The 110,762-nt window shown below is 61.9% G+C and carries 108 protein-coding genes, 1 tRNA gene, 1 pseudogene and 2 riboswitches (1 of these 112 running past the window's edge); of the genes and pseudogenes, 52 read left to right on the top strand and 58 right to left on the bottom strand.

Going from position 1 to position 110,762, the window contains the following annotated elements:
• The 4 genes and pseudogenes from AC1DWQ_RS00005 to AC1DWQ_RS00020 form a co-directional block, all read right to left on the bottom strand.
• Nucleotides 1-255, bottom strand: a pseudogene (locus AC1DWQ_RS00005) (hypothetical protein); the annotation flags it as partial.
• A gap of 88 nt (nucleotides 256-343) precedes the next feature.
• Complete coding sequence (locus AC1DWQ_RS00010) at nucleotides 344-676, bottom strand: hypothetical protein (protein WP_477667807.1); 333 nt, start codon at nucleotides 674-676, stop codon at nucleotides 344-346.
• Between the two features lie 322 nt (nucleotides 677-998).
• Entirely contained in the window at nucleotides 999-2,120 is a 1,122-nt protein-coding gene (locus AC1DWQ_RS00015; protein WP_477667808.1) for a transglutaminase-like domain-containing protein, read from the bottom strand.
• Between the two features lie 142 nt (nucleotides 2,121-2,262).
• Nucleotides 2,263-2,808 carry a TlpA disulfide reductase family protein gene (locus AC1DWQ_RS00020; RefSeq protein WP_477667809.1) on the bottom strand — a complete coding sequence of 182 codons (546 nt, stop codon included), beginning with the start codon at nucleotides 2,806-2,808 and terminating at the stop codon, nucleotides 2,263-2,265.
• A gap of 147 nt (nucleotides 2,809-2,955) precedes the next feature.
• Between AC1DWQ_RS00020 and AC1DWQ_RS00025 the strand changes: the two genes are divergently transcribed.
• Together AC1DWQ_RS00025 and egtD are read left to right on the top strand one after the other, a co-directional pair.
• Nucleotides 2,956-3,462 (top strand): N-acetyltransferase family protein, encoded by a 507-nt coding sequence (locus tag AC1DWQ_RS00025; protein WP_477667810.1) that lies wholly within the window; start codon nucleotides 2,956-2,958, stop codon nucleotides 3,460-3,462.
• 247 nt (nucleotides 3,463-3,709) lie between these two features.
• Nucleotides 3,710-4,738, top strand: coding sequence for an L-histidine N(alpha)-methyltransferase (egtD, locus tag AC1DWQ_RS00030; protein ID WP_477667811.1), 1,029 nt, complete (start codon nucleotides 3,710-3,712; stop codon nucleotides 4,736-4,738).
• Between the two features lie 103 nt (nucleotides 4,739-4,841).
• Here the strand turns inward: egtD and alaS are convergent, their stop codons facing one another.
• Complete coding sequence (gene alaS, locus AC1DWQ_RS00035) at nucleotides 4,842-7,502, bottom strand: alanine--tRNA ligase (protein ID WP_477667812.1); 2,661 nt, start codon at nucleotides 7,500-7,502, stop codon at nucleotides 4,842-4,844.
• A gap of 93 nt (nucleotides 7,503-7,595) precedes the next feature.
• Nucleotides 7,596-9,011 carry an aminotransferase-like domain-containing protein gene (locus AC1DWQ_RS00040; RefSeq protein ID WP_477667813.1) on the bottom strand — a complete coding sequence of 472 codons (1,416 nt, stop codon included), beginning with the start codon at nucleotides 9,009-9,011 and terminating at the stop codon, nucleotides 7,596-7,598.
• 190 nt (nucleotides 9,012-9,201) lie between these two features.
• Here AC1DWQ_RS00040 and gabT point away from each other — a divergent pair, with 190 nt between their 5' ends.
• The 13 genes from gabT (at nucleotide 9,202) to AC1DWQ_RS00105 (ending at nucleotide 22,812) form a co-directional block, all read left to right on the top strand.
• On the top strand, nucleotides 9,202-10,494 hold the full coding sequence (gene gabT / locus AC1DWQ_RS00045; RefSeq protein WP_477667814.1) for a 4-aminobutyrate--2-oxoglutarate transaminase: 1,293 nt from the start codon (nucleotides 9,202-9,204) through the stop codon (nucleotides 10,492-10,494).
• Between the two features lie 26 nt (nucleotides 10,495-10,520).
• The gene (locus tag AC1DWQ_RS00050) at nucleotides 10,521-11,606 is read left to right on the top strand and encodes an ABC transporter ATP-binding protein (RefSeq protein WP_477667815.1); all 1,086 of its coding nucleotides are present in this window, start codon (nucleotides 10,521-10,523) and stop codon (nucleotides 11,604-11,606) included.
• Nucleotides 11,607-11,673: 67 nt separating this feature from the next.
• Nucleotides 11,674-12,702 (top strand): ABC transporter substrate-binding protein, encoded by a 1,029-nt coding sequence (locus AC1DWQ_RS00055; RefSeq protein WP_477667816.1) that lies wholly within the window; start codon nucleotides 11,674-11,676, stop codon nucleotides 12,700-12,702.
• A 20-nt stretch (nucleotides 12,703-12,722) separates the two neighbouring features.
• Nucleotides 12,723-13,976, top strand: a complete 1,254-nt coding sequence (locus tag AC1DWQ_RS00060) for an ABC transporter permease (RefSeq protein WP_477667817.1) — start codon at nucleotides 12,723-12,725, stop codon at nucleotides 13,974-13,976.
• Nucleotides 13,977-14,015: 39 nt separating this feature from the next.
• Complete coding sequence (locus AC1DWQ_RS00065; protein WP_477667818.1) at nucleotides 14,016-14,840, top strand: ABC transporter permease; 825 nt, start codon at nucleotides 14,016-14,018, stop codon at nucleotides 14,838-14,840.
• Nucleotides 14,841-14,902: 62 nt separating this feature from the next.
• Nucleotides 14,903-16,006 carry an ABC transporter substrate-binding protein gene (locus tag AC1DWQ_RS00070; RefSeq protein ID WP_477667819.1) on the top strand — a complete coding sequence of 368 codons (1,104 nt, stop codon included), beginning with the start codon at nucleotides 14,903-14,905 and terminating at the stop codon, nucleotides 16,004-16,006.
• Between the two features lie 149 nt (nucleotides 16,007-16,155).
• Complete coding sequence (locus AC1DWQ_RS00075; RefSeq protein WP_477667820.1) at nucleotides 16,156-17,634, top strand: NAD-dependent succinate-semialdehyde dehydrogenase; 1,479 nt, start codon at nucleotides 16,156-16,158, stop codon at nucleotides 17,632-17,634.
• A 46-nt stretch (nucleotides 17,635-17,680) separates the two neighbouring features.
• Nucleotides 17,681-18,379 carry a response regulator gene (locus AC1DWQ_RS00080; RefSeq protein ID WP_477667821.1) on the top strand — a complete coding sequence of 233 codons (699 nt, stop codon included), beginning with the start codon at nucleotides 17,681-17,683 and terminating at the stop codon, nucleotides 18,377-18,379.
• Nucleotides 18,348-19,856 (top strand): sensor histidine kinase, encoded by a 1,509-nt coding sequence (locus AC1DWQ_RS00085; protein WP_477667822.1) that lies wholly within the window; start codon nucleotides 18,348-18,350, stop codon nucleotides 19,854-19,856. Before AC1DWQ_RS00080 ends, AC1DWQ_RS00085 begins: the two co-directional genes overlap by 32 nt.
• A gap of 265 nt (nucleotides 19,857-20,121) precedes the next feature.
• Nucleotides 20,122-20,544: a tripartite tricarboxylate transporter TctB family protein gene (locus AC1DWQ_RS00090; RefSeq protein WP_477668897.1), complete on the top strand. Its 423-nt coding sequence runs from the start codon at nucleotides 20,122-20,124 to the stop codon at nucleotides 20,542-20,544.
• The gene (locus tag AC1DWQ_RS00095) at nucleotides 20,544-22,091 is read left to right on the top strand and encodes a tripartite tricarboxylate transporter permease (protein ID WP_477667823.1); all 1,548 of its coding nucleotides are present in this window, start codon (nucleotides 20,544-20,546) and stop codon (nucleotides 22,089-22,091) included. The genes AC1DWQ_RS00090 and AC1DWQ_RS00095 overlap by 1 nt, the downstream gene beginning before the upstream one ends.
• A 140-nt stretch (nucleotides 22,092-22,231) precedes the next feature.
• Complete coding sequence (locus AC1DWQ_RS00100; RefSeq protein ID WP_477667824.1) at nucleotides 22,232-22,681, top strand: DsrE family protein; 450 nt, start codon at nucleotides 22,232-22,234, stop codon at nucleotides 22,679-22,681.
• A gap of 57 nt (nucleotides 22,682-22,738) precedes the next feature.
• Nucleotides 22,739-22,812, top strand: a tRNA-Gly gene (locus AC1DWQ_RS00105).
• 36 nt (nucleotides 22,813-22,848) lie between these two features.
• Here AC1DWQ_RS00105 and AC1DWQ_RS00110 read toward each other — a convergent pair.
• Genes AC1DWQ_RS00110 through AC1DWQ_RS00145 form a run of 8 tightly spaced genes read right to left on the bottom strand, consistent with a single transcriptional unit; the run spans nucleotide 22,849 to nucleotide 29,929 of the window.
• Nucleotides 22,849-23,286 carry a nuclear transport factor 2 family protein gene (locus AC1DWQ_RS00110; RefSeq protein ID WP_477667825.1) on the bottom strand — a complete coding sequence of 146 codons (438 nt, stop codon included), beginning with the start codon at nucleotides 23,284-23,286 and terminating at the stop codon, nucleotides 22,849-22,851.
• 6 nt (nucleotides 23,287-23,292) lie between these two features.
• Entirely contained in the window at nucleotides 23,293-24,084 is a 792-nt protein-coding gene (locus AC1DWQ_RS00115; protein ID WP_477667826.1) for an SDR family NAD(P)-dependent oxidoreductase, read from the bottom strand.
• A gap of 5 nt (nucleotides 24,085-24,089) precedes the next feature.
• Entirely contained in the window at nucleotides 24,090-24,638 is a 549-nt protein-coding gene (locus tag AC1DWQ_RS00120; protein ID WP_477667827.1) for a DUF3833 domain-containing protein, read from the bottom strand.
• The gene (locus AC1DWQ_RS00125; RefSeq protein WP_477667828.1) at nucleotides 24,635-25,948 is read right to left on the bottom strand and encodes an MFS transporter; all 1,314 of its coding nucleotides are present in this window, start codon (nucleotides 25,946-25,948) and stop codon (nucleotides 24,635-24,637) included. The genes AC1DWQ_RS00120 and AC1DWQ_RS00125 overlap by 4 nt, the downstream gene beginning before the upstream one ends.
• A complete protein-coding gene (locus tag AC1DWQ_RS00130) occupies nucleotides 25,945-26,463 on the bottom strand; it encodes a chalcone isomerase family protein (protein ID WP_477667829.1) in 519 nt (172 codons plus the stop codon). The genes AC1DWQ_RS00125 and AC1DWQ_RS00130 overlap by 4 nt, the downstream gene beginning before the upstream one ends.
• A gap of 50 nt (nucleotides 26,464-26,513) precedes the next feature.
• Complete coding sequence (locus tag AC1DWQ_RS00135) at nucleotides 26,514-27,791, bottom strand: class I SAM-dependent methyltransferase (RefSeq protein WP_477667830.1); 1,278 nt, start codon at nucleotides 27,789-27,791, stop codon at nucleotides 26,514-26,516.
• Nucleotides 27,792-27,833: 42 nt separating this feature from the next.
• Nucleotides 27,834-28,634 (bottom strand): DUF1365 domain-containing protein, encoded by an 801-nt coding sequence (locus AC1DWQ_RS00140; protein WP_477667831.1) that lies wholly within the window; start codon nucleotides 28,632-28,634, stop codon nucleotides 27,834-27,836.
• Nucleotides 28,631-29,929, bottom strand: a complete 1,299-nt coding sequence (locus AC1DWQ_RS00145) for an NAD(P)/FAD-dependent oxidoreductase (protein ID WP_477668898.1) — start codon at nucleotides 29,927-29,929, stop codon at nucleotides 28,631-28,633. Before AC1DWQ_RS00145 ends, AC1DWQ_RS00140 begins: the two co-directional genes overlap by 4 nt.
• 124 nt (nucleotides 29,930-30,053) lie before the next feature.
• On the opposite strand from AC1DWQ_RS00145, the gene AC1DWQ_RS00150 reads away from it, so the two are divergent.
• Entirely contained in the window at nucleotides 30,054-30,674 is a 621-nt protein-coding gene (locus AC1DWQ_RS00150) for a TetR/AcrR family transcriptional regulator (protein WP_477667832.1), read from the top strand.
• A gap of 171 nt (nucleotides 30,675-30,845) precedes the next feature.
• On the opposite strand, the gene AC1DWQ_RS00155 is transcribed toward AC1DWQ_RS00150, so the two are convergent.
• From AC1DWQ_RS00155 to AC1DWQ_RS00170, 4 genes are all read right to left on the bottom strand, one after another.
• Entirely contained in the window at nucleotides 30,846-31,811 is a 966-nt protein-coding gene (locus AC1DWQ_RS00155; RefSeq protein ID WP_477667833.1) for a DMT family transporter, read from the bottom strand.
• A gap of 81 nt (nucleotides 31,812-31,892) precedes the next feature.
• Entirely contained in the window at nucleotides 31,893-32,885 is a 993-nt protein-coding gene (locus AC1DWQ_RS00160) for a substrate-binding domain-containing protein (RefSeq protein ID WP_477667834.1), read from the bottom strand.
• Nucleotides 32,886-32,908: 23 nt separating this feature from the next.
• A complete protein-coding gene (locus AC1DWQ_RS00165) occupies nucleotides 32,909-33,898 on the bottom strand; it encodes a Bug family tripartite tricarboxylate transporter substrate binding protein (protein WP_477667835.1) in 990 nt (329 codons plus the stop codon).
• Nucleotides 33,899-33,977: 79 nt separating this feature from the next.
• Nucleotides 33,978-35,285 carry a Rieske 2Fe-2S domain-containing protein gene (locus AC1DWQ_RS00170; RefSeq protein WP_477667836.1) on the bottom strand — a complete coding sequence of 436 codons (1,308 nt, stop codon included), beginning with the start codon at nucleotides 35,283-35,285 and terminating at the stop codon, nucleotides 33,978-33,980.
• 146 nt (nucleotides 35,286-35,431) lie between these two features.
• Here AC1DWQ_RS00170 and AC1DWQ_RS00175 point away from each other — a divergent pair, with 146 nt between their 5' ends.
• The 5 genes from AC1DWQ_RS00175 (at nucleotide 35,432) to AC1DWQ_RS00195 (ending at nucleotide 39,397) form a co-directional block, all read left to right on the top strand.
• Nucleotides 35,432-36,427 carry a PDR/VanB family oxidoreductase gene (locus tag AC1DWQ_RS00175; RefSeq protein ID WP_477667837.1) on the top strand — a complete coding sequence of 332 codons (996 nt, stop codon included), beginning with the start codon at nucleotides 35,432-35,434 and terminating at the stop codon, nucleotides 36,425-36,427.
• Nucleotides 36,424-37,623 (top strand): Gfo/Idh/MocA family protein, encoded by a 1,200-nt coding sequence (locus AC1DWQ_RS00180; protein WP_477667838.1) that lies wholly within the window; start codon nucleotides 36,424-36,426, stop codon nucleotides 37,621-37,623. Before AC1DWQ_RS00175 ends, AC1DWQ_RS00180 begins: the two co-directional genes overlap by 4 nt.
• Nucleotides 37,620-38,192 (top strand): MarR family winged helix-turn-helix transcriptional regulator, encoded by a 573-nt coding sequence (locus tag AC1DWQ_RS00185; RefSeq protein ID WP_477667839.1) that lies wholly within the window; start codon nucleotides 37,620-37,622, stop codon nucleotides 38,190-38,192. Before AC1DWQ_RS00180 ends, AC1DWQ_RS00185 begins: the two co-directional genes overlap by 4 nt.
• 66 nt (nucleotides 38,193-38,258) lie before the next feature.
• Nucleotides 38,259-38,414 (top strand): hypothetical protein, encoded by a 156-nt coding sequence (locus AC1DWQ_RS00190; protein WP_477667840.1) that lies wholly within the window; start codon nucleotides 38,259-38,261, stop codon nucleotides 38,412-38,414.
• A gap of 104 nt (nucleotides 38,415-38,518) precedes the next feature.
• Nucleotides 38,519-39,397, top strand: coding sequence for a DMT family transporter (locus tag AC1DWQ_RS00195; protein WP_477667841.1), 879 nt, complete (start codon nucleotides 38,519-38,521; stop codon nucleotides 39,395-39,397).
• 48 nt (nucleotides 39,398-39,445) lie between these two features.
• Here AC1DWQ_RS00195 and AC1DWQ_RS00200 read toward each other — a convergent pair whose 3' ends face one another.
• Nucleotides 39,446-40,081, bottom strand: a complete 636-nt coding sequence (locus AC1DWQ_RS00200) for a 3-oxoacid CoA-transferase subunit B (protein WP_477667842.1) — start codon at nucleotides 40,079-40,081, stop codon at nucleotides 39,446-39,448.
• 1 nt (nucleotide 40,082) lies between these two features.
• Complete coding sequence (locus AC1DWQ_RS00205; protein ID WP_477667843.1) at nucleotides 40,083-40,790, bottom strand: CoA transferase subunit A; 708 nt, start codon at nucleotides 40,788-40,790, stop codon at nucleotides 40,083-40,085.
• Between the two features lie 97 nt (nucleotides 40,791-40,887).
• On the opposite strand from AC1DWQ_RS00205, the gene AC1DWQ_RS00210 reads away from it, so the two are divergent.
• Complete coding sequence (locus AC1DWQ_RS00210) at nucleotides 40,888-41,445, top strand: helix-turn-helix transcriptional regulator (RefSeq protein ID WP_457280177.1); 558 nt, start codon at nucleotides 40,888-40,890, stop codon at nucleotides 41,443-41,445.
• 83 nt (nucleotides 41,446-41,528) lie between these two features.
• Here AC1DWQ_RS00210 and AC1DWQ_RS00215 read toward each other — a convergent pair whose 3' ends face one another.
• Both AC1DWQ_RS00215 and AC1DWQ_RS00220 read right to left on the bottom strand, forming a co-directional pair.
• Nucleotides 41,529-43,004, bottom strand: a complete 1,476-nt coding sequence (locus AC1DWQ_RS00215; RefSeq protein ID WP_477667844.1) for a protein kinase domain-containing protein — start codon at nucleotides 43,002-43,004, stop codon at nucleotides 41,529-41,531.
• On the bottom strand, nucleotides 43,001-43,753 hold the full coding sequence (locus AC1DWQ_RS00220; protein WP_477667845.1) for a metallophosphoesterase family protein: 753 nt from the start codon (nucleotides 43,751-43,753) through the stop codon (nucleotides 43,001-43,003). The genes AC1DWQ_RS00215 and AC1DWQ_RS00220 overlap by 4 nt, the downstream gene beginning before the upstream one ends.
• A 262-nt stretch (nucleotides 43,754-44,015) precedes the next feature.
• On the opposite strand from AC1DWQ_RS00220, the gene AC1DWQ_RS00225 reads away from it, so the two are divergent.
• Nucleotides 44,016-44,501, top strand: a complete 486-nt coding sequence (locus tag AC1DWQ_RS00225) for a GNAT family N-acetyltransferase (RefSeq protein ID WP_477667846.1) — start codon at nucleotides 44,016-44,018, stop codon at nucleotides 44,499-44,501.
• A gap of 8 nt (nucleotides 44,502-44,509) precedes the next feature.
• Here AC1DWQ_RS00225 and AC1DWQ_RS00230 read toward each other — a convergent pair whose 3' ends face one another.
• Both AC1DWQ_RS00230 and AC1DWQ_RS00235 read right to left on the bottom strand, forming a co-directional pair.
• Entirely contained in the window at nucleotides 44,510-44,866 is a 357-nt protein-coding gene (locus AC1DWQ_RS00230) for an HPF/RaiA family ribosome-associated protein (protein WP_477667847.1), read from the bottom strand.
• A gap of 197 nt (nucleotides 44,867-45,063) precedes the next feature.
• On the bottom strand, nucleotides 45,064-45,969 hold the full coding sequence (locus AC1DWQ_RS00235) for a LysR family transcriptional regulator (RefSeq protein ID WP_477667848.1): 906 nt from the start codon (nucleotides 45,967-45,969) through the stop codon (nucleotides 45,064-45,066).
• Nucleotides 45,970-46,104: 135 nt separating this feature from the next.
• Between AC1DWQ_RS00235 and AC1DWQ_RS00240 the strand changes: the two genes are divergently transcribed.
• Nucleotides 46,105-47,130, top strand: a complete 1,026-nt coding sequence (locus AC1DWQ_RS00240; RefSeq protein ID WP_477667849.1) for a zinc-binding alcohol dehydrogenase family protein — start codon at nucleotides 46,105-46,107, stop codon at nucleotides 47,128-47,130.
• Between the two features lie 33 nt (nucleotides 47,131-47,163).
• Here the strand turns inward: AC1DWQ_RS00240 and AC1DWQ_RS00245 are convergent, their stop codons facing one another.
• The 3 genes from AC1DWQ_RS00245 to katG all read right to left on the bottom strand — a co-directional run bounded on the left by AC1DWQ_RS00245 (nucleotide 47,164) and on the right by katG (nucleotide 50,473).
• Nucleotides 47,164-47,679, bottom strand: a complete 516-nt coding sequence (locus tag AC1DWQ_RS00245; RefSeq protein WP_477667850.1) for an N-acetyltransferase family protein — start codon at nucleotides 47,677-47,679, stop codon at nucleotides 47,164-47,166.
• A 90-nt stretch (nucleotides 47,680-47,769) separates the two neighbouring features.
• On the bottom strand, nucleotides 47,770-48,159 hold the full coding sequence (locus AC1DWQ_RS00250) for a carboxymuconolactone decarboxylase family protein (RefSeq protein ID WP_477667851.1): 390 nt from the start codon (nucleotides 48,157-48,159) through the stop codon (nucleotides 47,770-47,772).
• Between the two features lie 103 nt (nucleotides 48,160-48,262).
• Entirely contained in the window at nucleotides 48,263-50,473 is a 2,211-nt protein-coding gene (gene katG / locus AC1DWQ_RS00255) for a catalase/peroxidase HPI (RefSeq protein WP_477667852.1), read from the bottom strand.
• Nucleotides 50,474-50,800: 327 nt separating this feature from the next.
• Here katG and AC1DWQ_RS00260 point away from each other — a divergent pair, with 327 nt between their 5' ends.
• Nucleotides 50,801-51,424 (top strand): peroxidase-related enzyme, encoded by a 624-nt coding sequence (locus AC1DWQ_RS00260; protein WP_477667853.1) that lies wholly within the window; start codon nucleotides 50,801-50,803, stop codon nucleotides 51,422-51,424.
• An 82-nt stretch (nucleotides 51,425-51,506) separates the two neighbouring features.
• Entirely contained in the window at nucleotides 51,507-52,409 is a 903-nt protein-coding gene (locus AC1DWQ_RS00265) for a metal-dependent hydrolase (protein WP_477667854.1), read from the top strand.
• Between the two features lie 105 nt (nucleotides 52,410-52,514).
• Here the strand turns inward: AC1DWQ_RS00265 and AC1DWQ_RS00270 are convergent, their stop codons facing one another.
• From AC1DWQ_RS00270 to AC1DWQ_RS00285, 4 genes are read right to left on the bottom strand one after another with little or no spacing between them, the layout of a single operon-like run.
• Entirely contained in the window at nucleotides 52,515-52,937 is a 423-nt protein-coding gene (locus AC1DWQ_RS00270; RefSeq protein ID WP_477667855.1) for an acyl-CoA thioesterase, read from the bottom strand.
• 14 nt (nucleotides 52,938-52,951) lie between these two features.
• Nucleotides 52,952-53,854, bottom strand: a complete 903-nt coding sequence (locus AC1DWQ_RS00275; protein WP_477667856.1) for a DMT family transporter — start codon at nucleotides 53,852-53,854, stop codon at nucleotides 52,952-52,954.
• Nucleotides 53,855-53,857: 3 nt separating this feature from the next.
• Nucleotides 53,858-54,508, bottom strand: coding sequence for a LysE family translocator (locus AC1DWQ_RS00280; protein ID WP_477667857.1), 651 nt, complete (start codon nucleotides 54,506-54,508; stop codon nucleotides 53,858-53,860).
• A gap of 16 nt (nucleotides 54,509-54,524) precedes the next feature.
• Nucleotides 54,525-55,307 (bottom strand): SDR family oxidoreductase, encoded by a 783-nt coding sequence (locus AC1DWQ_RS00285; protein WP_477667858.1) that lies wholly within the window; start codon nucleotides 55,305-55,307, stop codon nucleotides 54,525-54,527.
• Nucleotides 55,308-55,432: 125 nt separating this feature from the next.
• On the opposite strand from AC1DWQ_RS00285, the gene AC1DWQ_RS00290 reads away from it, so the two are divergent.
• From AC1DWQ_RS00290 to AC1DWQ_RS00345, 12 genes are all read left to right on the top strand, one after another.
• Nucleotides 55,433-57,118, top strand: coding sequence for an electron transfer flavoprotein-ubiquinone oxidoreductase (locus AC1DWQ_RS00290; protein WP_477667859.1), 1,686 nt, complete (start codon nucleotides 55,433-55,435; stop codon nucleotides 57,116-57,118).
• A gap of 460 nt (nucleotides 57,119-57,578) precedes the next feature.
• Nucleotides 57,579-58,703: a UDP-glucose 4-epimerase GalE gene (gene galE / locus AC1DWQ_RS00295; RefSeq protein ID WP_477667860.1), complete on the top strand. Its 1,125-nt coding sequence runs from the start codon at nucleotides 57,579-57,581 to the stop codon at nucleotides 58,701-58,703.
• 144 nt (nucleotides 58,704-58,847) lie between these two features.
• A complete protein-coding gene (locus tag AC1DWQ_RS00300) occupies nucleotides 58,848-59,180 on the top strand; it encodes a hypothetical protein (RefSeq protein ID WP_457280159.1) in 333 nt (110 codons plus the stop codon).
• A 2-nt stretch (nucleotides 59,181-59,182) separates the two neighbouring features.
• Nucleotides 59,183-60,706 carry a lipopolysaccharide biosynthesis protein gene (locus tag AC1DWQ_RS00305; protein ID WP_457280158.1) on the top strand — a complete coding sequence of 508 codons (1,524 nt, stop codon included), beginning with the start codon at nucleotides 59,183-59,185 and terminating at the stop codon, nucleotides 60,704-60,706.
• Between the two features lie 126 nt (nucleotides 60,707-60,832).
• A complete protein-coding gene (locus tag AC1DWQ_RS00310; protein WP_477667861.1) occupies nucleotides 60,833-62,200 on the top strand; it encodes an O-antigen ligase family protein in 1,368 nt (455 codons plus the stop codon).
• Complete coding sequence (locus AC1DWQ_RS00315) at nucleotides 62,197-63,165, top strand: glycosyltransferase family 2 protein (protein ID WP_477667862.1); 969 nt, start codon at nucleotides 62,197-62,199, stop codon at nucleotides 63,163-63,165. The genes AC1DWQ_RS00310 and AC1DWQ_RS00315 overlap by 4 nt, the downstream gene beginning before the upstream one ends.
• Nucleotides 63,166-63,169: 4 nt before the next feature.
• Entirely contained in the window at nucleotides 63,170-64,249 is a 1,080-nt protein-coding gene (locus AC1DWQ_RS00320) for a glycosyltransferase family 2 protein (protein ID WP_477667863.1), read from the top strand.
• On the top strand, nucleotides 64,246-65,349 hold the full coding sequence (locus tag AC1DWQ_RS00325) for an acyltransferase family protein (RefSeq protein ID WP_477667864.1): 1,104 nt from the start codon (nucleotides 64,246-64,248) through the stop codon (nucleotides 65,347-65,349). Before AC1DWQ_RS00320 ends, AC1DWQ_RS00325 begins: the two co-directional genes overlap by 4 nt.
• 2 nt (nucleotides 65,350-65,351) lie before the next feature.
• Entirely contained in the window at nucleotides 65,352-66,530 is a 1,179-nt protein-coding gene (locus AC1DWQ_RS00330) for a glycosyltransferase family 4 protein (RefSeq protein ID WP_477667865.1), read from the top strand.
• The gene (locus AC1DWQ_RS00335; protein WP_477667866.1) at nucleotides 66,527-68,218 is read left to right on the top strand and encodes an FAD-dependent oxidoreductase; all 1,692 of its coding nucleotides are present in this window, start codon (nucleotides 66,527-66,529) and stop codon (nucleotides 68,216-68,218) included. The genes AC1DWQ_RS00330 and AC1DWQ_RS00335 overlap by 4 nt, the downstream gene beginning before the upstream one ends.
• On the top strand, nucleotides 68,215-69,243 hold the full coding sequence (locus tag AC1DWQ_RS00340) for an NAD-dependent epimerase/dehydratase family protein (protein ID WP_477667867.1): 1,029 nt from the start codon (nucleotides 68,215-68,217) through the stop codon (nucleotides 69,241-69,243). Before AC1DWQ_RS00335 ends, AC1DWQ_RS00340 begins: the two co-directional genes overlap by 4 nt.
• Nucleotides 69,231-69,911 carry a serine O-acetyltransferase gene (locus tag AC1DWQ_RS00345; RefSeq protein WP_477667868.1) on the top strand — a complete coding sequence of 227 codons (681 nt, stop codon included), beginning with the start codon at nucleotides 69,231-69,233 and terminating at the stop codon, nucleotides 69,909-69,911. Before AC1DWQ_RS00340 ends, AC1DWQ_RS00345 begins: the two co-directional genes overlap by 13 nt.
• Here the strand turns inward: AC1DWQ_RS00345 and AC1DWQ_RS00350 are convergent.
• Entirely contained in the window at nucleotides 69,870-70,637 is a 768-nt protein-coding gene (locus tag AC1DWQ_RS00350) for a WecB/TagA/CpsF family glycosyltransferase (protein WP_477667869.1), read from the bottom strand. The two genes, AC1DWQ_RS00345 and AC1DWQ_RS00350, sit on opposite strands and share 42 nt — an antisense overlap.
• Nucleotides 70,638-70,678: 41 nt before the next feature.
• Here AC1DWQ_RS00350 and AC1DWQ_RS00355 point away from each other — a divergent pair, with 41 nt between their 5' ends.
• A complete protein-coding gene (locus AC1DWQ_RS00355) occupies nucleotides 70,679-71,083 on the top strand; it encodes a VanZ family protein (RefSeq protein WP_477667870.1) in 405 nt (134 codons plus the stop codon).
• On the opposite strand, the gene epsG is transcribed toward AC1DWQ_RS00355, so the two are convergent.
• From epsG to epsA, 6 genes are all read right to left on the bottom strand, one after another.
• Complete coding sequence (epsG, locus tag AC1DWQ_RS00360; protein ID WP_477646209.1) at nucleotides 71,070-71,969, bottom strand: chain length determinant protein tyrosine kinase EpsG; 900 nt, start codon at nucleotides 71,967-71,969, stop codon at nucleotides 71,070-71,072. The genes AC1DWQ_RS00355 and epsG overlap by 14 nt on opposite strands.
• Nucleotides 71,966-73,363 (bottom strand): chain length determinant protein EpsF, encoded by a 1,398-nt coding sequence (gene epsF / locus AC1DWQ_RS00365; RefSeq protein WP_477667871.1) that lies wholly within the window; start codon nucleotides 73,361-73,363, stop codon nucleotides 71,966-71,968. Before epsF ends, epsG begins: the two co-directional genes overlap by 4 nt.
• Before the next feature lie 3 nt (nucleotides 73,364-73,366).
• Nucleotides 73,367-74,251: a polysaccharide export protein EpsE gene (gene epsE / locus AC1DWQ_RS00370; RefSeq protein ID WP_477668899.1), complete on the bottom strand. Its 885-nt coding sequence runs from the start codon at nucleotides 74,249-74,251 to the stop codon at nucleotides 73,367-73,369.
• Nucleotides 74,252-74,357: 106 nt separating this feature from the next.
• On the bottom strand, nucleotides 74,358-75,677 hold the full coding sequence (epsL, locus tag AC1DWQ_RS00375) for an XrtB/PEP-CTERM-associated polysaccharide biosynthesis outer membrane protein EpsL (protein WP_477667872.1): 1,320 nt from the start codon (nucleotides 75,675-75,677) through the stop codon (nucleotides 74,358-74,360).
• The gene (locus AC1DWQ_RS00380; protein WP_477667873.1) at nucleotides 75,578-77,005 is read right to left on the bottom strand and encodes an undecaprenyl-phosphate glucose phosphotransferase; all 1,428 of its coding nucleotides are present in this window, start codon (nucleotides 77,003-77,005) and stop codon (nucleotides 75,578-75,580) included. The genes epsL and AC1DWQ_RS00380 overlap by 100 nt, the downstream gene beginning before the upstream one ends.
• Nucleotides 76,998-77,786: an XrtB/PEP-CTERM-associated transcriptional regulator EpsA gene (gene epsA, locus AC1DWQ_RS00385; protein ID WP_477667874.1), complete on the bottom strand. Its 789-nt coding sequence runs from the start codon at nucleotides 77,784-77,786 to the stop codon at nucleotides 76,998-77,000. The genes AC1DWQ_RS00380 and epsA overlap by 8 nt, the downstream gene beginning before the upstream one ends.
• A 375-nt stretch (nucleotides 77,787-78,161) precedes the next feature.
• Here epsA and AC1DWQ_RS00390 point away from each other — a divergent pair, with 375 nt between their 5' ends.
• The 10 genes from AC1DWQ_RS00390 to AC1DWQ_RS00435 all read left to right on the top strand — a co-directional run bounded on the left by AC1DWQ_RS00390 (nucleotide 78,162) and on the right by AC1DWQ_RS00435 (nucleotide 90,131).
• Nucleotides 78,162-79,175, top strand: a complete 1,014-nt coding sequence (locus AC1DWQ_RS00390; protein WP_477667875.1) for an acyltransferase family protein — start codon at nucleotides 78,162-78,164, stop codon at nucleotides 79,173-79,175.
• Nucleotides 79,176-79,483: 308 nt separating this feature from the next.
• Nucleotides 79,484-80,509 carry a D-erythronate dehydrogenase gene (gene denD, locus AC1DWQ_RS00395; RefSeq protein WP_477667876.1) on the top strand — a complete coding sequence of 342 codons (1,026 nt, stop codon included), beginning with the start codon at nucleotides 79,484-79,486 and terminating at the stop codon, nucleotides 80,507-80,509.
• 92 nt (nucleotides 80,510-80,601) lie between these two features.
• A complete protein-coding gene (locus tag AC1DWQ_RS00400) occupies nucleotides 80,602-81,573 on the top strand; it encodes a TRAP transporter substrate-binding protein (protein ID WP_477667877.1) in 972 nt (323 codons plus the stop codon).
• Nucleotides 81,574-81,684: 111 nt separating this feature from the next.
• Nucleotides 81,685-82,179, top strand: coding sequence for a TRAP transporter small permease (locus AC1DWQ_RS00405; RefSeq protein WP_477667878.1), 495 nt, complete (start codon nucleotides 81,685-81,687; stop codon nucleotides 82,177-82,179).
• Between the two features lie 139 nt (nucleotides 82,180-82,318).
• Entirely contained in the window at nucleotides 82,319-83,596 is a 1,278-nt protein-coding gene (locus AC1DWQ_RS00410; RefSeq protein ID WP_477667879.1) for a TRAP transporter large permease, read from the top strand.
• Nucleotides 83,597-83,668: 72 nt separating this feature from the next.
• The gene (locus AC1DWQ_RS00415; RefSeq protein ID WP_477665657.1) at nucleotides 83,669-84,238 is read left to right on the top strand and encodes a hypothetical protein; all 570 of its coding nucleotides are present in this window, start codon (nucleotides 83,669-83,671) and stop codon (nucleotides 84,236-84,238) included.
• A gap of 27 nt (nucleotides 84,239-84,265) precedes the next feature.
• A riboswitch (glycine riboswitch) is annotated at nucleotides 84,266-84,381 on the top strand.
• Nucleotides 84,382-84,402: 21 nt separating this feature from the next.
• Nucleotides 84,403-84,506: riboswitch (glycine riboswitch) on the top strand.
• A gap of 55 nt (nucleotides 84,507-84,561) precedes the next feature.
• Nucleotides 84,562-85,722, top strand: coding sequence for a glycine cleavage system aminomethyltransferase GcvT (gcvT, locus tag AC1DWQ_RS00420; RefSeq protein WP_477667880.1), 1,161 nt, complete (start codon nucleotides 84,562-84,564; stop codon nucleotides 85,720-85,722).
• Between the two features lie 54 nt (nucleotides 85,723-85,776).
• Nucleotides 85,777-86,142, top strand: a complete 366-nt coding sequence (gene gcvH, locus AC1DWQ_RS00425; protein WP_457280135.1) for a glycine cleavage system protein GcvH — start codon at nucleotides 85,777-85,779, stop codon at nucleotides 86,140-86,142.
• A 58-nt stretch (nucleotides 86,143-86,200) separates the two neighbouring features.
• Nucleotides 86,201-89,095 (top strand): aminomethyl-transferring glycine dehydrogenase, encoded by a 2,895-nt coding sequence (gene gcvP / locus AC1DWQ_RS00430; RefSeq protein WP_477667881.1) that lies wholly within the window; start codon nucleotides 86,201-86,203, stop codon nucleotides 89,093-89,095.
• A gap of 250 nt (nucleotides 89,096-89,345) precedes the next feature.
• Entirely contained in the window at nucleotides 89,346-90,131 is a 786-nt protein-coding gene (locus tag AC1DWQ_RS00435) for a sulfite exporter TauE/SafE family protein (RefSeq protein WP_477667882.1), read from the top strand.
• Here the strand turns inward: AC1DWQ_RS00435 and AC1DWQ_RS00440 are convergent.
• The 9 genes from AC1DWQ_RS00440 to AC1DWQ_RS00480 all read right to left on the bottom strand — a co-directional run bounded on the left by AC1DWQ_RS00440 (nucleotide 90,125) and on the right by AC1DWQ_RS00480 (nucleotide 99,342).
• Nucleotides 90,125-90,895 carry a transglutaminase-like domain-containing protein gene (locus AC1DWQ_RS00440; protein WP_477667883.1) on the bottom strand — a complete coding sequence of 257 codons (771 nt, stop codon included), beginning with the start codon at nucleotides 90,893-90,895 and terminating at the stop codon, nucleotides 90,125-90,127. The genes AC1DWQ_RS00435 and AC1DWQ_RS00440 overlap by 7 nt on opposite strands.
• A gap of 188 nt (nucleotides 90,896-91,083) precedes the next feature.
• Complete coding sequence (locus AC1DWQ_RS00445; protein WP_477667884.1) at nucleotides 91,084-92,226, bottom strand: mannitol dehydrogenase family protein; 1,143 nt, start codon at nucleotides 92,224-92,226, stop codon at nucleotides 91,084-91,086.
• A 13-nt stretch (nucleotides 92,227-92,239) separates the two neighbouring features.
• On the bottom strand, nucleotides 92,240-93,250 hold the full coding sequence (locus tag AC1DWQ_RS00450; RefSeq protein WP_477667885.1) for a zinc-binding alcohol dehydrogenase family protein: 1,011 nt from the start codon (nucleotides 93,248-93,250) through the stop codon (nucleotides 92,240-92,242).
• 22 nt (nucleotides 93,251-93,272) lie between these two features.
• Entirely contained in the window at nucleotides 93,273-93,602 is a 330-nt protein-coding gene (locus AC1DWQ_RS00455) for an L-rhamnose mutarotase (protein ID WP_477646226.1), read from the bottom strand.
• A gap of 133 nt (nucleotides 93,603-93,735) precedes the next feature.
• A complete protein-coding gene (locus AC1DWQ_RS00460) occupies nucleotides 93,736-94,743 on the bottom strand; it encodes an aldo/keto reductase (RefSeq protein WP_477667886.1) in 1,008 nt (335 codons plus the stop codon).
• A gap of 51 nt (nucleotides 94,744-94,794) precedes the next feature.
• Complete coding sequence (locus AC1DWQ_RS00465; protein ID WP_457280127.1) at nucleotides 94,795-95,739, bottom strand: ABC transporter substrate-binding protein; 945 nt, start codon at nucleotides 95,737-95,739, stop codon at nucleotides 94,795-94,797.
• Between the two features lie 68 nt (nucleotides 95,740-95,807).
• Nucleotides 95,808-96,791 (bottom strand): ABC transporter permease, encoded by a 984-nt coding sequence (locus AC1DWQ_RS00470; RefSeq protein WP_477667887.1) that lies wholly within the window; start codon nucleotides 96,789-96,791, stop codon nucleotides 95,808-95,810.
• 31 nt (nucleotides 96,792-96,822) lie between these two features.
• The gene (locus tag AC1DWQ_RS00475) at nucleotides 96,823-98,397 is read right to left on the bottom strand and encodes a sugar ABC transporter ATP-binding protein (RefSeq protein ID WP_477668900.1); all 1,575 of its coding nucleotides are present in this window, start codon (nucleotides 98,395-98,397) and stop codon (nucleotides 96,823-96,825) included.
• A 237-nt stretch (nucleotides 98,398-98,634) separates the two neighbouring features.
• Nucleotides 98,635-99,342, bottom strand: a complete 708-nt coding sequence (locus tag AC1DWQ_RS00480) for a FadR/GntR family transcriptional regulator (protein ID WP_477665654.1) — start codon at nucleotides 99,340-99,342, stop codon at nucleotides 98,635-98,637.
• 285 nt (nucleotides 99,343-99,627) lie between these two features.
• Between AC1DWQ_RS00480 and AC1DWQ_RS00485 the strand changes: the two genes are divergently transcribed.
• The gene (locus tag AC1DWQ_RS00485; RefSeq protein WP_477667888.1) at nucleotides 99,628-100,038 is read left to right on the top strand and encodes an FKBP-type peptidyl-prolyl cis-trans isomerase; all 411 of its coding nucleotides are present in this window, start codon (nucleotides 99,628-99,630) and stop codon (nucleotides 100,036-100,038) included.
• Between the two features lie 3 nt (nucleotides 100,039-100,041).
• Here AC1DWQ_RS00485 and AC1DWQ_RS00490 read toward each other — a convergent pair whose 3' ends face one another.
• Nucleotides 100,042-100,917 (bottom strand): alpha/beta fold hydrolase, encoded by an 876-nt coding sequence (locus AC1DWQ_RS00490; RefSeq protein ID WP_477667889.1) that lies wholly within the window; start codon nucleotides 100,915-100,917, stop codon nucleotides 100,042-100,044.
• A 228-nt stretch (nucleotides 100,918-101,145) separates the two neighbouring features.
• Between AC1DWQ_RS00490 and AC1DWQ_RS00495 the strand changes: the two genes are divergently transcribed.
• Entirely contained in the window at nucleotides 101,146-102,159 is a 1,014-nt protein-coding gene (locus AC1DWQ_RS00495) for an LLM class flavin-dependent oxidoreductase (RefSeq protein ID WP_477667890.1), read from the top strand.
• Nucleotides 102,160-102,336: 177 nt separating this feature from the next.
• Entirely contained in the window at nucleotides 102,337-102,948 is a 612-nt protein-coding gene (locus AC1DWQ_RS00500) for a DUF6198 family protein (RefSeq protein WP_477667891.1), read from the top strand.
• A 28-nt stretch (nucleotides 102,949-102,976) separates the two neighbouring features.
• Here the strand turns inward: AC1DWQ_RS00500 and arfB are convergent, their stop codons facing one another.
• From arfB to AC1DWQ_RS00550, 10 genes are all read right to left on the bottom strand, one after another.
• Complete coding sequence (gene arfB / locus AC1DWQ_RS00505) at nucleotides 102,977-103,393, bottom strand: alternative ribosome rescue aminoacyl-tRNA hydrolase ArfB (protein ID WP_477667892.1); 417 nt, start codon at nucleotides 103,391-103,393, stop codon at nucleotides 102,977-102,979.
• Nucleotides 103,394-103,412: 19 nt separating this feature from the next.
• Nucleotides 103,413-103,862: a type II 3-dehydroquinate dehydratase gene (aroQ, locus tag AC1DWQ_RS00510; RefSeq protein WP_477667893.1), complete on the bottom strand. Its 450-nt coding sequence runs from the start codon at nucleotides 103,860-103,862 to the stop codon at nucleotides 103,413-103,415.
• Between the two features lie 144 nt (nucleotides 103,863-104,006).
• The gene (locus tag AC1DWQ_RS00515) at nucleotides 104,007-104,789 is read right to left on the bottom strand and encodes an alpha/beta fold hydrolase (RefSeq protein ID WP_477667894.1); all 783 of its coding nucleotides are present in this window, start codon (nucleotides 104,787-104,789) and stop codon (nucleotides 104,007-104,009) included.
• 51 nt (nucleotides 104,790-104,840) lie between these two features.
• Entirely contained in the window at nucleotides 104,841-105,233 is a 393-nt protein-coding gene (locus tag AC1DWQ_RS00520; protein WP_477667895.1) for a carboxymuconolactone decarboxylase family protein, read from the bottom strand.
• Between the two features lie 4 nt (nucleotides 105,234-105,237).
• Entirely contained in the window at nucleotides 105,238-106,476 is a 1,239-nt protein-coding gene (pcaB, locus tag AC1DWQ_RS00525; protein ID WP_477667896.1) for a 3-carboxy-cis,cis-muconate cycloisomerase, read from the bottom strand.
• Nucleotides 106,477-106,600: 124 nt separating this feature from the next.
• On the bottom strand, nucleotides 106,601-107,494 hold the full coding sequence (locus AC1DWQ_RS00530; RefSeq protein WP_477646438.1) for a sugar phosphate isomerase/epimerase family protein: 894 nt from the start codon (nucleotides 107,492-107,494) through the stop codon (nucleotides 106,601-106,603).
• Nucleotides 107,495-107,507: 13 nt separating this feature from the next.
• Nucleotides 107,508-108,410: a VOC family protein gene (locus tag AC1DWQ_RS00535; RefSeq protein WP_477667897.1), complete on the bottom strand. Its 903-nt coding sequence runs from the start codon at nucleotides 108,408-108,410 to the stop codon at nucleotides 107,508-107,510.
• 32 nt (nucleotides 108,411-108,442) lie between these two features.
• Nucleotides 108,443-109,204, bottom strand: coding sequence for an ABC transporter ATP-binding protein (locus AC1DWQ_RS00540; RefSeq protein ID WP_477667898.1), 762 nt, complete (start codon nucleotides 109,202-109,204; stop codon nucleotides 108,443-108,445).
• Between the two features lie 126 nt (nucleotides 109,205-109,330).
• Nucleotides 109,331-110,089 carry an ABC transporter ATP-binding protein gene (locus AC1DWQ_RS00545; RefSeq protein WP_457280113.1) on the bottom strand — a complete coding sequence of 253 codons (759 nt, stop codon included), beginning with the start codon at nucleotides 110,087-110,089 and terminating at the stop codon, nucleotides 109,331-109,333.
• Nucleotides 110,086-110,762 carry the 3' portion of a branched-chain amino acid ABC transporter permease gene (locus AC1DWQ_RS00550; protein ID WP_457280112.1) on the bottom strand. It continues 331 nt past the right edge of the window, so the window shows 677 of its 1,008 coding nt (coding positions 332-1,008); the start codon falls outside the window, past its right edge; it ends in the stop codon at nucleotides 110,086-110,088. The genes AC1DWQ_RS00545 and AC1DWQ_RS00550 overlap by 4 nt, the downstream gene beginning before the upstream one ends.

A 110,762-nucleotide genomic window follows, 5' to 3' on the forward strand; every position in this document is an offset into this window, starting at 1 on the left:
ATAAACCGACTGAAATAGAAAGCCGTGCTCCACCAAAAGCTGCACCTTTTTCCATTGAAGAGTGTCAACTGCGGCAGGTGCTGAGAATTTGCGACTGAGCCTCACCATTTCGCCTGTGCACTGCGGGCAAAGCCTTGGTGCCTCACTAATGGGCTTTTTAAAAGACTTCTTACAATGAAAGCAGACATGCGGGTACAGGCGCCCTTGAATGTCCTTTTCCTTTGGGAAAGCGCTGTGATGCTTGAATGCCGCCATGCCTGCCGTTTAACGTTGGCGCTGCCCGGCACGCAGCATGCGCCGCGAAGCGGCATTCTGACGCTGCTTGTCCGCGACGAGCACCCTGTTAGATTGAATTTCTTTTCCTGAGCTTGTGAAGTGCATGGCCAGTGAATCCTTGATGTATGAAACCGAATAGTGCCATGAGAGGTATCCAAGCGGCAAAGTATTGGGGCAAAGCCAGTAGCAGCATCAGGCAAGCCAACAGGCCCGCTCCAAACGTTAAGTCGCGCCAAGCAAACCATCGCGCAAATGCTTCAATGCCTTCAGGCGGGCGCGCAATCCATTGATGTGTAAGTTCAACGCGGCCTTTGACTCCCATCTGATAGGCGCGCCAGAGAAGAAATGACGCCATACCAACAGGCAGGACCAGAAATACTAAAACCGTGAGCGCGTACATTTGAAAATCTAACGTAATGTATGCCGCAAAACCTGCGATATAACCTGGCGCTTGCAATCTAATCTGGACATCTAAAACTCCTGTAAGCCGCTTGCATGCTGGGTTTCAAGCCCACACACAGTAAATTTATACAGTTATAAAAATTCCGTGAAACCCCGCAAATTTTCCGTCCAGTTTCACCCAGCTTTTTGCATTGAGCAAGTTGACGACATGATCCAAACGATGAAAGCGCTCTGAGCAAGCCGTCCTTAAAACCGCCGGCTCCGCAGTCCCATTGTTTCCTGCATCTTCAACCCTTTTAAGGCTGCACGCCGCGTGATGCTCAGGCCCTGACCTCTTTTGCAGTGATTTGATACTTGAAATCATCCGGTGCGTAGGAGTCAAAACGGCCGGCCGCATTTTCAGCCACGGGGTACATGAAGAAGCCGAGCTTCTCGCCGCTGGCCTTGGGCAGCGTGACATCATGCGCAGTGTTGTAGGCCATCCAGTTGCCTTCCCAGCCGCCAAACAGCGCCTTGTTCACAGGAGCCACCACCGGGTTGGCGGTGGTCTTGATCCATTCGGCCGTTTCCAGGCGCATGACCTTGGCCACGTCGGCAGGGTCCATCGCCACCCAGCCGTAGCCCTTGAGGTAGACCTCCGAGCGGCAATGCTGCGCGCCCTTCAGGCTGGTCGGATTGCCCGAGAGCTCCTTATAGCCAAAGGCTGAAGGCACCAGGCGAATGCCGTACACGTCACGTGCCGGCAGGCCCACCGAGCGGCACAGGCCCACGAACAGCGCATTCAGGTCGGCGCACTTGCCGCCCAGGTTGCCGGTTTCCAGCATGGTCTTGATGTCGCCTTCGCCGCAACCGCGTACCTTGGGTTCGCGGTAGGTGTTGGCCACGATCCAGTCGTAGAGTTTTTGCGCCTTTTCGACATCGGTTTTGGCACCCTGGGTGGCGGCCAGCGCTGTCTTGCGCACAATGCCGTCGGTCGGGATGAGGACTGTGGGACGCGTGAAGTAACGCAGCGTGTCGGCGCTTTCGGCTGGGGCGGTTTTCTGTGACCAGTCCATGGCACGGCCTTGCGTCTGCACGCGGCTGGTCAGCTCCACATAGGGCTTTGTTTCAGTGGCCGCAAACTCCACATACAGCATCTTCGCGCCGTCCTGACCGTCCCGCATGAGCTTGGCGGTGCCGTTGCTCGAAAAGCCGTTTTCCAGCGAGTGCTGGTAGTCGCTGTTGACCGAGGGGATCGGCAGCCACACCTTGGTCACGCCTTGGGGTTTGGCGATGTCCACACGCGTGGTCACGTCGAAAGTTCGCCAGGCGCCGCTTTGGGGTGCAAAGTTGCTGCGGCTGGGCGCGGCGGCGGGCGTCTGGGCAAAGTTGATGGTTGGCAATGCAGCAGCCACGGCGGCGGCGGCGGTGTTCTTGAGGAAAGTGCGGCGTACGGTCGACATGAAAGGTATCTCCGGGTGGGTGTGAGTGCGACGTGCACCGGGGCAGGTAAAGATGCTCCGGGATGTCTGACAGCCCACACAGCCCGCAAAGGCAGCGCAAGGGCTGGCCCTGGATTATCGCCGGTGCCGTGCCGAGACAGATTCAGGGCTTGAGCAAGCCGGCAATCAGTTTTTCGGCGGCCGGGCTGGTCCAGTCGACCTCGCCTGTCACGCGCTGGCGCGGCCGGCCGCTGCGGTCAATCATCAAGGTTGTCGGAAAAACCTTCACACCCCAGCCCCGGGCAACTTTGCCATCCAGGTCCAGCAGCACCGGCAGTGTTACCCCGGTGGTCTTGGCGAACTGCAGCGCACGCGCCGCCGGCTCCTTGAAATTGATGGCCAACACCAGCAGTTTGTCGTCGCCGTAGAGGTCGGCAATCTGCTGCAGCGTCGGCATTTCCGCGCGGCAGGGCTCGCACCAGCTGGCCCAGAAATTCAACAGCACGGCACGGCCGCGCAAATCAGCCGGGCGCCAGGTCTTTCCGGTTGTGTCCACCAGCGAGAACGCTGCCAATGGACCGGCCCAGGGAGCCACTTCATAAGCCGGGCCGGTCAGCCCCTGCGACATTGCGGGAAGCACGGCCGCCCCTGAGCCGGCGACGACTGTCTGCAGCAGGAAATGGCGGCGGGAAATAAACGGGGTCGGCATGGGCCCTGGTGTTGGTACGCAGGTTGAGGGGTAGATGGGATGGACGACTTCTATCGCGGCAAGAACATGCACTGCCTGCATTTTAGGGACCGTATAGCATCCGCTGCATGCGCCAGCCGGCGCCTTCACACAAATCACAGGAACTTCATGAACATCCATATCCGGAATGCCCAAACCGGCGACGCCGCAGTGATTCACGCCTTCATCGTTGAACTGGCCATCTATGAAAAAGCTGAGCACGAGGTCATCGCGGGCGTCGCAGACATAGAGCGCAGCCTGTTTGAGGCCGAGGCGCCTGCCCGCGCCCTCATCTGCGAGATAGACGGCCAGCCAGTGGGCTTTGCGGTGTACTTCCTCAGCTACTCCACCTGGCTGGGACGCAAAGGCATGTACCTGGAGGATTTGTACGTATCGCCCCAACACCGGGGTAGCGGCGCCGGCAAGCGGCTGTTGCGCCACCTGGCCCGGCTGGCCCTTGACGGCGGCTGCGGGCGGCTCGAATGGAGCGTGCTGGACTGGAACGAGCCGGCCATCCAGTTTTACCAGTCGCTGGGCGCCAGGCCGCAAGCTGAATGGGTGCGCTACCGCATGGCCGGTGACACCTTGCAGCACTTCGCTCTGGGGGACACAAGCCAGGTTCAGCCAACGCCCTGAGCCGGTCGTGCAATATCGGTGCAGACCCGGCTTTTTGTAAGAAATGGCAGCATTCAGCGACCAAGTGACACAGGAAGTACAGATAGCGGCGATTGACCGCGCTCAGCCCAGCGGGCGATCCAAAAAAGAACCCTATATAGGACAGCATTTGGCCGGCGCCGCTTGCGCCCAAAGCGGTTCAGTCCTACAAAGGCGTTTCGCTATCTGCTTTTAAATCTGTCGATATCACTTAACTGGCTGACCCAACGTGAACCTGCCCCTCAAATTTCCCGGCCTGGCTGAGGCCCTGCCAACGGCATCGCCGCAGTTCATTAACCTCTACAACGAGTCGCAATCGGGCCAGACCCAAAATGTGGCGCAGGAGCTGGAAGAGGGTTTGCTTGAACCCACGGCCACCATCGGCCCCAAATTCTTTTACAACGAGTTAGGCTCGAAACTTTTCGAGGCGATCACGGGCCTGGATGAGTACTATCCAACCCGCACCGAGGCCGCCATATTTGCGGCCTCCTACCCGCAGATTGCCGCCACGCTGAGCGCGAACGGAATCCACAACGCCTGCCTGATCGACCTGGGCGCCGGCAATTGCGCCAAAGCTGCAGCGCTCATTCCGCATCTTCAGCCGCGGCAATATGTGCCGGTCGACATCTCGGTGGAATTTTTGCGCGATGCCGCCGCGCAGGTGCAAAACAGCTTCCCCGCGCTCGACATCGTCGGCCTGGGCATGGATTTTTCGTCCGGCCTGGTATTGCCACGCGAAGTGCAAAGCCAGGAACGGGTGTTTTTCTACCCCGGCTCCAGCCTGGGCAACTTTCATCCGGCGCAGGCCCTGCGGTTCTTGCAGCACATCGCCGACCCGGCGCAAGGCAAGGCGCGCGGCCTGCTGCTGGGCATTGACCTGGTGAAGGACACCGCACGGCTGGAAGCGGCTTATGACGACGCGCTGGGCGTGACCGCTGCCTTCAACAAAAACCTGCTGCTCAACGTCAACGAGCTCCTGCAGGCGGATTTTGATGTTCGCCAGTGGCACCATGTGGCGCTCTTCAATGCCGCGGAGTCGCGCATCGAAATGCACCTGGAAGCCTTGTCGGACCTTACGGTGCGCTGGCCTGGGCATGCGCGGCGCTTTGGCGCCGGCGAGCGCATCCACACCGAATGCTCTTACAAGTACACCTTGGAAAGCATGACGGCGCTGCTGCGGCAGGCCGGATTCGGGCAGGTTCGCTACTGGACCGACCCGCAAAGCTGGTTTGCGGTGTTCTGGGCCGCTATTGAGTGAAAAAGCAATGAAAAAAGGCCAATTTCTTGAACGAAATTGGCCTCCAGCCCTTTACTACCTTGCGCGAGCAGCTATCAAATTAATAGCGCTTTGACGGACCGCCTCAGGCGCGCTCGGTCACCCAGGCCTGCACCGACTTCAGTGCATCACCGAGCTTGGACGCATCGGTGCCGCCGGCCATGGCCATGTCGGCCTTGCCTCCGCCCTTGCCGCCCACCTGCTGGGCCACAAAGTTCACCAGTTCACCGGCCTTGACCTTGCCCACGCTGTCGGCGGTCACGCCCGCGGCGATCTGCACCTTGTCGCCATCGACGGCGGCCAGCACGATGACGGCGGTCTTGAGCTTGTCTTTCAGCTTGTCCATGGTGTCGCGCAGCGTCTTGGCATCGGCGCCTTCCAGCTTCGCGGCCAGCACCTTAAGGCCCTTGACGTCGACAGCCTGCGTGACCAGCTCGTCGCCTTGTGACGAAGCCAGTTTGCCTTTGAGCGCGGCGATTTCTTTCTCCAGCGATTTGACCTGGTCCAGCACCTGGCTGATGCGGCCCTGCAACTCGGACGGGCTGGCCTTGAGCGAGCCGGCCGCGGCTTCTACCGTGGATTCGAGCGTCTGCAAGTAGGCCAGCGCGTTTTCGCCGGTGACGGCTTCCACACGTCGCACGCCCGCCGCCACACCGCTCTCGGCCACGATCTTGAACAGGCCGATATCACCGGTGCGTTTGACGTGAACACCACCACAGAGCTCCTTGCTGGAGCCAATCGTCAGCACGCGCACGGTCTCACCGTACTTTTCACCGAAGAGCATCATCGCGCCGGACTTCTGGGCATCTTCCATGGCCATCACGCTGGCATCGGTGGCCACGTTGGACAAAATTTCGGCATTGACGCGCGCCTCGATCTCGCGGATCTGCGCGTCAGTAACAGGCGCGTTATGCGCAAAGTCAAAACGCGTGCGCTCGGCATTCACGAGTGAACCCTTTTGCTGCACGTGATCACCCAGCACTTCACGCAGGGCCTTGTGCATCAGGTGGGTGGCGCTGTGGTTGCGCACGGTTGCGGCGCGCAGCGCGGTGTTGACCTGCGCGGTCACGGTGTCGCCGACTTTCAGCGTACCCTCTTCCTGCGTGCCATGGTGGCCGAACACATCGGCCTTGATCTTGAGCGTATCGTCCACCGTGAAGGTGGAGCCGGCAGCCGTGAGCCGGCCCTGGTCACCGACCTGGCCGCCGCTTTCGGCGTAGAACGGTGTCGTGCTCAGCACCACCACGCCGCTTTGGCCTGCATTGAGTGCCTGCACGGCCACACCGTCGGCATACAGCGCGACGACTTTGGCGGGCTCTTCGAGCAATTCGTAGCCGGTGAAAGCGTGGCCTTCGCCGGAATATTCCAGCGCACGGTCCATCTTGAACTTGCCGGCGGCGCGTGCCTGGTTCTTCTGCTTGTCCATGGCCGCCTTGAAGCCGGCTTCATCAACTTCCACACCGCGTTCGCGGCACACGTCGGCCGACAAGTCCAGCGGGAAGCCGTAGGTGTCGTGCAGCTTGAAGGCCACGTCACCCGGCAGCACCTTGGCACCACCAGCCAAAGCGGTGTCCAGAATCGTCATGCCGATTTCCAGCGTTTCGAAGAAGCGTTCTTCTTCAGCTTTCAGCACGGACGTGATGCGGGCTTCGTCGGTCTTGAGCTTGGGATAGGCATCGCCCATCAGGCGAGCCAGATCAGCCACCAGCTTGTGGAAGAACGGTGTCTTCTTGCCCAGCTTGTAGCCGTGGCGGATCGCGCGGCGGATGATGCGGCGCTGCACATAACCGCGGCCTTCATTGGACGGGTTGACGCCGTCACTCACCAGGAACGCTGTGGCGCGGATGTGGTCGGCAATGACAAACAGGCTCTTGTTGCCCAGGTCTTTTTCGCCGGTCTCGCGCGATGCCGCCTTGATCAGCTCGGCAAAGATGTCGATTTCATAGTTGCTGTGCACATGCTGCAGGATGGCGGCCAGGCGCTCCAGGCCCATGCCGGTATCCACGCAGGGCGCGGGCAGTTTGGTGACGCTGCCGTCGGCGGCCATGTCGAACTGCATGAACACGTTATTCCAGATTTCGATGAAGCGGTCGCCGTCTTCATCGGGGCTGCCGGGCGGGCCGCCGGGGATGTGGTCGCCGTGGTCGTAGAAGATTTCGCTGCACGGGCCGCAGGGGCCGGTGTCGGCCATCATCCAGAAGTTGTCGGATTTGTAGCGGCCACCCTTGTTGTCGCCGATGCGAATGACGCGCTCTGGCGGCAGGCCAATCTCTTTGGTCCAGATGTCGTAGGCCTCGTCGTCTTCTTCATACACCGTGGCCAGCAGGCGCTCGGGCGGCAGCTTGTAGACCTCGGTCAACAATTCCCAGGCCCACTTGAGCGACTCGCGCTTGAAGTAGTCGCCGAAGCTCCAGTTGCCCAGCATCTCGAAAAAGGTGTGGTGGCGCGCGGTGTAGCCCACGTTCTCCAGGTCGTTGTGCTTGCCGCCGGCGCGCAGACATGCCTGTACCGAGGCTGCACGCACATAAGGCCGCTTGTCGGTGCCCAGGAACACATCCTTGAACTGCACCATGCCCGAGTTTGTGAACATCAGCGTCGGGTCATTGCCCGGCACCAGCGAGCTGGACGACACCACGGTGTGGCCCTTGGACGCAAAGAAATCAAGAAATGTCTTGCGAATGTCCGAGACGGTGAATACAGGCGTTGAAGCTGACGTGGGGGCTGTCGTGGAGGTGGGATGGCTCATGGTCTGCAATAGTGGTTTTGGCAAGGCGGCGCCCTCGGGCTCACCCGCTTGGGCTAAGCCTTTGATTATAGGTTTGAGGGGGATGCCCCCGCTTTATTGGGCTGTCTGCCGGCCCAGATCAATGCGGTGGGACAAAAAGCGCCATATGCGCTCATCGTCGCTGAAAGCCACGTTAAAACGGAGCCAACCCGTCGGATGGGGCTCCAGCAGAAACAATTGTCCCGGGCCCAGCATGATGCCCTCGGGCGTAGCCTCTTTGGACAGGACGGCCCCATCGGGAAGGTCCGGGTGCCGGGCCCAGAGGTACATGCCGGCCCCTGGCTCATGGAAAAGCTCAAACCCCAGTCCGGTCAGGTTCTTTTCGGTCTTGCGGTGCGCTGCAGCCAGCTTCTCCCGAAGCGACTTGAGGTGCTTGCGCCAGCGGCCGTCGGTGACCACCCCGAAAGTCAGCCGTTCGGCGATATCGGACGAGGTAAGGCCCGAAATCATCTTGAGCTGGGCCAGGTCCTCGATCAGCTCGCCTCGCGCCAGCAGGTAGCCCACGCGCAAATTGGGGGAAATTGTTTTGGAATAGCTGCCGATGTAGACCACGCGCTGCAGCTGGTCCAGGCTGGCCAGCGTGGACCGCGAGACCGGGTCCATGTCGGCGTAAATATCGTTTTCCACCAGCGTGAAGTCGTGCGTCTCGGCCAGTTGCAGCAAGCGGTGCAGATGGGCCGCGGACGCAATCGAACACGTCGGGCTTTGCAAACGGGGTTGGGTGAAGAAGGCCTTGGGCTTGTGCTCGGCCAGCAGCGCCTCCAGCGCGGCCAGGTCGTACCCGGTAGGGGTGCGCGGCACCCCCACAAGGTTGGCGCCCAGAAAGCGCAGCATGAACATCAGGTTGGGATAACCGGGGCTATCGACCAGCACGGTGTCGCCCGGTTTGACCAGTTGCCGGGCCACCAGGTCCAGCGCCTGGCTGGAGCCTTGCGTCAGCAGCACCTGGTCGACCTCGACCGATATCTGGTTTTCGGCCAGCGCCTCCGCAATGACCATGCGCAGGGCCATATGTCCATAAGGCAGGCCGTAACCCTCAAGAGAGGAACCGTCCACCGACAGGTGCCGCATGCTGCGGCGGAGTGCGTCCCCGAACAGGAAATCGTGCGGCAACCAGCCACAACCGGGCTTCATCGGCAGGTTGCGGTTTTCAAAAATCTGCTTGAGGTACCAGCGGGCGTCAAATTTAGGTTGCGGGGGCTGCGCGTACGGCACACCCGATGCACCATCATCGCCCCTGCGCTTGACGAAAAACCCGGCATTGGCCCGGGAAACGAGCCACCCCTGGGCCACAAGGCGGTCGTACGCCTCTACCACCGTGAAGACGCTGACGCCGTGCATGGCGGCAAAACCGCGGATGGACGGCAGCTTGACGCCCGGTTTCAGCGCTTGCCCGGCAATCATCCCGCGCAGGCCGTCAACGATCTGGCTCACCAGGGGGGTCTGCAGTTCCGGGCGAAGTGTGAGCATCAAAAAACCAAAAAGGGCAGATTGTGCATCGCAATGCCCATGCACCGGGTTGGGGAATCCATGTACAGGATTCTAGACCCGCACAGTGTGTCGAAAACAGCGCGGCGGTGTACATGGACGGCCCTTGCCCCGACTTCTAAAGTCCGCTCATCTCCTTCCTCAATCCAGAATTCCAGAAATCACCTTCACCATGCAGCCAAACCAGACTTCCAGCAACGCCGCCCTGATGGCCCGCCGCCAAGCCGCCGTGACACGCGGCGTAGGCCAAGCCCACGAAATTTTCGTTAGCCGGGCAAAAAACGCCGAACTATGGGACGTTGAAGGCCGCCGCTATATCGACTTCGCCGGCGGCATCGCCGTGCTCAACACCGGCCACCTGCATACCGAAGTCATTGCCGCCGTCAAGGCCCAGCTCGACCTCTACACGCACACCTGCTTTCAGGTCGTCGCTTATGAGCCTTACGTTGAACTGGCCGAGAAGCTCAATGCACTGGCACCCGGAAATTTCGCCAAAAAGACCCTGCTGCTGACCACAGGCGCCGAAGCGGTCGAGAACGCGGTCAAGGTGGCGCGGTCTTACACCAAGCGCCCCGGCATCATTGCCTTTACCGGCGGCTACCACGGCCGGACCAACATGACACTGGGCATGACCGGCAAGGTGGCGCCCTACAAGCTGGGGTTCGGCCCCTTTCCCGGCGAAGTGTTCCATGCCGAATACCCCAACGCGCTGCACGGCGTGAGCATCGACCAGGCGTTGCACTCGGTTGAACAGATTCTCAAAAACGACGTCGAACCCGAGCGCGTGGCAGCCTTCATCATCGAACCGGTGCAGGGTGAGGGGGGTTTCTACATCGCTCCGCCGGAGTTCATCAGCCGCCTGAAGGCGCTTGCCGACCGGCACGGCATTTTGCTGATCGCAGACGAAGTCCAGACCGGCGCCGGGCGCACAGGCACCTGGTATGCCAGTGAACAGTGGCCCGTGGCGCCCGACCTGATCGCCATCGCCAAGTCCATGGCGGGTGGCTTTCCCATATCAGGCCTGGTCGGCCGCGCCGAGGTCATGGATGCACCCGGCCCGGGCGGCCTGGGCGGCACCTACGCCGGCAGCCCCATCGGTTGTGCGGCAGCGCTGGCCGTGCTCAAGGCCTTTGAGAAAGAAAAACTCCTGGCGCGCAGCAAAACGCTGGGCGCCCATCTGGTCAAAGGCCTGCACGCCATTGCGAAAAAAGAAACCTCTATCGGCGACGTGCGGGGCCTTGGCGCCATGGTGGCCATAGAGCTTTTTGAAAACGGCAACCCAGCCCGTCCCGATGCGGCGCTGACCAAACGCGTGGTGGCCGAAGCCGCCCGGCGCGGATTGATATTGCTCTCATGCGGCACCTACGGTAACGTGATCAGGATTCTGGTTCCCCTCACGGCGTCAGACGCCTTGCTGGACGAGGGCCTGCAAATCCTGGCCGACAGCCTCGCCGCATCGCGCTGATCTCCGTGGACAGCTCAGGAAAAACGATGACTGATAACGATGTCCTTGTGCGCTTCTCAGGCGTGCAGAAAACCTATGACGGCGAACAGCTTGTCGTGCAGCAACTCGACCTCGACATTCATCGCGGGGAATTCCTGAGCCTGCTCGGCCCCTCCGGCTCGGGGAAAACCACCACGCTGATGATGCTGGCCGGCTTTGAGTCGCCGACCGCCGGGGAAATTTTCCTCAACGGCTCGCAAATCACCGGCACACCGCCGCACAAACGCAACTTCGGCATGGTGTTCCAGAACTATGCGCTGTTTCCGCATCTCACGGTGGGCCAGAACGTGGCCTATCCGCTCACGGTGCGCAAGGTGTCAAAAAGCGACCAGGCCAGCCGCGTACAGCGTGCGCTCGATATGGTTCGCCTGTCGGGCATGTCGGACCGCCTGCCCGGGCAGCTGTCGGGTGGCCAGCAGCAGCGCGTTGCCCTGGCACGGGCCCTGGTGTTCGAGCCCCAGCTGGTGTTGATGGACGAACCGCTGGGCGCACTCGACAAGCAGCTGCGCGAGCACATGCAGATCGAGCTGAAGGAGTTGCACAAGCAGCTAGGCGTCACGTTTGTCTATGTCACGCACGACCAGGGGGAAGCCTTGACGATGAGCGACCGAGTAGCTGTTTTCAACGACGGCGCGATCCAGCAGCTGGCGCCTGTAGAGGCGCTGTATGAAACGCCCTCCAACCGTTTTGTTGCCGGTTTCGTCGGAGACAGCACGGTACTCAAAGGCAAGGGAAATGCCACAGGCATCGAATTGCCGGATGGCCGCGTTCTGGGCGGCACCAACGTGAATCAGGCGGCTGATGGCGCGCAGGTCGAAGCCTATATCCGGCCGGAGCGCATTGTGCTGCACCGCCAGGTACCGGCTTCATCTGCCGGCGTGCTACCGGCCCGCGTGGCTCGCATCATCTATTTCGGCGACCACCTGCGGCTGTTGTGCGACATCGGCGCCGGCCAGCCGGAAGCGACAGTCAAGCTGCCGCTCACCCTGTTGAACGGCCAGCCGCCGCCGCAACCGGGCGAAGCGGTGCACCTCGAATTTCCGCCCGAATTTACGCGGATTTATGCGGTGTAACCGCTTTCTCTTTTCACCATTTTCAACGTTCCCTTCTGCCTTTATCAACCACCGAGGAAATAGCACCATGAAGAAAAACATCATTGCCCTTGCCATGGCTTCGTGCCTGGCCGTACCCGCGTTCGCGCAGCAGCAGATCACTGTCGTCAACTTCGGCGGCGCCAATGCCAATGCGCAGAAAAAGGCCTACTACGAGCCCTTCGAAAAAGCAGGTACCAAAGTTGTTGCCGTGGAATACAACGGCGAGCAGGCCAAGATCAAAGCCATGGTCGAGACGAAAAAAGTCACCTGGGATGTGGTCGAGGTCGAAGCGCCCGATGTGCAGCGCGGTTGCGATGAAGGATTGTTTGAAAAAATCGACTTCAGCAAGATCGGCCCCAAGGCAGACTTCTTGCCCGCAGCGGTCAAGGAATGCGGTGTAGGCGTTTTTGTGTGGTCCACCGTGATGGCCTGGAACGCTGATAAGGTTAAAACCGCCCCCACGAGCTGGGCCGACTTCTGGGACGTCAAGAAAATCCCGGGCAAGCGCGGCATGCGCAAGGGCGCCCGCTACAACCTCGAGTTCGCATTGATGGCCGATGGCGTCAAGCCGGCCGACGTCTACAAGGTCCTGGCCACCAAAGACGGGGCCGACCGCGCATTTCGCAAGCTCACAGAACTCAAGCCCAACATCCAGTGGTGGGAAGCCGGCGCCCAGCCCGCCCAGTTCCTCGTGGCCGGTGACGTCGCCCTCAGCACCGTTTACAACGGCCGCATCGACGCCGCCAACCGTGAAGGCCGCAACCTGAAGATCTACTGGCCCGGCGGCATCTACGACCTGGACTATTGGGTCATTCCCAAAGGCGCACCCAACAAGGACGCATCGATGAAATTCATCGCCTTTGCCAGCCAGCCCGCCACCCAGGCCGTCTATGCCCAGAACATTGCCTACGGCCCCGTCAACAACCAGGCTTTGGCCAAGCTCGACAAGAAGGTGCTGGACGATCTGCCAACGTCGCCGGCCAATGCCAAAGAAGCCATCCAGATGAATGTTGGTTTCTGGGCCGACCAGGGCGAGGCGCTTGAAAAACGCTTTGCCGCCTGGGCCACGCAATAAGCCGACGGAGCAAGCACCCCATGAGCAGCATCACCAGCCAGGGCGCCCTTGAGGGCAATGACGCCGTCACATTGCGTCAGGCGCTGTCGCGCGCAGACGCTCGTCGAAAATGGCGCGCCTTTGCACTCACAGTGCCCTTGCTGGTGTTTTTGCTGCTGACCTTGCTGGTGCCGATTGCGGCCCTGTTGCAACGCGCCGTTGAAAATCCGGAGGTGGCGAGGGCGCTGCCCCGGACGGCGCAAAGCCTCAAGGACTGGAACGCCCAGACACCCCCCAGCCCTGCAAGTTACGCAGCACTGGTGGAAGACCTGGGCCATCTTTCTGACAGTTCGGATGCCGGCGCACTGGCACGTCGCCTCAACTCCGAAGTGCCGGGTGCGCGCTCCCTTGTCATGGGGACCTATCGCGCGCTGCCTGTCACGGGCTCGCCTGAAGAAATACAGGCCAGGCTGCTCCAGCTCGACCCACGCTGGGCAGAGCCCCTCTTCTGGCAAGCGATTGCCAAAAACAGTTCCCGCTGGACGCCCGACTATCTGCTGGCATCGGTGGACTTGCGACGCGACAGCAAGGGCGAGGTGGAACGCATGCCGCCGGACCAGCGCGCTTTCGGCGCCATTTTGCTGCGCACCTTTCAGATCAGTTTTCTGGTCACCGTTTTTTGCCTGGCGCTGGGCTACCCCTTGGCCTGGTGGCTGGCCTCGTTGCCGGCGCGCAAGGCCAACCTGCTGATGATCCTGGTGCTGGTGCCTTTCTGGACATCGATTCTGGTGCGCGTGGCGGCCTGGATCGTCCTGCTGCAATCAGAAGGCCTGGTCAACCGGGGGCTGATGGGTATCGGCCTCATAGACAGCCCCCTGCCGCTGCTGTTCAACCGCGCAGGCGTGGTGATTGCCATGGTGCACATCCTGCTGCCCTTCATGATCCTGCCGCTTTACAGCGTGATGAAGAATGTGCCGGCAACCTACGTGCGGGCCGCTGTGTCGCTGGGCAGCGCACCCCTGTCTGCCTTCTTTCGGGTGTATGTGCCGCAGACCTATCCCGGCATCAGCGCAGGCGCGTTGCTGGTGTTCATCCTGTCGATCGGCTATTACGTCACCCCCGCCCTGCTCGGCGGTGCGGATGACCAGATGCTGAGCTACTACATCGCCCGCTACACCAACGTCGAAGTCAATTGGGGCATGGCCTGTGCGCTGGGTGCGGTGTTGCTGACGGCCACCATGGTTCTTTACAGCGTTTACCGGCGCATCGGCAAGGCCGAACTCAGCATCGGTTGACATCCCATTTTCTTTTACAGACGCAGACGCCAATTCATCATGCTCAAAATCAAAGGGCCCGCCTTTCCCCGCTATGCCACCCTGGCAGACAAGGCCGGCTGGTGGCTGGTGCGCGCCGCCTGCGTTGCCATTCTGGCTTTTTTGCTGGCGCCCATCCTGGTCATGGTGCCGCTGTCTTTCTCCGACAGCTCCTTTCTGAGTTACCCCATCCCGGGCTGGTCGCTGAAGTGGTATCGCAACCTGCTGGATTCGCCTGAATGGGCCAGGGCTGCCAAAAACAGTTTCATCGTGGCCCCCGCTGCAACACTGATCGCCACCGCGCTGGGTACTTTGGCAGCTGTCGGCCTGTCCAGAACCAACTTCCGGTTCAAGAGCCTTCTCATGGGCATCCTCATCGCGCCTATGGTTGTCCCCATCGTCGTTGTCGGCGTGGCCACCTACCTGTATTTCGCCCCGCTGGGCCTTGCCGACAGCTACTTCGGGCTGATCGTGGTGCATGCCGCGCTGGGTGCGCCTTTTGTGCTGACCACCGTGCTCGCAACGCTCGCAGGCTTTAACCACAACCTGGTGCGCGCGTCGCTCAGCCTTGGCGAGACCCCGTTGCGGACGTTTTTCAGAATCACCCTGCCCGTCATCGCTCCGGGTGTCATCTCGGGCGCGCTGTTTGCATTTGCCACCTCGTTTGATGAGGTGGTGGTCACGCTGTTTCTGGCAGGCGCGGACCAGGCCACGCTGCCGAGGCAGATGTTCACCGGCATCCGGGAAAACATCTCGCCGACCATCGCGGCAGTGGCCACCTTGCTCATCCTTTTCACCACCACCCTTTTACTGCTGCTCGAGTGGCTGCGCGGCCGCAGGGCCTGACAAGCCCAAGCGGGCTCTACAAACTTACACCCCTGCCCTCAAGCACCCGGAGCGCTGCCTCAATGAAAACACCCCACACACAGACACTCGTGATGACACTCGGTCTGGCGCTCTCCGTACAAGCCCAGACGCCTGTTCAAGCGCCGATGCAGGGATTGACCGTCGCCAACTTCGGCGGAGCCAACGGCAAAGCCCAGGATGTGGCTTTCATCCAGCCTTTCAAGGCAGCCTACAAAACCGAGGCACGAGGGGTCGAGTACTCAGGAGAGCTCTCGGCCGTCCGGACCATGGTGACCGAACGCAAGAGCGAATGGGACGTGGTTGAAGTGGAGTCCGCGGACCTGAAGGCGGGATGTGATGCCGGCCTGTTCGAGCGCATTGACCGCGCCAGCATTCCTCATGCCGGCATGCTGCTGCCGGGTACCGTGCAGGATTGCGGCGTCGGCGCTTTTGTCTGGTCCACCGTGATGACCTACGACCCAGGCCGGTTCAAGGAGACACCGCGCAGTTGGCAGGATTTCTGGAATGTGCAGCGCTTTCCCGGCAAGCGGGGCTTGCGCAAGGGTGCGCGCTACAACATGGAAATCGCTCTGATGGCCGACGGGGTGCATCGCCGCGACGTGTACACCACACTGGCTACCGAGGCGGGCGTCAAGCGTGCTCTCACCAAGCTTGAGCAGCTCAAGCCCCATATCGTCTGGTGGGAATCGGGCTCCCAGCCGCCCCAGCGCCTGGCCTCCGGCGAAACCACACTCTCAACCGCCTTCAATGGCCGCATCGCCGCGGCCAACCGCGAGCGGCTCACCCCGCTGGCCATCTCATGGCAGGACGCCGTGTATGAACTGGACTATTGGGTCATCATCAAGGGCTCGCCGAGGCGGGAGCTGGCGCGCGCCTTCGTCAGTTTCGCCACCTCGGAAGAAGCGCAGCTGGCCTTTTCGCGCGAAATACCCTATGGCCCCACCCACTTCAACGCCATCCTGCGCTACGACACCGGTCGCAGCCGCCCCGCCGCCAGCGCACCGGTCACGGACCTGTCCATGGCGAATAGCGACTTGCCATCGGCGCCCGGCAACATGCGCCGGTCGCTCGCCTTTGACCCCACTTTCTGGACACGCGGTAGCGGGGCCGAGCTGGAAAAACAGTTCGCCCAGCGCATGAAATAGCCTGCCGGCCGGCAAGAGCCGCCGAGCCACACGGGCTGACCGGTCCCCACACATGCATTTCCCTCCTTTCATCCGGAAACCCGAAAACTGTCAGAATAAAAGCAGTTCCGGGCTTTCCATCACGCCCCCCGTTTTTAGGACACCAGCACATGGACATGAAAACTTCTCCCATCTCCCTTCTCAAAGACCCCAGCATTTTCAAGACCGACGCCCTGATCAATGGCCAGTGGGTCGCCGGTTCATCCCGCTTTGATGTCAATGACCCGGCCACCGGCCTGAAGCTGGCCGATGTGGCCAACCTGGGCGCCCAGGATGCCGAAGCCGCCATTGCCGCGGCCAACGCGGCCTGGCCCGCATGGCGCAGCAAGACCGGCAAGGAGCGCCACGCCATCCTGCTCAAGTGGTACCAGCTGCTGATGGCCAACCAGGAAGACCTGGGCCGCATCATGACGGCCGAGCAGGGCAAGCCCTTTGCCGAGGCCAAGGGCGAAATCGCCTACGGCGCGAGTTTTGTCGAATGGTTTGCCGAGGAAGCCAAGCGCGTCAACGGCGAGACCCTGCCCCAGTTCGACAACAACCGCCGCCTGATGGTCATCAAGCAGCCGATCGGCGTGTGCGCAGCCATCACGCCCTGGAACTTCCCGCTCGCCATGATCACCCGCAAAGTCGCCCCGGCTCTCGCCGCCGGCTGCCCCGTGGTCATCAAGCCGGCCGAGCTCACACCGCTGACGGCCCTGGCCGCCGCCGAACTGGCCATTCGCGCCGGCATCCCGGCCGGCGTGCTCAACGTGCTGACAGCCGACAGCGCCAATAGCATTGCCGTGGGCAAGGTGTTCTGCGCCAGCGACGTGGTGCGCCACATCAGCTTCACCGGCTCCACCGAAGTCGGCCGCATCCTGATGGCCCAGAGCGCGCCTTCAATCAAGAAGCTGGCACTGGAGCTGGGCGGCAATGCCCCCTTCATTGTGTTTGACGACGCCGACGTGGACTCGGCCGTGGAAGGCGCCATGGCCAGCAAATACCGAAACGCCGGCCAGACCTGCGTTTGCGCCAACCGCATTTATGTGCAGGACGGCGTGTACGACCAGTTTGTCGAAAAATTCGCCTCCAAGGTCAAGCAGCTGAAAGTCGGCAACGGCTTTGAGGACGGCGTGGTGCAAGGCCCGCTGATTGAGGACGCCGCTGTCGACAAGGTGCAGCGCCATGTGGATGACGCAATGGCCAAAGGCGGTAAGCTGCTCGCGGGCGGCCACAAGATCAAGGGCCAGTTTTTTGAGCCAACCGTGATCTCTGAAGCCACCGCCGACATGCTCTGCGCCCGCGAAGAAACCTTCGGCCCTTTCGCGCCGGTGTTCCGCTTCCAGAAAGAGCAGGAGGCGATTGATGCCGCCAACAACACCGAATTTGGCCTGGCCAGCTATTTTTACAGCCGCGACATCGGCCGCATTTACCGCGTGGCAGAGGCACTCGAATACGGCATGGTCGGCATCAATGCCGGCGTGATCGCGACCGAACACGTGCCCTTCGGCGGCGTGAAGCAGTCGGGCCTGGGTCGCGAGGGCTCCCGCCACGGCATGGAAGAGTACCTCGAGATGAAGTACCTGTGCCTCGGGGACATCCAGCGCTGAGCTGAACCGCCACACATCCGCAACCGCCCTTACCACTGAAGAATCCATGCGCCTGCTGCTTGTGGAAGACGAAGCCGAGATGGCCTCGTGGCTGGTGCGCGCATTCAAGCAAAGCGGCTTTGTGCCCGACCATGCGTCGGACGCCGGCACCGCCGAGTCGCTGTTGGCCGGCAATGACTACGACGCGATCGTGCTCGACCTGCGGCTGCCCGACAAACACGGGCTGAACCTGCTGGCCGACATTCGCAAGGCAGGCAACCGCACGCCCGTGCTGGTGCTGACCGCGCAGGGCTCGCTTCAAGACCGGGTCAAAGGCCTGAACGTCGGCGCTGACGACTTCCTGACCAAACCCTTTGCGATTGAAGAGCTCGAGGCCCGCATCGCCGCGCTGGTTCGGCGCAGCCGGGGACGCTCGCACGCGCCGCTGCAGTGCGGTTCGCTCTCATGCGCCCACGACAGCCGCGCCTTCACATTGGCCGGCACGCTGCTGCAGCTCACGCCGCGCGAAGGCGCCGCGTTGTCGGTGCTGCTGGCGCGCAGCGGCTCGCCGGTAGAAAAGTCGCAACTCTCGGCCAAGGTGTTTCCGGCCGACAGCAATGCAGGCCCTGACGCCATTGAGCTGGTGCTGCACCGGCTGCGCCGCAAGCTCGACGGCGGCGACGTGCGCATCGTCACCGTGCGCGGCCTGGGCTACATGCTGGAGGCCATCGCGCATGACATCGCGCATGAAGATACTGCGGGCTGACCCGGACCGCTTCGGCATACGCGCACGCCTGTTGACGCTGCTGCTCCCGGCCATCCTGGGCTTGCTGGCCCTGGACAGCTGGAACGACTACCGCGCACTACGCAGCCAGGTGCAGGACGCTTACGACCAGGCCATGCTCGAATCCGTCCATGTGCTGCGCGGCAGTCTGTCGGTGGGTCCGGACGGCTTGCTGCACCTGAACGCGCCATTGGCGGTACAGGCGGTGGTCGATGCCGCCGGCCCGCTGCAAAAGTACCTGCATATCGGATTGACGCCGCAAGGGGCGGGTTCTGCAAGTGAGGTGACCTTGCTAGGCGCAACCGACCTGCCTGCACCGCCGCAGCAGGCCCCCTCGCCCTCTTCCATCGCCTCCCCCGTGGTCTGGTACGACAGCGACTACCGGGACCATGCAGTGCGTGTGGTGGCGCTTCAAAGCAAAGTGCTTGACGAGCGTGGCCAGGCCTTTGACCTGCTGATCCAGGTGGCCGAAAGCACCGAACCACGCGACCGGGCGCAGGCGGCCACGCTGCGGCAGGAGTTGATACGCGACACCCGCATGGTGCTGGTGATGATCCTGCTGGTCTGGCTGGGTGTGACCTGGTCCCTGCGGCCGCTGGAGCGCCTGCGCAAAACCGTGTTGGAAAACAAAGGCCGCGACCTCAAGCCGCTGGACACCACCAACGTGCCGCATGAAGTGGCGCCGCTGGTCGACGCCGTCAACCAGCACCTGGCCAGCTACCGCGATTTGCTTGAGCAGCAATCGCAGTTCCTGGCCGACGCATCGCACCAGCTACGCACACCGCTGGCTATCATGCTCACGCAGGCCGGCGTCGCGCTGCGCGAAAAAGACCCTGAACTGCTTCACACGACCTTGCGCGCCATGGTCGTGCAGATCTCGCGCAGCCGGCGTCTGTGCGAGCAACTTCTGTCGCTGGCCCATGCGAGCGACGGTGCGCCATCCGAAGACGCGCCTGCCGTCGTGGACCTCAACAGCATCGCGCGGGACGTGGTGCTGCAGCACCTGGCGCTGGCCCATGAGAAAAACCAGGACCTGGGCCTGGACGCGGCTGAAGATGCACTGGTGCCCGACGCGCTGCACAAAAACCCTGCAGTCCCGGTACTGGCTCGCGGCGCCGAACTGCACGAGGCGCTGTCCAACCTGGTGCACAACGCCATTGTCTACACCCCGCCGGGTGGGCACATCACCGTGAAGGTGAGCGCCGGCGATGGCGCGGCGCTCGCCGAGGTGCGCGACGACGGCCCGGGCATAGCCAAAGCGCGGCACGCAGAAGTGTTTGAACGCTTTCATTCGGCCGGCCCGACGGAAAAAGGCGCGCGCGGCGCAGGGCTCGGTATGGCCATCGCACGCGCCTATGCCAGGCGCAACGGTGGCGACATCGAGCTGGCCGATGCTGGCTCCGGCTCAGGCTTGCGCGCCATCCTGCGGCTGCCGCTGGCGTCCGATCCCCAGGGTTGAACGCACACGGCTGAGCCGTAGCCGGCAGCGCCGCAGGCGCCACCGGCCCTGTTAGTGATAACACGTATTTTGAGTTCGGCTGCGTAAAACGAAAGCCGATTGGAAGCCTCGCTTCCTAACATCCGCTCCATCCCAAACGCCCCCAGTCGACTGCAACTTGTGCACCGGCCAAAGGCAGGGCCACCACCAAGGAGACACGGATGACTCACCCCCCGTTTGTGACAACGCCCGCAGCGGCGCAGCCATGGAGCAAACCCCTATGAACATGAAGAACCGAAACTTCGTGCGGGGCCTGTGCCTCATGGCGATCGCCCTGCTCTTTGGCGGGGTGTCGCTGAACTACTCAATAGGCGAATTAAGCCGGTCCGGACCCGGCATGTTCCCCCTGATCGTGAGCTCCCTGCTGTTTGTGATTGGCGTTCTCACGGTGGTGCGCTCGCACTTCTATGACCCTGTCCCCCTGGACTACGGCGTCAAAAATATCGCCCTCATTCTGCTGAGCCTCGTCGGGTTTGCAGTGATTTCCCACTACCTCAACATGATTCTGGCCATCATCTTTTTGGTGTTTTGTTCCACGCTTGCAGGTACGTCGTATTCCGTGGTGCGCAACATCAAGATCTCGGTGGGTCTGATCCTGGTTGCCTTTGCCTTCAAAAACTTTCTCGGCCTTAGCCTGCCTCTCTACTGATGGACATCCTGCATAACCTCTCGCTGGGTTTCGAGCATGCGCTGACCTGGCAAAACCTCCTTTATTGCGCTCTTGGCTGCACGGTGGGCACACTCATCGGGCTGCTGCCGGGACTGGGCCCTTTGTCGACCATCAGCCTGCTGCTGCCCCTGACTTATTCCATTCCCACCGGCGGAGCACTCATCATGCTGGCCGGCATTTATTACGGGGCCCAATATGGCGACAGCGTGAGCGCCATCACGATGAAGATCCCGCATGCCAGCAGCATCGTCGCCTGTATAGACGGCTACCAGATGACGCTCAAGGGGAAGACCGGCCTGGCCCTGTTCACCGCGGGCATTTCCAGCTTCATTGGCGGCACCGTGGCCATTGTGGTGCTTTCGACCCTGGCTCAACCACTGGGTGAAGTGGGCTTCCTGTTTGGGCCGGCTGACTACTGCGCTCTCATGCTGCTGGGGTTTTTCTGCGTGAGCTTTGTCAGCAGCGGCAGCCTGCTCAACGGCCTGGCCATGGCCATGGTCGGCGTCCTGCTCGGGATGGTGGGGACCGATGTGAACAGCGGCACTGCGCGCTACACCATGGACCTGCCGTTCCTGATGGACGGGATTGGCCTGATCAGCATCGCCCTGGGCTGCTTCGGTATTGCGGAGGTGGTGAAAAATCTCGACAACAAAAACGTCCTCACGCCGTTCAACGGCGAGATCAAGCTCATGCCGACCTGGCCCGAGTTCAAGCGCATCATCCCCAGCGCCCTGCGCGGCAGCATCATCGGCTCGATCCTGGGCATACTGCCCGGCGGCGGCCCCACGATTGCCCAGTTCGCCGCCTATGCCGCCGACAAGAAGTTCAGCAAGTACAAGCATGAGATCGGCACCGGCTGCATCGAAGGCGTGGCCGGGCAGGCCGCCGCCGACGAGGCCGCCGCACGCACCAGTTTTATCCCGCTGATGGCCATCGGCATTCCCGAAAATGCCGTCATGGCGCTGATGATGGCTGCTTTCGTCATCAAGGGGATCCAGCCCGGCCCCAACATGATCGCCAGCCACCCCGACTTGTTCTGGGGTCTGGTGGCCAGTATGTGGGTGGGCAACTGCTTCCTGGTCATCCTCAATGTGCCCCTGGTGCGCTACTGGCTGTCGGTCTTCAAGATTCCCTACACCGTGCTGTTTCCGGCCATCCTGTTTTTTTGCTGTATCGGCACCTTCAGCATCAACAACAGCCTGGACGACATCTACATCACAGCCGTGTTCGGTCTGGTGGGCTATTTGTTTTTGCGCCTGGAGATGGAGGCCGCACCACTCCTTCTGGGTTTCATTCTGGGACCCATGCTGGAGGAAAATTTCCGCCGCGCCATGCTTCTCAGCCGGGGTAGTTTTAGCGTCTTCGTCAATCGACCCATCAGCGGAACCTTGCTGGCCATGATCGGAACTCTGGTCGTGTGGCAGGTCGTGGTGTTTGTCCGGAAGCTGATCAAGGCGCCCGACCATCACATCCACTCGGACGGCAATGCACCCGCCGTGCCGCTACCCGCAACCGGTGGTAAGTGAGGTCGACGTGAGGCAAAAGCAGTAGAGCCCGCCGGTTCTCCCCCGACCCTGAAAGCCCCCAAGCCTCTCACGAGCCTGGGGGCTTGTTTCATACGGCCGTTGTGTTGAAATGAGCCCTCCCCCTCAGGAGACCTTTCACCATGAACCGCAGACTCTTCATCCAGGCCGGGGCCGTCGGCTCGCTGGCCCTTGCCGCTCCTTTTTTGATAGCTGCTCGCGCACAACCAGCGGGCGCCACGGGCACAAAACGTCAGGGAATCGTGATCCAGGTCAGCGACAACGACCCGGCCAAGTGGAACCTGGCGCTGAACAACGCCAAAAACCTGCAGGACGACGTGGGCGCCGCCAACGTCGACATTGAAATCGTCGCCTACGGGCCCGGCATCAGCATGCTCAAGCTCGAATCACCGACCGGCTCCCGTATCGCCGACGCCGCCAAAGCCGGCATCAAGGTCACCGCCTGCGAAAACACCATGCGCGGCCAGAAGTTGAGCAAGGACGACATGCTGGCCGGCATCAGCTATGTGCCCGCCGGCGTCACCGAGATCATGAAGAAGCAGCACGAAGGCTGGGCTTACCTGCGGCCTTGATCGACAGCTCAGGTTGGCTGGCTCCGCCCGGCGGCCGCTTCTATAATCGACAGAGTCGCGGGTGTAGTTCAATGGCAGAACGGCAGCTTCCCAAGCTTCATACGAGGGTTCGATTCCCTTCACCCGCTCCAGCTTCCGCACCAAATGGCTTGCCGCGCCTGGTCAGCTTACGCATTGCCACGCCGCTTCATCCATCTCATCAGGCTGCCGACCACGGGCAGCTTTTCATAGAGTTCTTCAGCCGCGTCCCAGTAGTCGCGGTGCAGCGTGATGCGGCCTTCGCCGTCCAGCACCAGGTGCGAGCCGCCCAGTATGCACTGCGCCCTTCCCCGCTGAAAACGTTTGAAGGCAAAGTGGAATTCCCAGGTCAGGAAGCATTGCGTGCCTTGCACGATGCGCCCGGTGATGACGAAGCGCGGGTTGTCCACGCTCGCATACATGTGACGAAAAATGCGCTGAATTTCGGCCAGGCCTTGCACGTCGTTGAACGGGTCCTTGAAGCGCACGTCGGGGGCGTAGATGGCGCCCAGCGTTTCCACGCCCGCGGGGGTGAGGGTCTGGAAGGTGTCTGCAATGCGGTCGACGGCGTAGTTGGCGAAGTTCATGGATTTCTAGGCCTGCCTGAGGCGGCGGGTCGCCGCGAAAAATAGGAAATAGGGCAAAAGCCGCAGGGCTTTCATCCAGAGGGTAAAGCGTTTGGGGAAGTGGATTTCAAATTCTCCGCGTGCCCAGCCCCGCAGTATTTCGCTCGCCGCCTGTTCTGGGCTGATCAAGGCGGGCATTTTGAACTGGTTCTGTTGCGTCAGCGGTGTGTTGACAAAGCCGGGGTTGATCAGCGAGACACCGACACCCTGGGCGTGCAGGTCCAGGTACAGGGTCTCGGCGAGGTTGATGAGCGCGGCCTTGGTGGGACCGTAGGCCAGGCTGTTGGGCAGGCCCCGGTAGCCGGCCACGCTGCCCATGAGGCTGATGTGGCCGCGCTGGCCGGTGCGCGTATCCGGCTGTCGCGCCAGCAGCTGCGGCACCACGGCGTCGAGCATGTAGAGCGCGCCCAGGTAATTGACTTCGTTGTGGCGCAGCAGGTCGGCCAGGTCCATGTGGGCGGCGTCCATGGCGTGGTAGTGGCCCGCGCAGTACACGACGCAGTCCAACGCATCCTGCGCGGCCAGAGTTGAGGCCGCGGCCTTCACTGCGCTCGCGTCGGTGACGTCCAGCGGCAGGGCCAGGGCGCCGGGGTGGGCGTCGGCGAAGGCGTTGAGCGCATCCGCGCCGCGGGCCGACACCACCACCTTCGCGCCCCGGGCGTGCAGCGCCGAAGCGGTGGCCCGTCCTATGCCGGTGGATGCGCCTACCAGCCAGACCGTGCGGCCGCGCCAGTCCGCGATGCGGGAGTTAAGTGCCATGGTGCTTACCGTTTGATGAAGGACAGCGTCACTTCGCCCAGGCCCACACCCCACTTGCGCATGGCGGCCTTGTTGAGCATGACTTTGTCGTTCATGAGGTACACCCAGTCGTCAAACTGCACCTCGATCACCCTGCCGTCCACCGGCAAGGCAAGGGTGTAAGCCCAGTTGAACGCATTGCCGCTTTGCCGGCCCTCGGCGGTGCCGACCACGTCGTCGGCCTGGCCGGTGTAGCGGCCGTCGGCGTGGCGCGTGAGGCGCCAGATACGCCGCTGGGTCGTGCCGTCGGAATAGCTGAAGGCTTCGTCGAGCACGCCGGCGTCGCCCTTCCAGGTGCAGGTCATCACCACACTAAAGCGCTTGACGACCTTGCCGGAGCGGTCGGTGAAGATGCCGTAGGCGTCGAGCGTGCCGTTGAAGTAGTCGCGCAGTTCCAGCACCGGGGTTTCCCTGGCGTAGTCCCGGACTTGCGGCGTGCTGCATGCGCCCAGCAAGGCGACGCACACGATGGCGGCGAGAAGGCGTGAGCGGTGGAAAAAAGTGCGTTGTGTCATGGGGTGTGCGGCTGGGCCGTGGTTGGGAGGATGAAAAAATGGAGCGCGCCGGCCGCCAGGGCTTTGAGCGCGCAGGGCAGGAGGCAGTAGGCGGCGGTGAGCAGGGCGGAAGCGTTGGCATCCCGCACGCCGGGCACATAGCCGAGCCAGCCCAGCAAAGGCAGGGCCAGGCCGGCGGCCAGCGCCAGGTTCAGCTTGGTGGCGAAGTTCCACCAGCCGAAGTAAGCCCCTTCGGCGCGGCCGCGGTCACCGGCCTTGGCGATGACGCCGGCCAGCAGCGCGCCGGGAAGGACCAGGTCACTGCCCAGGGCCGCGCCGGACAGGGAGCACACCAGCAGGAACCAGGGCGCATCGCCCGCGCCCAGCCGGCTCGCGCCCACAAAAACCGCGATGGACAGCAGCATGCCGAAACGCCAGCTGTGCGCCAGCCCCCAGCGCTTGACCCCGCGCAGCCACAGCGGCATGGACAGCGCGCCGCACACAAAGTACACAGCCAGCGCGGCGGACTGCATGGCCTCGCTGGCCAACAAACGGTCTTGCAGGAAAAACAGCACGAGCGTGGCAGGGATGGCGCTGGCGATGCCGTTAAGCAGGTAGACGCCCAGGAGGCGGAGAAAGTCGGGATTGCGCCACGGATGCCGGAGCGCGCCGGCGGTGCTGTCCGCGGCGCTTGCCGCTGCATGGCGGCGCTTGGGCCGGGGCGCCGCGCGCCAGGCCCACCAGCCGCCTGCCAGGCCGACGACCAGCAGGGCCAGCATGACGGGCACGCCCAGCAGCGCGGGCGTGACCGACGCGAGCAGCACGCCCACCAGGCCCAGCCCTTCGCGCCAGGCCACGACGCGGCTGCGATACAGCGCGTCGCCGCCCAGCATGGCGCCCCAGGACTGGTGCGCAATAGACAAAGCGCTGTAGGCCGCGTAGGTCACGACCAGCCAGAACCCCGCCCACCAGAGCAGTGTGGTGGGATCACTCACCAACGGCACAAACAAAAAAGAAAATCCCACGGCGAGAACGGCTCCCGCCAATGCGCCCATCACCAGCACGGCGCGAAGCGATACGACATAGAGTCGATCGCACAAGCGGCCCAACAACGGATCGATGACCGCATCGAGCAGGCGCGCGCCCAGGAGCACGGCGCCCAACGCCGCGAGCGAAACACCCCAATGGCGCGTGTACAGATTGGGCATCAAGACATAAAGCGGCAGGGCGCAAAACGCCAGGGGCAACCCCAGCAGGCCGTAGCGCGCCCCGCCGCTCAGACCCAGAACCCGGGGCTCCGCTTCGATGCGCGCGGCCATGGAGGGATTCATGGTGCGGCACCCACCGGGGCCGGGGATTTCTCCTGCGCCAGCAGCGCGCGGCGCATTTGCGGCTCGGAGGTTTGCGGTGACAGCCAGATGCCGAAGAAGAGTTTGGCAAACAGCGGGTCGCGCACTTCACCGAGCAGGCGGCCGTTGCTCCAGAATACCGCGCCCGTGGCGGGCTGGTGCACCCCGGTGATGCGATCGCCGGCGCCGACATCGGGGAACAGCGCACGCATCTGGTTTTCCCAGGCGGTTTCCTGCGCCGGGGTGATGGCCGCCTGGCGGCGCATCTCCGCAATGGATCGCCGGGCAATGTCGGCCCCTTTGAAGTCACGCAGGTAAGCCAGCTCCAGCGCAAACGGGCTTTTTTCATAGGCTGGCCCGTCGAATCCTGGTGCGACCCAGAGGGTCGCCCGGTAAACTTCAAGGCCCCAGAATTTCAAACCAGCCTGACCCGACAGGCTGGCCGCAGGCAAGGCGGAGCGTAGCTCTTGCGGCAGGGGCAGAGCCTGAACTTGCAAGCAAGACAAGCACCCAATGACCGCCAATATCGCGCAAGCAGATGCGTTTTTCATATCGAAAGCGCTTCAGGTTTGCGCAGGGTGTACTGCATCAGGTTGATATCACCCGTGTCAAAGGCAGCCTCACAGTAGCCCAGGTAAAACTCCCATATGCGCATAAACCGTTCGTCAAAGCCGAGCGCCGCCACCTCGGCCTTGCGGGCGATGAAGGCGTTGCGCCAGCGGCGCAGCGTCTCGGCGTAGTCCGCGCCGAAGGCGAATTCGTCCACCACCTCCAGCCCCACCGCCTGGGCCTGGCGGCGGAATTCCCGCGGGCACGGCAGGCAGCCGCCGGGAAAGATGTACTGCTGGATGAAGTCGGTCGACCCGACATAGCGGTCGAACAGTGCGTCGTTGATGACGATGCTTTGCACGCAGGCGCGCCCGCCGGGTTTGAGCAGGCGGCTCACGGCGGCAAAGTACGTGGGCCAATAGGCCTGGCCCACGGCCTCCACCATCTCGATGGAGCAGATCGCATCAAACGGCGCATCCGGGATGTCGCGGTAATCCTGCAGGCGCAGGTCGGCGCGCCCGCCCGGGCCAGTGCTCACGCCGAGGCGCTGCATGCGCGCCTCGGCATAGGCCAGCTGCTCGGTGCTCAGCGTCACGCCCACCACGGCCGCGCCGCGTTCGACGGCGGCCTGCTCGGCAAGTGCGCCCCAGCCGCAGCCGATTTCCAACACGCGATCGCCAGGCTTCACGCCGGCCATGTCCAGCGCGCGGCGCACCTTGGCGTTCTGCGCCTCGGGCAAGGAGCGCGACAGGTCGCCGTCGAACCAGGCGCCGGAGTAGTTCATTGTCTCGTCCAGCCACAGGCGGTAAAACGCGTTGCCCAGATCATAGTGGGCGTGGATGTTCTTGCGGCTGTTGGCGCGGCTGTTGTGGTGCAGCAGGTGCTTGACGCGGTACAGCAGCCGCCCGAGCCATGTGCCGAAGATCATCGCTTCGACCTCCCGGCGGTTGGCGGAGAACAGCTTGAGCAGCTGGGTCAGGTCGGGCGTGCTCCAGTCCCCGGCGATGTAGCTCTCGGCAAAGCCGATGTCGCCGGACTTGAGCGCGGCACCGAACACCTTCCAGTTGTGCAGCGTGATGCTGGCGCTGGGGTGTCCGGGCATATGCATGTCATGCTGCTGCGGGTGCTCGCCAAAGCGGCGCTGCGAGCCGTCGGGCAGGTGCAGGGTCAGCGCGCCGTGGCGCAGGTTTTGCAGCAGGCGCAGCGCGCTTCGGGCGGCGGCCGGCGCATCATTTGGAAACGCAAGACCTTGGACGGTGCGGGTAACGGCGTTCATGTCGGACTCCTGGAATGGGGCTTATGCATTGCGCGTGCGCCTCTAGCGCGAGACAAAGCTTTGCGGCGGCTCGGGTTTGCGAAAGAAAGGCACTTTTTTCAGCCACAGGCGCAGCGCCTGGACGTGGATGTGCAGCACCACGCCCAGCGTCATCGCGGGATAGCGCCACAGGGCGCCGCGCAGGACGGCGGGCGTGATGGGTTGCAGCCTGCCGCTCACGCTGGTCTGCAACACGGCGGCGCCAGCGACGATGTCGTCGTAAAAATCCACACGGGCCACCGTACGCGCCTGTTCGCCTTGTTCGCTGCGCATAAAGCGAAAGCGGTAGTGACCCTGCACCGGGTTGAAAGGGGAGACGTGAAACACCTTGTCCGCGCGCTGCTCCACGCCATAGCGCGGGGCATCCAGCACATAACAGTGCCGCTCGCCGAAGGTGTTGTTGACTTCCACCACGATGGCGCGCAGGCAGCCCTCCTGGTCGCTTGCCGCGCGGTGGCAATACCAGAAGCTCACCGGCTTGAAGGTGTAGCCCAGCACGCGCGGATAGGTGTGCAGCCAGGCCTCGCCGGTCGCGTCGTGAATGCCTTCGCGCTGCAGCACTTCGTCCAGCCAGGCGATGGCACCGCCCTGCTCCGGCGCGCGCCCGTCGCCGTGGTCAGTCTCGAAGAAGCTCAGCGCGCCCCCGCGATTGATGCGCCACTGGCCCGGTTGCGGCGCCTGCTTTTGCAGACTGCGCAGCGGCAGCATCAGGAAGTACGTGGGGTAAACAAACGCGTGGCACCGCGGGCGCAGGCGGGTGTGGCGCACTTGGCCGAAACCGATGAGCGGCACGGGCTGGCTCATGCGTCCGCCAACAGCTGCGCGGCGGCAGCCAGCCCGGCCTTGAGGCCGTCTTCATGAAAGCCGTAGCCCATCCACGCGCCCGCAAAGTAGCGATGGTTTTTGCCCTGCAGCGCCGGCATGCGGGTCTGCGCCGCCACGGCGGCCAGGTCGAACACCGGGTGGGCGTAGTCGTACTCACCGATGATTTTTTCCTGTGCGATGGGGCGCACCGGGTTCAGGGATACGACCACCGGCTGCTCCCAGGGCAAGGGCTGCAGGCGATTGATCAGGTAGTGCAGGCACACCCGCGCGCCCTCCTGCCCGGCTCCGCCCGCGCGCTCGTAGTTCCAGGCCGCCCATGCGGCCCTGCGCGTCGGCAGAACCGAGACATCCGTATGCAGCACGGCCTTGTTGGACTGGTAGTGAATGGCTCCCAGGGTTTCACGCTCCTGCGCCGTCGGCGCGGCCAGCATGCGCAGGGCCTGGTCGGAATGGGTGGCGATGATGACCCTGTCAGACAGCTCGGCGCCCGCGTCGGTGTGGATGCGCACGCTGGCTTTGCCGTCCGGCGTGTTGCCAACGTGTTCGATACGGCGCACCGGGGTGTTCAGCCGCTTGTTCGCAATGCCATCGATGATTTTTTCGACATAGTGCCTGGCACCGCCCTGCACGGTCCACCACTGGGGGCGGTTGGTGATTTGCAGCAAGCCGTGGTTGTGGCAAAAGCGCACCATGGTCGACACCGGGAACTGCAGCATCTGCGCGGTGGGGCAGCTCCAGATGCAGGCCATCATGGGCAGGAAGTACCAGTCGCAAAACGCGGCACCGAAGCCGTGCTCGTCCAGGAACTTTCCGAGGGGTTGGCCCAGTTGCGCATCGGTTCCGCTTTGGGCCATGCGGCTGGTCAGGGCGTTAAAGCGCAGCAGGTCGCGCAGCATGCCCCAAAAGCGCGGGTTGGCCAGATTGCCGCGTTGCGCAAACACGGCGTTCAGGCTGGAGCCGCTCCATTCCATGGTGCGGCCGTTGCCGAAATCGTCGGTCTGCACCGAAAACGACATCTCTGACTTGACGCTTGCCACGTCCAGCTCCGCCAGGAGCTTGATCAGTTGCGGGTAAGTGCGCTCGTTAAGGACCAGAAATCCTGTATCCACCCCGTGGGTGACCTCACCGCGCGGTGTTGGAAGCGTCACGTCGACGGTGTGGGTATGCCCGCCAAACCAGGCGCCCGCCTCCAGCAGCGTGATGTCCGCCTTGCCCCTGAGGGCATGGGCGGCCGCCAAGCCTGAAATACCCGAACCCACGATGGCCACTTTGATCGACACACGCACTCCTTGAATTGCCTGGATCAATTCTATACCAATCAGTATTTATTAAAACTACTTAGTATTAATATTTCCTTTGAATTCTTTTTTCAAACTAAATTGGCTAAAATCAGGCCATATGACCCTTAGCACCCTCCCTCCCAAGGTTTCCTTCAAGGCGCAAATGCTGCTGGCGCGTGAAGACGCCATCATCCAGTCGGTGAACCGTCTGCTGGCGGAAAAAGGCTTTGAAGCCATGACAGTGGACGAAGTGGCTGCCGCGGTGGGCATTGCCAAAGCCAGCCTTTACAAGCACTTTCCCAGCAAAGAAGACCTGGCGGCGGCGGCCATGGTGTCGGTCATGCGCCGGGCGCAGGCCTTTCTGGACACATTGCCCACCGAGCTGTCCGCCGTGGACAAGCTGCGCAAAGTGGTGGCGTGGACCATGGGCCTGAAGCTGGCGGGTGAAATGCCCTCGCTGCCCAGCCAGAACTCCAGCCTGCGCACCGCGCTGATGGCCAACAAGGACTACATGGACGGGCTCATGGACGTGAGTGACCGGCTGGGCGCCTGGATTGAGGCGGCACAGGCACAAGGCGCCATCAACCCCAAGCTCCCGCCCATTGCGGTGCTGTATACCCTGTACGCCCGCGCCTGCGATCCCGTGCTGGAGTTTTTGAAAATGGGGGAACTGCACACCGACGATGAAATCGTCGCCCTGGTGCTGAGCACGTGCTTTGAAGGCCTTGAAGCCCGCTGATCGCCGGCGCACATGGGGCCTGCCTCAGGGACCGGCATAACTGCCTCGGAGCCTTCCAGGATATCTGTGCCTTGAGTTCCTTCGTAACCGCGTACCCCAATCATCGGGGCTGTGCCGGCTGGGTGCCTTTTTGGCACCGCGGTATTGAGTTTCCGGGTCAGGGTCGGTGCGTCAACGCATCACGATGATCACGATGCCGAGCAAGGTCAAGCCACTGCCTGCCAGCGTGGTGGCCTTGATGGCGTCCTGGTCCTTGAACAGCAGATGGCTGAGCGGAAAAACCAGGACCGGCGTACACAACGTCACCAGCGTGGCAACGGACAGCGGTATGTAGCGCATGGCGCCGATCACGCACATTTGCGCTGAAATGGTGGTCACACCGATCAGGGCGTACAGCGCCATACCGCTGCGGCTGGCTGAGCGCAGGCGGGTAGCCATCGCGCGCTTGCCAGCGCTGAAAACCAGAAGCAGGGCCAGGCCGCTGGCGGCGCCTATCAATGCGCCCACAACGGGCTCGTTCCAGCTGCGCACAGCTGACCCCCGGAGCACATTGCCGATCGCATACGCCAGCGAGCTGCCCATGCCCAGCAAAAAGGCCGATTGCAGCGCCCGCTGAAGCGCGGTGGATTGCACAGGCGCAGGTGCGGGGCCTCTGTCGGGCGCCAGTGCTGGCGTGGAACCGCGGCGCGAAAAAAAACCGGGCTTGTAGCTGACCAGCATCAGGCCGCCTATCGTCATGACCATGCCCAGCGCCACCAGCATGCTCAGACGCTCTCCCAGCAGCAGCCAGGCCATCAGTGCGGTGAACAGCGGGCTGCTGATCTGGAAAACGCTGGCTTTGGCCGGTCCGAAACGCACCACGGACTCGTAAAAAAACCAGCGCCCCAGGTAGGTGGCAAACGCGCCGGCAGCGGCAAAAAGCCAGAACGCCTGCGCATTCCAATGCAAGCCATCCGTGCGCAGGCCCATCTGCACCAGCGTGGCCAACGCGGAAAACACCACGTTGGAGGAAGCTGCGATGAGAAAACCCAGGCCAAGCTCCAGGCGGCTGGACGCCACCTTGGTGACCAGAATGGAGACCGTGAAAAGCAGCAGCGCAACGCTGGCCAGCAGGTAACCGAAAAAGGTATCAGACATCCAGATCAAGCATCAAATCGGCATTCAGCCCTTATAAGACGGGCGCAACCAGCTATCAAAAAAGGAGCGTTCATCACGACGTCAGATCTTGAAAGCTTCCAGTGACTCGGGGGCAAAGAGCTCCTGCGGCGTGAGCAACCGCTTTGAAAGGCCCTGCTCAAACGAGTAACGTAAAAAGGTCTGCAGCGTGGCTTCGTTCTTCTCAAACCCGTAAGGCCAGAAATCTTCGCCCATCTCACGCTTGACCTGTTCGACGTGCGAAGTCAGCCAGGGCAGCATGACTTTGAGCGCCGCTGTTTCGTACAGGTCTTCGTAAGTGCGCCGCTGGGACTCCTCCAGCGCCTTCATCAGCGAGCGCGCCACCCAGCGGTTGGCTTCATACACGTCGCGGCGAATCGCCACCGTATGCATGATGGGGAAAATTTTCGTTTCCTTGAAGTAATTGCGCTCGACCTGCTCGTAGTCTTCAAAGAGGCGTTTGACCTTGCCGCCACCCTTGAGAAAGCTTGACGGCATACGCGCGGTGTAGAGCGCGTCGATCTCGCCGTCGAGCAGCATCTGCGCCAGTGTCTGCCCGGGACCAATGCGCTCGACCTTGATGTTGGGCGGCAGGTCGAGCTTGATCTTTTCGGAGCGGCCGGGTTCTTCCTCGCCGCCGGTGAAGTAGGTGACGCTGTCGACAGGGACGCCGTAGTGGTCGGACAGGATGCCGCGTATCCACACCGGCGCCGTCATCTGGTATTCGGGGTTGCCCACGCGCTTGCCTATCAAATCCTTCGCCTCGCGACTGCCGGAGTTGGCATTCACATAGATGCAGGAGTGGCGGAAAAAGCGCGAGGGGAAAACCGGAATCGCCACAAACGGCCGCGACTCATTGAACAGGGACACGGTGTACGACGAGAGCGACATTTCTGCGGCATCAAACTCCTTATGCCTGAGCATGCGAAAGAAAGTTTCTTCCACCGGCATGTTGAGATAGTTCAGGTCGATGCCATCGGGCTGCACGCTCCCGTCCATCAGGGCGCGGGTGCGGTCATAGTTCCAGCAGCCGAAGGTCAGTTTCAGTTTTGACATGTCGCAGTGTGTTCCTGAGATGGTTATTCCGGCTTGATACCGGACGCCACGATGGCTTTGGCGAGGCGTTCGTTCTCACCGAGGATGGCCTTGTTGTAATCGGCAGGGCTGCTGCCGATGGGCTCGATGCCGGCGTTGTTCAGCGTGGTGATGACTTCCGGCATCCTGGCGATCTGGGCCATCTCGGCGCTGATGCGCTCTATCGCGCTCGCCGGCGTACCCGTGGCAGCCAGCACGCCCACGATGGGCGCGAAGTCAAACCCAGGAATGGTTTCCGCAATCGCCGGCACATTGGGCTCCTGGCTGGAGCGCTGGGCCGCATTGTTGGCCAGCAGCTTGACCTGCCCGCCTTTCACAAAACCGGCCAGGGACGGCAGCGCCGAAAACAGCACGTCGACCTGCCCACCGATCAGCGCCGGAACCGACTGGCCCGTGCCCTTGAACGGCACATGGGTGATTTGCAGGCCGAGCGATGCCTTCAGCGCCTCCATGGTCAGGTGGTGTGTGCTTCCGATACCTGAAGAGCCGTAGTTCAGGGTTCCCGGTTTGGCCTTGGCGAGCGCGATGAACTCCTGAAATGTATTGACCTGTACTTTGGGGTGAACCGCCAGGTACAGCGGCGCGCGAGCCGCGAGCGACACGGGCATGAAGTCACGTTTGAAGTCGTAACCCAGGCTTTTGTAGATGGCTGGGTTGATGGAGAACATCGAGCCGTCCGTCACCAGGAAGGTGTAGCCATCCTTGGGGGCGGTGGCCAGCGCCTGCGCGGCCACCACACCGTTGGCGCCCGGCCGGTTGTCGACCACCACCGACTGGCCAAGCTTGTCGCCCAGCCGCTGCGCAAAAATGCGGGCCACGGTATCAGGCAGGCCGCCGGCCGCGTAGGGCACCACGAACTTGATCGGGCGGTTGGGGTAGGCGCCCTGGGCGGCTGCAAACATCGGCAGCAAGGTGCCGGCTGCCAGCATGGCGCTGGCCCCTAGCAGATGAAGAAGATGGCGGCGCTGTTTCATGAAATGTCTCCTGATGATTTTTTAAAGTGTCATGGCGGAAAAGAAGCACAGAAGCAGAAAAAATGCCCTGTGTGGCGTCCTATGTGGAATAGGACGGCTCCAGCGCTGGCTCGCGGGAATCCCACACATAGGACGCCTGGTAGGCACGCCAGTCCGTCGTTTTCGGAACAATAGCCTGAAAAGCGACCACGCTGGGCGGAATACGGAGCTCGCCTGTGCCGATGGCGGCTTGCCCCGCCTGGAACGCGCTCACCGCCTCCAGCATCTGCTTGCGGAACTCCACCACCGCCATGTCGCTGGCGCCCAGGCGTTCGTGTGTTCTGTCGGCAATGGGGCCCATGGTCACCCACATGGCGATGTCCTGGTTGGGGAAACCTGTGATGCCGGTGAAATTGCCGGCCTTCATGGCTTCGCGATCCTGCCAGAAGTGGTTGGCACGGTTGCGCAGCGGCTGGTATTTTTCGTCCAGGTCGGCGCCCAGTTGCTGGCCCAGGAATTTGCGCCAGGCGCCGGTGTCAGGCGTCTGCGACGGATGGCCCCAGGCGATGAAATAGAACGCGGTGTTGGTATCGTCCATCGGCACGTTGATGTTGGCGACGTTGTACAGGTTGTTGGGCGGGATCAGCGCTGTGGCTGGCGCCACAAACACCGTCGATCGAATGTAGTCGTTGGCCGCCGCGTTCTTGATGGGTCGGCGTATGGCCGCATAACGAAAACCGTAGCCGCCGCGCTCCACCTGCATGCGCGGCGCCTTGTCGGTAGAGGGCCGCAGCCAGTTGGTATCCGTGGCCTCGGCGCCTTCCACGCGCGCCGGCACCATGTCTGAAGAATGCAGGCTGGAGCTGTGGGCCGAGTCGATCGCACCTTCCAGGATTTGCGCCCAGTTGCAGGGAATCAATGCTTTGGCAATCGTCACTTTCGTGTCGGCGGTGGGTGCCCAGGCTGGTGGCTCGAACTCCGGCTGGGTTTCTTTCGGGCCCATGTAAGCCCAGACAAAACCGCCCCACTCCTTCACCGTGTAAGCCAGGTGCTTGACCTTTTGCGCCATGCCGCTGGCGGCGGGCTCCGAGACCATTTCCAGGACATTGCCCTCCACGTCCATCTTCCAGCCGTGATAGAGGCAACGCAGGCCGCAGTCTTCGTTGCGGCCAAACACCAGCGAGACACGCCGGTGGGGGCAATATTCGTCCATCACGCCAACGCGGCCTTTGGTGTCGCGAAACACCACCAGGTCCTCCCCAAACACCCGCGCCTTGACAGGCGTGCCGTCAGGCTCACTGACTTCTTCGATCAGGCAGACCGGCGTCCAGTGACGGCGCATCAACTGGCCCATGGGAGCCTGACCCTCCACGCGGCACAACAGGTCATTTTCTTCAGCGGTCAACATCGCAAATATCCTTCACATCGGTTGCCAATTCATGGGCTCGCATGCAATCAAAAAAGCAGCTTGCAAATCCGGGGCAAGCGGATTATTCTTAGCACACTAAGAATATCGGACTTTTGATATTTGTCAACAACCGTGCGGAGACAACGATGAGCGTTAACCCTAGCGTCGCAGCAGGCAGCCCTGCCGCAGCCGCCACTGAGCCAGATTTTTTTAACCTGCGGGTTGTCCGGAAGGAAGCGGTTGCACAAGACATTTACCTGTTCGAGTTGCGTCATCCGGACGGCACGCCCCTGCCCGCCTTCACGCCCGGCTCGCACCTGACGGTTGAAGTGCCGAGCGGCGTGCGGCGCAACTATTCGCTGTGCAGCGACCCGGCCGACAACAGCGCCTGGCAGATCGCCGTCAAGCGTGATGAGCGCGGCCGTGGCGGCTCCGTCAGCATGGCCGATGACGTGCAAGCGGGGCAGTTGCTGTCGGTCAGCGCGCCGCGCAACAACTTCGAATTGGCAAGCCACGCCGCCGAGTCGATTTTCGTGGCGGGCGGCATCGGCATCACGCCGGTTTTGTCGATGATGCGCCACCTCAAGCGTGCGAACGCCGGCTTCAAGCTCTACTACTGCACGCGCGATGCGGGCAGCACGGCGTTCATCCATGAGCTGCAATCCGAGTTTTCTGGCCAGGTGCAGATTCACCACGACAACGGAGACATCGACCAGGCGCTGGACCTGTGGCCGGTGTTTGAAAAGCCCACCGCCGCGCACATTTACTGCTGCGGCCCCAAAGGCCTGATGGACAGCGTGGCCGACATGTCGGGCCACTGGCCTTCGGGTTCGGTGCATTTTGAAAGCTTCGGCGTCGACGCCAAGGTGTACGCCGACAACACGCCCTTTACCTTGCGCCTTCAAAAGAGCGGGAAGAACGTCGAGGTTAGTGCAGAACAAACCATTCTGGAGGCCTTGCGCGCCACGGGCCTGCGCGTGGCCAGCTCTTGCGAGAGCGGCACCTGCGGCACCTGCAAGACCCGCCTGCTGGCAGGCGAGGCCGAGCACCGCGACATGGTGCTGACCGACGAGGAAAAGGCCGACCACATCATGGTCTGCGTCTCACGGGCAAAATCGCCTGAACTGGTACTCGACTTATGACAAACCGCACACTGAAGATGGGCGTGGTGGGCCTGGGGCGGGCGTTCACGCTCATGCTGCCCACCTTTGTGCATGACAGCCGCGTCACGCTGGTGGGCGCGACCGACCCGATTGCCCAGGCCCGCGCACAGTTTGAAAAAGACTTCGCCGCGCCCAGCTACGAATCCATTGAAGCGCTGTGCGCCAACCCGGCCGTGGATGTGCTTTACATCGCATCGCCCCACCAGTTCCATGCGGAGCACGTGCGCCTGGCCGCCTCCTTCGGTAAACATGTGCTGGTGGAAAAACCGATGGCCCTGACGGTTGACGAATGCACCAGCATGATTGAAGCGACCCTCAGCGCTGGCACTCACCTTATCGTGGGCCACAGCCACAGCTTCAACACGCCGATACGGCGCACGCGCGAGCTTATCGACAGCGGCCGCTACGGCACGGTGAAGATGATCCACGCCATGAACTACACCGACTTTCTCTACCGGCCGCGCAGGCCGGAGGAACTCGACACGGCCGCCGGCGGTGGCGTGATCCACAGCCAGGCCACGCACCAGATAGACATCGTGCGACTGCTGGGCGGAGGCCTGGTGCGCAGCGTGCGCGCCCATACCGGCGCCTGGGATGCCGCCCGCCCCACCGAAGGTGCCTACAGCGCACTGGTCGAATTTGAAGACGGTGCATTCGCATCGGCCACCTACAGCGGCTACGGCCACTACGACTCGGACGAGTTGCTGGACAACGTTGGCGAAATGGGTCAGGCCAAAAACCCCAACGACTACGGCACCGCCCGAAAGCGTCTGCAAGGCGCCGCCAGTTCCACCGAAGAGGCTATGCTGAAAGCGGCCCGCAACTATGGCGGCAGCCAGTATTCCGCCGGCACCGCGCCGCCGCAGGAACTGCAAAACCAGCACTTCGGGCAACTCATCGTGAGCTGCGAAAAAGCTGATCTTCGCCCCGGTCCGACAGGCATCGCCATCTACGCTGACGGCGAAAAAACCTTCGAACCCCTTCCTGCCCCGACAGTCCCACGCCAGGAAGTGATCGACGAGCTCTTTGCCGCGGTGGTGGAGGGTCGCTCACCGGTGCATAGCGGCGAATGGGCCCGGGCCACCACGGCGGTGTGCCTGGCGCTGCTGGAGTCCGCGCGTACCGGGCGGGATTGCCGGCCGGGGTACCAAGTGCGTCACAATGCCGGTTCATGACCAACGACACCCAAAACATCATCCGGCACTGGCGTGAAGCCGTTCCCAATGACCGCCTGGCGCACCTGATCCGTGACGCTTCACGGGCCTTTCACAGGGCCTTGCAGGTACGGCTGGCGGAGCATGGCGTTCCCTTTGGCCACTGGACCTTCCTGCGCATCCTCTGGGAGTCGGACGGGCTGACGCAAAAGGAGCTCAGCGAGCGTGCCGGCGTGATGGAGCCCACCACCTTCATCGCGATGAAGGCCATGGAGTCGCTGGGCTACATCGTGCGCAAGCAGCTGCCCACCAACAAGAAAAACATGTACGTGCACCTGAGCGACAAGGGCCGGGCGCTCAAGAAGCTGCTGGTGCCTTTGGCCGAAGAAACCAACAACGTCAGCATTGAAGGCATTGCACCCGAAGACATCAAAACCACGCGCGCGGTGCTGCTTGCCATGATTGAAAACCTCGCAAAAGACGAGCTGCTGCAAACACCACCCGCAACGAAGCGCAAGGCTGCCGCAAAACCGGCCACGCAGTCCCCCTCGGCCACGCACAGCAAACGTGGTAAAAAAGCCGCGTCCTGAAACCCGCACGGCGTCCCTTCGTGAAGCCATCGCTCCCGCACCCGTTTCGCCGGGTATAGTCTGCCCATGTACACGCCTTTTTCAAGCCATGCGACAGCGCCAGCCCTGGTGGCCGATGACATGCGCCTGACAGGCGGCTTTACCGCTCCCCCACCTGCCGCACCTCCGCGCAACGTGGTTGCTTCCGGCGCTTACCCGCCGGCCGCACACGTTCCCGGCTGAGTCCAAGCCGGTCCAGCTCTCCAGCCCTCGTTTGATTCAGCCACTGGCGCAGCCGCGCCACGTGCGCTCGCTGGAGCTTGTCCCTTTTTCGGCAGGTAATTTTCATGATTTCAAAAAACACGGCCTGGGCCACCTTCGGCCCGACTTCCCTTTTCGTCCTGATCTGGAGCAGCGGCGCGCTTTTCTCCAAACTCGGGCTGCAGCACGCCAGCCCCTTCGCCTTCCTCGGTTTACGGTTTGCCCTTGCGCTCAGCATTCTGCTGGCGCTCGGGCTGGCCGGGCGCCGCTGGCTGCCGGCGCCCGGCACACGCCTGCGCGTCGCGCTGACAGGCCTTCTGATGATCGGCAGCTATTCCATCTGCCATTTGCTGGCGCTGGACCACGGCCTCACACCCGGTGTACTGGCCACCGTGCTGGGCGTGCAGCCCATCCTGACGCTGGCACTGACGGAACGGCAGGCCTTTTCGCGCCGACGCCTGGCGGGCCTCGGCCTGGCTCTGGGCGGACTGGTGCTGGTGGTGTATGAAAGCATTGCGCGTGCGCACTTCACCGCAGCCGGAATGCTGTTTGCTTTTGGCGCCCTGGCATGCATGACACTGGGCGCCATCTTGCAAAAGTCAGTCGGGCAAGCGCCGCGCGAAGTGCTGCCGCTGCAGCTGGCCTGCAGCCTGTTGCTGTGCCTGCTCTTTGCGCCGTTTCAGCCGATGTCTGTTGATCTGAGCACCGGCTTCTGGGTGGCACTGGTGTGGATGGGGGTTGTCATGTCGGTAGTGGCAACGCTGCTGCTGTACCGCCTGATTCACGCGGGCAACCTGGTCAACGTCACCAGCCTGTTCTATCTGGTGCCTGCAGGCACGGCTGCACTGGACTACCTCGTGCTGGGCAACCGCCTGGCACCCTGGAGCCTGGTGGGCATGCTGGCGATCCTGCTGGGCCTGGTGCAGGTCTTCCGCAACCCTGTGCAGCCGTTGGCCGCACGCTGACCCTGAGAGTTACCGGGCGGCAGTGCAAAACCGCCGCCCGGCTACAGATCAAATCAGCTGGACACCCGTCTTGGCCTGCAAGACCTCGCGGGTTACGCCGGGCGCAAGTTCCACGACTTTGAGGCCTTCGGGCACCACGTCCATCACGGCCAGGTCGGTGATGATGCGGTCGACCACCCCCACGCCCGTCAGCGGCAGGGTGCACTTCGGCAGGATCTTCATGTCTTCGGTGCCGTCCTTCTTTTTGGCAACGTGTTCCATCAGGACGATCACGCGCTTGACGCCGGCCACCAGGTCCATGGCCCCGCCCATGCCCTTGACCATCTTGCCAGGGATCATCCAGTTGGCAAGGTCACCTTTTTCGCTGACCTGCATGGCGCCCAGGATGGACAAATTGATCTTGCCGCCGCGGATCATGGCGAAGCTTTCATGGCTGCCAAAGATGGATGAGCCCTTGATCGTCGTCACGGTTTGTTTGCCGGCGTTGATCACGTCGGCGTCCACCTGGTCTTCGGTCGGAAACGGGCCAATGCCCAGCATGCCGTTTTCCGACTGCAGCCACACTTCCTTGTCGCCTGTGAAGTTGGCCACCAGCGTCGGGATGCCGATGCCGAGGTTCACATAGAAACCATCTTCGAGTTCCTGGGCGGCACGTGCCGCCATCTGGTCTTGGGTCCAAGGCATATCAAACTCCCGCTTTCTCGGTAATGGTTCGCTTCTCAATACGTTTCTCGGGATTTGCATTGAGCACGATCCGATGCACATAGATCCCTGGCAGGTGGATGTCGTCGGGGGCGAGCTCGCCGACCTCAACGACTTTCTCCACTTCAACGATGCAAATCTTGCCGGCCATTGCGGCGGCCGGATTGAAATTGCGGGCCGTGAGGTTAAAGCGCAGGTTGCCGGACTTGTCGGCCACGTGCGCCTTGACCAGGGCCACGTCGGGCACCAGTGAACGTTCCATCACATAAGTTTCGCCGTCAAACTCGCGCAGCTCCTTGCCGTCGGCCACTTGCGTGCCCACGCCGGTCTTGGTGAAGAAGGCCGGAATGCCGGCACCGCCTGCACGCAGCTTTTCGGCCAACGTACCTTGCGGCGTGAAGTCCAGCTCCAGCTCGCCCGCCAGGTACTGGCGCTCAAACTCCTTGTTCTCGCCGACGTAGCTGGAAATCATTTTTTTGATCTGCCGCGTTTCCAGCAGCTTGCCCAGGCCGAAGCCGTCAACACCGGCGTTGTTGGAAATCACGGTGAGGTTCTTCACCCGGCTGTCGCGCAAGGCTTCGATCAGCGCCTCGGGAATGCCGCACAGGCCGAAACCGCCGACGGCCATCAACTGGCCGTCCTTGACGACGCCCTTGAGGGCTTCTGCGGCGGAAGGGAAAAGTTTTTTCACAAATAGTCTCCTTGAGTCGTGATGCAGGCAGGTGCCATCAGCAATCCATTACGATACTACTTATCAAGTTAGGTAGTTTTCCGTAAAGGTAAGTACTGTGGAAGTCGATTACCAGCTCGCATTCGATCTGGCACCGGTGGGACTGGTGCTGTCCCGCAACCGCTCCATTGTGGACTGCAACCAGCATTTGTGCGAGATGTTCGGCGCCACGCGCGAACAACTTGCCGGCCAGTCGTTCATGATTCTTTATCCCAGTGCGGACGAGTACGAGCGCATAGGCGCACGCATGATTCCGATCCTGAACGCCAAGGGCCTGTATTCCGACGACCGCATCATGAAGCGCGTGGATGGCCGCAACAAGGGTGAGACCTTCTGGTGCCACGTCACGGGGCGGGCGCTCAACCGAAGCGCACCGCACGAAGCCGGCATCTGGACTTTCGAGGACCTGAGCTCGCGCCGCCCCGTCACGGCCGAGCTCACCGCGCGTGAACGTGAAGTGGCCGCGCACCTGATGGACGGCATGACCTCCAAGGAAATTGGCCGCGCGCTGGTGATCAGCCACCGCACCGTCGAAATTTACCGCGCCCGCCTGATGCGCAAATACAAGGCGTCCACCACGGCCGACCTGGTACACCGGCTCATGGCCGGGTCGTGAACAGCCCATCTGCCGCACTTTAATTTGCTACGTTTTATATAGCACCTTGCGCTTTACCACAAAGGGCTGGAGGCCTTTTCCGCTTAAACCATTGATGCATGGGTGCTGGCCGGCTCCGAGGGATTGGCCTCTTCACTCGCCAGCCGGTCAAACGGCAATGCCTGCTTCACCAGAATCACCGTACAGGGCGCCGCCATGGCGACCTTGATCGGAACCGTCGCCAGCAGGCGCTGCATCTGCAGGCCATGCGTCGCAGCGCCCATCACGATCATGCTGACATGATTGCCCTGGGCATAGTGCAGCAGTGCCTGCGCAACATCTCCCGATTCGATGACATGAAAAGACACTGTCTGGCTGTTCAGGTGCAAAGGCTGCGCCCACTGGCGAAGCATGCCCAGGTAGCGCCGGTGCACGGTGGTTTCGCTCGTCTGCGTGTCGTGGCCCGGGGTTGCCGACGGATCAATCACCGTCACGCAGGCCAGCCGCGCGCGCGGTGTCGTGCCCAGCACCCGCATCACGGCGCGCCGCAATGAATACAGCGTGGCGTCGCTCACGTCCAGGCAAGGCACGGCCACCAGGATGATGGGCGCCGCATCAATTTGCCGGGAGGGCAGCGGGCTGGGCTGGTAGTCTTTGCCCGCTGCGCGCAGCCAACGCTTGAAATGCACCCAAAATCCCGTGGGGTGCAGGCGCTGGCCCAGCCCGGTCACGGCGATCTGCGCTGGGTCAGAGAGATCCAGCGCCAGGTGTGCAGCCGACGCATAACGCCGGTCGGCCTCGTTCTGCAGGCAGTGCAGGATCACTTCCTGCAGCCATTCGGGCAAGTCTGGCCGCAGCGCGCGCGGCGGCACCGGATCCATCCACAGTCGCTGCCGCAGGCCGCCGCGGGTCTGCGGGTTGCCAAAAGGCAGCGCCCGTGTGGCCAGTTCGTACAACATCACGCCGATGGCAAAGATGTCGCTGCGCGGATCGCCCCGCACGCCCACCACCTGTTCGGGCGCCATCCAGGTCGGGGAGCCGACGGCGGGACGCAGCTCTTCAGCCAGCAGGTCCGGGTAATGCGCGTGGCAAGACAACCCGAAGTCGAGCAGCACGGCACTGCCATCGGGGCGTATCAGCACGTTCGCCGGTTTCAGGTCCAGGTGGCAGGCATCCTGCAGATGCAGGCTGTGTACCGCCTGGGCCACTGCCACACCCAGCCGGGCAATTTCTTCGGCAGGCAGCGGCGCTGCAGCCTCGTCCAGCAGTTGTTGCAGAGTGCGGCCGGAGACGTATTCCATCACCAGGTAAGGCAGCTTTTCGAGGTCTCCCGCTGCCACCAGGCGCGGCACATGCGGCCCGGTCAGCACGGAAAGCAACTGCAGCTCGACCTCAAAGCCCACGATGTTTTCCGCGCCGTCGCCGGGCGTCATGCGCGGCACCTTCATCACCAGCGGAAAAGGCACGGCGTGCGTTGTGTCGGCATACCCCACCTGGTAGATGTGCGCCATGCCACCGGCATGCAGGCATTCGCCAACCACAAATCCATCTACCACGGTGCCGGGTGCCATCAACCTCACAGGCCCGCCTCCAGCCGCTGCGCAAAGTATGCGGGCAGGCCGGCTGCGCGCACATCGGCTGCGGCAGCCAGGTGGTCATAAGCCACGCGGTGGAAAGTCAGCTCGGCCAGCTCCGGGTCAAACAGTGCATACATGGCTTTGGTATTGCCGTCGCGCGGCTGGCCCACCGAACCCACGGTGGCGAGCCAGTAACGGTGCGCCGGCACCGGAATGAGCACGCCCGGGGTAGGCTGAAAGCGCATCAGCCCCTGCCCCGCACCGTGGAAATACAGCGTCTGCTGGTGCACGTGACCGCAAAACACATAGCGCACGTCCGGATCGAGCGATGCGGCGTCAAGGCTGGCTTCGGCGCGGCGTTCATTGTCCACATAGTGCCAGCGCCCCGGCGAGTCGGCACTGGCGTGTACCAGCAGCGCGGTGCCAATGGTGGCCGTCAGTGGCAGTCTCTCGAGGAAATCCAGGGCATCCTTGTCCAGCCGTTCGTGCGTCCAGGCGGCGCCGCTCTGGTCAACCGATCGGGCCTGTGCGGGCGGCGTCACCGTGTGCTGGTCATGGTTGCCCCTGAGCACGACGGCGCCCTCCCCAGCCAGGTCGCGAATCCGTTGCACCACCTCGGCCGGCTGCGCGCCATAGCCCACCAGGTCTCCCAGTATGGCCAGTCGGCCGGCGCCCTGCTCTGCAGCGTGGGCAAGGCAGGCCTCCAGCGCACGCAGGTTGGCATGCACATCGGACAGCAGGGCTATTTTCATAAGGTGAGGCGCAGTTTTATTTCACAGCAGGCAATCCCAGGCAGCTGATGTCCTGTCATTCGGGAGCAGGACAGTACAGTTTGCCGTAAAAGGAAGAGGCCGTGGCTGTTTTTATCCGCGTCAACGCAACTGCCATGCGCCAATGTCCAAGATGGCGGCCATCAGCATGCTACCAAATTAATAGCTGCTTGCGCTCGCCCTGACTGGGCTGCAGGCCACAATCACCTTTATCATCGCCTGCTTTATCGCCGTTGATCCCATCATGCATATCCGCCCTTACCAGGACTCAGACCTCGCCGCAGTCGCCCAGCTGTTCACCGATGCGGTTCATGGCCTGGCGGGAAGCCATTACGACGCCGTGCAGCGCGAGGCCTGGGCGCCTCACCCACCCGATCCGGGCCTATGGAAAACGCGGCTCGGGCCATTACAAATCTTGCTGGCGCAAGACGCGGAAGGCGGCGGTCTGCTGGGCTTTATTGGCTATGAAAAAAATGGCCATATCGACCTCCTGTTTACGTCGCCCGCTGCCGCGCGCCGCGGTGTGGCTTCACAGCTTTACGGCCATGCCGAAACTGCGCTGCGCGGTCTCGGCATCGTGGAGTTTTTTACGGAGGCCAGCCTGGTGAGCCGGCCATTTTTCGAGCGCCAGGGATTCGCGGTGAGGGAAGAGCAATGCGTTGAACGGCGCGGGGCCATGCTCCGCCGCTTTGCGATGACCAAGACCGTCCCCCTGGGCAACCAGGGTTAGTCAACGGTTCAGATGGCGTCCGGCTCGTGCCGGATGGTCTCACGCGTGCGGTGGTGGTCGCGCAATTTTCCCAGCGTGTGGTCAAGCACCCGCTTGAGCTTGTCGCTTGCGCCGCGAAAGGCTTCGTCCTGGCTGGGCGCGTGGTGGTTGACGGCCAGTGGTTCATGGTGCGCCAGCCGCGCTTCCATCACGCAGCGTTTTTGGTCCGGGCTGATTTTGTCGCTGTTTTCATCGCTCATATGAACCTCAATGCGCGTGATGTCGCCCTTGAAGCGACTAAGTGAGCTGTTGAGTTCGGTGCTGGCCCAGCGCTCGAACGATTCGCCGGTGTGCATGGTGTGATTGGAATTGACTTGGACTTGCATGGGTATTGTTTTCCTTTCAGGACGGTTACAGCGAAGAGGCCTGCCGGCCGGGCTGTCTTGCGGTTGCCGGGGGGCAACTGGAAAATTCATTGTGCGCCCTGCACGGCTGCGAGCCTGTAGTCCTGATCCCCACCCTGAAGTAAGGGTGGTTTTCCACACCGCACACGGACATACGGTTTCCTCATGGGGTGAGTGCCTCACCGGGCTTCGGAAAGCGCCAGGCAGCGTGCGCCGATAAATTCCCTGAGCAGGCGCAGGCCGGGCGTCAGTTGCCGCCGTCCCGGTAACACCATGTACAGCGGTACAGCCTCGGTTTGCCATTCTGTGCACAGGGCGACCAGCCGCCCCGCAGCCAGGTCGCCCACCACATCCAGCCGCGACTTGTAAGTGATGCCGCGGCCGGCCAGGGCCCACCGGCGAACCGCGTCGCCATCGTTGGCAACATTGCCGCCAGTGGCACGCACCGTGAGCTCTTCGCCATTTCTCCAGAACTTCCAACGGTCATACACGTCTTCACCCAGCATGAAGCACAGGCAAATATGCTTTGCCAGTGCCTGCGGCGTATCAGGCGTACCGTGCAACGCGAGGTAGGCAGGTGACGCACACAGCACGCGCCGATTCGTCAAATCCACCGGCAACGCCAGCATGCTGGAATCGGGCGGCTCGCCTTGCCGAAAAGCCGCGTCCACCAGGTCGCTGTAGACATTGGTCACGCGATCCGACAGGTGCAGCCGGTATTGAATGCCGGGATGCAACAGCTGAAACGCTTCCAGCCAGGGCAGCAGCACATTGCGGCCGAAGTCTGATGGCGCGGCCAGCTGCAGCACACCGCGCACCTGCTGCCGGCCGCTGGCGAGCTCCAGCTGGGCATCTCGCAGGGCGGCCAGCGCGGGCCGGCAGTGTGCGAGGAAAACCTCACCTTCGCGCGTCAACCGCAAGCTGCGGGTGGAACGCACAAAAAGCGGCGCCTGCAATTCTGCCTCCAGCCGTTTGAGTGCCGCGCTGGCGGCCGCCGGCGTCAGGTCCAGGCTGCGGGCCGTGGCCGACAGGCTGCCTGTGTCGACAGTGCGAATAAAGATTTCCAGGTCTTGCAGGGCTTTCATTTACAAATTTTATTTGCAAATAGCTTCAACTGAAAGCTTGTTTATCTTCATTTTCAAATTCAATACAGTTCAAGAATCAGTTTTGAGCACTGCTGAACACAACGCCACGCAACATCACACGCAAAGGAAATCACCATGAAAGCCATCGGCTACACACAAGCCCACGCACTCAACCAGACCGGCCAAACCGGGTTGACCGACATCACCCTGCCCGACCCGACGCCCACCGGCCACGACCTGCTGGTCGAGGTGAAAGCCGTTTCAGTGAACCCGGTGGACACCAAAGTACGCGCCAGCGCGGCGCGCAGCGCTGGCTCGGATTACAAGGTGTTGGGCTATGACGCCAGCGGTATCGTGCGCGCCGTCGGCCCCGAGGTCACACTGTTCAAGGCCGGTGACAAGGTCTGGTATGCGGGGTCCATCGCCCGGCCCGGCACCAACAGCGAACTCCACCTGGTCGATGAACGCATCGTCGGCCGCATGCCGCAAACGCTGGGGTTTGCCGAAGCGGCCGCCCTGCCGCTGACCAGCATCACCGCCTGGGAGATGCTGTTCGACCGTCTCGGCATCGTGCCGGGCAAAACACCGAACAACAAAACACTGCTCATCATCGGCGCCTCGGGCGGCGTGGGCTCGATCATGACGCAGCTGGCCACGCGCCTGACCTCGCTCACCGTGATAGGCACCGCGTCACGGCCGGAAACCCAAGCCTGGGTGAAGGAACTCGGCGCCCATCATGTCATCGACCACAGCCGGCCGATTGCCGAAGAGCTCAAGCGTATCGGCATCCCCGCGGTGGACTACATCGTGGGCCTCACGCAAACCGACAGCCACCTGGCACAAATCGCCGAAGCCATCGCACCACAAGGCAAGTTCGGCCTGATTGACGACCCGGTGAAGTTCGACATCACGCTGTTCAAACGCAAGAGCGCATCCATCCACTGGGAACTGATGTTCACCCGCCCCCTCTTCGGCACACCCGACATGGTGGCACAGCACCGCCTGCTCAATGAGGTCGCCCAACTTGTCGATTCCGGCTTGATCCGCACGACGCTGACGGAAACGTTTGGTGTGATCAATGCCGCCAACTTGTGGCGGGCGCATGAGTTGGTGGAGTCTGGGAAGGCGCGGGGGAAGGTTGTGCTTGAAGGATGGGTTTGAGTTTTCTTGTTGAGGCCGGGGCTTGTTCCGGCCTTAACGCCGCAAAGTCTTGAACATCACAAACGCATCCACCAACCCCAACCTCACATGCCGAAAAGCCTCCGGCAAGGTCCCCACAATCTCAAACCCCAATCTTTGCCATAACCGAACAGCACGCTCATTCGTCGACACCACCAGGTTGAACTGCATCGCCAGAAAACCCATGGCCAGCGCTTCCTGCTGGGAGTGCTCGCACATCGCCGACGCCAGGCCTTTGCCCTGCGCTTCGGGCGCGACCACATAGCCGCAGTTGCAGACATGCGCACCCAGCCCCGGCTGGTTGGGTTTGATGAAGTAGGTGCCTAGCACTCGGCCGTCGTCGCTGTTCCCCTCACGCACTACATACGTCGCCCGGGGCACGTCCATCCACACCGCGTGTATTTCAGCTTCTGTGCTGTGGGGCGAAAAGGCATAGGTGTCGCCTGCTTCAAAGGTGGCGCGCAGCAGCGGCCAAACGGCGGGCCAGTCGGCCTCGGTGCAGCGGCGGATCAAGGGCTTGGGTTCATTCATGGCGGATAAGGATAAAAGTTATTTGCTATATTTTTAGTAGCTATACATCCATGTATAGGAAGGGCTACAACCTCAAATCGCTTACAAACCTCAAGCTTTTGGAGGCGCATCAACAACCTCGGCCGCCGTGCGAAATGCCTCGACCGCGGCGGGCAGGCCGCAATAAATGCTCGCGTGCAGCAGCACTTCCTGAAGCTGCTCGGGCGTCACGCCGTTGTTGAGCGCGCCGCGCACATGGCCTTTGAGTTCGTGCTGTTTGCCCAATGCCGTCAACATGGCTACGGTAATCAGGCTGCGTGTTTTCAGGTCCAGCCCCGGCCGCTGCCACACGTCACCCCAGGCATTGCGGGTCACAAAGTGCTGGATCGGCAGGGAAAAACCGGTGGCCTTGTCGAAAGCATTGGCCACAAAATCCTCGCCCATTACCTGTTTGCGGGTGGCGAGGCCTTTGTCGAAATCCTTGTCTGCGGGCTGCGTCATGGAGGCTCCTAAAAGACGAAGCGTAATGGAAAGCAAAAAAGCCCGCTCCGGTCTTCACCGGGCGGGCTTTGCCTCAATCAGGGCCTATGAGGGTCCGGCTCAATCAGGCAAGGTCGTAGCGATCCAGGTTCATCACCTTGTTCCAGGCTGCCACAAAGTCACGCACGAAGACCTGCTGCGAATCGCTGCACGCATAGACCTCCGCAATGGCCCGCAACTGCGAGTTCGAACCGAAGACGAGGTCGATCACCGTACCCGTCCATTTGAGTTCGCCCGTCGTGCGGTCGCGTCCCTCCAGCACATCTTCTGTGTCGGCAGATTTCTGCCACTTCGTGCGCATGTCGAGCAGGTTCACAAAGAAGTCGTTGCTCAAGGTTCCGGGCCGCTTGGTGAAAACTCCATGCTGGGCCTGCCCGACGTTGGCATTCAGGGCGCGCATGCCGCCAACCAGAACCGTCATCTCGGGAGCGCTCAGCGTCATCAGGTTCGCGCGATCCACCAGCTGCTCGGCTGCCCGCTGCGCCTGCCCCTTGCGGGTGTAGTTGCGAAAGCCGTCTGCGGCAGGTTCCAGCACGGCAAAAGACGCCACATCGGTTTGCGCTTGCGAAGCGTCCGTGCGGCCCAGTGAAAAAGGCACCTTCACGTCGTGGCCGGCTTTCCGTGCAGCCGCCTCGACGGCCGCGCAGCCACCGAGAACGATCAAATCAGCCAGCGAGATTTTCTTGCGGCCGGACTGCGCGCCGTTGAACTCGCCCTGGATGGCCTCCAGCACTTTCAGGACTTTCGCCAGCTCGGCCGGTTGATTGACCTGCCAATCCTTTTGCGGTGCCAGGCGGATGCGCGCACCGTTCGCGCCGCCGCGCTTGTCGCTGCCGCGGAAGGTGGAAGCAGACGCCCAGGCCGTTGTGACGAGCTGGGAGATGGAGAGCCCGGAGGCGAGGACCTTGGCCTTGAGGCCTTCAATATCCTGCTCATTGACCAGCGGATGATCGACGGCGGGAATGGGGTCCTGCCAGATCAGTGCCTCCTTCGGCACCAGCGGGCCCAGGTAGCGCGCAGCCGGGCCCATGTCACGGTGCGTCAGCTTGTACCAGGCCCGGGCGAAGGCGTCGGCAAACTCCTGCGGGTTCGCCATGAAGCGCCGCGAGATTTTTTCGTAAGCCGGATCCATGCGCATGGCCATGTCGGCGGTCGTCATCATCGGGGCATGGCGCAGCACAGGGTCATGGGCATCCGGCACGGTGGTCGCCGCGGCGGGGTCTTTGGGCTTCCACTGGTGGGCACCGGCAGGGCTCTTCGTGAGCTCCCACTCGTAGCCGAACAGGTTTTCAAAGTAACCGTTGTCCCACTTGGTGGGGTTCTTGGTCCAGGCACCTTCGATACCGCTGGTGACGGTGTGCACGCCGTGCCCGCCGCCAAACTTGTTGATCCAGCCAAACCCCTGGTCTTCAATGGTGGCGCCCTCAGGCTCGGGACCCACGTACTGGCCCGGATCGGCAGCGCCGTGGGCCTTGCCGAAGGTGTGCCCGCCGGCGGTGAGCGCAACAGTTTCTTCGTCGTTCATCGCCATGCGGGCGAAGGTCTCGCGGATGTCCCGCGCCGAACCCAGCGGGTCCGGTTTGCCGTTCGGGCCCTCGGGGTTCACATAGATCAGCCCCATCTGCACAGCACCGAGCGGGTTTTCGAGTTCGCGGTCGCCGGTGTAGCGCTTGTCGCCCATCCACTCGGCTTCAGGGCCCCAGTAAATCTCTTCCGGCTCCCAGACGTCCGGGCGCCCGCCGGCAAAGCCGAAGGTCTTGAATCCCATGGAGTCCATGGCCACGGTGCCGGCCAGAACCATCAGGTCGGCCCAGGATATTTTTCGGCCGTATTTCTGCTTGATCGGCCACAACAGGCGGCGTGCCTTGTCGAGGTTTCCGTTGTCCGGCCAGCTGTTGAGTGGTGCGAATCGCTGTGTGCCGGAGCCGGCGCCGCCGCGTCCATCGGCGATCCGGTAGGTGCCTGCGCTGTGCCACGCCATGCGAACGAAGAATGGGCCATAGTGGCCGTAGTCCGCAGGCCACCAGTCCTGCGAATCCGTCATGAGCTCATGGAGGTCTTTCACCACGGCATGCAGGTCCAGGGTCTTGAATTCCTCGGCATAGTTGAACGCCTCGCCCATGGGATCGGACAGCGATGAGTTCTGGTGAAGGATCTTGAGGTTCAGCTGATTGGGCCACCAATCGGCGTTCGTTGCGGCACCAGCCAGGGCATGTTTGCGGGCGCCACCCGAGAATGGGCAGCCGCCTTCGCTTTGCGTGTTGTGATCAGCCATGATGAGTTACCTTTGATGATTAAGTGGTGCCGAATGACGGCATGGAATTGCACTGCGGGACAGCCGGGACGCTTTGGTCAAGGCCGTGTGGGTGGGGCTGCTAATGGGGTCTCCTTTGACGGGCTTGCCAGGTGATGGCCTGTGAAGCACAGTCTAGGTTTCACTGCAAAATAATCAAAGGCAATTAAAGATATTTACCTAATAGTTTTTATCAATTGCATCTGTTTTGGCTTCAATTCCCCAGCGCGACCTGACGGGTAATCTTGCAGTTACGCTTGGGTCCGAGTCACTTATCGAGTCACTTATAAAGCCTTTGAAGGAACCCTCATGACCAGCCCCAAAACCGCCGGCACAGCACCCCGGTACCCTGCTCCCGAACTGAAGGACCTGCCGGAAGACATCAAAGCCAAAGTACTGGAGGTGCAGGAAAAAGCCGGCTTCGTGCCCAACGTATTCCTGGCGCTGGCGCGCCGCCCTGCCGAATGGCGTGCCTTCTTCGCCTATCACGATGCGCTGATGCTCAAGGAAGAAGGCTCCAACCCCAACGGCAGCCTGACCAAGGGCGAGCGCGAGATGATCGTCACCACGACGAGCGCCGCCAACAAATGCCTGTATTGCGTGGTGGCACACGGCGCCATCCTGCGCATCTATGAAAAGAAACCGCTGGTGGCCGACCAGGTGGCGGTGAACCACCGCAAGGCTGACATCACACCACGCCAGCGCGCCATGCTCGACTTTGCGATGAAGGTATGCCTGCAAGCAGACCAGATTGAAGACAGCGACTTTGAAGCGCTGCACGGCCACGGCTTTGACGATGAAGACGCCTGGGATATCGCGACCATCACGGCTTTTTTTGGGCTCTCCAACCGCATGGCGAGCTTCAGCAACATGCAGCCCAACCCCGAGTTCTACCTGATGGGCCGTGTGCCCAAGCCGCCCAAGGCCGCCTGAAACCGCTCAGGCGCGAATCACGCCCAGGACCCTGCGCACCCGCTATGCTCATGAATCAGCCTTCTCACAAGACTTAAAAACCATGGCACCAGACGCCACATCCACCGCCTCGACATCTTCTACCCCATCAGCCGGCGCTTACGGCCTGACCGTGCGCAAGCTGGAGATCGACCTGAGCGATGGCTTTGACCGCCACTGGTTTGGCGGCGATGCCTTCCTGAGCCAGTACCACAACGCCTTGTCGATGAGTTTTCCGGTCGGCGAGCAGTCGTTCATCGAGGCCGTGCGCGACTGCGCCAAATTGCTGCCTCGCACGCCAGAGCACGCGCTGCTGCATGAAGCCACTGCACAGTTCATCGGCCAGGAGGCTACCCACCGCCACATCCACGGCCTGTACAACGCACAGTTGGAGAGGCAGGGCCTGGTCAACCGCTGGCAACACTGGGCCACGGCCCGCATTGACTTTGCCAAAAAACGCGGTGTGGCGCCCCACCACTTCCTTGCGGTCACGGCAGCCTACGAACACCTTACGGCGGTGCTGGCCGACTACATGCTTCGCCACGGTGACGCGCTGGACCATGCAGACCCGAAGATGCAGACCCTCTGGCGCTGGCACGCAGCCGAAGAGACCGAGCATCGCGCGGTAGCCTACGACCTGTACCAAGCGCTTGGCGGAAACCACGCATGGCGCGTGCGCTGGTATGTCTACGCGCTGCTGCTGTTTTCCTGGGACTCGGGCCGGCAAACGGTGCTGAACCTCTGGCATGACGGCACGCTGTTCAAACCAGGCACCTGGTGGAGTGCGATGAAATTTTTCTGGGGAAAAAATGGCGTTGTGTGGCGCTGTACCGCCCCGCTGCTGACCTACTTCAGGCGGGACTTCCACCCCGACCAGGAAACTGTTGCTGAACCCGGCCAGCAAACCCGCGCCATTGCCCAGCGCTGGTTGAAAGAGCACGCGGACAGCTTTCGCACAGTTCGCTGAAGCTTTGCTGCGATGCTGCAGCACCCATATGTCGCCAGGATTGCTATCTTATTGATAGCTGTTTGCGCATGACCTGATTAGGCCAGCGGGATTTTTCTTTCAGAATTACGCTTCAACCAGCTTGCGCATCCACTCGGGCAGGGCTTTGGCTTTTTGTGCCGGAAAGTCCACCCAGATGGTGGTGGCGCCGCCCGCGGCGCAGATCACGCCCGGCGTATCCGCGCGCTCCATGGTGGCCCAGCTTTCAAAGGTGGTGCGGCCAGGGTCGCTCACGTACATCTTCATCAGCACGTCGCCGGGGTATTCCAGCTGCTTGTAGAAATTGCAGAAGGCATTGACGATGACCGGGCCTTCCCCCTGAGGGTCGGGCTTGCAGCCAATGCCGTACATCCAGTCGATGCGGATGGTTTCGAGATAACGGAAGTAAGTGCCGTTGTTGAGGTGGCCCATCGCGTCCATGTCACCCCAGCGGATGGGGATATGCATCTCGTGGACCAGCTTTTTCTTTTCGGGAATTTCAATTTTCATGATGCCAATTTCCCCTATCGATGAGCCCTGATGGAAGCCAGGATTCCCAGTGTGAACAACACGCAGGCAGACAGTTGTACCAGTGTGGGCCAGTGGCCATCCCAGGCAAACGAATACAGCAGTGCAAAAATGGTTTCACTCACGATGAGCTGCCCGCACAGGCTGGCGCTGAGCCGCTGGCTGGCCATGTTCCACAAAATTGTCGCCAGCCAGGTGGAACCCAGACCGGCCAGGACACACAGCAGCACGAACACACCACGGTCTTCACGGCCAGCCAGCACGCTTGCGTTCGAACCCGCAAGCAGCCACATCAGCAATGCCCCGAGGCCGGTTGCCACACCCAGCCAGTTGGCCCAGTCGGTGGCGTTGACTTCAGGGTGCCGCTTGAGCCAGGCTGAATTCAGGATCGCAAAAGCCGTCCAGCACACCAGCGAGGCCGACACAAACAGCATGCCGCGCCAGAAATGTGTAGCCGTTCCCTCGCCGGCCTCGTGGGTGGAACCCATCATAAGTGCCAGCCCTGCCAAGGTGAGCGCCAGGCCGGGCAGCAGGGAAGCCCAACGCAGGCCTTGCGGCTTGCCCAGCAACATGACCCAGATCGGAATGGTGCCGATCACCAGCGAAGGCACTTCGGTGCCGGCGTCGCGTATAGCCAGCACCAGCAGCAGGTAGTAGCCGCTGAACCCGAGAATGCTCATGACCAGAGCGGCCCACGCCTGCCGCGCTGTGGGCAGGCGGCGGGTGCGCCATCCCGCCAGCATCACCAGCACGGCGAACACGCCGTACACCGCAAAGCGCCCGGCCGTCAGGTCAATGGACGAATAGCCGCCCACGCCCATGTCGAGCATGCGCGGCGCCACAAACACCAGGCCCCACAGCGCGCCCGCCGCGAGCCCGGCCAGAATGCCCGTCAGCATCCGTCAGGCAGTGTGCGCAGTGGCTACCAGGCGCAAACCTAGCAGCCCCATCGCACCGGCGGCGGTGCGGTCTACCGCAGCCTTGCTGCGCAGGTAGGCTGCGCGCGGCACAGCGGAAGACAAAACCACCGCCACCACGGCATACCAGCCGGTTTCCATCACGAGTACACCCACAAGCACCAGCAGGGCTGCGGGCAAGGGAAACTGCGCTGGCAACAGGGCCGCGAACACGCTGCTGTAAACCACCACGATCTTCGGGTTGCTCAGCTGCGTCACCAGCCCCTGGCGAAACGATTGCAACACCGTGCGACGCGAGGCGCCCTTGTCATCGCCGCTCATTTCCAGCGGCTGGCGCGCGCCGCGCCAGATATTGAAGGCGATCCACATCAGGTACAGGCCGCCCACGACCTTGAGCGCCATGTAGACACCAGGCAAGGCGGCCAGCAACGCCTGCAGCCCGGCCAGCGCCAACGCGGCAAACACCAGCGCCCCCAGGCCCATACCCACCGCGGCAGCCAGGCCGTCAGCGCGTGAACGCGAAACCGCGATGCGCGCAACCTGCACAAAACTGGGGCCCGGGCTGACCACGCCCGCCAGCAAGGCCAGGAAAATAAGGCCTATCGGGCCGAGGTAAGGGACTACCGAATCCATCATGTTGCTCTCCAGAAATTCATACGCCAAAACCGTCATCCGCCGCTATCACCGCGCCGTTGACAAAGTGGCTCTCGCCACTGGCCAGCATCACCAGCAGTGCATCCAGGTCTTGCGGTTTGCCGATGCGCTTGCGCGGCAACATCTGCACCAGCCTCTTGCCCTGCTCGGTTTCCCAATGGTGGTGGTTGATCTCGGTGTCAATATAGCCGGGGCAGACGGCGTTGACGTTGATGCCGAACTTGCCCCACTCCAGCGCCATGGCTTTGGTCATCTGCACCACGGCGGCCTTGCTCATGCAGTACACGCCGATCTGCGGCAGTACGCGCAAGCCGGCCATGGAGGCGATGTTGATGATGCGGCCGCCGGCATAGTTGCCGGGCCCGGCACCGCGCGAACGGGCCAGCATGCGCTTGCCGACTTCCTGCGCCACGAAGAAGGCGCCCTTCACATTGGTGTTGAAGATGAAGTCATAGTCTTCCTCGCCGACGTCCTGGATGCGCTGTGTGGTGCTCACGCCGGAGTTGTTGACCAGGATGTCGATGGGGCCGACCTCCGTTTCAGCATGGGCCACGCCGGCCTTGATGCTGGCGTGGTCGGTCACGTCGAGCTCAACCACATGCGCATCGCCACCCGCAGCCTCAATCTGCGCGCGCAGGTCCTTGAGCTTGTCGAGCCTGCGGCTGGCCAGCACCACGGCCGCGCCGGCACGGCTCAGTGTTTTGGCGAACTGCGCACCCAGCCCGCCGGATGCACCGGTCACGAGAGCGACACGCCCCGACAGATCAATGCTGTAAGCCATTAGAGGCTCCTCTCTCAATTTAAACCGTACAAAAGAGAACGACCGTTCGCATCGCCGCATTCGCGACATAAAATCCAACGCGAGACCGACAATCCTTCCTGAAAATCATTATCAGCGAGTCCCCGATGAATACCCAAGAAATTCTGGCCCAGTTCGGCCCGCGCGAAGCAATGGAATATGACGTGGTCGTGGTGGGCGGCGGGCCCGGCGGGCTGGCTACCGCCATTCGCCTGAAACAACTGGCCGCAGAAAAAGCCACGGACATCTCCGTGGTGGTTCTCGAAAAGGGTTCCGAACCCGGTGCCCACATTCTTTCGGGTGCGGTGATGGACCCCAAGGCATTGACCGAACTGATTCCGGACTGGAAAGCGCAAGGCGCGCCATTGAACCAGCCTGTCACCGCCGACGAGGTTCTTTTTCTCAGCGAGAAAAGCGCGATCAAGACGCCCGCCTTTTTTGTGCCGGACTGCTTCCACAATGAAGGTAACTATGTCATCAGCCTGGGCAATGTGGTGCGCTGGCTGGCGCAGCAGGCAGAGGGCTTGGGCGTTGAAATCTTCCCGGGCTTCGCGGCGGCCGAAGTGCTCTACAACGACGACGGCTCCGTCAAGGGCGTGGCCACCGGCAACCTCGGCATCGGCAAGGATGGCCAGCCGACCGACAACTTCCAGCTCGGCATGGAACTGCACGGCAAGTACACCGTGTTTGCCGAAGGCGCGCGCGGCCACCTGGGCCGCCAGCTGATCAACCGCTTCAAGCTCGACGAAGACAGGGACCCGCAAGGCTACGCGCTGGGAGTGAAAGAACTCTGGGAAATCGACCCGGCCAAACACAAGCCGGGCCTTGTGATCCACACTGCCGGCTGGCCCATGGACAGCCAGACCTACGGTGGCGGTTTCATGTACCACCTGGAGGACAACAAGGTCACGCTGGGCATGGTCACCGGCCTGGACTACAGCAACCCCTACCTCAGCCCGTTTGAAGAGATGCAGCGCTGGAAGACCCATCCCAGCATCAAGGCTTACCTCGAAGGCGGCAAGCGCCTCAGCTACGGCGCGCGCGCCATCACCGCAGGCGGCGCGCTCAGCCTGCCCAAGACCGTGTTCCCGGGCGGCGCGCTGATCGGCTGCGAAGCCGGCTACCTCAATGCCGCCCGCATCAAGGGCAGCCACGCGGCCATCAAGAGCGGTATGCTGGCCGCTGAGGCCGCCTATGGAGCTGTCACCGCCGGCCGCCAGCACGATGAACTGGCCGCTTACCCTGAAGCCTATGCCAAGAGCTGGCTCGCGCAGGAGCTCAACCAGTCGCGCAATTTCAAGTCCTGGTTCAAGAAAGGCCTCTACGTCGGCGCCTTCATGACCGGCATCGAGCACTGGCTGTTGCCCAAGCTGGGCTTCAAGTCGCCGCCCTGGACCATCCACAACAGCATTCCGGACTACGCCAAGCTCAAGCCGGCGGCCGAGTGCACGCCCATCGTGTATCCCAAGCCCGACAACAAGATCACCTTCGACCGCCTTAGTTCGGTTTTCGTCTCCAACACCAACCACGAAGAGCACCAGCCCGCGCACCTGACGCTCAAGGACGCGAGCGTGCCGGTGAGCATCAACCTGGCCCAATACGCCGGCCCCGAAAGCCGCTACTGCCCGGCCGGTGTCTACGAGTTCGTAAAGAACCCCGACAACTCCGACCGCCTGCAGATCAACGCGCAGAACTGCGTCCACTGCAAAACCTGCGACATCAAGGACCCGACTCAGAACATCGTGTGGGTCACACCTGAAGGCGGCGGCGGGCCCAATTACAGCGGCATGTAAGCACAGCCTCTCCATCAACGAAAGCCCGGCCTCCCCCGGGCTTTTTTCATGCGATTTGCTACGCCGGGTTAATTCCCGGGAATTCAGCGCACTGTGCGAGCAGTCGCAGCAGCCCCTGATCTTTGTGACTTTTTGTCGTTTGCCGTTGGGATGCCAACTGCTCACGAACAGTTCAGCTGCCCGCCAGCTGGCGATTTGCAACCGTCATTCACAAGTGCTTACCGAACGATTCGAAACGCTTTGAGGCCAGCGTGACGGCTTCCCACGCACATATGCGGCTTACGCTGACATCCTTTCTCCACGCGTCAAAGACACTCGTAACTAGCCCCTGAAAGGGAATGGTCTGGTGATGTCTGGATGCTGCCCGTCCATGCAATCCCTCACGCGAACATGTTTCAGCAGTGTTACGCCGGCGTCGTGACCCGTATCAAATCAACCCGCTGCCATGCAGCCTTTTGCAATGACCCTGAACAAATCCAGTGTGCGACCTAGTGTGCTATTAACCGGTGGAGCCGGATACATCGGAAGCCATACTTTTGTGGCGCTGGTGAATGCCGGCTACCAGCCTGTCATCCTCGACGACTTTTCCAACAGCCATCCTGCCGTGCTGCACCGGCTGCAGCAGCTGACGGGTCAGCCCGTACCGTGCGAACGCGGCAACGTACTGGACACCGATTTTGTGGCCGGGGTCCTGCAACGCTACCACTGCGTTGCGGCCGTCCACTTTGCCGGGTTCAAGGCCGTAGGGGAAAGTGTGCAACGCCCTCTCATGTACTACCAGAACAATGTTGGCGGACTCCTGAGTTTGTTGCGGGCGATGGAAACGACGGACTGCCGGGCCGTAGTCTTCTCTTCAAGCGCCACGGTCTATGGGGACCCCGCCACCGTGCCCATCAACGAGCAGTTTCCATGCATGCCGGAGAGCCCGTATGCCCACACCAAACTGATGTGTGAAAACATCCTGGCATCGCTGCGCATTTCAGACGCGGCGTGGCGGGTCGGGGTGCTGCGCTACTTCAACCCGGTGGGCGCGCACCCCAGTGGACTGATCGGCGAAGACCCCAATGGAATCCCCAACAACCTGATGCCGTACGTCACCCAGGTGGCCGTGGGCAAACGGGCCACGCTCAATGTGTTTGGCAATGACTACCCCACGCCCGACGGCACCGGGGTGCGCGACTACCTGCACGTCACCGACCTTGCGGCAGGCCATGTGGCCGCAGTCGATGCTTTGCTGGCAAGCGGCAAGAGCTTTACGGTCAATCTGGGCACCGGCGAGGGCACCAGTGTTCTCGGTGTGGTCCAGGCGTTTGAGCGGGCAAGCGGACGGCCGATTCCTTATGAATTTGCACCTCGACGAGCCGGGGATGTCGCACAGTACTTTGCAGATGTTTCCCTGGCCGGCAGCCTGCTGGGCTGGCGCGCCACATGCACCATCGACGACATGTGCCGCGACTCCTGGCACTGGCAGCAGCGCAATCCCGAAGGCTACAGGAACACCTCTGAAAACGGTACGGACATATCCGCATCTGAGCCCATGCGCAATAGCCCGAACGGACTCATTCAGCCGGCAGTCAGCATGTGAGCAATTCAAGCCTTGCCCCAAGAATGCGCCACGCTTTTTTGAACTCAATAAATAGCATAAAGCGCGCCATGAGCCATTCGGACTATTGTCAATTGCTGCACTGCACAACAAACTCTTTTCCTGCTTTGACAGAAGGAAAACCCTATGTTTCGAACCCTGTTTACCGCCATTTTGGCCACCTGGATTGCTTCAGCAACGGCGTCTACCAACCCGCCTGCAGCGCCCGCAGCGGTGACGCCAACGGGAGCTACCGCCAAAGCGACACGTATGAAACTGCAGCCCGGCACTGAGCCCGTCAAGGTCAACACAGTCCACAGTGTGGACGCGGTGCGCAGTGGCCAATCCGGCCTGGGTGTCACGGCGGCGGGCGAGGCAGATACGGACGAATCCGGATGGCACCCTTACGGCACGCTGCTGGCCACATTGGCGTTGATGGGCGTGATTGCCGTTCGCCGCCATAAAGCAGAGAGGTCTTGAGCATGAGTGGCCTCGGCCGTCCGGGTGTTGCAGCGGTCAAATGGAGCGCCGTTTCCACAGCGGCACGCTTTGGGCTGCAGCTGGTGGCCCAGGTGATTCTGGCCCGCACCCTGGGGCCGGAGATTTTTGGCGTTTTTGCCATCGGCATGGTGGTACTGACATTCGCCACATTTGTCTCCGGTTTTGGCTTCAGCTGGAGCCTGTTGCAACGCACCACACTGAGTGACGAGGACGTCCGGTTTGCCTGGACATGGCAACTGATCGTGGGTATTGCCACCATGCTTGCCCTCTATTTTCTGGCGCCGCTGCTGTCGGCTTATTTCCGGGAGCCGCGCTCGCAATTCGTCATTGAATGGCTATCGGTGGCGTGCCTGCTGGGTGCTGCGGCAGCACCGGCTACTTACCTGCTGCAGCGTGACCTGAATTTCCGGGCAGTGGGACTGATCCAGGTCGGCAGCTATGCCGCTGGGTATGTGGCTGTTGGGGTGCCGATGGCACTGCTTGGCCAGGGTGAGGCTTCGCTGGTAGCGGCCTGGCTGGTTCAGGCGGCTGTTGTGTTTGTTGCAAGTTATGCCCTCAAGCCGCATGCGCTTCGCCCGCTGTTCTGGTATGCCGATGCAAAGTCCGCTGTCGGTACGGGACACACGGTCTTTTTGACCAATATCGTCAACTGGGTACTCAACAACCTTGACCGGGTATTGATAGGCCGGTTGCTCAACGCACAATCGCTGGGTCTCTATAACGTGGCTTACAACCTGGCCACAATGCCCAACACCTTGCTGCTGGGTGCACTTCAGCCCGCGTTCCTGGCGGCGGGCGCACGCCTGCAAAACGACCGGCCACGACTGGGCCGCGCTTATCTGCAGATGCTGGCCACCATTGTGGTGTTGGGACTCCCCGCCTTTGCGACGCTTGCCTTTCTGTCGCCCGACATCGTGCGTGTGCTTTATGGGCCCGCATGGAGTGGGGCAGCCTGGGTGCTGGGAATTTTGTTCCTCTGCATGCCGGCGTACGTCATCTGGGGACTGTCGACACCCGTGCTGTGGAACACCGGACGCAAGTACTACGAATTTGCGCTGCAGCTCCCGCTGATCGTTTTGGGCATCCTCGGTTTTTACCTGTTTGCAGGCCAGGGAATCCACATGGCTGCAGTCGTGGCGGGTCTGTTGCTGGTACTGCGCGCAGCCGTTACGGCTACGGCTGCATTCCGTGCACTGGAGCTTGGCTGGATGTCCCTGCTACCGGATGCCCTGCGCGGGTTTCTTCTTTGTGCCGCTTGCGTTTTAGGTGTGATGGCAGGTCAGCACGCGGTTGCACGGTTTGATATTCCCCTGCTCTCGCTGCTTGCCGGAAGCCTGTCCGCAGTAGTCCTGCCGGCATTGCTGCTTGCCCTGAGGCCGCAAATGCTGGGGCGGGAAACATCCGAAATGGTCATCCGGTTTGTCCCCGGACTGGCGAAGTTTTTGCGCCGCGGTGTTTCGGCACCACGTACCGATCTTTCCAATTCCCTTGAGCAGCCACTCTAAGGAGCTATCCTGGATCAACCCATCGTTATTTCGGTTCTGGTTGCCGGTGCCATTTTGGCGGCGCTTTTGGCGACGCTGGGCATGGCGGGTGCAGTTCATGTCACGTCACGCCGTGCGCACGGGTACATGCATGTCATTTTCTACGCCATCCTGGCAATGGTGGCCCTGAACAATTTCCTCTCGGGGCGCGACCTCTCCAGCAGTGCATTTAAATTGGACGAAGTTGCGGTGGTGGTGCGCCACCCGCTGGTGGCTTTGGCGCAGCCGCTGGTTTCCCTCTTGCTGCTCACGCTGGCGGGGGAACGCATCATCACGCACTGGCTTCAACGTGACAAGACGGTGCAGGCCCCCCCGGTGATGTTGATCACCTTTGTTCTTTTCTGGGCAGGCACGGTGGCCTCACCGGCTCTTCTGGGCCTGCATCCGCATGTGTCACACGATTATGTGTACCCACTGCTCATCGGCATCGCGGCGGTGCTTGCCACCAGCATCGAAAGAGACCTCGCGTTCAAGGCGGCTCGCAACGCCCTGCTGCTCTTTATGGCAGCGGGCTTGCTGCTGATCCCTTTCAAGCCAACGCTGGTGCTGGACCTCTCCTATACGCAGGGCTTGCTGCCGGGTGTACCGCGGCTGGCAGGGCTGGCCGCGCATGCGGTGTCACTCGGCATGCTGGCTCAGCTGGGCTTGTTGTGTCTCCTCGCGCGCCCTCTGCAGAGCGTCTGGCTTAATCGCCTGGCGTGGGGAATGGGGCTTCTTGTACTTTTTCTCGCTCAATCCAAAACAGCCTGGATTTCTTTTACCCTGTGCTCCGCCTGCATTCTTGCTGTACGGCAGGGGCCCGCGTTTCTGCGCCGCGCCAGTGATCCGGTGCGGCCCGAATTCGGCATCGTCTCGTTGGTGGGGTTCATGGTTGCGGTGGCCGGCGTCACGTTGGTGCTGATGTTTGGCGATATCGATGCGCGTCTGTCCAGCTTCTTTGACAGCGCCCAGGGCGCGCAACTCGCGTCCATGACCGGCCGTGATCAGATCTGGGCAATTGCCTATGACGAATGGCAGCGCAACCCTGTGTTCGGCTACGGACCCACCCTGTGGGATGTCAGTTTCCGTGAAAGTATCGGCATGCCCAATGCGACCCACGCGCACAACCAGTTTATGGACACGCTGTCGCGCTCCGGCACGGTGGGTGCCGCTGCACTGGTGTTGTACGCATTGGTGCTGCTGGTCCTGTCTATCCGCTATGCACGTGCCAGCGGCGGCCTTTCACTGGCGTTGTTCGTGGCGCTGGCACTGCGCGCCATCAGTGAAGTGCCGCTGCTGCTCTTCGGTTACGGCCCCGAGCTCACCACTCACGTGCTTTTGCTGATGACGCTGGCGGCTGCAGCGCGCGAAGCCCATGCCCGCAGAAGGCAGCCGGCAAGCTTGCCGGAAGGTGCCACGCCCCGCTTCGCCGGGAACTTCCATCCGTCCCCGGCTACCTCTCGAGCCCGACCATGAAATTTTCGATTGTCATTCCGCTTTACAACAAGGCACCGTACATCAACGACACCATCGCGTCGGTGCTGGCACAAACCTTCTCGGACTTCGAGGTCATTGTGGTGGACGACGGTTCCACCGACGGCGGTGCGGAACTGGTAACGTTCATACCTGACCCGCGATTGCGCCTGGTGCGCCAGGCCAATGCCGGTGTTTCCGCCGCCCGGAACCTGGGAATTTCGCTGGCAAAAGGCGAATGGGTTTCCTTTCTCGACGCCGATGACTGGCACCATCCCCAGTACCTGGAAACCCTCCTGTGGACGCAGGCGCGTTACCCGCAGGTCGACACGGTGGCCACCGACTTCTTGCCGGTTCCCGATACGCACACCATGTGGCCGCCGAACTGGCCAGTGCTGGCAGATCAACCGGAAGTGGAACTCATCACCGATCTGCCGCGGCGCTGGATGAGCGCGCCGTCGCTGTGCACCAGCGCGGTGTCCGTGCGAAGCGCGCGCTTGCGGCAAATGCAGCCATGCTTTCCTTCGGGAGAGTCGCACGGCGAAGACCTGGATCTATGGTTCCGTCTGGCTGAGAAAACCCCCGTTGCGCTGGTCCGGTCGCCCTTGATGGCGTATCGGCTGGCTGTGGAAGGCGGCCTGACGACATACCACCCCGACCTGGCCATGCCACCGTTTCTGGAACGCATGCGGGCACGTGCACTATCAGGGGCCATGACCACAGCACAACGCCGGTCTGCACTGTGGCTTGTGGCGCAACACGAGTTGACGCTGGCACGGCAGGCATTGGCATCCGGAAGCCGCCGTGAGGGCTTCGACTGGCTGGTGCGCGCACACCGCGCGGCTACCGGGAGACGCTGGTGGCTGACGGCGGCCATGCTTTTCATGCCGGGCCAGGTGGTGAAAAACTGGCAGCTTTGGCGCACGCGCCGGACCGTTCACACCGGCAGCCCGGCCGAAGCAGGATAAAAAAATGAACCCCAAATCACCCCGCAAAATTACCCCCCTCTGGCATTCCTGCCGGGTCTCCGTGGTCATCAAGGCACTGAATGAGGAAAAACGCATCCGGGCGACCATCGAGAGTGCGCTGCGCGCTGTTTCCACCGTGGGAGGAGAGGTCATTCTTGCCGACTCCTGCTCGACCGACAGCACAGTGGAACTAGCATGTACTTACCCCATCCGTATCGTCCAGCTGGCCAATCCCAATGAGCGCTGCTGCGGCGTGGGCCCGCAACTGGGCTACCAGCATTCGCATGGCGACTTCATTTATATCCTCGATGGCGACATGCAGATGCAGGAAGGCTTTCTTGAGAAAGCACTCGATTTTCTGGATGCCCATGAAGACGTCGCAGGCGTCGGCGGACGGGTGGTGGAGCAAAACACCGCGAGCCTGGAATACCTTGCGCGTGGAGAACGCGCCTCGCCGCACCTGCTGCCTGGCAAGGTCGACCGGCTCGACGGCGGAGGGCTTTACCGTCGCACAGCCATTGAGGCCGCAGGCTATCTTTCCGACCGTAACCTGCACAGCTATGAAGAATTTGACCTGGCCATCAGGCTGCGCGCTCTCGGCTGGCATCTGTGGCGCCTGCCGGTGGATGCCGCCAACCACTTTGGCCACGATGCACCACCCTATCGCTTGTTGATGCGGCGCTGGAGCACCCGCTATATCTGCGGGCTGGGCGAACTGGTCCGCGCTGCCGCCGGCCAGCCCCGACTGCATCTGGCGCTGCAGGGCCTGCGGGAACTGCGCCTGTACATGGCCGTCCTGGGCTGGTGGGCGGTCATGGCCAGCCTGGTATTCTGGCCGGTATCGGCTCCCCTGCGCATGGCATTCTTTTGCATCATCGTCACGGCGCCGGTGTTGCTGATGACCTGGCGAAAACGGTCTGTCACCAAGGCCCTCTATTCGGTGATCTCATGGTGCTTCAATGCCGCGGGCCTCATACGCGGCCTGCTTCGCCGGCAACGCCCGGCTGGCGAGGCCATCGCGAGCCGGATACTCAAGGACTTCTCAATGGCGCCTCGCCAGGCAATTCAGGGGAGCGCCCATTGATCGGCCCCGATGGAAGCCCGCAGAAGCAGCAGGCGACGCAGCAATTCACGGGCGTACAAATTCTGAGGTTTGCCGCGGCCATGCTTGTCGTGGTCATGCACATTACCCAGGCCATTTCCATCCACATCGGCGGAACCGGCCCAACCCATTATTGGGCAGACGGCTCCGCAGGCGTAGACATCTTTTTTGTCATCAGCGGGTTTGTCATGGCCATGTCAACATCGGCACTGCCTTCCGACGCTGCGTCGCGGGTCAATGCCGCCTGGGTGTTCATGCGGAGGCGCTTGCTGAGGATCGCACCGCTCTACTGGTTCTATACCTTGTTGAAGGTCGTCCTCTTGCTGGCTTTGCCGACCCTCGCATCCCGCGCATCCGTGGAACCGGGGCATCTGACCGCCTCCCTTTTGTTCATCCCTGCCGTGAGCCCGTGGGGCCTCGTATTGCCCGCGCTGCCCGTCGGCTGGACGTTGAATTTCGAAATGCTTTTTTATGCGGTTTTTGCGGCAGCCATTGCCCTGGGCGCACCACGCATCCGGTTTTGCTTGCTGGTTTTTCTACTGATTTTCACGGCTGGTCGGTATGTACCGGACTCGGTGGTGCTGGGTTTCTACGCCCAGACCATTGTTTTCGAGTTCATTCTTGGAGTCTGCATTGCCTATGCCTTTTTGCATTTTCGGCATGCATCGCCAGGAGCCGGCCTGATCGTCATGACCGCTGGCGCGATGTTCATGTTTATCCCTGACTGGGGGCACTCGGCCGACCGTTTCGCCACCTGGGGCTGCGGTGCTGCGCTGGTTGTCCTCGGGTCAATCTGGCTCGAGCCATGGACCTTGCGCGCACCACTGGCTTCCCGTCTGTCTTTCCTGGGTGACGCTTCCTACTCCATCTATCTCTCGCACACCTTCGTGGTACCGGCCGGTGTGCTGGCGCTGAAAAAACTGGGCGTGCAGGACAGCCTGGCCATCGTGCTTGCCGTGGGCACGGCCGTGGTGGTTGCAGGCTGCATCTCGTACGTGTGGCTGGAGCGTCCCATGACCACCTTCTTCAAGCGCGCACTCTTTAGAAAGCCCGGTCTTTCTTATCAAGGTACAGGAAAGTAATTATGAGAAGTGAATCGCTGCCGCATTCGGCCGCACGAGAACGCGAGGGGCGCTATATCTACCTTGCGTGTCCCTGGACGCCCAAAGGCGGCGGCATGTTCAAGGTCGCGGACTACCTGATTCAGGCCCAGGCGTTTTCAGCCCCTGCCGATGCGGCGGAACTCCGTCCGCTTGACACCCGCGGCGGCGCCAACGCGCTGTATTCACTTTGGGTGCTGGCAACTGCCATGGCCAGAATAGTGCGCGGAAAACTCAACGGCCGGCTGGCGGGTGTCCATGTGAACATGGCCGAGCGGTTGAGCCTCTTTCGCAAGAGCGTGATCATCATTGTCTGCCGCGCCCTCGGTATTCCGGTGGTGCTTCATTTGCACGCTGCGCAGCTGCATCATTTCTACCGGTCGTTGCCCCGTCCGCTGCAGATGCTGACGCGCTGGGTATTTTCGCTGCCGGCCAGTTGTGTGGTGCTGGGATCATCCGCACGGCGTTTTGTGGTCGAAGAACTCGGCGTGCCGGCCAATCGCGTGGAGATCGTTATCAACGGTGTTCCCGAACCTACCCATGCACGGCGCATAGCCTCGGAACAAATCGTGCAGCGCGTGCTCTTTTTGGGAAACCTGTCGGAGCGCAAGGGGGTATCGGATCTTTTGCAGGCGCTGGCGCTCCCGGGATTTGATGCCTCACGAACCGAAGTGATTCTGGCCGGCGGCGGCGATATCGAAGCCTACCGGATAAAGGCAAAGCAACTGGGCATCGAAGCACTGCTTGATTTTGCCGGCTGGTCCGACCAGCAGCAGGTCGCACGCCTGATGGCTCGCGCCGATGTCCTGGTATTGCCTTCTTACGACGAGGGCCTGCCACTGGTCATCCTGGAGGCCATGGCCAACGGCGTTGCGGTGGTCTGCAGCCCGGTAGGCGAAATACCTTCCGTGTTGACCGATGGGGTCAATGCGTGCTTTGTGCAGGCTGGCGACGCAGCCGGTATTGCCAGGGGCCTGCAGCAGGTGCTGAACGAGCCTGCGCTGAGGACTTCACTGGAGCGCAACGGCCGGGCACTTTACGAACAGAACTTTTCCCTTGCCCGTTTCTTTGCCAGCGTTGCGCGCATCCACCAGCGCAATTTCGGCGTAGCAGCCCAACCGCTGCGCACCACCGCCAAATCTGTCCCGGACACCCACCTATGATCACGCAGGCCAATGACATTCAGGCCGGCAGCCGCCTTCAGGCGGACGTCTGCGTAGTGGGTGGCGGCCCTGCGGGCATTGCATTGGCGCTCACCTTGTCGGAGCAAGGGCATTCCGTGCTTCTGCTGGAGTCGGGGCAGCTGCAGGCGCACGCTCCCACCCAGTCGCTCTGCGAGGGAGAAGTCGCGGATGAGCGGCTGCACAGCCCACCCGGCAAATATCGCCAGCGGCGCCTGGGGGGATCCACCGCGATCTGGGGCGGACGCTGCATGCCCTTCGATCCCATTGACTTCGAGACCCGCAGCTACATTCCGCACAGCGGGTGGCCGCTGTCTTACGAAGACCTGCGACCCTACTACCCGCGTGCCAATGCCCTCGCGGAAGCCGGGCGGTTCATTTATGACGCGGGTGAAGCCCTGGAGCCGGAAATCGGTCCGATGATTGCAGGGTTCGACAGTTCGCGCGTGCTGACCAATGGGCTGGAGCGGTTTTCCTGTCCCACGCATTTCGGCAATCGCTATGCACGGCGGCTTGAGCTGGCGCCCAATATCCAGGTACTGCTGGGAGCCAACTGCACTGCAGTACGGCTGCACGCCGACGGAAGGGCCGTCCGGGAACTCGAGGTACGCACCTTGGCAGGAACACACTTTTGGGTGACTCCGAATACCACGGTACTGGCCATGGGCGGGCTCGAAACGGCGCGTTTGTTACTGGCGTCGCGGGATGTCGTTCCGCAAGGCGTCGGCAACCAGCATGATGTGGTGGGGCGCTACTACATGTGCCACATCGCCGGGAATGTCGGCACCCTGACCGTTCATGGGCCCGTCAGCAATGTGCGGCACGGCTATGAAATTTCCCCGGAAGGCATCTATTGCAGGCGCAGGCTGTCTGTGGCCGCCCACGAGCAAAGGCGCCTGGGCCTTGCCAATGCAGTCGCCCGCCTGCACTTCCCGCGCATCACCGATCCGGTGCATCGCAACGGGGTGTTGTCGGGGCTGTTCCTGGCCCGCAAGCTGATCAGCTACGAATACGGCAAGCGGCTCAACGATGGCCACGCCCCCACGGCAGGGACTTACGCCCGCCACCTCCTCAATGTGGTGGCCGACCCTCTGGACACCACGGCTTTCCTGGCCCATTGGCTGGCCAGGCGCTCCTTCGCTGAACGCAAATTCCCGTCAGTGATTCTGCGCAACCGCACCAACCGCTTCAGCCTTGAAGTTCATGGTGAGCAAATACCCCAAGCCCACAGCCGGGTCACACTTGCCGGCACTGTCGATGCGCTGGGCATGCCTCGCCTGAAGGTGGATTGGCGCTACAGCCAGGCGGACATCGACTCCGTCCGCAAAACCCTGGACGTGATGGCTGAAGAATTCGCGCGCAGCGGAAAGGCCCACTTCGACTACAACCGCCAGACCCTTGAGGACGACCTCGTGCGCTTCGGCGCCTACGGGGGACACCACATCGGCACCGCACGCATGGGCGATGACGTGCGCACCAGCGTGGTCAATGCCGACTGCCAGGTTCACTCGGTGCACAACCTGTTTGTAGCCGGAAGCGCCGTTTTCCCTACGTCAAGCCAGGCCAATCCGACTTTGACCCTGATTGCCATGTCGCTCCGGCTGGGCGACACGCTGTCGCATCGCTTGCGTGCAGAGCGGACACCGATCCAGTTGAAGGAGGCCGCATGAAGGTACTGGTATTGGGAGGGTCAGGCCACATCGGCAGGCGCCTGCTGGAAATGCTGCACGGCACTTCGTGGGCGATCCCCACGGGAGCGTCCAGACAGAAGAATCTTTCGAACGGCACGGAAAAGTTGCGGGCCGAATGGCTGGAACTAGATACCCGAGACGCTGGGCAACTTGCGGTGGCACTAAAAAACTTCGACGCGGTTGTTAACTGCGTGGCGGGCGATGCAGCGTCGATTTCTGAAGGCATGCACGTCCTGGTCGACGCCGCGCTCAAGGCAAACTGTCCGCGCATTGTTCATTTGAGCACCATGTCGGTTTATGGCCCTGCAGAAGGCCTTATCCGTGAGGGTGCGCCACGTGATCCCAGCCTGGGTTGGTACGGCCGTGCCAAGTGCGAAGCGGAAACCAGTCTGGAGGAATTTACCCGTCGCGGCGGTGCAGCCGTGATGCTGCGGCCAGGCTGTGTTTTTGGCCCTGGCAGTGAACTCTGGGTCGGACGCATCGGCCGATGGCTTCAGTCCGGGCGTCTTGGCGACCTTGGCATCGCTGGCGATGGTTGGTCCAATCTTGTCCACGTGGACGACGTTTGCCAGGCTCTGCTGGTTGCACTGCAGCTGCCGGTGGCTCCAGGCGAGTTGCCGGCTTTCAATCTGGCTGCGCCGGACAGTCCTCGCTGGAACGACTACTTTGTTGACCTGGCTCTCGATATCAGGGCAACGCCGGTGAAACGCATCGGCCGGCGCCAGCTGAGCGTGGACTCCTGGGTAGGTGGCCCACCACTCAAGGCAGCTGAGCAGGCCTTGAAATTTCTTGGCATCACCGGCCGGCGGCTTCCCGATGCGTTGCCACCGGGATTGCTCCGTTTGTGGTCCCAGCACATTCAACTCGACTCGCAGGCAGCAACGGAACAATTGGGATTGGCGTGGACACCTTATCGCACCGGTGTGCATGACTCGGCCCGGTGGTTCCGTACCGGGGCATCAACCAGCGGCCAAACCATGGAAAAAATAGTATGCCTTCCCTGAAAGCCGATATTCACCGGAAATTTGGACGATCCGACGGGCATCTGGCATTGAAAGGCGCCCTTCTGGATCCGGCATTTCGCGTGGTGGTCACCTTGCGTCTTTGCCAGGCAGCCCAGCAACTGCCGCCTGCATGGCGCTGGTTCGCGATGGTTCCTGCACAGCTGCTGTACCGACTGACAAGCCAGCTGGCGGGGATCGAAATACCCTGGCGAACCACCATTGCGCCCGGACTTGCACTCACCCATGGCCGCGGCATCGTCGTCAACGCGAACGCACGTATCGGCAGCAACGTCACGCTGTTTCATGGCGTAACGATCGGGCAGCGGGATTACATTGACAGTGAAGGCCGGCGGAACACCGTTTACCCGGTGATTGAAGACGATGTGTGGATCGGGCCGCACGCGATTGTAGTGGGCGGCGTGACTGTGGGGAAAGGCAGCAGGATTGCCGGCGGAGCGTATGTCTTTGAGAACGTCCCCCCCTACAGCGTGGTGATGGGAAACCCCGGGCAGATTGTTAAAACCAACTGCACACCGGATGTAGACAACCGCTACGCGCCGGTAGCCGTAGACGAAGAAAGCCAGCACTCGCGGCCGCAACGTCAATCGCTCGCAGTGAATGCCGGATCAGCGTCGGTTCAGCGAGGCCAGGCGCAAGGCCCGCGTTAAAAATAGCGGATTGCCTATCACGTAGCGCTGAAACAACCGGCGCGGCTCCAGCGCCAGGCGAAACAACCACTCCAGACCGGCCCTCTGCATCCACAGCGGCGCTCGCGGTGTTTTTCCACCCAGAAAGTCAATGATGGCTCCGCCGCAAACGATCAGGCAGGGAAAGTCCAGCAAGGCACGCAGTCTGGCCGCCACTTCCTCCTGCCGGGGCATTCCCATGCCGAGCACGATCAGCGCCGGTTGGTGCTGAACTGCCAGCAGGGCGTATGCCTCAGCATCCAGGAAGCCATCGGCTGCAATAAGCTGGCTGTGGGGAGCCAGTTCCTGCTGGACACGCAGCCGGCCCTTGGCCAGATAGGGATCACGTGTACCAAACAACGCAATGCGGCGGCCGTCAAACGCCCGGATCAGTTGCGGAATGAAGTCCGTCCCATTGAGATTGAGGCCGGGCTGCATCCGCAGCAATTTAAACAGCGTTGCCATGCCGGAGCCGTCCCTGAGCACCAGGTCGGCCGAATGCATTGCCTCAAAAAAAGGAACCGACGCCACCATGGAATTCATCGCATGCGCATTGGCGAAAGCCAGTACCTGCGGCCTTGCAGGGTGGCTAAGGGACGCCAGCAGTGCCTGGCTGTCGACAGGGCTTTGCACCCGCTCAATCTTTTCCACCAGTAGCGACCAGCGCTGGCGCCAGTCAGCAGGGCTGTCAAAGGAAGAACTCAGCATGGCCTCACCCATCCATCCTCCGGCATGACAAAATCATGGTCATGTTGAACACCGTAACCCCGGGCAACCCCTTGCGCACCCTTCGCATCCTGGCGGGCATCACCGTCGTCCTGACGGCCGCAGCGCTTTACATTCTTGGCGCGCAGCCCGTTGCCGTTGGGCTGTTCCCTGCGCCTTGGGACAAACTGGCACATCTGCTCGTCTTTGGCATGGTGGGCGCGGCTGCCGGTATTGCAAGCGGAACGCGCGGCTGGCGCATGGCCCTTTGCTGCGTAGCCAGCGCCGTCATGGTAGGTGCCATGGATGAGTTGCATCAGGCTTTCCTGCCGGGCCGGACAGCCAGCTGGTCTGACCTGGCAGCGGACGCCGCAGGCGGGCTTCTGGGAGCCGCCGCGCATGAGGCAGCCTATCGGCTGGGGGCTGGCCGCTTCTTCAGGCATCGTTAAGCACGGAGCCCACCAAAGCCACGCCGAACTCCCGCAGACTGTGGGTGAAACGGGTCATTTGCGGCATGGAACTCATGTTCTGCCTCGCCACAACCAGAGCAGCCCCTGCGCGGACGGCCACCGTGTGCGCATCGGCACATTCGCTGGCAGGCGGGGTGTCGATGATGATGACGTCAAAGTCCTCGCCCAATGATTGCAGCAGTTTGGAAAATTCCTGCCGCCCAAGCAGCTCCTGCGGATTAGGCGGAATGACCCCCGCAGGCAGTACCGACAGATCCTGCAGGGCCGGTATGCTGATGACCGCTTCCGGCCCGGCGCGGCCAGCGAGCATGTCAGACAGGCCCGCAGTCGCCCCAAGGTTAAAAAGCTGGTGCTGCCGTGGCGTCCGCATATCCGCGTCGACCAGCAAAGTACGCTCCCCGAGCTGTGAAAACACGATGGCCAGGTTAGCCGCGATATAGCTGCGCCCTTCTTTCGCGCCGGCGCTGACAATCGCCAACCCCCGGCGCTCGGCCCCGGTGTCAAACCAGCGCAGCATCAACTGGCTGCGCAGCGCACGCAACTGTTCAACCGGCTGGCTGCCCGGCTGGTACGCCGCCACCAGCTCCCGGCTGAGCTTGGTTTCATTGGCAAGGTAGGGATAGTCAAACTGGACCGAGAGGGCAAAACGCACATCGTCGTCACTCAGCAGGCCCAGGGCCTTGCCGGAATCGCCAAAGCGCAAGCCACGGTCCCGTTGAAAATGGAGGATACGTTCGGCATCCGGAGGCGACAGCCGACCGGCATCCACCAGGATTGTCCCCATGGAGCGGCCGGCACCCGTGGCCGGTTTGCTGGGAACTGTCAGGGGAACCGATCGGATCGTCGGAGCGTTGTTTCTATTCATGCTGTCCCTCCATTGCCTAGCATCAGGCGGCGCGAACCGGGAAGCCTGCCGCTTCCTCCATCCGAAGAAATGCTTGCCAACACAGGCAGGCCCAATATCTGCACAAGGTCTTCGGCAGAGCGCACGCGGCGGTTGGCCAGTTCCAGCAGCAATCCGCATGCAATGCCGAGCAACGTCCCGCCAAAAGCAGCGACCAGCAGATTCACCAGCAGTTTCGGGCTCGAAGGGTTGACAGGAGGCGTTGCCATGTTCAGCCGCACAACATTGGTCTGGTTGCTCAGGCTCTGAAGGCGTGTCTGCGATGCACTCTGGCTGACAGCCTCAAAAGCGCGCTGGGCCGACTCGACATCGCGGCGATATACATTGAGCTCGTCCCGCTGCTTGTTCAGTTCGAGGACACGCGCTTTCTGTGCACCCACCGCGGCCTGCAGTTCACGCTCCCGGTCTTTGCCCACGCGGTAGGTTGTTTCGATGGATGCTGTGATGCGCGCAGTTTCGGTTGCCAGCCGGCTTTTCACAGCGGCCAGTTCGGATTCAGCGCGTTGCCGCTCAGGGTGATTAGCCCCGAGGCGCACACTGATTTCCTGTACCTTGGCCTCCAGCCGCGAAAGATCGGCCTTCAGGCCATTGATCAGGGGACTCTGCATGACTTCAGCGACGGTATCTCCGCGGGAGCTGCGTTTGCTCTGGCTGTCGGTAGTCTCGCCCTGCACAGTCGTGAGCTGGGAAGAAATTTCCCCCAGCTTCGCAGTCTCGTAGTCCACACGCTCGTCACTGCTGACAATACCGGCCTTCTGCTGGTACTCCGACAGGCGCGCCTGAGCCTCCTCAAGTTTCGCGCGAGATGCCTTGGTCTGATCATCAAACCATTCGGCGTAGATCTTGGCAGGTTCCGTCTTTAGCGACAGATTGGTATCGAGATAGGCCTGGGCAAAAGTATTGGCCGTAGTGGCGGCGACATCCGGATCGCTGCCCTTGTAGGTGATGTTGATCACGTTGCTTTCGCGCGCGGGCCGTACATCCAGTCCCTTCTGCAGGGACTCAGCCAGCCAGCTCTCCAGCGACCCGCGTCCATCGGTGGCCTCAAGCCAACGGGCTTTGGTGCGCGGATCTTCATCCAGCTTGAGCATTTTCACCACGCGCTGGGCCACACGGTCACCGCCGATGATGTCCACCTGTGTCGCCATGTAGCTGGGTGCGACCAGGCCGGGCAAGGCCGCGCCGCCGGCAACCGGATCAGGTGAACGCACGTCAACCAGTACGGCGGCCTGGGCGGTGTACTTGCGGGGAAGCGCGAGGCTGACGGCCAGCGCGGCCAATATGGCCACCAGCATGACGAGCACAACAACCCGATAACGGGCCCGCAGGATCAGCAGGAATTGATGGAGTGTCATGATTTAAAAGAGGCTTTCACGAACATAGATCACATCCTCGGCGCGAACGGGGTCGGTGAGCCGGGGGGTTGTTTCCACGACCTTCCCCGCCGCGTCGCGGCGATGCAGGCGCAGCCGGTTTTCACTGCCGCGCACCGTGGGTCCGCCGCCCTGGGCAAGCGCCTGCATCACGGTCATGCCCCGCTCGATGCGGTACGGTCCGGGGCGCTGTGCCTCGCCGTAGATATAAAACATCGGCGCCTTGTTGACATACAGCGTGTCTCCGCCCGCCAGCACAATGTCTTCATCTGATTTCTCGTTCAGAAAGAGTGCCGGAATATCAATCACTTTCCGAAACGGCTTACCCTCACGCTGGCCGGTCAGGATCAGTACATCGTCACCCGTAGGGGTCACACCGCCGGCAGCAGCCAGCATGTCGCTGACACGGGTGTTGAATGTTTCCAGGGGGAAACGGCCCGGGCGGCTTACCTGCCCCAGCACGGCGACCTGATTGCCCCGTACCTGCCGCAGGACGATGTTGACCTGCGGTACCTTAACGAAACCGCCGGTGCGCAAGGCATCTGCAATTTTCTTCTCGGCCTCTCCAATCGTCAGGCCACCCAGCTGAACGCTGCCAATCAGGGGATAGCTGATCACGCCGCTTTCAGATACCCGTGCGTCGACCGAGAGATCCGGACTCTGGTACACCTGCACGCCAATGGAATCGCCGGCGCCCAGGCGATAGTCCTGGTTGGTCGGCACAGCCGCAGCACCGGCAGCAGCCGGTGCAACGGGCGCAACCGGAGCTGTCACTGCAGCAGACTGACTTGATGCGGCCGGCTGGGCGCACGCGGGAACCGTCATCGCCAGAAGCAAGGCCAATAAGACCGGAGGAAAGTTACGAATCATGAATTTCATCTTGTTGTCGCCTTTTCGGAAAGCAAAATGTCTGTAAAGGACGCCGCAGGCTGGGGCCACGCCGGCGCCTGAAAGCGGGGTTGGTTGAAGGATTCCATCAAAAGCTCGCTTGTGCTGAAAGACCAAAGGCATTGCTGGTGTAGTCAAAACCCGGCTCAGTGGATTTGCGCCTGTCGCGCTGCACTGAAGCTATCAATTTGAGGGCACGCAGCGCCTGCCACTCAAGTGCCAGGGAAACCAGATTGCTGGTGTCGTGGCGGTCCGTTGCGGCAAAGCCCGGCAAAGGCCCCCGGAAGTCGCGTGCGCCGTGGTCATAGCGCAGGTGAACGGCCGTCTTCTCGCTGGGCTTCCAGGTCGGCGCGATAAAGAAGCGATAGCCTTCGTAATAGCTGGCTGTAGAAGTCTGATAGCTGCCCAGTTCCCGCACCAGGCCTCCGGCAAGGCTTGTCTTTGCCGTGATGTTCCAGGTCGCATCAAGCTGGCCGGTAAAACCCGAAAAATCCCGCGCAGCCAATCCATCGTGCTCGCGGTCGAGGTGGGACAAGCGCGCCCGCAGGGTGGTTTTTCCGGTTGGCGCCCAGTCCAGCCGAACCTCATGCTCAGTATCCGTAAAGCTCCCCGCAAACGTTGGCGACGGCACCCGGCCCGGATAGTCACCGTTGCCCCGCTTATAGCGATAAGCCATGGAAGTGTTCGAGGGGAAGACATAGCGTACGCCGCCCTCGGCTCCCCGAATTCGTGAGTCGCCTTCAAAGGTGAAGGGCTGGCTGCTGGTGCTGGTGCGTTCGAAAAGTCCGCCAACCAGCCGCCACGCACCATCGAGCTCGTATTCCGCATCAAACACGGTCGAGCGGTTGGTCCGGCGATTGAGTTGACCTGAGTTCTGGACGTCGGCCGTGTTGTCGACAAATTCCCGCCGGTCGGAGGTCAGGTTGCCATGCAAGGCCGGCGTAAAACTCCAGCGCCAGGCGGCGGCGTAATTCACCGCGGTGAAATCAAGATTGGAAAAGCGGCTGTAATGATGGTCTTCGACCCCAGCGTCGAGCTCAAATCTCTGAAGCCCGAAAGGCTTGTTTATCTTAAAACCTGCTGTCGTCACCGAAACTGTGTCCGCGCGGTCCGTGGTTCCTATCAATGCCTGGGCATTCGCTGTATCGGACAACCGGAAGACATTGCTGTCGTGCGTGACGGATTGCCCGGCCTTGAACTGAAGGGTGTCAAGCTCATCGGCATGCACCGCCAACGGAAACAGGCTCAGCAACAAGAGCGGAATGGGAAGGAGGTCGCGGTGAGGCATCAGCTGTCCTTTTTTTGCTTTTAGTAAGCCGCACTGTCCTTGAAGACCAGGCGGATCGTTTTCAGAATGATGAAAAAATCGAGCTGCAGCGACCAGTTGCGCAGGTAATCCAGGTCGCAATCGATACGCGACTGCATCTTGTCGAGCGTGTCGGTTTCGCCGCGCTGCCCATTCACCTGAGCCCAGCCGGTAATGCCGGGCCTGACCTTGTGGCGAACCATGTAGCCCTTGATGAGAGAGCGATACATCTCGTTGTGTGCCACGGCGTGCGGTCGCGGGCCGACGATGCTCATGCGCCCTTGCAATACGTTGATGAATTGCGGTAATTCGTCGAGCGAGGTTTTGCGCAGAAAAGCGCCCAGGCGGGTGATCCGCATGTCATTCTTGCGAGCCTGTTGAATCGTGCCACCGTCCTCGGTAACAGCCATGGACCGGAACTTGTAGACCAGAATCTGCTCACCGTCCAAGCCATAGCGCCGCTGCTTGAAAATGACAGGCCCCGGAGAGTCAAGCTTGACCATGATCCCGATCACCAGCATGACCGGAAAAATCAGCAACAGGATCAGCAGTGACAGCGCGATGTCGCTGGCCCGCTTCAGTACGCCGCTGACACCCCGGAACGGCGTATCGCAGACAGATATCACCGTGACCCCGCAGACCGAATCGCTGCGGCCCTGTATCAGGTCGGTAATGAACATGTCGGGGACAAAATAAATCGACGCTGTGGTGTCCTTCAGGCCATCAAGCACCTGCAGGATGCGCGGCCGCGATGCCATGGGCAAGGACAGATAAATAAACTGGATACGGTGCTGCTTGACGTAAGCCGGAAGGTCGTCAATTTTTCCCACCAGTTGGTAGTCATCCTGTGACTCCCTGCGGTCTTCCCCGCGGTCGTCGAAAAAACCCTTCAAATCAATGCCCGAATACGCCGAACCTGTGATGTGCCGGGCCAGAGAAACGCCCTGCTCGTTCATACCGACGATGACAGCACCCCGAACCGCCCCCTGCAATTTCAGCAACTGCGGAGCGGCAGCACGCAGAGCCACATGCGCACCCGCCTGGGCAACCGGCGCGACCCATAGCCAGTTAACCAGTACCGTCATGGAAAATTTATAGAAATATTCGGTGGCAAAACCCGTCAGCAGCAACAAGCCGGCAATCCATATCCAGTGAAATGCAATCTTTGAGAACACCTTCCACACGGGCAAACGCAATTGGGAGGTACCGGGAAACGTCAGCGAAAACACGATGACCGACAAAATTAGATAGGCAGGACGCACCGACCCTTCAAAGAACAAAGCCAGTCCCCAGAGCGAGAACACCAGAACCAGAGGGTCCAGCGCGGCCTCCACTGCGGTGAAAAGATGACTTCGACCCAACCCCATGGAGCGGGGTTCGCGCCGGTTAAGCCATGCCGAGGCTGAATTGAGCGGATTGACATCATCCATGCAAGCTCACCCGCGTAATCCTGGAGACAGCCTGGGCCCGGTTAAATACGTTGAGCTTCTGGAATATGCGCTGCATGTGATTCTTCACCGTATAGCCACTGATGTTGAGGATGGTTCCGATCTCGGCATTGGTTTTGCCCATGGCGACCCAGGCCATGATTTGCGTTTCACGTTCGCTCAGGCCGGACGCGTCGTCGGCTCCGTTGCGTACCGTAACGGCGGCTTGCGGGTGCTGCTGTGGCAACAGCGCCATCTGCCGCAGCGCGTTATCAATGGCAGGCATCAGCATCCTCATGGCCTTCAGCCCAGACTCCCTGGGAATCTCATCTGCACGGAAAAACGCATACAGACAGTCCTGGTGCGCCCTTTCGTCATGCATCGCGTGAACGAGCACCGAGCGCATACCCGCCAGGGTACGGGTGAAGGAGCCCGGCAAGCTCGCATTGCCCAGCAAATATTCGAACTGGCTGAAATTGAGGAGGCAGGGCTGCCCGCCGGCCGCCACCCAGTGGTCATGAAGCCGGCCAAGCAAAAAGGGCACGCCGTCTGTACCGGCTGCATAAGAACGTACGCCAGGCAATTCAGAAAGAATGTCGTGCTGGATAGCACCTTCCTGAAAGTCGCCCCAGCCCACCATCAGGATGTCATGTGGAAGGGAATACTGGACGTCACCGCGCAACCATTCGAGCAGGTCGGCGTGCCGGGTGATGGCCGTAGCCTGCGTTATCAGCGCCGTATAGTGCGCAGGATCTTCGCTGAAAAGCGGAGCGTGAGATTTCATGCCTTGATATCACTTCCTGTGTTTTGTTCTGCCCCCTGCCTGCGTGTGCAGGCGTGGCAGAAGGGACCCACTGAGAATCGTCTAGCTTGGTATAAGTCGCAATACCAAAGACGGCACAGTTGATGTAGGAACAAGACGACTCAGTGTAGGGTGGCAGGCATGCAATTGAGATGTCAGACCCCGCGCGTATTGGTTGCAACTACGTAACAGCTGTGCGCTTGATGGCAGTTGCTTCGCAAAACGATACGGCTTGCAACAGTTTGCTTTCTTTTGGCGCACGGCCGTGGCTGCTATTGACTACGCTGCGCACATAATTTGTGCACGCAGTTGCAGCGAGCAAAACAGCAAAGAAACAAGAAGAGGAACGCAAGGCTGATGACCGGTAAGAAAATGAAGCGCAGCATGGAAGTGGATACGGTAAGGGGCATCGCCTGCATCTTGCTGGTTCTGTTTCATGTGGTAGGGGATACGCCCTCAGTGGGCCTGAAGGTTCCGGAGGGGCACTGGTTGCAGATGTTCAATGAAGGGCTGGCCTATATCCGCATGCCGCTCTTCTCTTTCATCTCAGGCTATGTGTATGCATTTCGCCCCTATGAAGGCAATGCTGCTGAATTCATTAAAGGCAAGGTCCGGCGGCTGCTGCTCCCCCTGATTACGGTGGGAACTATTTTTGCCGTCGTGCAGGCCTTCACGCCAGGCGCCAACTCATCGGTCAACCAGTGGTGGCTGTTGCACATTGAGCCCGTGGGGCACTTCTGGTTTCTTGAAGCGCTTTTTATTGTCTTCCTGGTTGTTCTGCTGCTGGAACACCTCAACGCACTTTCTACTGCGACCGGATTTGCAGTGGCTTGGGCGCTCAGCGCGGTGCTGTTTGACTACTTCAGCCCACCCAACTATTTCGCCGCCCGCGGCGCTGTTTACCTTCTGCCTTTTTTCCTGGCCGGGCTTGCCTGCAAACGATTTGACATCGGGACGCCAACGGCCCGGCTTGTGGCGGCGGCCGTATTTATTTGCGCCGCTACCGGGGCCATGCTTTTTCCGCAATTTTCCGAGCAGGGAAGTTCTGTGGCCGCACTGGCGCTCGGCGTCTCAAGCGCCTTTCTTCTTTTGCGGAGTGGCTGGAGTTTCGCGCCCCTGGCCTACATTGGATCCTTCTCATTTGCGATTTACCTGCTGCATGTTTTTTTTACGGCAGCGAGCCGTATCGCCTTCAGGAAATTGGGTATCACGGACACCTATGTCCTGATGACGCTGGGACTCGCCGCCGGGATTGCTGGCCCCGTCGTATCCGCGCTGCTTATCAGCCGGCACGCAGGCCTGAATCTGTGGCTGCTGGGAACTGTGCCGGGCAAGCCGAAAACCAATCCGAAGCCCGTGGTAGCAGCCTGAAGGATCGGGGCTCGAGCCAGCGGCCCATTTCATTCGGGCGCCAAGCCGCTCATCACTGGCGGCGTCCTGGCGCCCCAATCAGTGACTCTGCCGCCGCGGCGAATCCTGAACGGCTCGAACGTCGGAGCAGAAGCCGTGCCGCCGGAGTTGCACGATACTTTTCTCCGAGCATCTTCCAAATCAGCACCATCTGGCGGCTGCATGGAACGACTCCTCTTTCGAACTAAACTGCCTCACGTACCGCAGGCAATCGGACCGGCGCGGGCATGCCGGCGAGTAACCAACAAAAAGATAGAGACAACATACCCATGAATATCGTCATCACCGGCGGCGCCGGATTTCTCGGGGCCAGGCTGGCCCGGCAACTTCTGGACGCGGGGCAATTGGCTCTTGCGGGCAGCGCACCGCAAACCATCCGGACAGTGACACTGGTTGACAGGGTGGCGCCGCCGGCCGCGCTGGCCGCGGACAACCGCATTCGAACCATCACCGGCGATCTGAGCCGGCTGCTGGAAGACGGTCATCCGCAAGCACTCGTGGTGACAGAAAAAGACACGCTGATATTCCATCTGGCGGCGGCAGTCAGCGGTGAATGCGAAGCGGATTTCGACCTTGGCATGCGCAGCAATGTCGATGCTACGCGTGCGCTGCTGCAGGCGTGCCGTGCCCTGAATACATCGCCCACCGTCGTATTCGCCAGTTCGCTTGCAGTGTTTGGCAATTCACCCGAGCAACCACTCCCGGCGGTCATCGATGACAGAACGCTGCCCACACCGCAGAACAGCTACGGCATCCAGAAATTTATCGGTGAACAACTGGTGGCTGATTACGCGCGCAAGGGCTTCATACGCGGGCGCAATGTGCGTCTGATGACGGTGAGCGTGCGGCCCGGAAAACCCAACGGTGCGGCATCGAGCTTTCTCAGCGGCATTATTCGGGAACCCCTTGCGGGAACGAGGGCACAGTGCCCTGTTCCTCCCGAAACGGCCGTGGCTCTTGCGTCGCCCGGACGTACGGTGGAGGGATTGATTCGTGCTTCAGAGGCTACCGACACCGAATGGGGCGCCCGCACAGCCGTCAACCTGCCGGCCCTCAAGACAACGGTCGGTGAAATGGCGCAGGCGTTGGCCCGGGTGGCCGGCAAAGATGCGGCGGGACTGATCGACTGGGTGTACGACCCTGTCATCGCAAGAATCGTGGGCAACTGGCCCGCCGATATCGACGCAGCACGCGCGCGGTCGCTGGGCCTGCTGCCTGACAGTGATTTTGAAAGCATCATCGCGGCGTACTTAAGCGAAAACCCGCGCACGACCGCAGATGCATCGCGGCAATAATGCGTGTGCTTATGGTCGGAAAATCCTGATGCAGAACCGGCCCCAGTCGTCCACAAAATTCCCGGCCCGATCACTCAACGGAGACAAACAACATGAAGCTTTCAAAACTGATTATCGGTATGACGCTCGCAGCGGGATTCATGGCGTCTGCAAATGCACAGACCACCATGAAAATCAGCATTTCCACGGCCCAGAATTCGCATCAGGGCATTGCCATCGACACTTTTGCCAAAGAAGTCGAGAAACGCACAGCAGGCCGCTACAAAGTCCAGACCTTCTACAACGGGGCCCTGGGCGGCGAACGCGAATCCATCGAGGCCGTGCAGCTGGGCACCCAGGAGCTGGCCTTCTCCTCCACCGGCCCCGTACCCAATTTTGTCCCCGAGACCAAGATCCTCGACGTTCCCTTCCTGTTCCGGGACAAGGCGCACGCGCGCGCCGTGCTGGACGGCCCTATCGGCCAGAATCTCCTGACCAAATTCGATGCCAAGGGCTTCAAGGCGCTGGCCTGGGCCGAAAACGGTTTTCGGCACATGACCAACAGCAAGCGGGACGTGAAAGTTCCGGAGGACCTGAAGGGACTGAAGATGCGCACCATGGAAAATCCGGTGCATATCGCTGCGTACAAAGGCCTGGGCATCATCACCACGCCCATGGCTTTTCCCGAAGTATTCACGGCGCTGCAGCAAGGCACGGTCGACGGCCAGGAAAATCCCCTGTCTGTGATCATGTCCGCCAAGTTCGACCAGGTGCAAAAGCACCTTTCACTGACCGGCCACGTTTACTCACCTTGCATTTTCTTGATGAACAAAGCGGCCTTCGACAAGCTCAGCGCTGCCGACAAGACAGCCTTCGTTGATGCCGCCAAGGAAGCGACCAAGGCGAACCGGGCCCGCGTGGACCAGGACGATGCCAACGGTGTAGCCGAGCTGCGCAGCAAAGGCATGACCGTGATCGAAAACGTCGACAAGGCGAAGTTCGTGGCAACGCTGGCGCCGGTCAACGCTGAATTTGAAAAGCAGTTCGGCAAAGCCAACATCGACGCGATCAGGAACTACAAGTAAACCGTACCGCAACTATTTTGCTACTTTTTTTGTAGCTGCTTACGCCCGCCGCCATTGGTCTGCGGGCGTTTTCATTGCAATTCTCAATTCTCCTCATGTATCGGCGCATCCATGAAACAAGCTTTTCTCCAACTTGAACGGTGGACCACCGGCTTCTCCATGCTGGTGGCCTGCGTGATGCTGGTCATCGCATCGGGGCTCGGTGTGTTCCAGATCCTGACGCGTTTTGTCTTCGAGCAGCCTGCAGAGTGGAGTGAAATTCTGATCCGCCTCAGCCTGATCTGGATGGTCTTTATGGGAATTCCCATGGCTTTCCGCCAGGGCGCCATGGTCAGCGTGGATGTGCTCTACCGCTGGAGCCCACCCCGCATCCAGCGGGTGCTGGACTGGCTGGTCTGCATCGCCGCTCTGGCCCTCGTCGCAGTCATCGTCTGGTGGGGCTGGGACTATTCCCTTCGCGGGCGTGTGCAGTCCATGGCCGGCCTTGAATCCATTTCCATGTTCTGGGGTTATGTGGCCATGCCGATCGGCGGCATGTTCTGCGTGATCGGCATCATCGGCAACCTGATTGACACGCAGCGCAATGAACTGGAGACAGCACAATGAAAACCCAAGATGGATTTCACCCCGTTCAAGCAGGGGCCGCGGAACCGGCTTTGCCGGGCCGCAGGCCGGCGGACCCTTTCCCCGTGCAAGGGGCAGGGAACGGCCGCAGGCTCAAAGTGAGTGACCGTGGGGGCCAAGAATGACCGCGGTAATGATCTCGACCATGGTGCTGTGCTTTGCACTCACCGTTTCCGTGGCCGTTTCCATCGGCCTGGCGTCCATCTTCGGTATCCAGGCGTCCAACGCCAACATGCTGATTTCAGTCAAGGAGATGTTCTCCTCGATCAACAAGTTTCCGCTGGCCGCCATTCCCTTCTTCATCCTGGCCGGCAACCTGATGGAAACCGGCGGCATCTCGCGCCGGCTGGTCGAATTCGCCAAAAGCATTGTGGGAGGCGTGCAAGGCGGTCTGCCCATGACCTGCGTGCTGACTTGCATGATTTTTGCGGCAGTGTCCGGCTCCTCTGTGGCCACCACTTTCGCCATAGGCGCCATCCTGATACCGGCACTCATCAAGCACGGCTACCCTACCGCTTACGCTGCGGCCCTGCAGGCCACCAGCGCAGAACTGGGCGTGATTATTCCGCCGTCCATCCCCATGATTCTTTATGGCGTGAGCGCCGAGGTCTCGATCGGCGAACTCTTCATTGCCGGCTTCGGCCCGGGGCTTTTAATCGGCGGCGCATTGATGCTGTTCGTGCACCTGTACTGCCGCTGGAAGGGCTGGGGCAAACAGGACGGTGACGGCCGCCTGAGCTTTGGTAAGGCGACCTGGCAGGCGGGCTGGGCATTGCTGATGCCGGTGATTATTCTGGGCGGGATTTATGGCGGAATTTTCACGCCGACCGAAGCCTCTGCCGTGGCGGTGTTTTATGCGCTGGTCGTGGGCATCGTGATCTACCGCGAGATCAAGCTGGCCGACCTGTACGTCATCCTGCGCAAATCGGTGCTCTCCAGTGCCGTGATCATGTTCATCATCGCCAATGCCGGGTTGTTCGCCTTCCTGATCACCCGGGCCGGCGTGCCGGACGCCATAGGCCACTGGCTGGAAGCCGTGCTGCAGTCGCCCGCCCTCTTCCTGTTGGGCGTCAACGCGGCGCTATTCATCATCGGCATGTTCATTGAAACCAGCGCAGCCATCATCGTGCTGGCGCCCATCCTGGCGCCAGTGGCAGTGCATTTCGGCATTGACCCGGTGCACTTCGGGCTGGTGATGGTGGTCAACCTTGCGCTGGGCATGATCACGCCGCCATTCGGCGTGAACCTGTTTGCAGCCTGCACCGTCGCCAGGATATCGCTGGACCGCATCGTGACCCACCTGCTCCCGTTTGTATTGGTGATACTGGCTTGCCTGATGGTGATCACTTACGTCCCGCAGCTGTCGCTGGCTCTGCGGGATCTCGTCTACGCAAAATAGCTTTTCGGACAGGATTCACGAGGCTGTCATTTTCAGCAGCCATGCTCGGGGTTTCATTTCAGGATGAAATCCATGCAGCTTCACAAAACCGACCGTGCCCGTGCCGAGCTCAAGCCCGGCGTGAGAACGCTAGGCCAGCGCGAGCGCACCCTGCTGCTGATGGCCGACGGCAGCAAGTCGGCCCAGGACTTCCGCCCGCTGTTTGAGGGCGACGGCGAAGCCATTGCCCTGCGCCTTTTGCGCGACGGCTTTCTGGAAGCCCATCCCGGCAAGACGTCCGCGCCGGCAAAAAACCCTGCGCCTGCACCCGCCCAAACACTCACGCCGGCGCAGTTACAGAACTTTCCCAGCCCCGAAACCACCCAGGCCATTCAGGTCTCTGCCGATCAATTTGAAGGCAAGCGCTCGCTTGCCACAACCCGGATGTTCCTGTTCGACATCTGCGAACGCATGTTCGCCCGGCGCAACCCGGAGATGGCCGAGCGCTTTCGCGAAGCGCTGCGCAATGCCAAAGACCGCGAGACCATGCTCAGCGCCTCGCGCGAAATGATCGAGGAAATCGAAAAAATCGCGGGCCACGAGCGCGCCGACTCCATCAGCGAGCGCATCGCCATGCTGCTGCCGCAGCACCAGGCCGCCTGATCGAGCCGACAGCGGCTTCCGTTACACTCAGCGGTGTCAGGAGAGAGTTTTCCTCGCGAAAACCGCCGAAGGCGCACGAGCACCCGGGGGGCACCCCCCTTGAGTAGCACTGAACGCTCAGGCAAAAGGACTGGCAACCGCCCTGCGGCGCACCACGCGGCAAGGCGTTCCCTACTGGAGAGAGGCCGCCTTTCACGGGCAGCCCACCGAAGGAGCAAGCCTGCATCGCCGGGTGAATCTCTCAGGTAAAGTGGACAGCAGGGGCAGCCCATGGATTGAGAACAAGTTCTTGCCATGACCGTGTTTGCCCCCTGGAGAATGCCTTGTCCGATTCGTCCACCTCTTCCGCCGCCCCCGAAACCTTGTTGAAAACGCCCCTGCATGACCTGCATGTGGAGCTTGGCGCGCGCATGGTGCCTTTCGCGGGCTATTCGATGCCAGTGCAGTACCCCGCGGGCCTGATGGCGGAACACCACCACACACGCCAGGCTGCCGGCCTTTTTGACGTGTCCCACATGGGCCAGCTACGCCTGGTGGGTGCTGATGCCGCAGTCGCGCTGGAATCCCTGATACCCGTTGATGTGATCGACCTGCCCGCCGGCAAGCAGCGCTACGGCCTGCTGTTGAACGACGACGGCGGCATCATCGACGACCTGATGTTCTTCAACCGTGACTATGCGAACGGCGGCGACCTGTTTGTCATCGTCAACGGTGCGTGCAAGGCGGGCGACATCGCGCACATCCAGGCCAAAATCGGTTCGCGCTGCGAAGTCATCCCCATGCCCGAGATGGCTCTGATGGCACTGCAGGGCCCGCAGGCCGTCACGGCCTTGCAGCGACTGGCGCCAGGCGTCGAAAAGCTGGTGTTCATGACCGGCGGGCGCTTCACCGTGGCCGGCTGCGACTGCTTCATCACCCGCAGCGGCTACACCGGTGAAGATGGCTTTGAAGTCTCGGTGCCTGCTTCGCAAGCTGACGCACTCGCACGCGCGCTGCTCGCGCAACCTGAAGTCAAACCCATCGGCCTGGGCGCGCGCAATTCGCTGCGGCTGGAAGCGGGCCTGTGCCTCTATGGCAACGACATTGACACCACCACCACGCCGGTGGAGGCCAACCTCAACTGGGCCATGCAAAAGATCCGCCGCACGGGTGGCGCACGTGCCGGCGGCTTTCCGGGTGCGGACAAAATCCTGGCCCAACTGGCAGACCCCGCCCTACTCACCCGCAAGCGTATCGGCCTGGTGGCGCTGGAGCGCGTTCCTGTACGCGACCACACCGAACTGCAAAGCACCGACGGCATGGCTATCGGCGAAGTCACCAGCGGTTTGTTGGGCCCCACCATCAACCAGCCCGTCGCCATGGGTTACATCAAACCTGAGTTCGCTGCGCTAGGCACACGCGTGAACGCCATCGTGCGCGGCAAGCCGGTGCCCATGGAAGTGGTCGCCATGCCTTTCGTTCCCGCCCGCTACTACCGCGGTTAAGCACCAGATCAAGCTCCCCGTTTTATTCACCCCACTCAACCCCTGGAGAACCTCATGACCGTCAAATACACCGAAGACCACGAATGGGTCAAGATTGAAGGCAACGTCGCCACCGTCGGCATCACCGTGCATGCGCAGGATGCGCTGGGCGATGTGGTGTTTGTGGACCTGCCGGCTGTCGGCACCACCTTCGCCCAGAAAGAAACCGCCGGTGTTGTCGAATCCGTCAAGGCCGCGGCCGACGTGTATATGCCCTTGAGTGGCGAAGTCACCGAAATCAACGAAGCCCTAAGAGACGACCCGTCTCTCGCTAACAGCGACCCGATGGGCGCCGGCTGGTTTTTCAAAGTCAAGCTGTCCGACCCAACGCAGCTTGACGCGCTGATGGACGAAACCCGCTACACCGCTTTCGCTGCCTGATTTTCTGACCGATTCTTTTTTCTGACTCCTGGCTGCCAAGCCTGACACGGGACCCGACATGTTGATGCAAACCGCCAAGCCCCTGGGCGACCTTGAAAACCCCGCCGAATTCATCGCCCGCCACATCGGCATCGATGACGCCGACGAAGTACACATGCTCAGCATCGTGGGCTCGGCTTCGCGCCGCGCGCTGGTGGAAGGCATCGTTCCGCGCTCGATTGCGCGCAGCACGGCCATGGCGATCCCCGCGCCTGTCACAGAGGCTGCCGCGCTCAAGCAGCTCAAGGCCATCGCGGCCAAGAACCAGGTGTTCAAGAATTTCATCGGCCAGGGCTACTACGGCACCTACACGCCAGGCGTGATCCTGCGCAACATCCTCGAGAACCCCGCCTGGTACACGGCTTACACGCCTTACCAGGCCGAGATCTCGCAGGGCCGCATGGAAGCGCTGATCAACTTCCAGACCATGGTCTGCGACCTGACCGGCATGCCGATCGCCAACGCCTCCATGCTCGACGAAGCCACCGCCGCCGCCGAAGCCATGACGCTGGCCAAGCGCAGTGTAAAAAGCAAAAGCAATGTCTTCATCGTGGCGGGCGACTGCCATCCGCAGACGATTGAAGTGATTCAAACCCGCGCCAAACCGCTGGGCATCGAAATCAAGGTCAGCACGGCCGCCGTCACGGTGCCGCAGCTGATGGCCGAAGGCAATTACTTCGGCGTGCTGGCGCAATACCCCGCCACCACAGGCAGCATCCATGACCTGCGCCCGCTGGCCGGCCAGGCGCATGTCGACGGCGCGGCCCTGTGCGTCGCTGCCGATCTGCTGGCGCTCACGCTGCTGGCCCCGCCCGGTGAATGGGATGCCGACATTGTGCTCGGCAACACCCAGCGCTTCGGCATGCCCATGGGCAACGGCGGGCCGCACGCGGCTTACCTCGCCTGCCGCGATGAATTCAAGCGCTCGCTGCCCGGCCGCCTGGTCGGCGTCACAGTCGACAGCCACGGCAACCCGACCTACCGCCTCGCACTGCAAACACGCGAGCAGCACATCCGCCGCGAGAAAGCCACCTCCAACATCTGCACTGCGCAGGTGCTGCCGGCGGTGATCGCCAGCATGTACGCGGTCTACCACGGCCCGCAAGGCCTCAAGCGCATCGCCGAGCGCGTGGCCGCCTACACGGCCATCTTTGTGCGCGGCCTGCAAGAACTGGGCTATGACATCACCAACACGGGCGCCTTTGACTCCGTGACGGTGAAAACCGGTGACGCTACCAATTTGATAGCTGACCGCGCACGTTCTGCGGGGGCTAACCTGCGTTTTCGCTTGAATAACCACCTGGGCGTGTCGCTGGACGAAACCACCAGCCGCAAGGACATCGAACTGCTGTGGTCCTTCTTTGCCAGGCCCGGCCAGACCATACCCGTGGTCAGCGCGTTTGAAAAAGGCATCGAGTCGCTGATCCCTTCCGACCTGCGCCGCACCAGCGCCTTCCTGTCGCACCCGGTGTTCAACACACACCATTCCGAAACCGGCATGCTGCGCTACATCCGCATGCTCAGCGACAAGGATCTCGCACTGGATCGCAGCATGATCCCGCTGGGCAGCTGCACCATGAAGCTCAACGCCACCAGCGAGATGATTCCCGTCACCTGGCCGGAGTTCGCCAACATCCACCCGTTCGCACCTGCCGAACAACTGCAGGGCTATGCCGAACTTGACAAGCAGTTGCGCGACTGGCTGTGCCAGGCCACCGGCTATGCGGGCATCAGCCTGCAGCCCAACGCCGGCTCGCAAGGCGAATATGCCGGCCTGCTGGTCATCAAGGCCTTTCATGAAGCCAAGGGCCAGGGCCACCGCAACATCTGCCTGATTCCTTCTTCCGCCCACGGCACCAACCCGGCCAGTGCACAGATGGTGGGCATGACCGTCGTCGTGACCGCCTGCGACGCGCAGGGCAATGTCGACATGGCCGACCTCAAGGTCAAGTGTGAACAGCACAGCGCCAACCTCGCCTGCGTGATGATTACCTACCCCAGCACGCATGGCGTGTTCGAAACCCAGGTGAAAGAGCTCTGCGCCATGGTGCACAGCCATGGCGGACGCGTTTACGTGGACGGCGCCAACATGAACGCACTGGTGGGCGTGGCCGCGCCAGGCGAGTTCGGCGGCGACGTGAGCCACCTGAACCTGCACAAAACCTTCTGCATCCCGCACGGCGGCGGCGGCCCAGGCGTTGGCCCGGTGTGCGTGGTGGCTGACCTGGTGCCTTACCTGCCCGGCCATGCCACTGCGGGGATTCCCGTCAACGGCGTCGGCGCTGTCTCGGCTGCACCGCTGGGCAATGCCGCGGTGCTGCCCATCAGCTGGATGTATTGCCGCATGATGGGCCCGGAAGGTCTGACGCAAGCGACCGAAGTCGCCATCCTGAGTGCCAACTACATCAGCTCGCGCCTCAAGGACCACTACCCCACGCTGTACGCCAGCGAAAACGGCCATGTCGCGCATGAATGCATCCTGGATCTGCGCCCGCTGAAAGAGACCAGCGGTGTTACCGCCGAAGACGTAGCCAAACGCCTGATGGACTACGGCTTTCACGCGCCCACATTGAGCTTCCCTGTGCCCGGCACCCTGATGGTCGAGCCGACCGAAAGCGAAACCCTGGCCGAGCTGGACCGTTTCATTAACGCCATGATCGCCATCCGCGAAGAAATCCGCAAAATCGAAGCCGGGCAATGGCCGCAAGACAACAACCCGCTCAAGCATGCGCCGCACACCGCAGCCAGCCTGATGGGCGCCGACTGGGACCGCCCCTACTCCCGCGAAATCGGCGCCTTCCCGTTGGCCTCGCTCAAGCAGGTCAAATACTGGCCGCCGGTGGGCCGCGTCGACAACGTCTACGGCGACCGCAACCTGTTTTGCAGTTGCGTGCCCGTGACTGACTACGCCTAGGACCTGTCAACACTGTGTTTGCAAGATGCGTTGCGAGTCAAAAAGGCCTTGAGCAAGGCGCAAAACGCAGGCGGGGTGAACCCCGTCAAGGCTTTGCAACGCCGCGCAAGGCCTTTTTGATCGCAACCCGGAGGGAATGGGGTGAAAACGGCGCCACTCGGCGTTGCGCTCCTAGCCCAGACGCCCGGTCTGGGCGTCGTCGCGCGCCTTGATCGGCGCCGTTTTCACCCCATTCGCATTTGCAAACACAATGTTGGCAGGTCCTGACGCCCCAATCGTTTTAATCGTCGCGGGCGCGGCGGCGGCGGGTTTTGTCCAGGGCCTGTCGGGCTTTGGCTTCAGCCTTGTCGCCATGTCGTTCTGGGCGTGGTCTATAGACCCGAAACTGGCGGCTGTCATGGCGGTGTTCGGCGGCCTGACAGGCCAGGTCATGGCGGCCTTCACGGTCAGCCGCACGACGGACTGGAAACGCCTGCTGCCATTTCTGGCCGGCGGCCTGCTCGGTCTGCCGCTCGGTTTGCTGTTGTTGCCGCAACTTGACGTCCAGCTGTTCAAGCTGTTTCTCGGCATGCTGCTGGCGCTGTGGTGCCCGGCCATGCTTTTTTCGGGCAAGCTCCCCCGCATTCACCATGGGGGCCGCGTCGCCGACGGCACGATTGGCGTTGCCGGTGGTTTCATGGGGGCCTTGGGTGGTTTCAGCGGTGTGATTCCGACACTGTGGTGCACCCTGCGCGGCTACGAAAAGAGTGCCCAACGCGCCGTCATCCAGAACTTCAATCTGGCCGTGCTGACCGTCACCATGGCCAGCTATGTTGCCGCCGGCCTGGTCACGCGCGAAACGCTGCCCATGCTGGCCATCGTGGCACCTGCTGCGCTCATTTGCGCCTGGCTGGGCGGGCGCGTTTACACGGGCATCAGCGACCTTGCCTTTCGCAGACTGGTGCTGAGCCTGCTGACCTGCTCGGGCCTGGCGATGCTGGTGTCATCCGTGCCGGAGTTGCTGCGGCGGATGGGTTCGGGCCTGTCATTTCAATAGAAACGCGAGCCGGCCCGCAGCTCACGAATGGCCCGAATCATGGTCGGAGCCAGCGCATTCCATTGCAACGCCCGCAATGATCGGCGGTAGCGCAGCCCGTTGGCGCGCAGGGATGCCGACACCAGTTCCAGGGGATCGCTCACCACGCACAGAAGCCGCGTGAGCATGGGGTCCTGCTCGGTAGGCACACCGCCGAGGAAGGCGTCGTTCTTTCCATCCCACAGAAGCTGGGCGTTGATGTGGATACCCCAGCCGCACTCCCAGCCGTTCGCTTTCAGGCGTTCGAGCGCCGCAGCCACGTATTCGGCATCGAAGATGTAGGTGTCGGTGCGCACCCAACGGCCCAGCCAGAACTCCGCCAGCGGCCGCGCCGCCGGCGTGGCCCGCGGGATCAGGCCGCGAAGCATCTCGCCGCGCATCTCCATGTAGCGCACACGGGCCGGGATGCCGGCGGAGCGCATCAGCGCGATCAGCAGCGTCACCTTGTCGTCACCGTCGCCCCCGCGCGCCTCGAGTACGTCGCGGGCGGTCGGGTACTGCAGCTTGATCCGCTTGGTATAAGGCAGGCGCTTGACGAAGCGATAGATAGCCAGTGCCTTGTCCCGGTCGGTGCGGCACAGCTGGACAATCGAGCGAGCCTTCAGGCGCAGCTTGGTGTCGTCCAGGTCCAGCAGGGGCGTTGTGCCAAGCCAGTCCTGTGGCCGGTCGCTGGCTCTTTGATGCAGCCGGCGGGGCGAATCGAATTGTGCGGCAAGTGCCACCATGGAACCACCAACGGAGTGAATGGTTTACGCATCGTAACCCCGGAGGCGCAATTGCGGCGAATTTCCGTTCCACGCCCGAGCGCTGAGGGACTGACCCCTTCTTCCTCCGGAGAAGGCAGGCATGAGGGTTCGCTGCGTTGGATGTTGCGCCGCAGCATGTCATCAAACGCCGGTGACCAGCCGGCGGTTCAGGCGCCAGTGCCCAGGGTGCTTCCGGTTTCAGCTAACGCATTGCGCAGCTGGGTCTGTGCGATGGGCAGTTGCAGCGCCACGGCGCGCTCTACCACGGGTGCCAGGCGGCGCAGCTTCTTCTGCGCGTGGTCCTTGGCAATGTCGGCCAGACGGTGTTCCAGAAACGGGTTGAGCAGACGGTCGCGCAATTCCACCAGGTAGGCGTGGGCCTCGGGGCCTGTGCCCTCGGCGTCAAATACCGGCAGCACCTCGTCGGCCCATACCGCCTCCAGCGGGGTGCGCAGCGCCGGGGTGTGCATGGCCTGCACCACGGTCATGTCCGCAGCACTGCCCAGCAGCCGCCAGCGTTCGGCCAATATGGTGTGACCCAGGTTCAGCAGCCAGAGCTTGCGTTGCTCGAATGGAGCCAGTGCATCCGTCACCACCACGGCCGGGTGGTTGCAAGGAAGCACCATGCGCGGCTGGTGTTCGATAGCCCACAGCGCGTAGGGCTCGGCCACTGCACCGGCGGGTTCCAGCGGAGACGACACGATGCGGTCCACCAGTGAATTGACCCACACGCAGTGCTCCCGCACATAGCGAAGGAAGGCGGGCGTAACGCCCCAGCTCTGTGCCAGCGTGGATACCAGGTTGCGCAGGGTGTCACCGTTACGGCTGACCAGTTCGCAGGGATACAGCGTCAGGGGAGCCTCTGGTTGTAGCTGCCAGCGATGGTGCAGAAGCACCACCAGCTTGGCCGGGTAGCTGCTCGGCGCCGTCGTGGGGCTACGCAGCAGCGCCGCGGCGTCGGAGTCGTCCAGTGCATAGCCCATGTCTGCGGTGTTGGAGATGATGACCTGCACGGTGGTGGCCATGGCATCGCACAGTTGTGTCCAATCGCGGCGGGCATGCCAGACGGCCTGTACTGCATTCACTTGCACGGTCTCCTCGATACGCCGGCCATGTTGCATGCCACGCAATTCGACGCGGTAGCCATGTGCCAGTGCCGCAGCGCGTGCACTGCTCTGCGGGCTGTCTGTGCTCTGCACGACGGCGATGCCGCCCAGTGCCAGGCCCTGGGCCAGGGCCTGGGATACAAACAGGTCTGCATGCGCCTGCAGAAAGCGTCCGGTGCCGAACTGCAGGATGGGCGTGCTCACGTGGAGGCTCCGGTCAGCATTCGATCAGCGCCTTCACCACGCCCTGCGTGGGGTCCAGCAGGGTGGCGAATTGGGCGGGTACATCGGCCAGGGCCATGCGATGGGTGTTGAGCGCCGCGGTGGGGATTTTGCCGCCCCGCATCGCCTCAAGCACCGTTTCGAAGTCTTCCATGGTGGCATTACGGCTGCCCAGCAGCGTAGCCTCGCGTTTGTGAAACTCCGGATCGGCGAACGTAATGTTGTCCAGCACTATCGACACCAACACATACTTGCCGCCATGGGCAATGAACTGGAAGCCGCGCTCCATGGCCTTCGCGTTGCCCGTGGCGTCAAAAACGACATCGTAAAAATCTCCGTTGGTCAGTGCGCGCAGCTCGTCCAGGTCCTTGTCACCTATCACAACACCCGCATGCGCCCCCAGGTGTTGTTTGCAGAATTCCACCCGCTCCTTTCGCGTGTCCAGCGCTGTGACCTGGCCACCACGCAGGCCGGCGAATAGCAAGGCAGCCATGCCGATGGGGCCCGTCCCTACCACCAGTACACGCTGGCCGGGCTGCACGTCGGCGCGACGTACGGCGTGGGCACCAATAGCCAGAAATTCCAGCATGGCGGCCTGGTCCAGTGAAACACCCTCTGCCTTGCGCACAAACTGCGCGGGTACGTTGAGATACTCGGTGAAGGCGCCGTCGCGGTGCACGCCCAGTACCTGTATATTGACGCAGCAGTTGGTCTTGCCCTGGCGGCAGGCTACACACCGGCCGCATGACAGGTAAGGCATGACGAAGACGCTGTCGCCGGCCTGAAGGGGGCTGTCCGCTGGAGCTTCCTCTACGGTACCCGCGATTTCGTGGCCCATGACGCGTGGATAGGCCAGGAAGGGTTGTTTGCCGGTGAAGATGTGCAGATCGGTGCCGCACACCCCCACGCGGCGGATGCGCAGCAGCACATCGCCTTCATTGCGGATGGGCATGGCCCCTTCAACCGTGCGCAGCACGCCGGGAGTTTCGCAAATGACTGTCAGCATAGATGTCCTTGGGTGGAAGTGGTTAGTCAATGTGGAATACGGATTCCATGGCGGCCCAGTGCTCGCCTGGGCTGCGGGTTTGAAGGGGGCGTTGGCAGGGGCCGCAGAGGGTCCACCAACGCTGCGTCTCGGCATCAGCGGCGATAGCGGCCATGTCCGCGTCAAAGTCCCGGCCGTGGTATTCCCAGTAGCCGAACAGCAGGTTTTCCGGCTCTCGCAGAAAAATGCTGTAGTTGCGCACCTGCGATTGGTGAATGCGCTGCAGCACAGCGGGCCAGACGGCCGCGTGCAGGCGCTTGTATTCGGCGATGTGCCGGGGGTCGATACCAATGACCCATCCCATTCGTTGCATATCAATTTCCGTCTATATGTTGGCCAAGGTGGTACAGGCGGCGCGCATTGCCGCCAAAGATGGCGGCCAGTGGCCAGTGCGGTTTGCCAGATTCCAGAAATGCGGGTGCGCGTCGATCAGCATGGGGTCTTCCTCAGGCTGGTACTGGCGCATCGGGATGCAGCAGGTCGCGGCTGCGCAGGGCCTGCCACAGCGTGGCGGGAATGGGCGTCTCCAGCCACGCGACGTTCTGTTGCAGCTGGGTTGCGGTGCGGGTGCCGGTGACGCAGCACACAACCGCAGGGTGCGCCAGTGGAAACTGCAGTGCGGCGGCCTGCAAGGGCACGCCGAATTCCTCGCAGGTCAGCGCCAGCGCTTGCACGCGCGCCACCACGGCGGGCGGGGCTTCCGCATAATTGAATTTGGTGTTGCCCGCCAGGACGCCGGAGTTGAACGGCGCGGCCACCACGATGGCGTTGCCGCGGCGCATGCAGTCGCCCAGAAAGGGGGTGATGCAGTCCTGCTCCAGCAGGGTGTAGCGCCCGGCCAGCATGGTGCAGTCCAGGTCGAACTCCTGCATGCTGTCCATCACCACCTGCCATTCGTTCACGCCCAGGCCCACTGCCTTGGTGGCACCGCTTGCGCGCAATTCGTCCAGCGCGCGGAAGCCGCCCCCCGTGGTCAGTTGTTGCCAATAATGCGCATGCTGTTCGCCGTGGGTGTCGCGGCCGATGTCGTGTACGTACAGGATGTCGATATGGGCCAGGCCCAGCCGTTGCTGGCTGTCCTCGAATGAGCGCATTACGCCGCTGTAGCTGTAGTCATACTGCGGGCGAAACGGGTAGGGGTTGGCCCAACCTCCATCGCCAGGACCCACGCTGGCATCGGGGCGCAGCAGGCGGCCCACCTTGGTGCTGACGACATACTCATGGCGGGGGCAGTCGGCCAGCTGGGCGCCCAGGCGGTGCTCGGAGCGGGTGTAGCCGTAGTAGGGTGCCGTGTCGAAATAGCGCACGCCGGCCGCCCAGGCGCAGGCAAAGACTTCCTCCACCTCGCGGGCACTGGTGGCACGGTACAGGCCGCCCATTTGCGAGCAGCCCAGGCCCAGGGCAGTCAGCCGCAGGTCCACGCGGGGAAGGAGTTTCAGATCCGTGGTGTGCATATACCCATCCTCCGGCAGCCGGTGCCGGAGGGATCCTTGGGTTGGAGCGGTTTAGTAGAGAACGTTCTTGGCAGCGGGTGTGTCGATGTTTTTCTTGGTCACCATCAGCACACCGGTATCGCGGAAGGCGGGTACTTTCTTGCCTGCCACGATTTCCGCCACGGTCTTCACACCCAGGTTGCCCATTTCAAAGGCGCTTTGCACGGCAATCGCCTCGATGGTGCCGTCTTTCACAAAGCCTTGCAGGTCGGAGTTGCCGTCAAAGCCGATGGCCACCACCTTGCCGGCTTTGCCCGACTGAACCAGTGCGCGGCCCATGCCGATAGCGGTGGGTTCGTTGGCGCCGAAGATGCCCTTGAGGTCGGGGTTGGCGGCCAGCACGTCGGTGGTCTGGTTCAGTGCGGTACCCATCTGCGAGTTGGAGTAGAAGGGGCCCACGATCTGCAGCTTGGAATGCTTCTTGATGTAGTCGGTGAAACCTCCCACGCGGCCGATTTCGGAGCCCGAGCCCGCGGTGTAGGACATGACGGCAATTTTGCCGGTGGTACCGACTTTCTCGATCAGCGTCTTGGCGGACATTTCTCCGGCAGTCTTGTTGTCGGTGGCCAGGAAGGACTGGTAGTAAGCCTTGCCGGAATCCGATGCGGCGGAGTCAATCAACACCACAGGAATCTTGGCTTCCCAGGCTTTTTTCATGGCGGGGATCAAGGCATCCGGATCCGACGGGGCCAGCACGATGCCGGCGACCTTGCGGTTCACGGCGTTTTCCACCAGGGCCACCTGCCCGGCCAGGTCGGTGTCGGATGCTGCGCCCTGGAAGGTGGCGGTGTAGCCCTTGAGATTTCCCACGGCAGCGTTGGCACCCTTCTTCACGTTTTGCCAGAAGTCCGAGTTGGCGGTCTTCACGATAACGGCAATTTCCTTGTCGGCGGCCATAGCCATCGACGACGCAGCCACCAGGGCGGCTGCGATCAGTGTGTGGACAAATTTTTTCATTTCTTTCCTCATGGGTAGTGGTTGTGGAGGTTGTCTCTCGAAGTCCCGGTAAGCCCTGCCGGTAGGGATCACTTGCGATGGCGCATCTGGTCGATCCATACGGCCAGCAGGATGACGACGCCAATCAGAATTTGTTGGGTGAAAGCGGACACGCCGCTCATGTTCAAACCGTTGCGCAGGATGCCAATCACGAACGCACCAATGACGGTGCCCGACACCGTGCCCACACCACCCGTGAGCGAGGTCCCGCCTATCACCGCGGCGGCAATAGCATCAAGTTCGTACATCAGGCCCTCGCTGGGCTGGGCCGTGACCAGGCGTGACATCAGCACGCAACCGGTCAGCCCGGCCAGCAAACCGGAAAGCACATAGGCAAACAGCGTCACGCCGTTGACGTTCACGCCCGAGAGCCGGGCGGCTTCCAGGTTGGAGCCGATGGCGTACAGATGGCGGCCCAGCGTGGCACGGTTAAGCAGGACGGAGACGGCCAGCGCCAGCACGACCATGAGCACCACGGGATAGGGAATGCCGACGAACACCACATCGGGGAAGCCGTCCGCACCGATATTGACGATGCGGAACAAGGCTCCGTTGCCCAGTTCCGCAAAGCTGTCGCCCAGGCCGCTGATGGCGCGGGCATCGGTCAGCTGCAAGGCCACGCCGCGTGCCACCAGCATCATTCCCAGGGTGGCAATAAAGGGCGGCAGTTTGAGCACCGTCACACACAGGCCGTTGATCAGCCCGCACAGGGCACCGACCAGCAGGCCGGCAAACATGCCCAGCGGCACGGGCGCGCCCGCCTTGACCAGCATTGCGGCCACGACGCCGGACAGTGCCAGGATGGCACCTACCGAGAGGTCGATACCGCCGGTGATGATCACGCAGGTCGCTGCGATGCCGAGGTAGGCAATGGACGTCACCTGGAGCGCCACGGTCATGCCATTGCCCACGCTGAAGAAGGCGTTGCTGGTGAACGAGAAGATGGCGATGAGTCCCAGCAAGCTGGCCAGCGCGGCAAATTTCTGAAACAGGTCTTGTTGTTGTTCGGTCATGGTGTGGTTCGGGAAAGAAGTCTTGGAGGGTTCAGTGGGTCAGCTGGTCGGCTTGCAGGGGCGGCACGCTGCGGCCGGAGGCGTAGTGCATGACCTCCTCCTGATGGGTCTCGCGGGTGGGGAGGATGGTGACCAGGCGGCCTTCATGGAAGACCGCGACACGGTCGGTCATCCCCATGATTTCGGGCAGCTCGGAGCTGATCATCACGACGCCGATGCCCTGCCCTGCGAGCTGGTCCAGCAACTGGTAGATCGCGTACTTGGCGCCCACATCAATGCCGCGTGTGGGCTCGTCAAAGAACAGCACGCGTGATTGACGGAACAGCCATTTGCTGATCACGAGCTTCTGCTGGTTGCCCCCCGAGAGCAGGCGCACGATCTGGCTGCTGCTGGGCGTGCGGATGTCGAGTGCGCCAATGTAGTGGCGTGCGGCATCCTGCTCCTTGGCAAACTGGATCATGCCCGCACGATTGGACACGGCTTCCATGTGGGCCAGTGTGATGTTTTGCGCCACATTCATCTTCAGTGCCAGCCCGTCGTGCTTGCGATCCTCTGACAGGTAGGCCAGCCCCTGGCGTACGGCATCCCGTGGCGAGTGAATGGTGAGACGCTGCCCGGCCAGAAACACCTCGCCGGCGTCGATGGGGTCGGCACCAAAAATGGCGCGAGCCACTTCGGTGCGGCCAGCCCCCATAAGCCCTGCAAAGCCCAGAATTTCGCCACGGCGCAGCTCAAAGTTCACGTCGTGAAACACACCTTGGCGTGTCAGGCCCTGTACGCACAACAACACGTCGGCAGTGGGCACGGATGTTCTCTTGGGGAATACGTCGTCCAGCGAGCGCCCCACCATTTTGGCCACGATCTCTTCCACACTGGTGTCGGCCAGGTGTTCGGTGGACACGTAGCGTCCGTCGCGCAAGACGGTGACCCGGTCCACGATGAGCGCCAGTTCGTCGAGGCGGTGGGAGATGTAGACAATGCCCACCCCCGTACGCTTGAGCTCATGGATGATGGCAAACAGCTTCTCGGTTTCCGACTCCGTGAGGGACGAGGTGGGTTCGTCCATGATGAGCACCTGAGCGTTGAGCGACAGCGCCTTGGCAATTTCCACCATCTGCTGCTGAGCTACCGACAGGGTTTTGACCAGAGCGTCCGGTGCAATGTCCTGCCCTAACCGGTCCAGGCATTGCTTTGCCTGGCGGCGCAGTGCCGCCCGGTCGATCAGCCAGCCTTTGCGTGGCTCGCGGGCCAGGTAAATGTTTTCGGCCACCGTGAGGTGCGGAGCCAGGTTCAGCTCCTGGTGAATGATGGCAATGCCGACAGCCTGGGATTCGGCGGTGGATTGGAACTGGCAGGCTTCGCCGCGATAGTACAGAGCCCCCGCATCGGGCTGGTACTGGCCGCTGATCACCTTCATCAGCGTCGATTTGCCTGCGCCGTTTTCGCCGCACACCGCGTGTACCTCGCCGCTTCGCACCTCAAAGCTCACGCCATCCAGCGCCAGCACCCCCGGGAAGCGTTTGGTAATTCCTTCCAGGCGCAACAGTACCCCGGCCTCGGCGGGGCTGGGCGCGTCGGGACGGACGGGATCGGGCACGGAAGACAGCAATGCGAACTCCTCTTGGTGGGTCAGGGGACCGGGAGGGATGAATCTGCTGCTCTGCAAATTGGTAAGGCCACCTGACACGATGTGGCGTATTTGGCCTTACCGGGAGGTGCGTGTGTATTGGTGCTTACCCGTGATCCGGGATCAAAATCGGGGTGAAAAGACGGGAAAAAGCCTGCGCAATTGCACAGGCCTGACCACCGCACAGGAGCAAAGGTTGACAGCACAGACCTTGGTTCACGACCATTCGCGGCGGTTCTCGACCCAGCGCTGTTCGGAGGCTTGCAGATGCATGCGCATGGCGTTCTGTGCGGCCAGTACATCCCGGTTTTCCAGGGCGCGCAAGATGGCTTCATGCTCCTGCAGCGCAATGGCCCAGCTTTGGCCCGATTCGGAATGCGCGCTCAGGCGCGCGGCAATCGGGCTGTGGCGCTCGTCAAACAGCTCTCCCACCAGCCGCTCCAGCACGGAGTTGCCGGTCATTGCTGCAATCGTTTGGTGAAACTGCCGGTCAAAGGCCAGGGGCGAGCGGTTTTGTGCCATGGCGGACAGCATGTTGTCCAGAATCTGGCGCAGCGCCAACAGCGCCTCGGGCGTGGCCCTGGCGCAGGCCTGCAGCACGATAGTGCCCTCAAGGGCGGCGCGTGCCTGCATCAGTTCGATCGGGCTTTCGCCCATGGCGGCCAGGGACTGCGGCTTGCGCTGGGCCGCGCTGCAGACGTACACGCCAGCGCCCATGCGCACTTCCACGCTGCCCTCAATTTCCAGTGCAATCAGCGCCTCGCGCACCGAGGGGCGTGAGACGCCCAACTGCAGGGCCAGATCGCGCTCCGGCGGCAACCGCGCACCCGCGGTGTAGTTGCCCTTGTCAATGAAGGCGCGAATCTGCTCGGCAATTTGTTGATAGAGCCGACGGTTGTCGACCTGTTTGAGTTGGTCCAGCATGAGTCCTCCGCGTGAAGTGCAGTTTATGCGACGGCGGTTTTTGCTATGGGGTTATGGTTCGAACTGGTAAGGCCAATGCAAAATTTTTCACGCTGACGTTACTAATTTTGGAGCCAATTTTGATTGGCTGGAGTACCACTCACACCTTCCGCCCCCTCATGATCCAGCTCAGCGACCTGACAACCTGAGATAGGCGAGCCGGCGCCACTGAGGCAAGGCGAGAGCCGGGACGATAATCCAGGTCACCCTTTCCGATTACCCCATTGCCACGAAAGCATGACCTCCATGAAGACATTGACCGCCGCGCTCATCGCCCTGGCCTCCATTGCCCTGTCCAGCACCGCCCTTGCCGCCGCCCCGGCCGAGACCCTGCCCAGCGGCGTGAAAATCGTGCACAGCACCGACGGCACTGGCCCGCAGCCCAAAGCGACCGACACCGTCAAGGTGCACTACCGCGGCACGCTGGCCGACGGTAAGGAATTTGACAGCTCTTACAAGCGCGGCGCGCCCGCCACCTTCCCGCTGAACCGCGTGGTGCCGTGCTGGACCGAAGGCGTGCAGAAGATCAAGGTCGGCGGCAAGGCCACACTGACCTGCCCACCCGCCACGGCCTATGGCGACCGCGGCGCCGGCGGCGTGGTGCCGCCCAATGCCACGCTGACCTTCGACATCGAACTGCTCGCGATTGAAAAGTAAAAGCTAAAGAGGCGCTTCGAGCGTCGTGAGGAGGGCTTTGTCAAAGGACTCCGCGCGCTCGAACTGCAGCCAGTGGCCGGCGCATTCGACCAGGGCCAGGCCCCTGAAATCCGCAGCTCGCTCCAGGGCTGCCCGCAGCCCATCAAGCTTGCCGCGGTACAGCGCATCCTCTTCCCCGTAAATCGCCCACACCGGGCAGCGCAGCCGCGCCAATGACTGCGCCAGCGCGCCGGTGCGCGCCAGGCTGCGGCCCTTCATGCGGTCGCGCAGCACGTTGGCGATGTGCAGGCGCAAGGCCAGTTCGTTGATCGCATTCTCGCGGTACAGCATCAGCGCAGCGAGATTGTGGCGATGGATCTCATCGCGCTGGCCCGCATCGGTGAGATGCCGCCAGGCGCGCAGGCGTATGGCTTTTTCGGGCGCCACACCCAGGCCGGGCGCACCCACCAGCACCACACGCGCCGCCCGGGCAGGGAAACGCTCCGCCACAAAGCCGGCCACCATGCCGCCAAAGGAAAATCCCACGAGGTCGCAGGCCGCCTCGCCCGCCAGCAGGGCCAGCCCTTGCTCGACCGGTTCGGGTAGCACGTCAGCATCGGTGCCCCGTAAAGGCGCGGCCGAATCGCCAAAACCGGGAAGATCAGGCACCAGCACCCAGCGGCCCGACGCGGCCAGCGCAGGGATGTTGCGCAGCCAGTGCATCCAGCTGCCGCTGCCGCCGTGCAGCAGCACCAGGGGCGCGAGCCCGGGCCGGCGCGTGGCCTGGCCCCATATGTGCCAGACCATGGTGCCGTCGCCGCAAGGGGTTTCAAAACGGCTGGCCGTGCGCAGCATCGCGAGCGCTTCGGGAGGAAGCTCAATGTTTGCCGAATCTGTCATGGGGGATTTATACCCTGCCCCTCATGCGGCCATCGCCAAGCTCCTAAACTGGCTTACCGCCTTCTCATACACCTCTGTGAATCGCAGCCCAACCGCCCCCTCTTCACTCCCTCTCCCCCTGGGAGAGGGTTGGAGTGAGGGCCAGCGGCATTCGAACACACACGGCGCAACATCAAACGCCGCAAGCCCTCATCCCCGCCTTCTCCCTGAGGGAGAAGGCGCAAAAACATGATCCCCTTTTCAGTCCTCGATCTATCCCCCATCGTCACGGGCGCCACTGCCGCCGATGCCTTTCGCAACACCCTGGCCCTGGCCCGGCATGCCGAACAACTGGGTTTCAAGCGCTTCTGGCTGGCCGAGCACCATAACAACCCCGGCATCGCCAGCGCCGCCACCGCGGTGGTTATCGGCCATGTGGCGGGCGGCACGCAAACCATCCGCGTGGGATCCGGCGGGGTGATGCTGCCCAACCATTCGCCACTGGTGATCGCCGAGCAGTTCGGCACGCTGGCTTCGCTGTACCCCGGCCGCATCGACCTCGGGCTGGGGCGCGCACCGGGCACCGACCAGCTCACCGCACGCGCACTGCGGCGTGACCACCAGAACAATGCCGATACTTTTCCGCAGGACGTGGAGGAACTGCAGGCCTACTTTGAACCGGCAGAGCCCGGCCAGAAAATCAGGGCGGTCCCGGGCGCTGGCCTCAAGGTGCCGCTGTGGCTGCTGGGCTCCAGCCTCTTCGGTGCCCAGCTCGCTGCCATGCTGGGCCTGCCCTTTGCTTTCGCATCGCACTTCGCGCCCGACATGCTGATGCAGGCGCTGGACCTGTACCGCAGCGGCTTCAGGCCTTCCGCCCAGCTCGCCAAACCTTATGCCATGGTGGTGGCCAATGTCGTCGCGGCCGAAACGGACGAAGCGGCACGCTACCAGCTCACCTCCGTGCAGCAGGCCATGACCCACCTGCTGCGCGGCACGCCGGGGCCGATGCCGCCGCCCATCGACGACATCGAAAGCTACTGGTCACCGGCCGAGAAAGCCGGCGCGCAGCGCATGCTGCGCTATGCCGTCGCAGGTTCGGCGGCAACGGTTGAAAACCAGCTTCAGCGCTTCATCGAGGATACCCGGGCCGATGAACTGATGGTGACCACTCACATTTACGACCCCGCCATCGCCCGGCGCTCCCTGGAAATCACCGCGCAGGTGCGAGACAGACTGCAACAAGGAAACCAGCGCCGCGCATAACGCTATTGTTTTGATAGCTGCTTGCGCTCGTCCTTATTGGGCTAGAGCCTTAAATGGCTTGAATTTCGTCATGTGAGCGCCGCAGGCCAATCCGTAGTCACTGAAATGCAAACGTGCCCATTGGCACAGATCATGCAGAGCTGAAGTGCCCGCCCGTGGGCAACACGCCAGCTTCCCATGCCCCCAGTTACATCACCCGAACGCCACACCCTTTTTGACGATGCGCAGGGCATCTTCACGGGCACGCTGTTTGTGTCGCTGGCGATGGTGATCTTCAACCAGGCGGGCCTGTTGACGGGCGGTACGGCCGGCGTGGCCTTTGTGCTGCACTACGCCACGGGCGTGAGCTTCGGCAAGCTGTTCTTTCTGGTCAACCTGCCCTTCTATTGGTTCTCCTGGAGCCGCATGGGCCGCGAGTTCACCATCAAGACCTTCCTGTCCATTGCATTGCTGTCGCTGCTGGCGGACTGGTCACCCCGGGTGCTCGACATCGCAGACATCCACCCGCTGTACGCCGCGCTGGTGGGCGGCCTGCTGCTGGGGACCGGCTGCCTCTTCCTGGCCCGGCACCGGGCAAGCCTGGGCGGCGCCACCATCGTGACCCTCTATCTTCAGGAAAAGCACGGCTGGCGCGCCGGCAAGATACAGATGGCCATTGATTCGGCCGTGGTGTTGATGGCGCTGGCAGTCGTGCCCCCTGAGCGCGTGGCATATTCAGTCATGGCGGCCGTGCTGATGAGCCTGTTCCTCTGGGTCAACCACAAACCCGGGCGCTATATGGTGACCTGAACGGCACCAGGTGGACTGCCGGCCGGGCTTAGTCGCCGCCGCCCACCTTGCCCCGTGAAGACTTGATTTCCGAGCGCTGGCTTTTGCCCGCCAGGCGGCGCTGCTTCGAGCCGTAGGTAGGTTTGGTGGCGCGCCGCGCCCGGGGCGGTGTGGAGACGCCGTCAACGATCTCCTGCAGGCGTGCCATGGCGTCGCTGCGGTTCATCTCCTGGGTACGGTGCTGCTGGGCCTTGAGCACCAGAACGCCCTCCTGCGTGATGCGTCCGTCGCTCGTCGCCAGCAGCCGTTCCTTGACGGCGTCGGGCAGCGACGAAGCCGCAATGTCAAAGCGCAGGTGAATCGCACTGGAGACCTTGTTGACGTTTTGCCCGCCGGCGCCCTGCGCGCGGATGGCGTTGAACTCTACCTCGCGTTCGTCAACGGGGAATTTCGGTGGCGCAGCCATGGTCAGCGCCGCAACCGGGTCAGACTGCCAACTCGGCCAGGCCCGCGATGGCGAGGGCGTAGCCCTTGACGCCGAACCCGGCCATCACGGCCCTGGCAGCTGGCGAAATATAAGAGTGATGGCGGAAAGCCTCGCGTGCATGCACATTGCTGATGTGCAGCTCGATCACCGTGACGCCCGCGCCCTTGATGGCATCGTGCAGGGCCACGCTGGTGTGGGTATAAGCGCCAGCATTCAGCACGATGCCTGCCAGCGTGCCAGCAGCCTGGGCGCGCCCGGCTTCATGGATGGCGTCAATCATCACGCCTTCGTGGTTGCTCTGGCGAAAGTCGAGCTTGAAACCGTGGGTTGCGCAGGCCTTGGTGCACAGCGCCTCTACATCGGCCAGGGTTTGCGAACCGTACACGGCCGGCTCACGCGTTCCCAGCAAGTTGAGGTTGGGGCCATTCAGGACAAGGACTGTTTTCATGAAGCGGGGCTTTCCAGATGTTCGGGTGGGTGGGGCTTGGCTATTTGCCTGGGCCCGATTATCGACGCTGCCGCCGCCAGCCCATCACCGAAGCACCCTGTCCCCCCGCTCCCGCACCTGCCCGATCAGTCCGCTGGCAGCGCCCTAGCGCAGGCTTTCGAAAAAGCGTTCCAGCAAGTCGGCAAATGCATCTGGTTGCTCCACCGCGCTCAAATGAGCCGCTGGCAAGGTGCGCAATTGCGCACCCTTGATGCTGGCGCAAATGGCTTCCGACATGGCCACGGGCGTTGCTTCGTCGCGCGTGCCGGCAATCACCAGGGCCGGGCACTGGATCGCACCGTTGCTGGCTCGGAAGTCGATGCGGGAAACCGCTTCGCAGCTGGCGGCATAAGCGGCGGCATCGGTGGTTTCAAGCACCTTGCGTAGCGCGGCTACCTTGCGCGCACCTCCACCCGCCTCGTCCGCCCTGGATTCCGGGGTAAACCAGCGCTGCATCGCACCGTCTGATATCGCCGCCACGCCCTGGGCCTGTACGGTGTGAACGCGCGCCTGCCACATGGCGCGCGCCGCGTCGTCGTAAAACAGGGCGGCGTTGGCAATGACGATGCTTTTGAGCAGCTGCGGATGCCGCGCCGCCAGCGCCTGCGCCGTCATGCCGCCCATGCTGAGCCCGACAAAATGCACTGGGGCGCCACCCTGCTCCTTGATCAGGCCCGCCACATCATCGGCCAACAGGTCGAGTGTGTAAGGGCCGGGCACCGCTTCCGATTGGCCATGGCCGCGGTGGTCATGGCGCAGCACGGTGTAGCGGTTCTTCAGGACGGCCGTCACGCCGTCCCACATCGTGAGGTCACAGCCCAATGCATGGCTGAGCACCACAACAGGCCCCTGGCCTTCACTGATGCAATGCAGGTGAGGTTTTTTCATACTTCTTTTAATGATGATGAGTTGCTTGGAAGCCCGCAAATACACGCCCTGTCAGTCAGCGAGCAGGCCTTTTTCGCGAAGGATCTCGCCCGCCACAGAGAACGCATGGTTGGCGGCGGGAACACCACAGTAAATGGCGGCCTGCAGAATTACTTCCTTGATATCGTCCGGCGTGAGCCGCGACTCCGGCGGGCCGTCGAGCGCGGCCCGGACATGCATGGCAAATTCTTCATACGCCTTGAGCGCAATCATGGTCGACAGGACCATCAGACGTCGCGTCTTGTCCCCCAACGCCGGCCGGCCCCAGACCTCATTCCACGCATAGCGCGTGATCAAGTTCTGGAACTCGCCGTTGAAGGCATTGCTTTTGGCGATGGAACGGTCCACCCAGGCATCACCGAGCACGCGCCGGCGGTTGATCATTCCCTTGTCATGGTCGTTCATGGTTTTACCTTTTTGCGGTCTTGGTGCGATGGCTGTCAGTGTGCGTTTGCCCCACCAGTGCTTCAACAGCGTCGGCCTGCGCATGCGCGAGTGTTGACGCGTGCCGCGCCAGCGCCGGGTTAAACCATTCGTCGGCGGCATCGGCGGGCAGCACGGAACGCAACGCATCCAGGTTGGCGCTCATGCGCTGGGTGTCCACCTGCAGGCCAGGCAGGGCCTGGGCCATGGCGCGGACGGATCCGTGCGCCGACATCAGCAGCCCCGGCCATTCGGCCAATTCGGCCTGCCAGTTCCCCAGGGCGCGCTCATGCTCCTGCGCCATGGCGGCCAACAGGGCGGCCACGCGCTGCGGCGCGCGCTGCGCTGCAGCCAGTGCCACCATGCAGGCGACCGGATTGCGCTTGTGCGGCATGGCGGATGAACCGCCGCGCCCCGGCTCGGTCGGCTCTGCCAGTTCGCCCACTTCGTACTGCCCCATCAAGGAGATGTCTTTGGCGATCTTCCCAAGGCTGCCCACCAGCAGGCCCAGTTCGCAACCCAGCGCCACCCACTCATCGCGCTGGGTGTGCCACGCAAATGCAGAAGGTTTGAGCTTCAGGTCGGCCGCCATATGCGCCATGATTTGTGGGCCCTTGCCGTTCATCTGCGCCAGTGTTCCGACGGCCCCGCCCAGTTGCACGGCCAGCGCATTGTGGCCAGCCACTTGCAGGCGCTGCAGGCTGCGCGCCAGCGGCGCAGCCCAACCCGAGCACTTGAAACCAAAGCTGGTGACGGATGCCGGCTGCATCAGCGTGCGAGCCAGCACGGGGTCGGCGGCATGGCGGCGGGCCAGCACCAGCAACGCCGCCACTGCCTTGCGGATGTCGGCCTCAATCAGGTCCAACGCATTGCGGGTCACCAGCGCCAGCGCGGTGTCGATCACGTCCTGGGAGGTCGAGCCGAAATGGACAAAACCGGCGGCCTCCTTGTTGAAGAGGCCCACGGTTTCCTTCAGGGCCTTGACCAGCGGAATGGCAATGCTGCCCGCGCGCCCGCTTTCGCGAACGATCTTGGCCACATCAAACAATTCGATCTTGCAGGTGCCGATGATGGATTGCGCGGCGGCCTCGGGGATCAGGCCGGCGCTGGCCTGCGCTCTCGCCAGCGAAGCCTCAAAGCGCAACATGGCATCCAGAAAGTTACGCTCGCTGAAGGCCTCCAGAATTTCCGGCGTGGACAAAAAACCTTCAAAAATACTGCTCATGCCGTGCACTCTCAAAAAACAATGACTGATGGTTTTCCACCGGGTCGCCCCAAGGAAAACCGCGCCTCATACACAAAGGAAAGGGGCAGCGCGCCGCAGGCACGAAGTGACGAACGCGGGGGTTTCATTTTTTCAGGCGGATCTGGTTAGGCAGCGGCACGGAACGGCGCAGCACATCCTCCCCCAGCCACAGGGCCGAGCGCCATGCGCGCTGGGCCACCGTCGGCAAAGGCATTTGCTGGTAGTCGTCGTTGAACACTTCAAAGCTGTAATCGCCGCGGTAGCCCAGGCCATGCAGCTTGGTGACCAGCGTGGCCAGCGCTTCGCTGTGCACGCCCTCGCCTGGAAACACGCGGAAATGCCGGGCGGTGGCAATGCGCTCTTCGACCGACTTGATTTCCGTCCACATGAAGTCAGCCAGCTGCACCAGAAAAATTTTGTCCGGATCCAGTATGTCGAGCTCGTCCAGCGAGGTCTTGGTCGCAAACATGTGAAAAGAGTCAAAGCCCAAACCCAGGTTGGGCATGTCGGCTTCACAAATAATGTCCCAGGCCTGCGGGAACTCATTGACGGTGCGGCCCCACGACAAGGCTTCGTAGGCGATCTTGATATTCATCGGAATCGCCAGCATGGCCAGCTTGCGCAAGTCCCTGACCAGCGCCTGGGTTTCACCCGTGGCGTGCACCGAGGTTGACGAACAGATCAACAGCAGGCGGCAGCCCAGCGCATGGCACATTTCCAGCATCGATTTGGCGATGTCCATCTTGTAGTCGTGCAGGTGCCCGGACAGCCCCTCAAAATCACGCAACACCTGGAACCCGGTGACGCGCAAACCGCTTGCACGCACCGCAGCGACGGCGGCTTCCATGCCGTCTGGATGGCCTACCAGGTCTTTGGCAGCGAGCATGATCTGCGTAAAGCCAGCCTCGCGCACGGCTTTGAGCTTGGCCTCCAGCGGACCTGCCAGCGAGATGGTGTCCATCCCGAAATCGTCGATGTTGCCGCTGTAGTGGCTCATGCCTGGCGCCTGTTTAGCGTACGTCATGGACCAGCTCAAAACTCACGCTGCCCATCCAGCTCTTGGTCAGCGCGCCGCGGTCCTCGGTATGGACCCCGGGTGACTCGAGGAATTCCACGCCGCGCTTGCGCAACTCGCCGACAGTGGCCAGCACGTCTGCGCTGCCCAGGCCAATGCGCTGCAGGCTTTCGTCCCCTTCCACGTCGAGCACGCTGGCTTCAGGCTCGATCAGCTGAAGGTAAAAGCGCGACGAAGGCGGGCAAGGACTGCGAAGGATGCGTCCCTTGGGCAGGATGCCGAAGCGCTGTTCGTCGGGCAGGTCGGTAAAGCCAAACAGCTCGCGGTAAAACTCGGCCCAGTCTTCAGTACGGTCATTGCCGATGTATTGCACGACGCCAAAGAAGTGCAGCCCCGCAACCGCTGGCGGATGCTGCTCCACCGTGGGAATCGGCACAAAGTCCACGTCATAGATCGAAAACTTGTCGTAACGATCCACAAAATAAATGCGGCTTTTTCCCACGCCATGGATGGCCGGAATGTTCAGCTCCATCACCTCGACGCGTGACGGCACGGCCCAGGCGCCCCGCTCCAGCGCACGGTGGTAAGCGTCTGCCGCGTCCCGCACGCGCAAGGCCACAGCGGCAATCACCGGCTTGTCGGTCGGCGCGGTGCCATCCGGCATGGCGGGAATGTGGGCATTGACAATCACGTTCATGCTGCCCTGCCGGTACAGCAATACCTCGCGCGAGCGGTGGCGGGCAACCGGACGGAAACCCATCGTTTCCAGCACCTGCCCCAACGCCTGCGGCTTGGCAGTGGTGTATTCAATGAACTCAATGCCGTCCAGCCCCAGGGGGTTGGCAACTTCGGGGATGGCCTCCCGGTCTGCGGTTGGTGCCTGTGCAAAGGTGCTCATGGTGATGTCTCCGGTGAGAGGTTGCAGCAGATTCAGGAAGTTGCCATGGCGGGCGCCACGGTTGCGCCCGGCACATGGCCGCCGCCGAGGAAGAGGCGTTCGATGTTGGGGTCCGCCAGCAGCTCCGCCGCCGGCTTGTGCAGCACCAGTTGGCCCGACTCAAGCGCGATGGCGTCATCGGAAATTTTCAGCGCGCTTTTGACGTTTTGCTCAACCATCAACACTGTCGTGCCCTGCGCCGCCAGTTTCTGCAACAGCTTGAACACGTCCTGCACCACCATGGGCGACAACCCGATCGAGGGTTCGTCAATCAGGATGACCTTGGGGCGCAGCAGCAAGGCCCGGCCGATTTCAAGTTGCTTCTGCTCACCACCCGAAAGCGCTGAGGCCTGGGAATGCAGGCGTTCCTTGACGCGCGGGAAAAACTCCAGCACCTCGGGAATACGCTCGTGTGTGGTTTTCGTACCCAGCGTGATGCCGCCCAGCTCCAGGTTCTGCCACACAGTAAGCTGGCCAAACAGGTTGCGCCCCTGGGGCACAAACACAATTCCTTTGGCCAGCAATTCTTTCTGGCTGGCGCCCGAAATGTCCTCACCATTCAACAGGATGCGGCCCTGCCGCGGCTTGAGCAAGCCAAACAGCGCTTTCAAAACCGTGGACTTGCCCGCACCATTGGGGCCCAGCAGCAGCGTGATGGAACCAGTCCTGACCTTGAACGACAGGTTGTTCAGGATCATGAAGTCCTTGTAACCTGCCACCACATCGTCAAATTCAATACAGATCTCACTTGTCATATCAATCTCCATGAAGCCTCAGTTGACCTCTTTCCAAGCAACGGCGCGGAACCGGCTCCGCCGGGCCGCAGCGGTTGTCCCCCTTAAGGGGGATTCCGGCTACACGCAGTGAGCCGAGACAGGGGGTTAGTTCCCTAAATAGGCGTCCAATACCTCTTTATTGGCCCGGATCTCCGCCGGCGTACCAATGGCCAGCACCTTGCCTTCGACCATCACCATGATGCGGTGGCACAGGCCCATCACAAAATCCATGTTGTGCTCGATCACCACAAACGAAGCCTTGCGGCCAAATTTGGGGTTCTGGTTCAGATCCCGGAGCAGCGACGAGATGCCGCCCACCAGGCTGGGATTGACGCCCGCGCACGGCTCGTCGAGCAGCACCAGGTCCGGTTCGGCCATAAAAGCCATGGCGATGTCCACCAGCTTTTGCTGGCCATAGCTCAAGGTACCGGCGAGCTTGTCAGCCACATGGCGGATGCGGAACTGGTCGATGAGCGCATCCGCCTTGTCGCCCAACCCCGAGTCGCCAGGCGCGAACATGCGGCCGAGCAGGCTGCCCTTGTGCTCCTGGGCCGCCACGATCAGGTTGTCGCGCACCGTCATCTTTCCGAACACCTGAAGGGTCTGAAAGGTGCGGCCCACGCCACGCCGGCTGAGCTCCAGCGGCGACAGGCCGGTGATGGTTTTACCGTTGAGTTCGATCGTGCCGGCATCGGGGCTGATCTGGCCCAACACGCTGTTGAACATGGTGGTTTTACCCGAGCCATTGGGTCCGATGACACCAAAGATTTCCCCCGGCATGACTTCAAAGGAGACCCCGCCCACAGCCTGAATGGCGCCATAGGCCTTTTTGAGCCCGGCAACTTTTAACAACGCGTTTGTCATGATGCCGCTCCGATCCGGCTGGCTGCAGCCGCACGTGCCTGGGACGCCTCACGCGCTGCGCGCTTGGCCCGTATACGGTCAGGAATGCTGAGCAACCCATCGGGCAGCCACACCATCAACAGCACCACCGCAGCGCCGAACATCGGCAAATACCAGTTGGACACCAGCGGCACATCGCGCAGCCACTCCGGCAGCACCACCCCCACGGCGGCGCCCACGATGGGGCCCAGGAAATAACCCGCACCGCCGACCACCACCATCAGATACATCATGATGGACGCGGCCACCGTAAACGGCCCCGGCTCGATGAACTGCACCAGCGATGCAAACAGCGCACCGGCGATGCCGGCGTAAGCCGCGCCAATGGCAAAACTCAGCAGCGTGTAGTTGCGGATGTCCACCCCCAGGCTCTCGGCCCGTATCGGGTTGTCGCGCAAGGCCGTGAAAGCCTTGCCCCAGGGTGAGCGCAGCAACCCCCACAGCAGGCCCGAAAGGATGACCGTCACGGCCAGTACAAAGTAGTAGTAAGGCAGGTTGCCTTCGAGCGAATACCCGAAGAGGGACGGCCGTGCAATGTTGTTGATGCCAAAGGTGCCTCCGGTGAGCCACTCTTCATTGCGCATGACCAGCCAGATGGCGGTGTTAAAACCCAGCGTTGCGAATGCCAGGTAAA

The sequence above is a fragment of the Polaromonas sp. P2_G11 genome (assembly GCF_056403595.1).

What these genes read in the sequence shown, in the direction of transcription:
- AC1DWQ_RS00010 (WP_477667807.1), bottom strand. Translation starts at nt 676, where the DNA reads ATGTACGCGCTCACGGTTTTAGTATTTCTGGTCCTGCCTGTTGGTATG.
- AC1DWQ_RS00015 (WP_477667808.1), bottom strand. Translation starts at nt 2,120, where the DNA reads ATGTCGACCGTACGCCGCACTTTCCTCAAGAACACCGCCGCCGCCGCC.
- AC1DWQ_RS00020 (WP_477667809.1), bottom strand. Translation starts at nt 2,808, where the DNA reads ATGCCGACCCCGTTTATTTCCCGCCGCCATTTCCTGCTGCAGACAGTC.
- AC1DWQ_RS00025 (WP_477667810.1), top strand. Translation starts at nt 2,956, where the DNA reads ATGAACATCCATATCCGGAATGCCCAAACCGGCGACGCCGCAGTGATT.
- alaS (WP_477667812.1), bottom strand. Translation starts at nt 7,502, where the DNA reads ATGAGCCATCCCACCTCCACGACAGCCCCCACGTCAGCTTCAACGCCT.
- AC1DWQ_RS00040 (WP_477667813.1), bottom strand. Translation starts at nt 9,011, where the DNA reads ATGCTCACACTTCGCCCGGAACTGCAGACCCCCCTGGTGAGCCAGATC.
- gabT (WP_477667814.1), top strand. Translation starts at nt 9,202, where the DNA reads ATGCAGCCAAACCAGACTTCCAGCAACGCCGCCCTGATGGCCCGCCGC.
- AC1DWQ_RS00050 (WP_477667815.1), top strand. Translation starts at nt 10,521, where the DNA reads ATGACTGATAACGATGTCCTTGTGCGCTTCTCAGGCGTGCAGAAAACC.
- AC1DWQ_RS00055 (WP_477667816.1), top strand. Translation starts at nt 11,674, where the DNA reads ATGAAGAAAAACATCATTGCCCTTGCCATGGCTTCGTGCCTGGCCGTA.
- AC1DWQ_RS00060 (WP_477667817.1), top strand. Translation starts at nt 12,723, where the DNA reads ATGAGCAGCATCACCAGCCAGGGCGCCCTTGAGGGCAATGACGCCGTC.
- AC1DWQ_RS00065 (WP_477667818.1), top strand. Translation starts at nt 14,016, where the DNA reads ATGCTCAAAATCAAAGGGCCCGCCTTTCCCCGCTATGCCACCCTGGCA.
- AC1DWQ_RS00070 (WP_477667819.1), top strand. Translation starts at nt 14,903, where the DNA reads ATGAAAACACCCCACACACAGACACTCGTGATGACACTCGGTCTGGCG.
- AC1DWQ_RS00075 (WP_477667820.1), top strand. Translation starts at nt 16,156, where the DNA reads ATGGACATGAAAACTTCTCCCATCTCCCTTCTCAAAGACCCCAGCATT.
- AC1DWQ_RS00080 (WP_477667821.1), top strand. Translation starts at nt 17,681, where the DNA reads ATGCGCCTGCTGCTTGTGGAAGACGAAGCCGAGATGGCCTCGTGGCTG.
- AC1DWQ_RS00085 (WP_477667822.1), top strand. Translation starts at nt 18,348, where the DNA reads ATGACATCGCGCATGAAGATACTGCGGGCTGACCCGGACCGCTTCGGC.
- AC1DWQ_RS00090 (WP_477668897.1), top strand. Translation starts at nt 20,122, where the DNA reads ATGAAGAACCGAAACTTCGTGCGGGGCCTGTGCCTCATGGCGATCGCC.
- AC1DWQ_RS00095 (WP_477667823.1), top strand. Translation starts at nt 20,544, where the DNA reads ATGGACATCCTGCATAACCTCTCGCTGGGTTTCGAGCATGCGCTGACC.
- AC1DWQ_RS00100 (WP_477667824.1), top strand. Translation starts at nt 22,232, where the DNA reads ATGAACCGCAGACTCTTCATCCAGGCCGGGGCCGTCGGCTCGCTGGCC.
- AC1DWQ_RS00110 (WP_477667825.1), bottom strand. Translation starts at nt 23,286, where the DNA reads ATGAACTTCGCCAACTACGCCGTCGACCGCATTGCAGACACCTTCCAG.
- AC1DWQ_RS00115 (WP_477667826.1), bottom strand. Translation starts at nt 24,084, where the DNA reads ATGGCACTTAACTCCCGCATCGCGGACTGGCGCGGCCGCACGGTCTGG.
- AC1DWQ_RS00120 (WP_477667827.1), bottom strand. Translation starts at nt 24,638, where the DNA reads ATGACACAACGCACTTTTTTCCACCGCTCACGCCTTCTCGCCGCCATC.
- AC1DWQ_RS00125 (WP_477667828.1), bottom strand. Translation starts at nt 25,948, where the DNA reads ATGAATCCCTCCATGGCCGCGCGCATCGAAGCGGAGCCCCGGGTTCTG.
- AC1DWQ_RS00135 (WP_477667830.1), bottom strand. Translation starts at nt 27,791, where the DNA reads ATGAACGCCGTTACCCGCACCGTCCAAGGTCTTGCGTTTCCAAATGAT.
- AC1DWQ_RS00140 (WP_477667831.1), bottom strand. Translation starts at nt 28,634, where the DNA reads ATGAGCCAGCCCGTGCCGCTCATCGGTTTCGGCCAAGTGCGCCACACC.
- AC1DWQ_RS00150 (WP_477667832.1), top strand. Translation starts at nt 30,054, where the DNA reads ATGACCCTTAGCACCCTCCCTCCCAAGGTTTCCTTCAAGGCGCAAATG.
- AC1DWQ_RS00155 (WP_477667833.1), bottom strand. Translation starts at nt 31,811, where the DNA reads ATGTCTGATACCTTTTTCGGTTACCTGCTGGCCAGCGTTGCGCTGCTG.
- AC1DWQ_RS00160 (WP_477667834.1), bottom strand. Translation starts at nt 32,885, where the DNA reads ATGTCAAAACTGAAACTGACCTTCGGCTGCTGGAACTATGACCGCACC.
- AC1DWQ_RS00165 (WP_477667835.1), bottom strand. Translation starts at nt 33,898, where the DNA reads ATGAAACAGCGCCGCCATCTTCTTCATCTGCTAGGGGCCAGCGCCATG.
- AC1DWQ_RS00170 (WP_477667836.1), bottom strand. Translation starts at nt 35,285, where the DNA reads ATGTTGACCGCTGAAGAAAATGACCTGTTGTGCCGCGTGGAGGGTCAG.
- AC1DWQ_RS00175 (WP_477667837.1), top strand. Translation starts at nt 35,432, where the DNA reads ATGAGCGTTAACCCTAGCGTCGCAGCAGGCAGCCCTGCCGCAGCCGCC.
- AC1DWQ_RS00180 (WP_477667838.1), top strand. Translation starts at nt 36,424, where the DNA reads ATGACAAACCGCACACTGAAGATGGGCGTGGTGGGCCTGGGGCGGGCG.
- AC1DWQ_RS00185 (WP_477667839.1), top strand. Translation starts at nt 37,620, where the DNA reads ATGACCAACGACACCCAAAACATCATCCGGCACTGGCGTGAAGCCGTT.
- AC1DWQ_RS00190 (WP_477667840.1), top strand. Translation starts at nt 38,259, where the DNA reads ATGTACACGCCTTTTTCAAGCCATGCGACAGCGCCAGCCCTGGTGGCC.
- AC1DWQ_RS00195 (WP_477667841.1), top strand. Translation starts at nt 38,519, where the DNA reads ATGATTTCAAAAAACACGGCCTGGGCCACCTTCGGCCCGACTTCCCTT.
- AC1DWQ_RS00200 (WP_477667842.1), bottom strand. Translation starts at nt 40,081, where the DNA reads ATGCCTTGGACCCAAGACCAGATGGCGGCACGTGCCGCCCAGGAACTC.
- AC1DWQ_RS00220 (WP_477667845.1), bottom strand. Translation starts at nt 43,753, where the DNA reads ATGAAAATAGCCCTGCTGTCCGATGTGCATGCCAACCTGCGTGCGCTG.
- AC1DWQ_RS00225 (WP_477667846.1), top strand. Translation starts at nt 44,016, where the DNA reads ATGCATATCCGCCCTTACCAGGACTCAGACCTCGCCGCAGTCGCCCAG.
- AC1DWQ_RS00230 (WP_477667847.1), bottom strand. Translation starts at nt 44,866, where the DNA reads ATGCAAGTCCAAGTCAATTCCAATCACACCATGCACACCGGCGAATCG.
- AC1DWQ_RS00235 (WP_477667848.1), bottom strand. Translation starts at nt 45,969, where the DNA reads ATGAAAGCCCTGCAAGACCTGGAAATCTTTATTCGCACTGTCGACACA.
- AC1DWQ_RS00240 (WP_477667849.1), top strand. Translation starts at nt 46,105, where the DNA reads ATGAAAGCCATCGGCTACACACAAGCCCACGCACTCAACCAGACCGGC.
- AC1DWQ_RS00245 (WP_477667850.1), bottom strand. Translation starts at nt 47,679, where the DNA reads ATGAATGAACCCAAGCCCTTGATCCGCCGCTGCACCGAGGCCGACTGG.
- AC1DWQ_RS00250 (WP_477667851.1), bottom strand. Translation starts at nt 48,159, where the DNA reads ATGACGCAGCCCGCAGACAAGGATTTCGACAAAGGCCTCGCCACCCGC.
- katG (WP_477667852.1), bottom strand. Translation starts at nt 50,473, where the DNA reads ATGGCTGATCACAACACGCAAAGCGAAGGCGGCTGCCCATTCTCGGGT.
- AC1DWQ_RS00260 (WP_477667853.1), top strand. Translation starts at nt 50,801, where the DNA reads ATGACCAGCCCCAAAACCGCCGGCACAGCACCCCGGTACCCTGCTCCC.
- AC1DWQ_RS00265 (WP_477667854.1), top strand. Translation starts at nt 51,507, where the DNA reads ATGGCACCAGACGCCACATCCACCGCCTCGACATCTTCTACCCCATCA.
- AC1DWQ_RS00270 (WP_477667855.1), bottom strand. Translation starts at nt 52,937, where the DNA reads ATGAAAATTGAAATTCCCGAAAAGAAAAAGCTGGTCCACGAGATGCAT.
- AC1DWQ_RS00275 (WP_477667856.1), bottom strand. Translation starts at nt 53,854, where the DNA reads ATGCTGACGGGCATTCTGGCCGGGCTCGCGGCGGGCGCGCTGTGGGGC.
- AC1DWQ_RS00280 (WP_477667857.1), bottom strand. Translation starts at nt 54,508, where the DNA reads ATGATGGATTCGGTAGTCCCTTACCTCGGCCCGATAGGCCTTATTTTC.
- AC1DWQ_RS00285 (WP_477667858.1), bottom strand. Translation starts at nt 55,307, where the DNA reads ATGGCTTACAGCATTGATCTGTCGGGGCGTGTCGCTCTCGTGACCGGT.
- AC1DWQ_RS00290 (WP_477667859.1), top strand. Translation starts at nt 55,433, where the DNA reads ATGAATACCCAAGAAATTCTGGCCCAGTTCGGCCCGCGCGAAGCAATG.
- galE (WP_477667860.1), top strand. Translation starts at nt 57,579, where the DNA reads ATGACCCTGAACAAATCCAGTGTGCGACCTAGTGTGCTATTAACCGGT.
- AC1DWQ_RS00300 (WP_457280159.1), top strand. Translation starts at nt 58,848, where the DNA reads ATGTTTCGAACCCTGTTTACCGCCATTTTGGCCACCTGGATTGCTTCA.
- AC1DWQ_RS00305 (WP_457280158.1), top strand. Translation starts at nt 59,183, where the DNA reads ATGAGTGGCCTCGGCCGTCCGGGTGTTGCAGCGGTCAAATGGAGCGCC.
- AC1DWQ_RS00310 (WP_477667861.1), top strand. Translation starts at nt 60,833, where the DNA reads ATGCATGTCATTTTCTACGCCATCCTGGCAATGGTGGCCCTGAACAAT.
- AC1DWQ_RS00315 (WP_477667862.1), top strand. Translation starts at nt 62,197, where the DNA reads ATGAAATTTTCGATTGTCATTCCGCTTTACAACAAGGCACCGTACATC.
- AC1DWQ_RS00320 (WP_477667863.1), top strand. Translation starts at nt 63,170, where the DNA reads ATGAACCCCAAATCACCCCGCAAAATTACCCCCCTCTGGCATTCCTGC.
- AC1DWQ_RS00330 (WP_477667865.1), top strand. Translation starts at nt 65,352, where the DNA reads ATGAGAAGTGAATCGCTGCCGCATTCGGCCGCACGAGAACGCGAGGGG.
- AC1DWQ_RS00335 (WP_477667866.1), top strand. Translation starts at nt 66,527, where the DNA reads ATGATCACGCAGGCCAATGACATTCAGGCCGGCAGCCGCCTTCAGGCG.
- AC1DWQ_RS00340 (WP_477667867.1), top strand. Translation starts at nt 68,215, where the DNA reads ATGAAGGTACTGGTATTGGGAGGGTCAGGCCACATCGGCAGGCGCCTG.
- AC1DWQ_RS00345 (WP_477667868.1), top strand. Translation starts at nt 69,231, where the DNA reads ATGCCTTCCCTGAAAGCCGATATTCACCGGAAATTTGGACGATCCGAC.
- AC1DWQ_RS00350 (WP_477667869.1), bottom strand. Translation starts at nt 70,637, where the DNA reads ATGCTGAGTTCTTCCTTTGACAGCCCTGCTGACTGGCGCCAGCGCTGG.
- AC1DWQ_RS00355 (WP_477667870.1), top strand. Translation starts at nt 70,679, where the DNA reads ATGTTGAACACCGTAACCCCGGGCAACCCCTTGCGCACCCTTCGCATC.
- epsG (WP_477646209.1), bottom strand. Translation starts at nt 71,969, where the DNA reads ATGAATAGAAACAACGCTCCGACGATCCGATCGGTTCCCCTGACAGTT.
- epsF (WP_477667871.1), bottom strand. Translation starts at nt 73,363, where the DNA reads ATGACACTCCATCAATTCCTGCTGATCCTGCGGGCCCGTTATCGGGTT.
- epsE (WP_477668899.1), bottom strand. Translation starts at nt 74,251, where the DNA reads ATGATTCGTAACTTTCCTCCGGTCTTATTGGCCTTGCTTCTGGCGATG.
- AC1DWQ_RS00380 (WP_477667873.1), bottom strand. Translation starts at nt 77,005, where the DNA reads ATGGATGATGTCAATCCGCTCAATTCAGCCTCGGCATGGCTTAACCGG.
- epsA (WP_477667874.1), bottom strand. Translation starts at nt 77,786, where the DNA reads ATGAAATCTCACGCTCCGCTTTTCAGCGAAGATCCTGCGCACTATACG.
- AC1DWQ_RS00390 (WP_477667875.1), top strand. Translation starts at nt 78,162, where the DNA reads ATGACCGGTAAGAAAATGAAGCGCAGCATGGAAGTGGATACGGTAAGG.
- denD (WP_477667876.1), top strand. Translation starts at nt 79,484, where the DNA reads ATGAATATCGTCATCACCGGCGGCGCCGGATTTCTCGGGGCCAGGCTG.
- AC1DWQ_RS00400 (WP_477667877.1), top strand. Translation starts at nt 80,602, where the DNA reads ATGAAGCTTTCAAAACTGATTATCGGTATGACGCTCGCAGCGGGATTC.
- AC1DWQ_RS00405 (WP_477667878.1), top strand. Translation starts at nt 81,685, where the DNA reads ATGAAACAAGCTTTTCTCCAACTTGAACGGTGGACCACCGGCTTCTCC.
- AC1DWQ_RS00410 (WP_477667879.1), top strand. Translation starts at nt 82,319, where the DNA reads ATGACCGCGGTAATGATCTCGACCATGGTGCTGTGCTTTGCACTCACC.
- AC1DWQ_RS00415 (WP_477665657.1), top strand. Translation starts at nt 83,669, where the DNA reads ATGCAGCTTCACAAAACCGACCGTGCCCGTGCCGAGCTCAAGCCCGGC.
- gcvH (WP_457280135.1), top strand. Translation starts at nt 85,777, where the DNA reads ATGACCGTCAAATACACCGAAGACCACGAATGGGTCAAGATTGAAGGC.
- gcvP (WP_477667881.1), top strand. Translation starts at nt 86,201, where the DNA reads ATGTTGATGCAAACCGCCAAGCCCCTGGGCGACCTTGAAAACCCCGCC.
- AC1DWQ_RS00435 (WP_477667882.1), top strand. Translation starts at nt 89,346, where the DNA reads ATGTTGGCAGGTCCTGACGCCCCAATCGTTTTAATCGTCGCGGGCGCG.
- AC1DWQ_RS00440 (WP_477667883.1), bottom strand. Translation starts at nt 90,895, where the DNA reads ATGGTGGCACTTGCCGCACAATTCGATTCGCCCCGCCGGCTGCATCAA.
- AC1DWQ_RS00450 (WP_477667885.1), bottom strand. Translation starts at nt 93,250, where the DNA reads ATGCTGACAGTCATTTGCGAAACTCCCGGCGTGCTGCGCACGGTTGAA.
- AC1DWQ_RS00455 (WP_477646226.1), bottom strand. Translation starts at nt 93,602, where the DNA reads ATGCAACGAATGGGATGGGTCATTGGTATCGACCCCCGGCACATCGCC.
- AC1DWQ_RS00460 (WP_477667886.1), bottom strand. Translation starts at nt 94,743, where the DNA reads ATGCACACCACGGATCTGAAACTCCTTCCCCGCGTGGACCTGCGGCTG.
- AC1DWQ_RS00465 (WP_457280127.1), bottom strand. Translation starts at nt 95,739, where the DNA reads ATGAAAAAATTTGTCCACACACTGATCGCAGCCGCCCTGGTGGCTGCG.
- AC1DWQ_RS00470 (WP_477667887.1), bottom strand. Translation starts at nt 96,791, where the DNA reads ATGACCGAACAACAACAAGACCTGTTTCAGAAATTTGCCGCGCTGGCC.
- AC1DWQ_RS00480 (WP_477665654.1), bottom strand. Translation starts at nt 99,342, where the DNA reads ATGCTGGACCAACTCAAACAGGTCGACAACCGTCGGCTCTATCAACAA.
- AC1DWQ_RS00485 (WP_477667888.1), top strand. Translation starts at nt 99,628, where the DNA reads ATGAAGACATTGACCGCCGCGCTCATCGCCCTGGCCTCCATTGCCCTG.
- AC1DWQ_RS00490 (WP_477667889.1), bottom strand. Translation starts at nt 100,917, where the DNA reads ATGACAGATTCGGCAAACATTGAGCTTCCTCCCGAAGCGCTCGCGATG.
- AC1DWQ_RS00495 (WP_477667890.1), top strand. Translation starts at nt 101,146, where the DNA reads ATGATCCCCTTTTCAGTCCTCGATCTATCCCCCATCGTCACGGGCGCC.
- AC1DWQ_RS00500 (WP_477667891.1), top strand. Translation starts at nt 102,337, where the DNA reads ATGCCCCCAGTTACATCACCCGAACGCCACACCCTTTTTGACGATGCG.
- arfB (WP_477667892.1), bottom strand. Translation starts at nt 103,393, where the DNA reads ATGGCTGCGCCACCGAAATTCCCCGTTGACGAACGCGAGGTAGAGTTC.
- aroQ (WP_477667893.1), bottom strand. Translation starts at nt 103,862, where the DNA reads ATGAAAACAGTCCTTGTCCTGAATGGCCCCAACCTCAACTTGCTGGGA.
- AC1DWQ_RS00515 (WP_477667894.1), bottom strand. Translation starts at nt 104,789, where the DNA reads ATGAAAAAACCTCACCTGCATTGCATCAGTGAAGGCCAGGGGCCTGTT.
- AC1DWQ_RS00520 (WP_477667895.1), bottom strand. Translation starts at nt 105,233, where the DNA reads ATGAACGACCATGACAAGGGAATGATCAACCGCCGGCGCGTGCTCGGT.
- pcaB (WP_477667896.1), bottom strand. Translation starts at nt 106,476, where the DNA reads ATGAGCAGTATTTTTGAAGGTTTTTTGTCCACGCCGGAAATTCTGGAG.
- AC1DWQ_RS00530 (WP_477646438.1), bottom strand. Translation starts at nt 107,494, where the DNA reads ATGAGCCACTACAGCGGCAACATCGACGATTTCGGGATGGACACCATC.
- AC1DWQ_RS00535 (WP_477667897.1), bottom strand. Translation starts at nt 108,410, where the DNA reads ATGAGCACCTTTGCACAGGCACCAACCGCAGACCGGGAGGCCATCCCC.
- AC1DWQ_RS00540 (WP_477667898.1), bottom strand. Translation starts at nt 109,204, where the DNA reads ATGACAAGTGAGATCTGTATTGAATTTGACGATGTGGTGGCAGGTTAC.
- AC1DWQ_RS00545 (WP_457280113.1), bottom strand. Translation starts at nt 110,089, where the DNA reads ATGACAAACGCGTTGTTAAAAGTTGCCGGGCTCAAAAAGGCCTATGGC.